Source organism: Pseudomonas nitroreducens NBRC 12694, assembly GCF_002091755.1.
In the GTDB taxonomy this organism is placed as follows: domain Bacteria; phylum Pseudomonadota; class Gammaproteobacteria; order Pseudomonadales; family Pseudomonadaceae; genus Pseudomonas; species Pseudomonas nitroreducens.
The window spans coordinates 279,238-392,974 of the sequence record NZ_BDAI01000004.1; the positions used below are offsets into that span (position 1 = coordinate 279,238).

106 protein-coding genes and 3 pseudogenes (2 of these 109 running past the window's edge) are annotated in these 113,737 nt (G+C 65.3%); 82 read left to right on the plus strand and 27 right to left on the minus strand.

Annotation, left to right across the window (positions count from 1 at the left end):
• From PNI01S_RS13595 to PNI01S_RS13605, 3 genes are all read left to right on the plus strand, one after another.
• Positions 1-298 carry the end of a DeoR/GlpR family DNA-binding transcription regulator gene (locus tag PNI01S_RS13595; RefSeq protein WP_024766810.1) on the plus strand. 473 nt of this gene lie to the left of the window's left edge, so 298 of the gene's 771 nt are visible here — the last part of the coding sequence; its start codon lies off the left edge, out of view; the stop codon is at positions 296-298.
• A gap of 12 nt (positions 299-310) precedes the next feature.
• The gene (gene glmS, locus PNI01S_RS13600) at positions 311-2,146 is read left to right on the plus strand and encodes a glutamine--fructose-6-phosphate transaminase (isomerizing) (RefSeq protein WP_084358422.1); all 1,836 of its coding nucleotides are present in this window, start codon (positions 311-313) and stop codon (positions 2,144-2,146) included.
• A 499-nt stretch (positions 2,147-2,645) separates the two neighbouring features.
• On the plus strand, positions 2,646-3,950 hold the full coding sequence (locus PNI01S_RS13605) for an MFS family transporter (RefSeq protein WP_084358423.1): 1,305 nt from the start codon (positions 2,646-2,648) through the stop codon (positions 3,948-3,950).
• Positions 3,951-3,964: 14 nt separating this feature from the next.
• Here the strand turns inward: PNI01S_RS13605 and PNI01S_RS13610 are convergent, their stop codons facing one another.
• Positions 3,965-5,437, minus strand: coding sequence for an MDR family MFS transporter (locus PNI01S_RS13610; protein WP_084358424.1), 1,473 nt, complete (start codon positions 5,435-5,437; stop codon positions 3,965-3,967).
• A 360-nt stretch (positions 5,438-5,797) separates the two neighbouring features.
• Here PNI01S_RS13610 and cfaB point away from each other — a divergent pair, with 360 nt between their 5' ends.
• Positions 5,798-6,985 (plus strand): C17 cyclopropane fatty acid synthase CfaB, encoded by a 1,188-nt coding sequence (cfaB, locus tag PNI01S_RS13615; protein ID WP_084358425.1) that lies wholly within the window; start codon positions 5,798-5,800, stop codon positions 6,983-6,985.
• 130 nt (positions 6,986-7,115) lie between these two features.
• The gene (locus PNI01S_RS13620) at positions 7,116-7,592 is read left to right on the plus strand and encodes a GNAT family N-acetyltransferase (protein WP_065086379.1); all 477 of its coding nucleotides are present in this window, start codon (positions 7,116-7,118) and stop codon (positions 7,590-7,592) included.
• Here the strand turns inward: PNI01S_RS13620 and folE2 are convergent.
• Together folE2 and PNI01S_RS13630 are read right to left on the minus strand one after the other, a co-directional pair.
• Positions 7,589-8,476, minus strand: a complete 888-nt coding sequence (folE2, locus tag PNI01S_RS13625) for a GTP cyclohydrolase FolE2 (RefSeq protein WP_084358426.1) — start codon at positions 8,474-8,476, stop codon at positions 7,589-7,591. The two genes, PNI01S_RS13620 and folE2, sit on opposite strands and share 4 nt — an antisense overlap.
• 69 nt (positions 8,477-8,545) lie before the next feature.
• The gene (locus PNI01S_RS13630) at positions 8,546-8,947 is read right to left on the minus strand and encodes a hypothetical protein (protein ID WP_065086381.1); all 402 of its coding nucleotides are present in this window, start codon (positions 8,945-8,947) and stop codon (positions 8,546-8,548) included.
• A gap of 128 nt (positions 8,948-9,075) precedes the next feature.
• Between PNI01S_RS13630 and dksA the strand changes: the two genes are divergently transcribed.
• Genes dksA through PNI01S_RS13645 form a run of 3 tightly spaced genes read left to right on the plus strand, consistent with a single transcriptional unit; the run spans position 9,076 to position 11,336 of the window.
• Complete coding sequence (gene dksA / locus PNI01S_RS13635) at positions 9,076-9,480, plus strand: RNA polymerase-binding protein DksA (RefSeq protein WP_024766818.1); 405 nt, start codon at positions 9,076-9,078, stop codon at positions 9,478-9,480.
• A 21-nt stretch (positions 9,481-9,501) separates the two neighbouring features.
• Complete coding sequence (gene zigA / locus PNI01S_RS13640; RefSeq protein ID WP_084358427.1) at positions 9,502-10,704, plus strand: zinc metallochaperone GTPase ZigA; 1,203 nt, start codon at positions 9,502-9,504, stop codon at positions 10,702-10,704.
• A complete protein-coding gene (locus PNI01S_RS13645) occupies positions 10,704-11,336 on the plus strand; it encodes a DUF1826 domain-containing protein (protein ID WP_065086383.1) in 633 nt (210 codons plus the stop codon). The genes zigA and PNI01S_RS13645 overlap by 1 nt, the downstream gene beginning before the upstream one ends.
• 137 nt (positions 11,337-11,473) lie before the next feature.
• Here PNI01S_RS13645 and PNI01S_RS13650 read toward each other — a convergent pair whose 3' ends face one another.
• A complete protein-coding gene (locus tag PNI01S_RS13650; RefSeq protein ID WP_024766821.1) occupies positions 11,474-11,830 on the minus strand; it encodes a hypothetical protein in 357 nt (118 codons plus the stop codon).
• Positions 11,831-11,906: 76 nt separating this feature from the next.
• Between PNI01S_RS13650 and PNI01S_RS13655 the strand changes: the two genes are divergently transcribed.
• Together PNI01S_RS13655 and PNI01S_RS13660 are read left to right on the plus strand one after the other, a co-directional pair.
• On the plus strand, positions 11,907-12,869 hold the full coding sequence (locus tag PNI01S_RS13655; RefSeq protein ID WP_084358428.1) for a CobW family GTP-binding protein: 963 nt from the start codon (positions 11,907-11,909) through the stop codon (positions 12,867-12,869).
• An 85-nt stretch (positions 12,870-12,954) separates the two neighbouring features.
• Positions 12,955-13,977, plus strand: coding sequence for an energy transducer TonB (locus PNI01S_RS13660; protein WP_084358429.1), 1,023 nt, complete (start codon positions 12,955-12,957; stop codon positions 13,975-13,977).
• A 145-nt stretch (positions 13,978-14,122) separates the two neighbouring features.
• On the opposite strand, the gene PNI01S_RS13665 is transcribed toward PNI01S_RS13660, so the two are convergent.
• The 4 genes and pseudogenes from PNI01S_RS13665 to PNI01S_RS13675 all read right to left on the minus strand — a co-directional run bounded on the left by PNI01S_RS13665 (position 14,123) and on the right by PNI01S_RS13675 (position 16,304).
• Positions 14,123-14,626, minus strand: a complete 504-nt coding sequence (locus PNI01S_RS13665; protein WP_084358430.1) for a nucleoside 2-deoxyribosyltransferase — start codon at positions 14,624-14,626, stop codon at positions 14,123-14,125.
• 2 nt (positions 14,627-14,628) lie between these two features.
• Positions 14,629-15,063: pseudogene (locus PNI01S_RS28900) on the minus strand (calcium:cation antiporter family protein); the annotation flags it as partial.
• A 60-nt stretch (positions 15,064-15,123) separates the two neighbouring features.
• Positions 15,124-15,711: pseudogene (locus tag PNI01S_RS28905) on the minus strand (calcium:cation antiporter family protein); the annotation flags it as partial.
• Between the two features lie 101 nt (positions 15,712-15,812).
• On the minus strand, positions 15,813-16,304 hold the full coding sequence (locus tag PNI01S_RS13675; protein ID WP_084358431.1) for a hypothetical protein: 492 nt from the start codon (positions 16,302-16,304) through the stop codon (positions 15,813-15,815).
• 196 nt (positions 16,305-16,500) lie between these two features.
• Between PNI01S_RS13675 and PNI01S_RS13680 the strand changes: the two genes are divergently transcribed.
• Together PNI01S_RS13680 and PNI01S_RS13685 are read left to right on the plus strand one after the other, a co-directional pair.
• On the plus strand, positions 16,501-17,451 hold the full coding sequence (locus PNI01S_RS13680) for an adenosine deaminase (RefSeq protein ID WP_038803473.1): 951 nt from the start codon (positions 16,501-16,503) through the stop codon (positions 17,449-17,451).
• 291 nt (positions 17,452-17,742) lie between these two features.
• Entirely contained in the window at positions 17,743-18,423 is a 681-nt protein-coding gene (locus tag PNI01S_RS13685) for an SDR family NAD(P)-dependent oxidoreductase (protein ID WP_024766985.1), read from the plus strand.
• A gap of 222 nt (positions 18,424-18,645) precedes the next feature.
• Here the strand turns inward: PNI01S_RS13685 and PNI01S_RS13690 are convergent, their stop codons facing one another.
• Positions 18,646-19,560, minus strand: a complete 915-nt coding sequence (locus tag PNI01S_RS13690; RefSeq protein ID WP_231387724.1) for a LysR substrate-binding domain-containing protein — start codon at positions 19,558-19,560, stop codon at positions 18,646-18,648.
• 64 nt (positions 19,561-19,624) lie between these two features.
• Here PNI01S_RS13690 and PNI01S_RS13695 point away from each other — a divergent pair, with 64 nt between their 5' ends.
• Positions 19,625-20,560 (plus strand): AEC family transporter, encoded by a 936-nt coding sequence (locus tag PNI01S_RS13695; protein ID WP_084358432.1) that lies wholly within the window; start codon positions 19,625-19,627, stop codon positions 20,558-20,560.
• A 128-nt stretch (positions 20,561-20,688) separates the two neighbouring features.
• On the opposite strand, the gene znuA is transcribed toward PNI01S_RS13695, so the two are convergent.
• Positions 20,689-21,630 carry a zinc ABC transporter substrate-binding protein ZnuA gene (gene znuA, locus PNI01S_RS13700; RefSeq protein WP_084358503.1) on the minus strand — a complete coding sequence of 314 codons (942 nt, stop codon included), beginning with the start codon at positions 21,628-21,630 and terminating at the stop codon, positions 20,689-20,691.
• Positions 21,631-21,700: 70 nt separating this feature from the next.
• Between znuA and zur the strand changes: the two genes are divergently transcribed.
• The 14 genes from zur (at position 21,701) to cls (ending at position 34,172) form a co-directional block, all read left to right on the plus strand.
• Positions 21,701-22,207 carry a zinc uptake transcriptional repressor Zur gene (zur, locus tag PNI01S_RS13705; RefSeq protein WP_084358433.1) on the plus strand — a complete coding sequence of 169 codons (507 nt, stop codon included), beginning with the start codon at positions 21,701-21,703 and terminating at the stop codon, positions 22,205-22,207.
• Positions 22,207-23,007 (plus strand): zinc ABC transporter ATP-binding protein ZnuC, encoded by an 801-nt coding sequence (gene znuC / locus PNI01S_RS13710; RefSeq protein WP_024766988.1) that lies wholly within the window; start codon positions 22,207-22,209, stop codon positions 23,005-23,007. Before zur ends, znuC begins: the two co-directional genes overlap by 1 nt.
• The gene (gene znuB, locus PNI01S_RS13715) at positions 23,000-23,788 is read left to right on the plus strand and encodes a zinc ABC transporter permease subunit ZnuB (RefSeq protein WP_017521234.1); all 789 of its coding nucleotides are present in this window, start codon (positions 23,000-23,002) and stop codon (positions 23,786-23,788) included. The genes znuC and znuB overlap by 8 nt, the downstream gene beginning before the upstream one ends.
• Before the next feature lie 37 nt (positions 23,789-23,825).
• Positions 23,826-24,203 (plus strand): hypothetical protein, encoded by a 378-nt coding sequence (locus tag PNI01S_RS13720; protein ID WP_065086392.1) that lies wholly within the window; start codon positions 23,826-23,828, stop codon positions 24,201-24,203.
• Positions 24,204-24,526: 323 nt separating this feature from the next.
• Positions 24,527-25,537, plus strand: a complete 1,011-nt coding sequence (locus PNI01S_RS13725; protein WP_024766990.1) for a methionine ABC transporter ATP-binding protein — start codon at positions 24,527-24,529, stop codon at positions 25,535-25,537.
• Positions 25,534-26,199 carry a methionine ABC transporter permease gene (locus tag PNI01S_RS13730; protein WP_024766991.1) on the plus strand — a complete coding sequence of 222 codons (666 nt, stop codon included), beginning with the start codon at positions 25,534-25,536 and terminating at the stop codon, positions 26,197-26,199. Before PNI01S_RS13725 ends, PNI01S_RS13730 begins: the two co-directional genes overlap by 4 nt.
• Positions 26,200-26,239: 40 nt before the next feature.
• Positions 26,240-27,022, plus strand: coding sequence for a MetQ/NlpA family ABC transporter substrate-binding protein (locus PNI01S_RS13735; protein ID WP_024766992.1), 783 nt, complete (start codon positions 26,240-26,242; stop codon positions 27,020-27,022).
• Between the two features lie 429 nt (positions 27,023-27,451).
• A complete protein-coding gene (locus PNI01S_RS13740; protein ID WP_037016173.1) occupies positions 27,452-28,261 on the plus strand; it encodes an energy transducer TonB in 810 nt (269 codons plus the stop codon).
• A 49-nt stretch (positions 28,262-28,310) separates the two neighbouring features.
• Positions 28,311-29,027 (plus strand): MotA/TolQ/ExbB proton channel family protein, encoded by a 717-nt coding sequence (locus tag PNI01S_RS13745; protein ID WP_024766993.1) that lies wholly within the window; start codon positions 28,311-28,313, stop codon positions 29,025-29,027.
• Position 29,028: 1 nt separating this feature from the next.
• Entirely contained in the window at positions 29,029-29,430 is a 402-nt protein-coding gene (locus tag PNI01S_RS13750; RefSeq protein ID WP_024766994.1) for an ExbD/TolR family protein, read from the plus strand.
• Positions 29,431-29,851: 421 nt separating this feature from the next.
• A complete protein-coding gene (locus PNI01S_RS13755) occupies positions 29,852-30,505 on the plus strand; it encodes a gamma-glutamylcyclotransferase (RefSeq protein ID WP_024766995.1) in 654 nt (217 codons plus the stop codon).
• A 118-nt stretch (positions 30,506-30,623) separates the two neighbouring features.
• On the plus strand, positions 30,624-31,205 hold the full coding sequence (locus tag PNI01S_RS13760; protein ID WP_065086393.1) for an alpha/beta hydrolase: 582 nt from the start codon (positions 30,624-30,626) through the stop codon (positions 31,203-31,205).
• Positions 31,206-31,298: 93 nt separating this feature from the next.
• The gene (locus tag PNI01S_RS13765) at positions 31,299-32,696 is read left to right on the plus strand and encodes an amidase (protein WP_084358434.1); all 1,398 of its coding nucleotides are present in this window, start codon (positions 31,299-31,301) and stop codon (positions 32,694-32,696) included.
• A 42-nt stretch (positions 32,697-32,738) separates the two neighbouring features.
• Positions 32,739-34,172: a cardiolipin synthase gene (cls, locus tag PNI01S_RS13770; protein ID WP_024766272.1), complete on the plus strand. Its 1,434-nt coding sequence runs from the start codon at positions 32,739-32,741 to the stop codon at positions 34,170-34,172.
• Positions 34,173-34,252: 80 nt separating this feature from the next.
• Here the strand turns inward: cls and ahpF are convergent, their stop codons facing one another.
• Both ahpF and ahpC read right to left on the minus strand, forming a co-directional pair.
• Entirely contained in the window at positions 34,253-35,818 is a 1,566-nt protein-coding gene (ahpF, locus tag PNI01S_RS13775; RefSeq protein WP_024766271.1) for an alkyl hydroperoxide reductase subunit F, read from the minus strand.
• Positions 35,819-36,015: 197 nt separating this feature from the next.
• Positions 36,016-36,579, minus strand: coding sequence for an alkyl hydroperoxide reductase subunit C (gene ahpC / locus PNI01S_RS13780; RefSeq protein WP_037016170.1), 564 nt, complete (start codon positions 36,577-36,579; stop codon positions 36,016-36,018).
• A 467-nt stretch (positions 36,580-37,046) separates the two neighbouring features.
• On the opposite strand from ahpC, the gene xdhA reads away from it, so the two are divergent.
• The 5 genes and pseudogenes from xdhA (at position 37,047) to PNI01S_RS28845 (ending at position 43,697) form a co-directional block, all read left to right on the plus strand.
• Entirely contained in the window at positions 37,047-38,471 is a 1,425-nt protein-coding gene (gene xdhA, locus PNI01S_RS13785; protein WP_084358435.1) for a xanthine dehydrogenase small subunit, read from the plus strand.
• Positions 38,464-40,803, plus strand: coding sequence for a xanthine dehydrogenase molybdopterin binding subunit (gene xdhB / locus PNI01S_RS13790; RefSeq protein ID WP_084358436.1), 2,340 nt, complete (start codon positions 38,464-38,466; stop codon positions 40,801-40,803). The genes xdhA and xdhB overlap by 8 nt, the downstream gene beginning before the upstream one ends.
• Positions 40,800-41,660: a xanthine dehydrogenase accessory protein XdhC gene (gene xdhC, locus PNI01S_RS13795; protein ID WP_084358437.1), complete on the plus strand. Its 861-nt coding sequence runs from the start codon at positions 40,800-40,802 to the stop codon at positions 41,658-41,660. Before xdhB ends, xdhC begins: the two co-directional genes overlap by 4 nt.
• A 147-nt stretch (positions 41,661-41,807) precedes the next feature.
• Positions 41,808-42,830 (plus strand): annotated as a pseudogene (locus PNI01S_RS28840) (HAMP domain-containing protein); the annotation flags it as partial.
• A 138-nt stretch (positions 42,831-42,968) separates the two neighbouring features.
• Positions 42,969-43,697 carry a methyl-accepting chemotaxis protein gene (locus PNI01S_RS28845; RefSeq protein ID WP_401036942.1) on the plus strand — a complete coding sequence of 243 codons (729 nt, stop codon included), beginning with the start codon at positions 42,969-42,971 and terminating at the stop codon, positions 43,695-43,697.
• 471 nt (positions 43,698-44,168) lie between these two features.
• On the opposite strand, the gene PNI01S_RS13805 is transcribed toward PNI01S_RS28845, so the two are convergent.
• From PNI01S_RS13805 to PNI01S_RS13820, 4 genes are all read right to left on the minus strand, one after another.
• Positions 44,169-44,759 carry an IMPACT family protein gene (locus tag PNI01S_RS13805; RefSeq protein ID WP_037009957.1) on the minus strand — a complete coding sequence of 197 codons (591 nt, stop codon included), beginning with the start codon at positions 44,757-44,759 and terminating at the stop codon, positions 44,169-44,171.
• Positions 44,756-45,424, minus strand: coding sequence for a TetR/AcrR family transcriptional regulator (locus tag PNI01S_RS13810; protein WP_024766265.1), 669 nt, complete (start codon positions 45,422-45,424; stop codon positions 44,756-44,758). The genes PNI01S_RS13805 and PNI01S_RS13810 overlap by 4 nt, the downstream gene beginning before the upstream one ends.
• A gap of 160 nt (positions 45,425-45,584) precedes the next feature.
• A complete protein-coding gene (locus tag PNI01S_RS28330; protein WP_143514254.1) occupies positions 45,585-46,067 on the minus strand; it encodes a hypothetical protein in 483 nt (160 codons plus the stop codon).
• Between the two features lie 184 nt (positions 46,068-46,251).
• Positions 46,252-47,088, minus strand: a complete 837-nt coding sequence (locus tag PNI01S_RS13820) for an outer membrane protein OmpK (protein ID WP_024766263.1) — start codon at positions 47,086-47,088, stop codon at positions 46,252-46,254.
• A 573-nt stretch (positions 47,089-47,661) separates the two neighbouring features.
• On the opposite strand from PNI01S_RS13820, the gene PNI01S_RS13825 reads away from it, so the two are divergent.
• The 21 genes from PNI01S_RS13825 to PNI01S_RS13925 all read left to right on the plus strand — a co-directional run bounded on the left by PNI01S_RS13825 (position 47,662) and on the right by PNI01S_RS13925 (position 69,353).
• The gene (locus PNI01S_RS13825; protein WP_084358440.1) at positions 47,662-48,453 is read left to right on the plus strand and encodes an AraC family transcriptional regulator; all 792 of its coding nucleotides are present in this window, start codon (positions 47,662-47,664) and stop codon (positions 48,451-48,453) included.
• Positions 48,454-48,802: 349 nt separating this feature from the next.
• Entirely contained in the window at positions 48,803-50,110 is a 1,308-nt protein-coding gene (locus PNI01S_RS13830; RefSeq protein ID WP_024766261.1) for an MFS transporter, read from the plus strand.
• Between the two features lie 143 nt (positions 50,111-50,253).
• Positions 50,254-50,877 carry an ABC transporter ATP-binding protein gene (locus PNI01S_RS13835; protein WP_084358441.1) on the plus strand — a complete coding sequence of 208 codons (624 nt, stop codon included), beginning with the start codon at positions 50,254-50,256 and terminating at the stop codon, positions 50,875-50,877.
• Positions 50,874-51,674 (plus strand): ABC transporter permease, encoded by an 801-nt coding sequence (locus PNI01S_RS13840; protein WP_084358442.1) that lies wholly within the window; start codon positions 50,874-50,876, stop codon positions 51,672-51,674. The genes PNI01S_RS13835 and PNI01S_RS13840 overlap by 4 nt, the downstream gene beginning before the upstream one ends.
• 49 nt (positions 51,675-51,723) lie before the next feature.
• Positions 51,724-52,407, plus strand: a complete 684-nt coding sequence (locus PNI01S_RS13845) for an SDR family oxidoreductase (RefSeq protein ID WP_084358443.1) — start codon at positions 51,724-51,726, stop codon at positions 52,405-52,407.
• Between the two features lie 278 nt (positions 52,408-52,685).
• Positions 52,686-54,044, plus strand: a complete 1,359-nt coding sequence (locus PNI01S_RS13850; protein ID WP_024766257.1) for an 8-oxoguanine deaminase — start codon at positions 52,686-52,688, stop codon at positions 54,042-54,044.
• A 955-nt stretch (positions 54,045-54,999) separates the two neighbouring features.
• Entirely contained in the window at positions 55,000-55,752 is a 753-nt protein-coding gene (locus tag PNI01S_RS28850) for a methyl-accepting chemotaxis protein (protein ID WP_240157987.1), read from the plus strand.
• 181 nt (positions 55,753-55,933) lie between these two features.
• Entirely contained in the window at positions 55,934-56,299 is a 366-nt protein-coding gene (locus PNI01S_RS13860) for a response regulator (RefSeq protein WP_024766255.1), read from the plus strand.
• Between the two features lie 11 nt (positions 56,300-56,310).
• Positions 56,311-58,212 carry a chemotaxis protein CheA gene (locus tag PNI01S_RS13865; RefSeq protein ID WP_084358444.1) on the plus strand — a complete coding sequence of 634 codons (1,902 nt, stop codon included), beginning with the start codon at positions 56,311-56,313 and terminating at the stop codon, positions 58,210-58,212.
• Positions 58,199-58,684 carry a chemotaxis protein CheW gene (locus PNI01S_RS13870; RefSeq protein WP_037012409.1) on the plus strand — a complete coding sequence of 162 codons (486 nt, stop codon included), beginning with the start codon at positions 58,199-58,201 and terminating at the stop codon, positions 58,682-58,684. Before PNI01S_RS13865 ends, PNI01S_RS13870 begins: the two co-directional genes overlap by 14 nt.
• A gap of 21 nt (positions 58,685-58,705) precedes the next feature.
• A complete protein-coding gene (locus PNI01S_RS13875; protein ID WP_038803469.1) occupies positions 58,706-60,730 on the plus strand; it encodes a methyl-accepting chemotaxis protein in 2,025 nt (674 codons plus the stop codon).
• Between the two features lie 358 nt (positions 60,731-61,088).
• Positions 61,089-61,931, plus strand: coding sequence for a CheR family methyltransferase (locus PNI01S_RS13880; protein WP_024766252.1), 843 nt, complete (start codon positions 61,089-61,091; stop codon positions 61,929-61,931).
• Complete coding sequence (gene cheD, locus PNI01S_RS13885) at positions 61,931-62,524, plus strand: chemoreceptor glutamine deamidase CheD (RefSeq protein WP_024766251.1); 594 nt, start codon at positions 61,931-61,933, stop codon at positions 62,522-62,524. Before PNI01S_RS13880 ends, cheD begins: the two co-directional genes overlap by 1 nt.
• A gap of 15 nt (positions 62,525-62,539) precedes the next feature.
• Positions 62,540-63,595, plus strand: a complete 1,056-nt coding sequence (locus PNI01S_RS13890; protein WP_084358445.1) for a protein-glutamate methylesterase/protein-glutamine glutaminase — start codon at positions 62,540-62,542, stop codon at positions 63,593-63,595.
• A 190-nt stretch (positions 63,596-63,785) separates the two neighbouring features.
• Positions 63,786-65,774, plus strand: a complete 1,989-nt coding sequence (gene siaA / locus PNI01S_RS13895) for a biofilm regulation protein phosphatase SiaA (protein WP_024766250.1) — start codon at positions 63,786-63,788, stop codon at positions 65,772-65,774.
• Between the two features lie 10 nt (positions 65,775-65,784).
• Positions 65,785-66,327, plus strand: coding sequence for a biofilm regulation protein kinase SiaB (siaB, locus tag PNI01S_RS13900; protein ID WP_024766249.1), 543 nt, complete (start codon positions 65,785-65,787; stop codon positions 66,325-66,327).
• Positions 66,328-66,352: 25 nt separating this feature from the next.
• Positions 66,353-66,733: a biofilm regulation phosphoprotein SiaC gene (gene siaC / locus PNI01S_RS13905; RefSeq protein ID WP_024766248.1), complete on the plus strand. Its 381-nt coding sequence runs from the start codon at positions 66,353-66,355 to the stop codon at positions 66,731-66,733.
• 5 nt (positions 66,734-66,738) lie between these two features.
• On the plus strand, positions 66,739-67,527 hold the full coding sequence (gene siaD / locus PNI01S_RS13910) for a biofilm regulation diguanylate cyclase SiaD (RefSeq protein WP_024766247.1): 789 nt from the start codon (positions 66,739-66,741) through the stop codon (positions 67,525-67,527).
• An 89-nt stretch (positions 67,528-67,616) separates the two neighbouring features.
• Entirely contained in the window at positions 67,617-68,420 is an 804-nt protein-coding gene (locus tag PNI01S_RS13915) for an NYN domain-containing protein (protein ID WP_024766246.1), read from the plus strand.
• 87 nt (positions 68,421-68,507) lie between these two features.
• The gene (locus PNI01S_RS13920) at positions 68,508-68,822 is read left to right on the plus strand and encodes a DUF2845 domain-containing protein (RefSeq protein ID WP_024766245.1); all 315 of its coding nucleotides are present in this window, start codon (positions 68,508-68,510) and stop codon (positions 68,820-68,822) included.
• A gap of 105 nt (positions 68,823-68,927) precedes the next feature.
• On the plus strand, positions 68,928-69,353 hold the full coding sequence (locus PNI01S_RS13925) for a GNAT family N-acetyltransferase (RefSeq protein WP_024766244.1): 426 nt from the start codon (positions 68,928-68,930) through the stop codon (positions 69,351-69,353).
• 105 nt (positions 69,354-69,458) lie between these two features.
• Here the strand turns inward: PNI01S_RS13925 and PNI01S_RS13930 are convergent, their stop codons facing one another.
• The 3 genes from PNI01S_RS13930 to aptA all read right to left on the minus strand — a co-directional run bounded on the left by PNI01S_RS13930 (position 69,459) and on the right by aptA (position 72,784).
• Entirely contained in the window at positions 69,459-70,955 is a 1,497-nt protein-coding gene (locus PNI01S_RS13930; RefSeq protein ID WP_024766243.1) for a CoA-acylating methylmalonate-semialdehyde dehydrogenase, read from the minus strand.
• A gap of 173 nt (positions 70,956-71,128) precedes the next feature.
• On the minus strand, positions 71,129-71,437 hold the full coding sequence (locus PNI01S_RS13935) for a cupin domain-containing protein (RefSeq protein WP_084358446.1): 309 nt from the start codon (positions 71,435-71,437) through the stop codon (positions 71,129-71,131).
• Entirely contained in the window at positions 71,438-72,784 is a 1,347-nt protein-coding gene (gene aptA, locus PNI01S_RS13940; protein WP_024763736.1) for an omega-aminotransferase AptA, read from the minus strand.
• Positions 72,785-72,921: 137 nt separating this feature from the next.
• Here aptA and PNI01S_RS13945 point away from each other — a divergent pair, with 137 nt between their 5' ends.
• From PNI01S_RS13945 to argE, 5 genes are all read left to right on the plus strand, one after another.
• Positions 72,922-73,842 (plus strand): LysR family transcriptional regulator, encoded by a 921-nt coding sequence (locus PNI01S_RS13945; RefSeq protein ID WP_024763735.1) that lies wholly within the window; start codon positions 72,922-72,924, stop codon positions 73,840-73,842.
• A 405-nt stretch (positions 73,843-74,247) separates the two neighbouring features.
• Complete coding sequence (locus PNI01S_RS13950) at positions 74,248-75,579, plus strand: flavin-containing monooxygenase (RefSeq protein ID WP_024763734.1); 1,332 nt, start codon at positions 74,248-74,250, stop codon at positions 75,577-75,579.
• 3 nt (positions 75,580-75,582) lie between these two features.
• On the plus strand, positions 75,583-75,993 hold the full coding sequence (locus PNI01S_RS13955; RefSeq protein WP_015474916.1) for a RidA family protein: 411 nt from the start codon (positions 75,583-75,585) through the stop codon (positions 75,991-75,993).
• A gap of 124 nt (positions 75,994-76,117) precedes the next feature.
• Positions 76,118-76,792 carry a DUF1028 domain-containing protein gene (locus PNI01S_RS13960; protein WP_024763732.1) on the plus strand — a complete coding sequence of 225 codons (675 nt, stop codon included), beginning with the start codon at positions 76,118-76,120 and terminating at the stop codon, positions 76,790-76,792.
• A gap of 106 nt (positions 76,793-76,898) precedes the next feature.
• Positions 76,899-78,050: an acetylornithine deacetylase gene (argE, locus tag PNI01S_RS13965; RefSeq protein ID WP_024763731.1), complete on the plus strand. Its 1,152-nt coding sequence runs from the start codon at positions 76,899-76,901 to the stop codon at positions 78,048-78,050.
• A 472-nt stretch (positions 78,051-78,522) separates the two neighbouring features.
• Here the strand turns inward: argE and PNI01S_RS13970 are convergent, their stop codons facing one another.
• The 3 genes from PNI01S_RS13970 to PNI01S_RS13980 form a co-directional block, all read right to left on the minus strand.
• The gene (locus tag PNI01S_RS13970) at positions 78,523-79,167 is read right to left on the minus strand and encodes an HAD family hydrolase (protein WP_024763730.1); all 645 of its coding nucleotides are present in this window, start codon (positions 79,165-79,167) and stop codon (positions 78,523-78,525) included.
• Between the two features lie 85 nt (positions 79,168-79,252).
• Positions 79,253-80,392, minus strand: a complete 1,140-nt coding sequence (locus PNI01S_RS13975; RefSeq protein WP_084358447.1) for a hypothetical protein — start codon at positions 80,390-80,392, stop codon at positions 79,253-79,255.
• Between the two features lie 195 nt (positions 80,393-80,587).
• Positions 80,588-81,130 (minus strand): gamma carbonic anhydrase family protein, encoded by a 543-nt coding sequence (locus PNI01S_RS13980; protein ID WP_037011704.1) that lies wholly within the window; start codon positions 81,128-81,130, stop codon positions 80,588-80,590.
• 76 nt (positions 81,131-81,206) lie between these two features.
• On the opposite strand from PNI01S_RS13980, the gene prlC reads away from it, so the two are divergent.
• The 6 genes from prlC (at position 81,207) to PNI01S_RS14010 (ending at position 89,248) form a co-directional block, all read left to right on the plus strand.
• On the plus strand, positions 81,207-83,252 hold the full coding sequence (gene prlC, locus PNI01S_RS13985) for an oligopeptidase A (RefSeq protein WP_089285800.1): 2,046 nt from the start codon (positions 81,207-81,209) through the stop codon (positions 83,250-83,252).
• Positions 83,252-83,521 (plus strand): YheV family putative zinc ribbon protein, encoded by a 270-nt coding sequence (locus tag PNI01S_RS13990; protein ID WP_024763727.1) that lies wholly within the window; start codon positions 83,252-83,254, stop codon positions 83,519-83,521. Before prlC ends, PNI01S_RS13990 begins: the two co-directional genes overlap by 1 nt.
• Positions 83,522-83,778: 257 nt before the next feature.
• On the plus strand, positions 83,779-85,383 hold the full coding sequence (locus PNI01S_RS13995) for an inorganic phosphate transporter (RefSeq protein ID WP_084358449.1): 1,605 nt from the start codon (positions 83,779-83,781) through the stop codon (positions 85,381-85,383).
• 84 nt (positions 85,384-85,467) lie between these two features.
• Positions 85,468-86,526, plus strand: a complete 1,059-nt coding sequence (locus PNI01S_RS14000; RefSeq protein ID WP_084358450.1) for a PA0069 family radical SAM protein — start codon at positions 85,468-85,470, stop codon at positions 86,524-86,526.
• A gap of 276 nt (positions 86,527-86,802) precedes the next feature.
• Positions 86,803-87,519 carry a carbonic anhydrase gene (locus tag PNI01S_RS14005; RefSeq protein WP_024763725.1) on the plus strand — a complete coding sequence of 239 codons (717 nt, stop codon included), beginning with the start codon at positions 86,803-86,805 and terminating at the stop codon, positions 87,517-87,519.
• A 193-nt stretch (positions 87,520-87,712) separates the two neighbouring features.
• Positions 87,713-89,248, plus strand: coding sequence for a SulP family inorganic anion transporter (locus PNI01S_RS14010; protein WP_024763724.1), 1,536 nt, complete (start codon positions 87,713-87,715; stop codon positions 89,246-89,248).
• A gap of 3 nt (positions 89,249-89,251) precedes the next feature.
• Here the strand turns inward: PNI01S_RS14010 and PNI01S_RS14015 are convergent, their stop codons facing one another.
• Positions 89,252-89,896 carry a hypothetical protein gene (locus tag PNI01S_RS14015; protein ID WP_024763723.1) on the minus strand — a complete coding sequence of 215 codons (645 nt, stop codon included), beginning with the start codon at positions 89,894-89,896 and terminating at the stop codon, positions 89,252-89,254.
• Between the two features lie 417 nt (positions 89,897-90,313).
• Here PNI01S_RS14015 and coxB point away from each other — a divergent pair, with 417 nt between their 5' ends.
• The 4 genes from coxB to PNI01S_RS14035 all read left to right on the plus strand — a co-directional run bounded on the left by coxB (position 90,314) and on the right by PNI01S_RS14035 (position 94,753).
• Positions 90,314-91,438 (plus strand): cytochrome c oxidase subunit II, encoded by a 1,125-nt coding sequence (coxB, locus tag PNI01S_RS14020; RefSeq protein ID WP_082032823.1) that lies wholly within the window; start codon positions 90,314-90,316, stop codon positions 91,436-91,438.
• 10 nt (positions 91,439-91,448) lie between these two features.
• On the plus strand, positions 91,449-93,044 hold the full coding sequence (gene ctaD / locus PNI01S_RS14025) for a cytochrome c oxidase subunit I (protein ID WP_024763722.1): 1,596 nt from the start codon (positions 91,449-91,451) through the stop codon (positions 93,042-93,044).
• A gap of 100 nt (positions 93,045-93,144) precedes the next feature.
• Positions 93,145-93,702 carry a cytochrome c oxidase assembly protein gene (locus PNI01S_RS14030; RefSeq protein ID WP_024763721.1) on the plus strand — a complete coding sequence of 186 codons (558 nt, stop codon included), beginning with the start codon at positions 93,145-93,147 and terminating at the stop codon, positions 93,700-93,702.
• Positions 93,703-93,865: 163 nt separating this feature from the next.
• Positions 93,866-94,753, plus strand: coding sequence for a cytochrome c oxidase subunit 3 (locus PNI01S_RS14035; protein ID WP_038803465.1), 888 nt, complete (start codon positions 93,866-93,868; stop codon positions 94,751-94,753).
• A 203-nt stretch (positions 94,754-94,956) separates the two neighbouring features.
• On the opposite strand, the gene PNI01S_RS14040 is transcribed toward PNI01S_RS14035, so the two are convergent.
• Entirely contained in the window at positions 94,957-95,166 is a 210-nt protein-coding gene (locus tag PNI01S_RS14040) for a twin transmembrane helix small protein (protein ID WP_038803464.1), read from the minus strand.
• A gap of 44 nt (positions 95,167-95,210) precedes the next feature.
• Here PNI01S_RS14040 and PNI01S_RS14045 point away from each other — a divergent pair, with 44 nt between their 5' ends.
• From PNI01S_RS14045 to PNI01S_RS14090, 10 genes are all read left to right on the plus strand, one after another.
• Entirely contained in the window at positions 95,211-95,975 is a 765-nt protein-coding gene (locus PNI01S_RS14045) for an SURF1 family protein (RefSeq protein ID WP_024763719.1), read from the plus strand.
• A complete protein-coding gene (locus PNI01S_RS14050; RefSeq protein WP_024763718.1) occupies positions 95,953-96,516 on the plus strand; it encodes a PA_0111/PP_0108 family redox-active disulfide protein in 564 nt (187 codons plus the stop codon). Before PNI01S_RS14045 ends, PNI01S_RS14050 begins: the two co-directional genes overlap by 23 nt.
• 43 nt (positions 96,517-96,559) lie before the next feature.
• Positions 96,560-97,633, plus strand: coding sequence for a COX15/CtaA family protein (locus PNI01S_RS14055; protein ID WP_024763717.1), 1,074 nt, complete (start codon positions 96,560-96,562; stop codon positions 97,631-97,633).
• Between the two features lie 79 nt (positions 97,634-97,712).
• Positions 97,713-98,615 (plus strand): heme o synthase, encoded by a 903-nt coding sequence (cyoE, locus tag PNI01S_RS14060; protein ID WP_024763716.1) that lies wholly within the window; start codon positions 97,713-97,715, stop codon positions 98,613-98,615.
• An 80-nt stretch (positions 98,616-98,695) separates the two neighbouring features.
• Positions 98,696-99,331: an SCO family protein gene (locus PNI01S_RS14065; RefSeq protein ID WP_037011712.1), complete on the plus strand. Its 636-nt coding sequence runs from the start codon at positions 98,696-98,698 to the stop codon at positions 99,329-99,331.
• Positions 99,332-99,947: 616 nt separating this feature from the next.
• The gene (locus tag PNI01S_RS14070; RefSeq protein ID WP_024763715.1) at positions 99,948-101,066 is read left to right on the plus strand and encodes a Re/Si-specific NAD(P)(+) transhydrogenase subunit alpha; all 1,119 of its coding nucleotides are present in this window, start codon (positions 99,948-99,950) and stop codon (positions 101,064-101,066) included.
• Between the two features lie 65 nt (positions 101,067-101,131).
• A complete protein-coding gene (locus PNI01S_RS14075; protein ID WP_015474896.1) occupies positions 101,132-101,446 on the plus strand; it encodes an NAD(P) transhydrogenase subunit alpha part 2 in 315 nt (104 codons plus the stop codon).
• Between the two features lies 1 nt (position 101,447).
• Positions 101,448-102,884 (plus strand): NAD(P)(+) transhydrogenase (Re/Si-specific) subunit beta, encoded by a 1,437-nt coding sequence (locus tag PNI01S_RS14080; RefSeq protein ID WP_024763714.1) that lies wholly within the window; start codon positions 101,448-101,450, stop codon positions 102,882-102,884.
• Between the two features lie 187 nt (positions 102,885-103,071).
• Entirely contained in the window at positions 103,072-104,568 is a 1,497-nt protein-coding gene (scpC, locus tag PNI01S_RS14085) for a succinyl-CoA:acetate CoA-transferase ScpC (protein WP_024763713.1), read from the plus strand.
• 357 nt (positions 104,569-104,925) lie between these two features.
• Entirely contained in the window at positions 104,926-105,132 is a 207-nt protein-coding gene (locus PNI01S_RS14090) for a DUF1127 domain-containing protein (RefSeq protein WP_024763712.1), read from the plus strand.
• A 110-nt stretch (positions 105,133-105,242) separates the two neighbouring features.
• On the opposite strand, the gene PNI01S_RS14095 is transcribed toward PNI01S_RS14090, so the two are convergent.
• The 3 genes from PNI01S_RS14095 to PNI01S_RS28340 form a co-directional block, all read right to left on the minus strand.
• The gene (locus PNI01S_RS14095; RefSeq protein WP_024763711.1) at positions 105,243-106,679 is read right to left on the minus strand and encodes a mannose-1-phosphate guanylyltransferase/mannose-6-phosphate isomerase; all 1,437 of its coding nucleotides are present in this window, start codon (positions 106,677-106,679) and stop codon (positions 105,243-105,245) included.
• Positions 106,680-106,854: 175 nt separating this feature from the next.
• Entirely contained in the window at positions 106,855-108,027 is a 1,173-nt protein-coding gene (locus PNI01S_RS14100; protein ID WP_024763710.1) for a glycosyltransferase family 4 protein, read from the minus strand.
• Positions 108,028-108,244: 217 nt separating this feature from the next.
• Complete coding sequence (locus PNI01S_RS28340; protein ID WP_141678451.1) at positions 108,245-108,574, minus strand: hypothetical protein; 330 nt, start codon at positions 108,572-108,574, stop codon at positions 108,245-108,247.
• A 239-nt stretch (positions 108,575-108,813) separates the two neighbouring features.
• On the opposite strand from PNI01S_RS28340, the gene PNI01S_RS28560 reads away from it, so the two are divergent.
• The 4 genes from PNI01S_RS28560 to PNI01S_RS14120 all read left to right on the plus strand — a co-directional run.
• Positions 108,814-111,072 carry a methyltransferase domain-containing protein gene (locus PNI01S_RS28560; RefSeq protein ID WP_052239098.1) on the plus strand — a complete coding sequence of 753 codons (2,259 nt, stop codon included), beginning with the start codon at positions 108,814-108,816 and terminating at the stop codon, positions 111,070-111,072.
• A 33-nt stretch (positions 111,073-111,105) separates the two neighbouring features.
• Positions 111,106-111,870 (plus strand): class I SAM-dependent methyltransferase, encoded by a 765-nt coding sequence (locus PNI01S_RS14110; protein ID WP_038803463.1) that lies wholly within the window; start codon positions 111,106-111,108, stop codon positions 111,868-111,870.
• 66 nt (positions 111,871-111,936) lie between these two features.
• Positions 111,937-112,722, plus strand: coding sequence for an ABC transporter permease (locus PNI01S_RS14115; protein WP_037006843.1), 786 nt, complete (start codon positions 111,937-111,939; stop codon positions 112,720-112,722).
• Positions 112,722-113,737: the 5' portion of an ABC transporter ATP-binding protein gene (locus tag PNI01S_RS14120; RefSeq protein WP_037006841.1), read on the plus strand. It continues 214 nt past the right edge of the window; only the first 1,016 of its 1,230 coding nucleotides appear in the window; the start codon lies at positions 112,722-112,724; the stop codon falls past the right edge of the window. Before PNI01S_RS14115 ends, PNI01S_RS14120 begins: the two co-directional genes overlap by 1 nt.

A 113,737-nucleotide genomic window follows, 5' to 3' on the forward strand; every position in this document is an offset into this window, starting at 1 on the left:
ACAGGTGTTGCGCTCCTACGATTTCGATCAGCTGTTCATCGGCGCCACCGGCCTGGACATCGAGCGCGGCACCACGACCTTCAACGAACTGCTGGGCCTGAGCCGGGTCATGGCCGAGGTCGCCCGCGAGGTGATCGTCATGGCCGAGGCCGACAAGCTGGGCCGGCGTATTCCCAACCTGGAGCTGCCCTGGAGCAGCGTCCAGACCCTGATTACCGACGAACGCCTGAGCGATGAAGCGTTCGAACTGATCCAGGCGCGCGGCGTGAAAGTGATCCGCGCGCGCTGCGAAGACTAAGGAGACCAAACCATGTGTGGAATCGTAGGCGCCATCGCCGAGCGCAATATCACCCCGATCCTCGTCGAAGGCCTCAAGCGCCTGGAATACCGTGGCTACGACAGCGCCGGTGTGGCGGTGATCCAGGCTGACGGTGCGCTGGACCGCCGCCGTCGCGCAGGCAAGGTTTCCAGCCTTGAGCAGGCCCTCGAAGAGCAGCCGCTGCTCGGTCGTTTGGGGATCGCCCACGTTCGCTGGGCCACCCACGGCGCGCCGACCGAGGCCAACGCCCACCCGCACTTCTCCCGTGGTGAAGTGGCCGTGGTGCACAACGGCATCATCGAGAACTTCGAGCCCCTGCGCGAAATGCTCAAGGCGCGTGGCTACGAGTTCACCTCGCAGACCGACACCGAGGTCATTGCCCACCTGCTGCATCTACGCCTGGGTGAGCTGGGCGACCTGACCGTCGCGCTCAAGGCCGTCGTCAAGGAATTGCACGGCGCCTACGGCCTGGCGGTGATCAGCAGCAAGCAGCCCGACCGTATCCTGGCCGCCCGCAGCGGCAGCCCGCTGGTGGTGGGCCTGGGCCATGGCGAGAATTTCCTCGCCTCCGACCAGCTGGCGCTGCGCCAGGTGACCGACCGCTTCATCTACCTGGAAGAGGGCGACATCGCCGAGATTCGTCGCGACGGCCTGCAGCTGTGGGACGTCAACGGCAACCCGGTGCAGCGCGAGGAAGTGCGCTACCACGAGGGCGCCGAGGCGGCCGACAAGGGCGGCTACCGCCACTTCATGCTCAAGGAAATCCACGAGCAGCCGGCCGTGGTGCAGCGCACCCTGGAAGGTCGCCTGGGCAGCGGGCAGGTGCTGGTGGACAACTTCGGCCCGCAGGCCCGCGAGCTGCTGGCCAAGGTGCGCACCGTGCAGATCGTCGCCTGCGGCACCAGCTACCACGCCGGTATGGTCGCCCGTTACTGGCTGGAAAGCCTGACCGGCATTCCCTGCCAGGTCGAAGTGGCCAGCGAGTTCCGCTACCGCAAGGTCGCGGTGCACCCGGATTCCCTGTTCGTCACCATCTCCCAGTCCGGCGAAACCGCCGACACCCTGGCCGCGCTGCGCTACGCCAAGGAGCTGGGCTTCCTGTCCAGCCTGGCGATCTGCAACGTCGCCACCAGCTCTCTGGTGCGCGAGTCGGACATGACCCTGCTGACCAACGCCGGGCCGGAAATCGGCGTGGCCTCCACCAAGGCCTTCACTACCCAACTGGTCGCCCTGTTGCTGCTGACCCTCGGTATCGGCCAGGTACAAAAGCGCCTGAACGACGGCGTCGAAGCCGAGCTGGTGAACGAGCTGCGCCGGCTGCCGACCCACCTGGAAGAAGCCCTGTCCATGGACAAGGTGGTGGAGAAGATCAGCGAGCTGTTCGCCGAGAAGCACCACACCCTGTTCCTCGGTCGTGGCGCCCAGTACCCGGTGGCGATGGAAGGCGCGCTGAAGCTCAAGGAGATCTCCTACATCCACGCAGAGGCCTACCCGGCCGGCGAGCTGAAGCACGGCCCCCTGGCCCTGGTGGACGCCGACATGCCGGTGGTGACCGTGGCGCCGAACAACGAGCTGCTGGAGAAGCTCAAATCCAACCTGCAGGAAGTGCGCGCCCGCGGCGGTGAGCTGGTGGTCTTTGCCGAAGGTGGCAGCGGCATCAGCGACGGCGAGGGTACCCACGTGGTGGGCATGCCGGCGATCCACGACTGCCTGGCGCCGATTCTCTACACCGTGCCGCTGCAGCTGCTGTCCTACTACGTCGCCGTGCTCAAGGGCACCGATGTCGACCAGCCGCGCAACCTGGCTAAATCCGTGACGGTGGAATAAGCGCGCAGGCGCCAGGAGAAAGGTCCCTTCGGGGGCCTTTTTTCGTTTCAGGGTGCTGGAATTCGAGAGGGAAGTGCGAGGGGACGATCAACATTCCCCCGGTGCCTGCACGTCCGGGGGTGTGGACGGGGCACCGAGGCCAGGCGGCTTGAGCCGCTACACGAGGGGAATGGAAATCGACCTTGTCTTGTGGACAAGGTCGGGCTCCGGCCCTGCGAGGGGTACCTGACAAGTCTCCCGCAGGGTGGGGAGCGGGCCAACGATAGAAGCTGGCTACTGGCCGGTCAATCGGAAACGACAAACGCGCGTTCGTGAGTGTCCGATATTCGAACCGAAAGGCCCGGTCCAGGCCGCGGATTTCGTTAGCCGGCTATCGGAAGCGTCTATACTGTTTCTGATTGTGTCAGTGAAAAATGCCTGGCGGCAATTCGCTGGCAAGGGCGGCGAGGGAGTTCCGTCCTCACGTCCGGGATGCAGTTAAACCGACAAGAGAATCCCCATGAACGCACCTGCCGCACCGCAGTATTCCGCCCATGAGCGCCGCTCGCGCATCCTCGCCATCGTCGGCGCCTCGTCGGGCAACCTGGTGGAGTGGTTCGACTTCTACGTCTACGCCTTCACCGCCCTGTACTTCGCCCACGCCTTCTTCCCCTCGGACGATCCGACGGTGCAGTTGCTCAACACCGCCGGGGTGTTCGCCGCGGGCTTCCTGATGCGCCCCATCGGCGGCTGGCTGTTCGGCCGCATCGCCGACAAGAAGGGCCGCAAGACCGCGATGATGATCTCGGTGCTGATGATGTGCGGCGGCTCGCTGGCCATCGCGGTCATGCCGACCTACGCCACCATTGGCGTCGCGGCGCCGGCGTTGCTGTTGCTCGCGCGACTGTTCCAGGGGCTGTCGGTGGGCGGCGAGTACGGCACCAGCGCGACCTACATGAGCGAAGTGGCGCTCAAGGGGCAGCGCGGCTTCTTCGCCTCCTTCCAGTACGTCACCCTGATCGGTGGCCAGTTGCTGGCCGTGCTGGTGGTGGTGATCCTGCAGCAACTGCTGACCACCGATGAGCTGAAGGAGTGGGGCTGGCGAATTCCCTTCGTGGTCGGCGCGATCACCGCGGTGATCGCCTTCTACCTGCGCCGCTCTCTGAGTGAAACGGCCAAGGAGTCCAACCTCAATCGCAAGGAGTCGGGCACGCTCACCGAGCTGTTCACTCACCACAAGCGCGCCTTCTTCACTGTGCTCGGCTTCACGGCCGGCGGCTCGCTGATCTTCTACACCTTCACCACCTACATGCAGAAATACCTGGTGAACACCGCCGGGATGGACGCCAAGGTGGCCAGCGGCGTGATGACCTTCGCGCTGTTCTGCTACATGTGCATGCAGCCGCTGTTCGGTGCGCTGTCCGACCGTATCGGCCGCAAGACCTCGATGCTCTGGTTCGGCGCCCTGGGCATGCTCTGCACCTGGCCGATCCTCGCCGCGCTGAAGACCGTCAGCAGTCCCTACGCGGCGTTCGGCCTGATCATCCTGGCGATGGCCATCGTCAGCCTGTACACCTCGATCAGCGGCCTGATCAAGGCGGAGATGTTCCCGCCGCAGATCCGCGCCCTGGGCGTGGGCCTGTCCTACGCGGTGGGCAACGCGATCTTCGGTGGCTCCGCCGAGTACGCTGCGCTGGGGCTGAAGAGCATCGGCATGGAGGAGGTGTTCTACATCTATGTCTCGGTCATGTGCGGCGTGGCGCTGCTGGTCTGCCTGCTGCTGCCGGACCTGCGCAAGGTCAGCTACCTCAACGACGAGGACTGACCCCGCGCCATTCGCTAATCGTTGCTCCGGCCGCGCAGTGCGTGGTCGGGCAGTGACAGGGCGATCAACAGGGCCAGGGCGCCGAACCCGGCGTTGATCAGGAACAGGTGCCCGAACACCCCATCCAGCGCCAGCCGCTGCGCTTCATGGCCTTCGCCGCTCAGGCTGGCCAGCAGGGCGCTGGCCGACAGGCCATGGCCGGCGTCGCCTGCCAGCGGTTGCAGCATCGCCAGCAGCAGGGCCGACATCAGTGCGATCCCCACCGCCCCGCCCAGCGAGCGGAACAGCGTGATGTTGCTGGTCGCCACACCTAGGTGCTTCATTTCCACTGCGCTCTGCGCCGCCACCAGGCTGGTGGGGAATTGCGTGCCGGCGGCAATGCCGGTGAGCAGCATGCAGACCCCTGAAAGGAAGTATGCGCTCGGCGGCGTCAGCGCCAGGCCGGCAATCGCCAGTGGCATCAGCAGCGCGCCGCCGACGATCTGCGGTTTGTAGCGGCCGATGATCGCCGTGAGACGGCCGCAGCAGTACGCGCCGACCGGTACGCCCATGGCCAGCGGCAGCAGGTGCAGCGCGGCGCTGTCGGCGCCCGCGCCGGTCACCGACTGAAAGCGCAGCGGCACCAGCACTGACAGCGAGATGACCTGGAAGCTGGCAAAGAAGCTGATCAGCCAGCTCAGCGTGGCGGCGCGAATACCGAACAGGTGCATCGGTACCAGTGGCTCCGGTGCGCGGCGTTCCTGCACGACGAACAGCGCGATCAGCACCACTGCGGCGGCGAACAGCGCGAGCATCTGCGGGTCGTTCCAGCGTGCGCCCTGGCCGACCTCGGTGATCGCCAGCAGCAGGCTGCCCAGACCGGCGATCATCAGCATCGTGCCGACGTAGTCGATGACCGGCTTGCGCCCCGGCACCGGCAGGCCGCGCAGGGTCTGGCGGGATACCGCGAGGGCGACCAGGCCCACCGGCAGGTTGATCAGGAACACCCAGCGCCACGACAGGTATTCGGTGAGCAGCCCACCCAGCACCGGGCCGGCGATGCTCGCCACCGCGTACATGCTGCTGAAGTAGCCCTGGTAGCGGCCGCGTTCGCGGGGCGGGACGATGTCGCCGATGATCGCCTGGCTCACCGACATCATGCCGCCGGCGCCGATGCCTTGCAGGACCCGGGCGATCACCAACTGCTCCATGCTCTGGGCGGCGCCGCAGAGCAGCGAGGCGAAGGTGAACAGGGCGATGGCGAAGAGCATCAGCACGCGGCGGCCGTATAGGTCGCCGAGCTTGCCGTAGATCGGCATGGAGATGGTCATCGCCACCATGTAGCCGGAGATGACCCAGGCCAGCAGGTCGAAGTCGCCGAAGCCGGCGGAGATCGCCGGCAGGGACACGGCGACGATGGTCTGGTCGAGCGCACCGAGGAAGATCGCCAGCATCAGCCCCACCAGCACGGTGCGGACTGCCGGTCGCGGCTCGGAAAAGGTAGTCAAGACAGCCCCCTTCACTTCAGAGGATCTCCGTCCGGGAGGCGGGCGGAGGGCCCCAGTGTAGTGCAATGCAACGGCCATCTGTCACAGCAGCGTCATCGTTGCGGGGCAGTAAAGGCTCTATCTCGGTGCTGGCAAGGATGCTTCCCGAATCCGCTGCTACGCTTGCGTAGCGAACTATTCTTCCATTGCAGCCTGCGGATTTTCCGGGAACGCACACCTTCGCAATGGGCTCCAATGCAAAGGAACCGGCACGTCCCGCGGTGGCCGGCGCCACGATAGTTTTTATGCGGGCCAGGCCATAGGGGAAGACTATGGGTACGCTGGTCTATAGTTTTTCAGCCCTGTGACCAGGAGGTATGCATGAACGCCAACCTGCCCTCTGAGTTGCTGTCCCTGCAGTTGCCGCTGCGTATCCGCATCGGCGAGGCCCAGGCTTTCGACCTTGGGCCTGATCCGCAGGTGACGCTCGTCGTTCGCGATCCGACCCTGCTGGCTGAGATCACCCATCCCAGTCTCGATATCCTCGGTCGCGCCTACGTCGAGAAGCGTATGGACATCGAGGGGCCGATCGGTGAAGTGATCGCCACTGCCGATGCCCTGAGCAGCGCGCTGGGCGACGACGACGACGGCGATGCCCACTACGTTCGCGAAAGCCACGACAAGGCCACCGACGCCGAGGCCATCCATTACCACTACGACCTGTCCAATGCGTTCTACCAGCTCTGGCTCGACCCGGAGATGGTGTACTCGTGCGCCTACTACGAGACCGGCACCGAGGACCTGGCCACGGCCCAGTTGGCCAAGCTGCGCCACCTGTGCCGCAAGCTGCGGCTGAAGCCGGGCGAGAAGTTGCTCGATGTCGGCTGCGGCTGGGGCGGGCTGGCGCGCCTGGCCGCGCGAGAATTTGGCGTGCAGGTGCACGGCATTACCCTCAGCGAGGAGCAGCTCAAGCTCGGTCGCGAGCGGGTCAAGGCCGAGGGCCTGGAACACCAGGTGACGCTGGAGCTGCTGGATTACCGCGACCTGCCGCGTGACGGCCGATACGACAAGGTGGTGAGCGTCGGCATGTTCGAGCACGTCGGCCACGCCAACCTCGGGCTCTACTTCCAGCAACTGTATGATGCGGTGCGCCCGGGTGGACTGGTGATGAACCACGGGATCACCTCCAGCCATACCGATGGCCGTCCGGTGGGGCGCGGCGCCGGGGATTTCATCGACCGCTACGTGTTCCCCCATGGCGAGCTGCCGCACCTGTCACTGGCCGTGGCGCGCATGAGCGAGGCGGGACTGGAAGTGGTCGACGTCGAAGGCCTGCGCCTGCACTACGCGCGCACCCTGGACTTCTGGAGCGCCAACCTCGAAGCGAAGCTGGCCGAGGCGGCGAAACTGGTGCCCGACCAGGCCCTGCGCATCTGGCGCCTGTACCTGGCCGGTTGCGCCTATGGCTTCAAGAAGGGCTGGATCAACCTGCACCAGATTCTCGCCAGCAAGCCGTACGCCGACGGCAGCCAGGAGGTGCCCTGGAGCCGGCGCGACATCTACTCCTGAGTCTTTTCTGCCCCTGCATCGGGCCCGCTTCGGCGGGCTCGATGCGTTTCTGGCGCGGGGCAAAATGCTTGCATCGAGGAGCACGGGGAGCTAAACCCCCTGTCCCCACTGGCTCTTTGGTAGATGAATCATGGTGAACTTCTTCCCGGACCTGTCCCTCGTCGAATTGTCGCCCGCACAGGCGCCCTGGTCCTTGCTGCTCAAGGCCGACCCCAGTCGCGATCAGATCGAGAGCTATCTGTACGACTCCCGCCTGCTGGCGCTGAACGAGGCGGACTCCGTGCGCGGCGTCCTCACGCTGACGCCGCGCGAACCCGGCGTCGCCGAGATCACCAGCCTCGCGGTGGAAGATGAATGGCAGGAGCGTGGCCTGGGCCGTCGCCTGCTGCTGGCCGCCATCGAGCAGGCGCGCGACGCCGGGCTGCAGCGCCTGACCATTGCCACCGGCAACTCCAGCCTGGCGCAGCTCGGCCTGTACCAGCGGGTCGGCTTCCGCATCGTCGGTATCGATCCGGATTACTTCGTGCGGCATTACCCCGAGCCGATCTTCGAAAGCGGCATCCAGTGCCGCGACCAGATCCGCCTGGCGCTGGACCTCGCCGCCTAGTCGCGTTCCCAGCGACTCACCGCCACCGCATCGTGGGCGTGCAAGCTTTCCGCATGCACCACACGCACCTCGAAGCCCGACACCTCTTCTCGCGGCACCAGCGCCCGGTGCAGCCGGCGTGCGGCGTCCTCGCAGAACATCAGGTTCTGCCCGTTGGCCAGGGCGAAGGCCTGCTCGTCGGCACGCTTCACCGCCGTCTGCACGGCGGTGCCAAGGGCGTCTTCGGCGTGATCGATCAGCTCGCTGAAAGCGAATGCCGTCGCGGCTGGGGCGAGTCGCAGGTGCAGCCGGGCCTCGCTGCGCTGGCTGTGCGGCGTGGCGACTATGCCCTGCGGGCTGCCGAGCCAGGCACGTACCTCGCTGGCTTTCAGCGGGCGGCCGGCGAAGTCGGCGTCGAAACGCTCCTGGATCAGTTGGCGCGCCAGCGCCGCCGAGCAGGGGCAGGTCGAGGAGTAAGGCAGGGTCAAGCGCAGCTCCAGTTGCATCGCGTCGTCTTCCAGTTGCGCGTGGATCTCGCAGGGGTAGCGCTTCCAACCGCTCAACGGGCTGACCAGCGCCGGGCGCCGCAGCATCAGGTCGAAACGCAGTGCCAGGCTGGAGCGTCGGGACAGCTGCGCGTGGCTGCGCAGGAACTGTCTGAGCAGGTCACTTAGCAGCATCGGCGAAAGCTCGGTTTCTGCCAGTGCTTCCAGCGCCAGGTACAGCCGCGACATGTGGATGCCGCGCGCATCGGCTTCGTCGAGGCTGACACCGGCGTCGGCGTATGCGGCGACTCGCTCGCCGGCGATACGCAGCGGCACGGCGATGCCCTGCATGCCGACCCAGTCGAGCGGGATGGGCAGGCGGGTGGATTGGCAGGCGATGTCGGGAAGCGGGGTGGTCATGGGCGGATCACGGCTGGCTATTGTTATAATATAACGTATTTGCTTCCCGGCGATCCCGCAATGGGTTCTTCAGCGCTCCTGCTGCTTGCAGCCGCTCACGCGCCCGCAGGTCAGCCGGGCGCTGTCGCCTGACGAGCTGCTGAAGCGGCTGACGTTGGTCCAGCCGATGCCGCGGCTGGTACCGACCCATACCTGGCCGTCGCTGGCCACTCCGCTGAAGAAGGTCAGGCTGCCGTAGCGCGTGCCGGTCTGCGCCCAGCGCCGGCCGCTGCTCGCCTCGAAGCCGCGCAGGTAGGTGTCGTGGCCCTGGGTGGCGACGCTGTAGAGATTCCCCGAACCGTCCATGCAGGCCAGCACCGAAGCCGACCAGGCGCAGCGCGCCGGTTCCTCGCCGGGAAAAGGCAGTGGCGCGGAACCGCTGGCGTGGGCGAAGGGAGCGAACAGGCAGAGCAGCAGGGCGCGGCGCAGCATCGAAGGTCTCGGCGGGCGGGTGGAGCGGAACATCGGTATCGCACGTCGTCGGGCGGCTGTCGATTCCCGATTGCGGGCAATGCATCGTTATAATATAACATAAAGATCACGCCCTTCCGGAGACGGTCATGACCGAACAGGAACTGCTTGCCCAGCCCGGCGAGGCCTACATGAGCGAGGCGCAACAGGGCTATTTCCGCGCGCTGCTGCTGGACCAGCGTGACGAGTTGCAGGGGCGCATCGACGAGGAATTCCAGGCGTTGCAGGACACCGAGCGGGCCAGCGATGAGGCCGATGTCGCCAGCCGCGAGGAGGCGCGCCAGTGGCAACTGCGCCTGCTGGAGCGCGAGAAGAAGCTGCTCGACAAGATCGACCAGGCGCTGGAGCGCCTGGCCCGGGGCGACTACGGCTGGTGCGAGGAAACCGGCGAACCGATCGGCCTGCGCCGCCTGCTGCTGCGCCCCACCGCCTCGTTGTGCATCGAGGCCAAGGAGCGCCAGGAACGGCGCGAACTGCACGTCCGCGAAGCCTGATTTCCCTGGAGTCCCACCGTGATGAATGCGCCACTTCCCGTAACTGTGCTGTCCGGCTTCCTTGGCGCCGGCAAGAGCACGCTGCTCAACCACGTCCTGAAGAACCGCGAGAATCTCAAGGTCGCGGTCATCGTCAACGACATGAGCGAAATCAACATCGACGGCCGCGAGGTGCAGCGCGACGTCAGCCTCAACCGCGGCCAGGAGCGCCTGGTGGAGATGAGCAACGGCTGCATCTGCTGCACCTTGCGCGAAGACCTGCTGGAAGAGGTCAGCCGCCTCGCCGGCGAAGGCCGCTTCGACTATCTGCTGATCGAGTCCACCGGCATCTCCGAGCCGCTGCCAGTGGCCGAGACCTTCACCTTCCGCGACGAGCAGGGCCGCAGCCTGTCGGACCTGGCTCGGCTGGACACGCTGGTCACGGTGGTCGACGGGCTGAACTTCCTCGCCGACTACCAGGGCGCCGACAGCCTCGCCGAACGGGGTGAAACCCTGGGCGAGGACGACGAGCGCTCGCTCAGCGACCTGCTGGTGGAGCAGGTGGAGTTCGCCGACGTGATCCTGGTGAGCAAGATCGACCTGATCGGCAGCGCCGAGCGCGACGAGCTGCTGGCGATCCTGCGCAGGCTCAATCCCGACGCCGATATCCAGCCCATGGTCATGGGCCAGGTGCCGCTGGCGCGTATCCTCGACACCGGCCGCTTCGACTTCCAGCGCGCCGAGCGAGCGCCGGGCTGGCTCAAGGAGCTGCGCGGCGAGCACCTGCCGGAGACGGAAGCCTACGGCATTTCCTCCAGCGTCTATCGGGCGCGCAGGCCCTTCCACCCGCAGCGCTTTCATGACTTTCTCGCCCGGCCCTGGAGCAACGGCCGGTTGTTGCGCTCCAAGGGCTTCTTCTGGCTCGCCAGCCGCTACCGCGAGGCGGGCAGTTGGTCCCAGGCCGGTGGCCTGATGCGCCACGGCCTGGCCGGACGCTGGTGGCGCTTTATCCCGCGCGAACACTGGCCACAGGACACCACCGAGCTGCAGAGCGTGCTGCGCCACTGGCGCGAGGACAGCGGCGATTGCCGCCAGGAGCTGGTATTCATCGGGCAGAACCTGGACTTCCAGCGGCTGTTCGGCGAACTGGACCATTGCCTGCTGGATGACGAGGAAATGGCCGCCGGCACCACCGCCTGGAAACGCCTGCCCGATCCCTTCGAACCCTGGGAGGCCGGCGCCTGATGCTCGCCCTCGAAACCCCGGCCTGGCCGCGGCAGGTGCTTGGCGGCGATCCGCAGGTGCTCGCCGAGGTGCTCAAGGAAGACGTCAATCTGGCCGTCTGGCAACGTACGCTGTACCCGGAGATCAGCACCTTTGCCGGTTGGTTGAGCGCCCAGCCGCTGGACCTGACGCAGAGCCTGGATGTGCTCGAGGAGCGCGTCGAACTGGGCGACCTGCTGCGCCAGTACGCCATGCTTGAGGGTTGCACGCTGTTTCGCAGCGACCTGCAATGGCTGGCCGAAGCCTTCGCCTGCCTGACCGGCGCGCAGCGTATCGGCCTGCGCCTGCGCAGCCTGGACAAGGCCATGTGTCCGCGCTTCCACGTCGATCACGTACCGCTGCGTCTGGTCACCACCTATGCGGGGCCCGCCAGCCAGTGGCTGGAGGAGTGGGCCATGGCCCGCGCGCGGCTGGGCGACGCGGCGGCCGAACCGGCCAGCCGGGCGGAGATCCGCCAGATGGCGGCGGGTGACGTAGGCCTGTTCAAGGGTGAGAAATGGGCCGGCAATCTTGGCTCCGGCATCATCCACCGCTCGCCGTTGCCGGCACCCGGCGAGCGCCGCCTGCTGCTCACGCTCGACTGGCTGGGTTGAGGTGTCGCCCGGGCAAAAAAATAGGCCGCCCGGGGAGAGCGGCCCAATTCACCAAGATCATGTCCGGCGTGGGGCGCCGGGAGGGTGTGAGGTACCCGGGGACAGTAGGCCCGAAGCGTGTGACAGGGCGATGACCGTTACTGGGGTTTGCGCCAGTGGCCGTTGCTCTGCTGCTCGCAGAACGGCTGGAGAATGCGCGCATCGCTGGCCACGCCGTAGTAGTGGATGTCCTGACGATAGGGCACGCCCTGGGTCTGGGCGTTCTCGCAGACGCCGAAGGCGCCGCTGGGGCAGTTTTCGGCGTAGGTCACCTCGACCTTCTGGTCCTTCAGCTGCGGTTGGCAGAAACCCTCGCGGAAGAGTTTTTCCGGGATGGTGCGGTTCTGCTGGCAGACCTTCACGTCGACCTGCTTGCCCTGGGTATGCACCACGCAGGCCTCGCCGTGGGCGAACAGGGGCAGGCAGGCGAGAGCAAAAGGCAGCAACAGGCGCATGATCGATCCGGGGTGGCGAGGGGAAGCCGCGACTCTAGCGCTTTTCCCGGCGAGCGTCAGGCGGCACCATGGGCGAATGTTGAAGCAGATCCCGACTCATCTCATCGCCGGCCCCCTCGGGGCCGGCAAGACCAGCCTGCTGCAGTCCTTGCTGGCGCAACGTCCCGCAGGCGAAAGCTGGGCGGTGCTGGTCAACGAATTCGGCCAGGTGGGGCTCGACGCCGCGCTGCTGTCCCGCGACGAGGACGGCATCGCCCTGGGCGAGGTCGCCGGTGGCTGCCTGTGCTGCGTGAATGGCGCGCCGTTTCAGGTCGGCCTCGGCCGGCTGCTGCGCAAGGCGCGGCCGCAGCGACTGTTCATCGAGCCGTCCGGCCTCGGCCATCCCGCGCAACTGCTGGCGCAACTGCGTGCGGCGCCCTGGCAGGGCGTGCTGGCGGTGCAACCGATGGTGATGGTGCTCGATGCTGCCGCACTGGCGGTCGGCCAGCCCCTGCCCGAAGCGCAGCAGCAGGCGCTGGGCGAGGCGGCGCTGCTGGTGATGAACAAGTCCGAAGCCTTGGATGGCGCGGCGCGTGCGGCTCTGGCCGCGCAGCTGCCGGACGTGCCGTTGTGCTGGACGATCCAGGGGCGTCTGTCGCTGGGCGAGCTGCCAATGACGCCAACTGAACCGGCGGGCGCTGATTTGCCGCAGGGTGCTCCGCCCGGCGAACCGGCGATGCTGTTACGCCGCGAGTTACCGCTGCGTCAGGTGCGCGTGGAGGACGGCCGACAGTCGGTCGGCTGGCGCTTCCACCGAGACTGGCGCTTCCGCACGGACGAACTGGATGCCTGGCTGGGCGGGATTCCCGGCCTGCTGCGGGCCAAGGCCGTGTTGCATGGCGAGGCCGCCTGGCTGGCCTGCAACCGCACCGTCGGTCCGGCGCCCTGGACACCCAGCGCGTGGCGCAAGGACAGTCGGATAGAGCTGATCCTGGCCGCCGAAGTCGATCCGCAGGCCCTGCAGGACGGCCTTTTACGCTGCGCCATCGCACCGATCTGACGGATAAGGTTGCCCTCGCGCAACTAGTGAATGATAATAATTATCAGCAGATACTGCTTCGTGAACTCTTCCCGCAGGCTTTCTCATGTCGTTACCCCAACCGCGCAAGGCGGCGGACGCCAGTCCAGCCGCAGACGCTGAGGAACAGCTGTTCACTTCCGCCACGGCGGATGACGGCGCCCATTTGCCCAGCGTGAATGCCCAGCGCGTCAATGAGGCCACCCTGCGACTCGTCAGTTGTGCCGGCCCCCGCCGCGACGAGGACGTGGTTACCGAAGAGGTCCTGATTCCCTACGCGGCGCCGGTCGAAGGCGTGGAAGACGGCGAGCAGCCCCCGCCCCCCGGCGGCTGGTGGAAGTCCTCGGGCCTGGCGATCGCCATGCACCTGGCCATCGTCGCCGCGCTGGTCTGGGTGATGCCGACTCCGGCGGAACTGAATCTGGGCGCCGGCGAGATGCCCAAGGCGATGCAGGTGAGTGTCGTCACCCTGCCGCCCAAGCCGGAAGTGCAGCAGCCGCCTGCTGCCGCGCCGACTCCGCCGCCGCCGGAACCCGAGCCGCCCAAGCCCATCGAGCCGCCCAAGCCGGTGGAAAAGCCCAAGCCCAAACCCAAGCCGGTCGAGAAGGCCGTGCCCAAGGTGTCGCCCAAGCCCAAGCCGAAACCCAAGCCCGAGCCTGACCCGGAACCGGCCGAGGAAACCGCCGCGCCGCCGACTCCGGCCGCCCCGCCGCCGCCCGCCGCGCCCACCGTTGGCCAGTTCACCCAGGGTGCCCAGGCCGCGCCGACCGGTTCGCAGGGCCCCGCCGGCCTGCCCACCGGCAGCCTGAACGACAGCGACATCAAGCCACTGCGCATGGACCCGCCGGTCTATCCGCGCATGGCGCTGAACCGTGGCATCGAAGGCCGGGTGAAGGTGCTGTTCACCATCACCAGCGATGGCCGCATCGCCGATATCCAGGTGCTGGAGTCCTCGCCGCCGCGCATGTTCGACAATGCCGTGCGCGACGCCATGGACAAGTGGCGCTTCGAGCCCCGCGTCAGTGGAGGCCGCATCGTCGCCCGCCAGGCGACCAAGGTGTTCTTCTTCAAGCTCGAAAAACGTCGCTGACTATCATTGCGAGCCCAACAAAAACGCGCCCCTGGGCGCGTTTTTTGTTGCCGGCAATTCGCTGTGCCATGACGAGGCACAAGAGCGGCCCCCGCCCGCAAGGGCATCCAACGCGATGCGGACCTATCGCAAACCGAGTCCACTGCTACGAAAGCAACTCTTCCCGCAGCAACTCCAACGCTTCCCGCGCCCCTCCCACGGCGATCTTCGCCGGCACGCCGAGCATCAGGTTCAGCGGCAGGCCGAACCCCTCGATCTGATTGCCGTCGCGATCGCGACCCGGCTGGTCACCCTTCCATTCGCAAGGCAGGCGCTCGGTGCAACTGCCGCCTTCATCGATGTAGCCGAACAACGGCTTGCCCAGCGCAGCGGCGTAGCCCAGTTCGAAGGCGGTGCCGCTGTCCGGTTCGGCGCCGCGGAATGGGTTGAGATTGGCCAGCACCGCGTCGGCCTGGTGGATCAGCTCGAGGTTGGCCTGGTAGATCCAGCGGGCCTGCTCAACCGGCTCGACGATGCCCTCGGGCACCGAATGATCCAGCGGATAGAGTCCCTGCACGCCGAACTCGGTGCACAGTGCCTTGAGCCGCTCGCCCTGCTCGACGGCGTCGGGGCGGAACACGTCGGGGCCGGCGAGGTACAGCTTGAGCATGCTCAGAGTCCCATGAACGACAGCATCAGGAAGGTGGCGAACAGCACGAAGTGGGTCATGCCCTCGATGGCGTTGGTCTTGCCGTCATGCAGGTTGTAGCCGGCAACCATCAGGGTGATGAACATCATGCCGGTCTGCAACGGGGTCATGGCCATCTGGATCGGCTGGCCCTTGAACAACGCCAGGGCCTCGATCACCGGCACGGTGAGGATCACGGTCGACAGCGACGCGCCCAGGGCGATATTGACCACCGGCTGCATGCGGTTGGCCATGGCGGCGCGCAGTGCGGTGAGAATTTCCGGGCTGGCGGAGATCGCCGCCACCAGCAGCGCCGGCACGATGGGCGGCACGCCGCTGCCTTCCAGGCCGACGTCCAGGGCCTTGGACATCACCTCCGCCAACGCGCCGATCAGTACTACACCGACCACCAGCAGCGCCATGGACTGCTTGCTGTTGCCGGCCGCCTCGTGGCCTTCGCCCTGCTCGCCATGGGTGGCGTAGTTGTAGCTGAAGAAGTAGCTGTGCTGGCCGGTCTGCATGCGCAGGAACAGCGCGTAGAGCATGACCATGCAGCCGATGGTGAAGAAGGAGTAGAGCTTCCACTGCTCGGCCGGTATCAGCTCCGGCACCACCATGGAGATGCCCACGGCGGTGAGGATCATGGTCACGTAGGTCTTGCCCGAGTCGTCGTTGTACGACTGCTCACCGTGCTTCAACCCGCCGAGCAGCGCGGCCAGGCCGAGGATGCCGTTCATGTCGAGCATCACTGCGGCGTAGATGGTGTCGCGAGCCAGGGTCGGGGAATGGTTGTGGCCCATCATGATCGCCAGGATCACCACCTCCACCAGCACCGCCGCCAGTGTCAGGATCATGGTGCCGTAGGGCTCGCCGACCTTTTCCGCGAGGATTTCGGCGTGGTGCGCCACGCGCAGCGAGACGCTGATGATTACCGCCAGCAGCGCGGCCGCGGTGAGCCCCGCGAGCATCTTGCCGCCACCCAGCAGGCTGTGCTCCAGCGGGTAGACCGCAATCGCCACCAGCAGGGCGAGGAGGAGGAATTTTTCTTCTTTGAGCGCGCGCAGCATCGAGGGGGATGTCCATTCCGTAAGAAAGCGAGAGCGCCATCTTAGGCAATGGACCGGAGGCGCACCAGCGACCTGCCGATCGCCGTCGCCGACTCGTTAGCTCAGTGGGGCAGGTCGGCGCGCTCGACGAATTGCTTCTGCGCCGCCAGGACCTGGTCGGGCAATACGCGCAACGCCTGGTACGCGTCGTCGAGTTCCTGCGCGAGCGCCTCTTTCCTTGCCTTGTCGCTGGATTCCGCATAGCGCCTGAGTTGCTGGTAGTAACCGATCTGCCGTTCGTAGTAGCGCGACAGGCTGCTGGCGTAGCGGCCGGCATCCTCACCGTGCGGCAGTTGCTGCACCTGGTTGAGATCATGTTCGAGTTCGACGATGTGGCCAGCCGGGCTTTCCACCGCTCGCGTCGCGGCGACGGCACCGCCGGAGTCGAAATCGCCTTTGCTCAGTCTTCTCATGTCCCGATCGATGCGCTGCACGTTATGCAGGAAAGCGGGGGTCACCACCTCGTTGTACCTAAAGTCGGAGGAAGACGAGGCGTCGCAGGCGGCCAGGGCTAAGGGCAGCAGAGCCAGTACGGCCAGCAGGGTCTTGTTCATGGAACGGGCTGCTGTGGGGGAGGTGCTGCGATTCTAGAAAGGGGACCGGTCGGAAGATTTCGCGGATATCTGTCTTTTGCGTCAGAATTATCTCTGTCCACGCATGCCGGGGCCTGTTGCCCCGCTGCCAATTGCTTGCCGGATCAGCCTGTGTGCCAATGTTGGCGCCTGATCCACCCATAACGAGACCTCCCCCATGTACGACTGGCTCAATGCCCTGCCCAAGGCCGAACTGCACCTGCACCTGGAGGGTTCGCTGGAGCCCGAGCTGCTGTTCGCCCTGGCCGAGCGCAACAAGGTCGCCCTGCCCTGGGGCGACGTCGAGAGCCTGCGCAAGGCCTATGCGTTCAACAACCTGCAGGAGTTCCTCGATCTCTACTACGCCGGCGCCGATGTGCTGCGCACCGAACAGGACTTCTACGACCTGACCTGGGCGTATCTGGAGAAGTGCAAGGCGCAGAACGTCATCCACGTCGAGCCGTTCTTCGACCCGCAGACCCATACCGACCGTGGCGTGCCCTTCGAGGTGGTGCTGCGCGGCATCCAGGGCGCGCTCAAGGAGGGTGAGAAAAAACTTGGCATCCGCCATGGCCTGATCCTCAGCTTCCTGCGTCACCTGTCCGAGGAAGAGGCGTTCAAGACCCTCGACCAGGCCATGCCGTTCCGCGACGCCTTTATCGCTGTCGGCCTGGACAGCTCCGAAGTCGGCCACCCACCGAGCAAGTTCCAGCGTGTGTTCGACCGCGCCCGCAGCGAAGGCTTCCTCACCGTTGCCCACGCCGGCGAAGAAGGGCCGCCGGAGTACATCTGGGAAGCCCTGGACCTGCTCAAGATCGAGCGCATCGACCACGGCGTGCGCGCCATCGAGGACGAACGGCTGATGCAGCGCATCATCGACGAACAGATCCCGCTGACCGTCTGCCCGCTGTCCAACACCAAGCTGTGCGTGTTCGACCACATGCGCGAGCACAACATCCTCGACATGCTCGAACGTGGCGTGAAGGTGACGGTGAACTCGGACGACCCGGCCTACTTCGGCGGCTACGTCACCGAGAACTTCCAGGCCCTGCATGAGCATCTGGGGATGACCCAGGAGCAGGCGCAGCGGTTGGCGCAGAACAGCCTGGATGCGCGGTTGGTGAAGTAGGCGTTTGAGGGTTGGCCCCGCTGCGGGGCCAACCCTCACCCCAGCCCTCTCCCGGAGGGAGAGGGCGTCGATTGTGCCGGCTGACACCGTGCTGCCACCTCGCTGCCGACAGTACCCTTTACCTCTGAGCGGGGCGCGCAGCCAGGGTCAGGGTGAGGGCTGTGCTTAGCACCGAACCTGCCCGGAAATTCCCCGTCCCGATCCGTCCCCTCATCTGGCGCCCGCGACCTTTCACGTCGCGCCTGCTAACCCTATAAGTGCGCCTCCCACTTCTTCGCGAGGAAGCACCACATGAACAGGATCGTCGCCATCACCGGCGGCTTCGGCCATCTGGGCAGCGTGGTCGGCCAGGCGTTTGCCGATGCCGGCTGGCAGGTCGCCCTGCTCGACCGTGCCGTCGGCCCGCGTTATCCACAGGCCGGGGCGCTGTCCATCGGCGGTATCGACCTCACCGGTCCTGCCGCCGCCCGCGCGGCGCTGGAGCAGGTCAACGAGCACTTCGGCGGCCTCGATGCGCTGATCAACGTGGCCGGCGGCTTCCACTGGGAAACCCTGGCCGACGGCGACGTCGACACCTGGGACCTGATGTACCGCATCAACCTGCGCACCGCAGTGGTCTCCAGCCAGGCCGCCCTGGGCCACCTGAAGACGCGCGGGCGCGGGCGCATCCTCAATATCGCCGCAGCAGCGGCCAACCGCGCGGCGTTGGGCATGGGCGCCTATGCGGCGTCCAAGGCCGGTGTCATGCGCCTGACCGAAGCGCTGGCGGAAGAGCTGAAGGACGCACGGATCACCGTCAACGCGCTGATGCCGAGCATCATCGACACCCCGCAGAACCGGGCCGACATGCCCGATGCCGAGTTCGACCGCTGGGTGCGGCCGGAGCAACTGGCGGCGACCCTGCTGTTCCTCGCCTCCGATGATGCGGCGGCGATCACCGGCGCATGCATTCCGGTGACCGGGCGGGTGTGAGCGGACACCCCTGTGTCATTTTCTGGAATATTTGTGCCTGCGTTTCCCCCTCACCCCAGCCCTCTCCCCAAGGAGAGGGTGCTGTCCGTGCCGGCTGACGCCAAGCTTTCGTCCTTCACCGAGTGGTCCCCTCTCCCTTTGGGAGAGGGTTAGGGTGAGGGATGGCCTGAGCGCAGGATCGCCATGCCTGCAATCGCGCGTGTGGCGCGCTCCTGAAGTTGTCTAGACCGCACCCGCGCTGCGCAGAAACGCCGCCAGGCACGGGTTGTCGTTGTGCGGGCTCCAGGCCGCGCCGTACTCCACCTGCGGCGAGTCCGCGATGGAACGGAAGGCCACGCCGGGCAGTTGCATGCGCCGCATCGAGTCGGGCACCAGCGAGACGCCCAGCCCCTCGGCGACGAGGTTGACGATGGTCTGCTGCAGGTGCGTTTCCATGCGTACGGACGGGGCGAACCCATGCTGGCGACAGCAATCCATCACCGACTCGTGCAGCGCCGGCGCCGTGGCGGGCGGGAAAGTGATGAAGGGCTCGCCGGCCAGCTTCGCCAGGTCCAGCTCGGCGGTCTGCGCCTGCGGATGAACCGTCGGTAGCACCGCGCACAGCGGCTCGCGTTGCAGGGTGCGGTAAAGGCGCTGGCCCGGCTCGCGCTCGGGGAAGGTCAGGGCGACGTCCACTTCGCCGTTGTCCAGCGCCGGGCCGAGGTCGCGGGGCAGAACCTCGTTGAGCACCAGTTTCACTTCCGGGTGGCCATCGGCGAAGGCCTTCAGCAGGCGCGGCAGCAGCGTCCAGGCGGCGAGCATGGTGAAGCCGATCCGCAATTCGCCACGTTCCCCGCGCGCGGTGGCACGGGCAGCGCGCACCGCGAGATCCAGGCCCGAGAGCAAGGCGCGGGCGTGCTGCTGGAAATCGCGGCCGGCGGCGGTCAGTTCCACCGAGCGGGAATGCCGGGCGAACAGCGGAGTGCCCAGCTCCTCCTCCAGCGCGGCAATCTGCCGGCTCAGCGGCGGCTGGGTGATGTGCAGCGCCTCGGCGGCACGGCCGAAGTGCAGGTGCTCGGCGAGGGCGAGGAAATAGCGCAGCTGGCGGAAGTCGATCATCGATACGGAAAGGGTATGGATGGGCGCCCTAGTAAGCATTGGACGGTATCGATTGGCAACCCTATGCTCGCCTGCCGCTCCCGCTTCTCCAGGTTTCCCTGCCATGCACACCGTCTTCGCCGTCGTCCTGCCGATCTTCGCGCTGATCCTGGTGGGCTGGCTGTGCCGACGCAGCAACCGCCTCGGCCCGCAGGCCGCGTCGGAGGTGAATAAGCTGGTGGTCTGGCTGTGCCTGCCGGCACTGCTGTTCAAGGTCACCGCCACCGCGACCTGGGCGGAAATCTGGCAACCGGGCTTCCTTGCCGCCTTTACCGGCGGCTGCCTGCTGGTTTTCTTCGCCACGCTGGCCTGGCGCCTGCTGCAGGGCCGGCCGTTGCCGGCGGCGAGCATCGACGGGCTCAGCGCGTCCTACGCCAACACCGGCTACATGGGCATCCCGTTGTGCCTGCTGGTGTTCGGCCAGGATGGCCTGGAGCCGGCGCTGATCGCCTCGTTGCTGGTCGTCTGCGTGCTGTTCGCCATCTCGGTGGTGTGCATCGAGGTCGGCCTGCAAGAGGAGAAACACATTGGCCGCGCCGTTTGGGTAGTGACCAAGGCGCTGGGCAAGAACCCGCTGGTGGTATCGCCGATCATCGGTGGGCTGTGGGCGCTGACCGACATCGGCCTACCGGCGCCGCTGCTGCATTTCCTCGACATGCTCGCCGCCGCGACGACGCCCTGTGCTCTGGTATCGCTCGGCTTGTTCCTGGCGCAGAAGCAGGAAGTGCGAGGCGAGCAGGTCGGCGCCTGGCCGCTGGTGGCGATCAAGCTGATCGGCCAGCCGCTGCTCACCGGCTTCCTTGCCCACAAGGTCTTCGACCTGCCGCCGCTGTGGGCCGATTCGGCGCTGCTGCTCAGCGCACTGCCCACTGGCACCGGGCCGTTCATGCTCGCCGAGTACTACCAGCGCGAAGCGGCGGTGGTGTCGCGGAGCATTCTGCTGTCCACCTTGGGTTCGCTGGTGACGCTCTCGCTATGTCTTCTCTGGATTGCCCGATAGCTGGCCCCGGCTAGCGGACGCGGCCACCATGCTGTCAGGCGCGAGGCGAACCTGTCGCGGACGGAGTCCGCTCCTGCGCTCGGGTCAGGCCTGGAGTAGCCCCGAGTAAGAGCCCCGGCAAGCCAGACTCAGAGCTTCTCCAGGCACCCCGCGAACTCATCCGCCAGATTGCCCAGCAGATGTTCGTAACCCTGCGCATCCACCTTCACCCCCATGCCCAGGTCATCCAGCTCGGCCAGCCGCACCGGCAGGCCCTGGCTCAGGGTGTCGGCCAGGCGCGGGCGGATCGGCGGTTCGCTGAAGATGCAGGCCGGGCCGGCCTTCTGCAGCTGCGCGCGCATGGCCGCGACATGGCGGGCGCCCGGTTGAACGTCGGCAGACACCGCAAAGACACCGGCGTGCCGCAGGCCGTAGGCCTCCTCGAAGTAATCGAAGGCCTCGTGGAAGACGAAGAACGGCTTGCCCTTGAGTGGATCCATGCGCTGCTTCAAGCGCGTATTCAGTGTCTCCATGCGTTCGTCGAAGGCTTTCAGGTTGGCCTGGTAGCGGCTGGCATTGGTCGGGTCGGCGATGGCCAGGTCTTCGGCCATGCGCGCGGCGATCACCTGGGCGTTGGCCGGCAGCAGCCAGAGGTGGGCGTCGATCATGCCGGGACGGTGGTCGTGATCATGGCCAAGGTCGTCATGATCGTGGTCGTCGTGGTCCGGGTGGTTCGACTCACTGAAATCGGCAAACTTGCGCAGATGCATGCCGGCCTGGTCCTGCACAGCCACGCTCGGGCCCTTGCGGCTGTCCAGCACCTTGGGCAGGAAGTTCTCCAGGTCCGGGCCGACCCAGTAGAACAGCTGCGCATCGCGCACGCGGCGGATGTCCGAGGGGCGCAACGAGTAGCTGTGCGGCGAGGCGCCCGGCGGCAGCAGCACGTCCGGCGTCCCTTCACCGTCCTGGATGGCAGCGGCGATCAGTTGCAGCGGCTTGATGCTGGTCAGCACGCTGACCTCGGCACGCACGGGGAGGCTGAGCAGCAGCGCGCAGCAGGCGGTCAGCAGGGCGACGGGACGGAAGGACACGGCGGCACTCACACAGGGGAGACATGAAAGAGTAATATAATAACGTCTCTGAACCCGAGCGTCGCCGCGCATGTACAAGATCGCCCCCAAGACTCCCCTCGCCTGCCGCCCGCACGACCACGCCAACTGCGTGGCCAGCGCCCTGGCCGACGCCGACGCGCTGTGCGCGCGCCATGGCGTGCGCCTGACCGAGCTGCGCCGGCGCGTGCTGGAGCTGGTCTGGGCCAGTCACAAGCCGCTGGGCGCCTACGACATCCTCGCCGTGCTGAGCGAGGAAGACGGCCGCAAGGCGGCGCCGCCGACGGTCTACCGCGCGCTGGACTTCCTCCTGGAAAACGGCCTGGTACACCGCATCGCCTCCCTCAACGCCTTCATCGGCTGCGCGCACCCGGAACACGCCCACGAAGGCCAGTTCCTGATCTGCCGCGCCTGCCACACCGCCATCGAGCTGGAACAACCGGCCATCAGCGAGGCCATCGTTGCCGGCGCCAAGGGTGTCGGCTTCGCCGTGGAAAGCCAGACCGTCGAGATCGTCGGCCTCTGCGGCGCCTGCGCGCCCGGCCAGCGGGAGGCGTGATGAGCGACGCCCTGATCCGCCTGCAAGGCGTCGGCGTCAGCTATGGCGGCCAGGCGGTGCTGCAGAACGTCGACCTGACCATCGCCCCCGGCGAGATCGTCACCCTGATCGGCCCCAACGGCGCCGGCAAGACGACCCTGGTGCGCAGCGTGCTCGGCCTGCTCAAGCCCGACAGCGGCAGCGTCTGGCGCGCGCCGAAGCTGTCCATCGGCTACATGCCGCAGAAACTCCACGTCGATCCGACCCTGCCGCTGACGGTCTTCCGCTTCCTCCGCCTGGTGCCGGGCGTACAGCGCCCCCAGGCGCTCGACGCGCTGAAGGAAGTCGGTGCCGCCCATGTGCTCGACAAGCCGCTGCAGAGTGTCTCCGGCGGCGAACTGCAGCGCGTGCTGCTGGCCCGCGCGCTGCTGCGCAAGCCGGAACTGCTGGTGCTCGACGAACCCGTGCAGGGCGTCGACGTCGCCGGCCAGGCCGAGCTGTACCGCCTGATCGGCCGCCTGCGCGACCGCCTCGGCTGCGGCGTGCTGATGGTTTCCCACGACCTGCACCTGGTGATGAGCGCCACCGACAAGGTGGTCTGCCTGAACCGCCACGTCTGCTGCTCCGGGCATCCGGAACAGGTCAGCGGCGACCCCGCCTTCGTCGAGCTGTTCGGCCAGGACGCCCGCAGCCTGGCGGTCTATCACCACCACCACGACCACTCCCACGACCTGCACGGCGAGGTGGTGAAACCCGCCTTCCCCGCCGGCACGCGCTTCACTCCGGTCCACCAGCACGGCCCCGACTGCAACCATGGCTGATTTCCTGCTCAACGCCCTCCTCGCCGGGCTGGCCCTGGCGGTGGTTGCCGGGCCCCTGGGTTCGTTCGTCGTCTGGCGACGCATGGCCTATTTCGGCGACACCCTGTCCCACGCCGCCCTGCTCGGCGTCGCCCTCGGCTTCCTGCTGGACGTCAGCCCGACCCTGGCGGTGACCGTCGGCTGCGTGCTGCTCGCCGTGCTGCTGGTCACCCTGCAGCAGCGCCAGCCGCTGGCCGCCGATACCCTGCTCGGCATCCTCGCCCACAGCACGCTGTCGCTGGGCCTGGTGACGCTGAGCTTCATGAAGGAAGTGCGCGTCGACCTGATGGCCTACCTGTTCGGCGACCTGCTCGCCGTCAGCCAGACCGACCTCTTGTGGATAGTCGCCGGTAGCGCCCTGGTGCTGGGGCTGATCTGCTGGCTGTGGCGGCCGCTGCTGGCGATCACCGTGCACGAGGAACTGGCGCGGGTCGAAGGCCTGCCGGTCACCGCCATCCGTCTGGCGCTGATGTTGCTGATCGCCATCGTCATCGCCGTGGCCATGAAGATTGTCGGCGTGCTGCTGATCACCTCGCTGCTGATCATCCCCGCCGCCGCTGCCCAACGGCACGCACGCAGCCCTGAGCAGATGGCCTTCGGCGCCAGCCTGATCGGCCTGGTGGCAGTGTGCGCCGGCCTCTCGCTGTCCTGGTTCAAGGACACTCCTGCCGGCCCCTCCATCGTGGTCAGCGCGGCAGCCCTGTTCCTGCTGAGCTTTGTCCTGCCGCGCCGGACGGTGTAGAATTTGGCGATTTTTTGATCAAAAGAGACCCTGACGCATGAAGTCGTTCGTCATCCGCCTGTTCGCGCTGATGGCCATGGCGCTTGCCCTGGCAGCCTGCCAGAGCACCGCGACCACCCCAACCAGCAGCAGCGCCTTCGAGACCGAACTGGCCGCCGGCCGTCTGGAATCCGCGCAGCTCGCGCTGGGTTCCGAGCAGGAAGACACCACCCAGCTCGCCGAGCGGCGCAAGCGCCTGGCCGACGCCTACCTGGAGCGCAGCCGCGAGGCCTTGGCCAAGGGCGACGTCAACGGCGCCACCACCGCCCTGACCCGCGCCCGCTCGCTGATGCCCCGCGCCCCCGGCGTCGCCGCCGATGTCAGCGGCCTGCAGAAGCCCGCCGCACCCGGCGCTCAGCCAACCTGCACGCCGTAAGCCCATGGGCACCCGTTCGCGGTGCCCGTTATGCCCTTTTGTTCCGCAGTTAGTTGAACAAAGATTAATCAGCCATAAAAAAGCAGGTTAAAATGCGCGGTTTTGGCTGACCGCCTACGTTTGTCGTTTATCCCTCGACAACTTAGTAGGTCCCGAATCTGTTTAGGGCTTGCGAGCTAGAGCAGTACAAGGCGAAAACAGGCGAGAAAGCGGAGTCTACTCACGCGTAAATGAGCATTTCTCGCCTGTTTTCAACGCAGTAATGCCGACGCGCAGCACGCCATGAACAGGTTCCCACACGCCGTACCCACAAGGTTTGCTACGTGATCGAATTCCACGACGTCCACAAGACCTATCGCGTCGCCGGACGCGATATCCCGGCCCTGCAGCCGACCCGCCTGTCCATCGAGGGCGGCCAGGTGTTCGGCCTGATCGGCCATTCCGGCGCCGGTAAAAGCACCCTGCTGCGCCTGATCAACCGCCTGGAAGAACCCAGCGGCGGGCGCATCGTCATCGACGGCGAAGACATCACCGCCCTGGACGCCGACGGCCTGCGCCGCTTCCGCCAGCGCGTCGGGATGATCTTCCAGCACTTCAACCTGCTGGCCTCCAAGACCGTCGCCGACAACATCGCCATGCCGATGAAGCTCGCCGGCACCTTCAGCGCCGCCGAGATCACCGCGCGGGTGGACGAACTGCTCGAGCGCGTCGGCCTCCAGGATCACGCCCGCAAGTACCCGGCACAGCTGTCCGGCGGCCAGAAGCAGCGCGTCGGCATCGCCCGCGCCCTGGCTTGCCGGCCCACCATCCTGCTCTGCGACGAAGCCACCAGCGCCCTCGACCCGCAGACCACCGGCCAGGTCCTGCAACTGCTGGCGGAGATCAACCGCGAGCTGAAGCTGACCATCGTCCTGATCACCCACGAGATGGACGTGATCCGCCGGGTCTGCGACCAGGTCGCCGTGATGGATGCCGGGCGCATCGTTGAACAGGGCGACGTCGCCGACGTGTTCCTCCACCCGCAGCACGAAACCACCCGCCGCTTCGTCTTCGAGGCCGAGCGTGTGGACGAGAACGAGCAGCACGATGACTTCGCCCACGTGCCGGGCCGCATCCTGCGCCTGACCTTCCGTGGCGAGGCGACCTACGCGCCGCTGCTGGGCACCGTCGCGCGCCAGACCGGCGTGGACTACAGCATCCTCGCCGGCCGCATCGACCGCATCAAGGACCAGCCCTACGGCCAGCTCACCCTGTCCCTGGTGGGCGGTGACATCGAGGCCGCCATGGCGCAGCTCAACGCCGCCGAAGTCCATGTGGAGGTGCTGCGCGCATGAGCGACTTTTTTGTAAACATCGATTGGTCCGAGATTCTCCAGGCCAGCCTCGACACCTTCTGGATGCTCGGCGGTTCGCTGCTGTTCACCGTCATCCTCGGCCTGCCGCTGGGCGTGCTGCTGTTCCTCACCGGGCCCAAACAGATGTTCGCCAACCGCGGCATCTACGGCGTGCTGGCGTTCATCGTCAACGTGCTGCGCTCGCTGCCGTTCATCATCCTGCTGATCGTACTGATCCCGCTCACGGTAATCCTGGTCGGCACCTCGCTGGGCGTCGCCGGGGCCATCCCGCCGCTGGTGGTGGGTGCCACGCCGTTCTTCGCGCGCCTGGTGGAAACCGCCCTGCGCGAGGTGGACAAAGGCATCATCGAAGCCACCCAGGCAATGGGCGCCAGCACCCGCCAGATCATCTGGAACGCCCTGCTGCCCGAAGCCCGCCCAGGCATCATCGCCGCCATCACGGTCACCGCCATCACCCTGGTGTCCTACACCGCGATGGCCGGCGTGGTCGGCGCCGGCGGCCTCGGCGACCTGGCGATCCGCTACGGCTACCAACGCTTCCAGGACGACGTGATGCTGCTCACCGTGGTGATGCTGGTGGTACTCGTCCAGATCCTGCAGACCGTCGGCGACAAGCTGGTGGTCCACTATTCCCGCAAATAACCACAAGGCCCGCCGGATGCGGGCCGCCAAGGAGCCAACCATGAAGAAACTGTTCGCCGCGTTCGCTGCCGCCGCCGTGATCGCCGCCCCGCTGGCCCAGGCTGCCGACAGCCTGACCGTCGCCGCCACTCCGGTGCCGCACGCCGAGATCCTCAATTTCGTCAAACCCATCCTGGCCAAGGAAGGGGTCGAACTGAAGGTGAAGGAGTTCACCGACTACGTGCAGCCCAACACCCAGGTCGCCGAGAAACGCCTGGACGCCAACTTCTTCCAGCACCAGCCGTACCTGGATGAGTTCAACAAGACCAAGGGCACCAGCCTGATCGCCGTCACCGGCGTGCACATCGAGCCGCTGGGCGCTTACTCCACCAAGTTCAAGAAGCTCGAAGAGCTGCCCTCGGGCGCCACCGTGGTGATCCCCAACGACGCTACCAACGGCGGCCGCGCCCTGCTGCTGCTGGACAAGGCCGGCGTGATCAAGCTCAAGGACAACAAGTCCATCACCGCGACCCCGAAAGACATCGTCGAGAACCCGAAGAACATCAAGGTGCGTGAGCTGGAAGCGGCCACCCTGCCGCGCGTGCTGACCCAGGTCGACCTCGCCCTGATCAACACCAACTACGCCCTGGAAGCCAAGCTGAACCCCACCAAGGACGCGCTCGCCATCGAAGGCGCCGACTCGCCCTATGTGAACATCCTGGTTGCCCGCCCGGACAACAAGGACAGCGCCGCCATGCAGAAGCTGGCCGCCGCCCTGCACAGCCCCGAGGTGAAGCAGTTCATCCTCGAGAAGTACAAGGGTGCCGTCGTTCCGGCGTTCTGATCGCCGACGCAGCTTCACCTTCTGAAAAGCCCGGTCGAATGACCGGGCTTTTTCGTTTCCGGCTTTTGGTTTTTTTGTAGGAGCGAAGGGATGCCTGGTTCTTGCTCGCGAACCTACCCAGCTCCGCTGCCATCGGCGAGCACCGTTCGCGAGCAAGCTCGCTCCTACAGGAAGGCTCTGCCGCAAGGGTTTGAGCATTTTTTCGCCAACCTTCCCTGCATATTTTCCATGCCGCAAAGGCATCGGTTTTTTACGATTTCGCTCAAAGGCACGAATGGCGCGGCCTGCAGCGACCCAGCAAAACCGTATAGTCCCGAAAGTTATTTCAATAACGAAAATAATCACTTCAAGAGCTAAGACGCTCCGCCAATCATGCAGGTCCGTTTCAAGCGCGTCGTAGAGCCGCGCAGACCTGCAAGGAGATCGTTCATGGCTCAACCCCAGCATGCCCTCGCGCCGGATGCTTTCCTGCGCCACGTGCCCGGCGGCGACCTGGTCGATCTCGGCCGCCCGCTGCGCCACGCGCTGGAGCTGGGCCGCCACGTGCCGGCGAAAGCCCGCGCGCTGAGCCGCCGCGAAGGCGTGCTGCTCGGCCTGTTCGCCCTGACATTGCACGGCGCGGTGATCTACTGGCTGAGCCAGCAGCCCACGCCCAAACTGCCGGAGGTACCGCCACAGGTGCCGCCGATGACCATCGAATTCACCGCGCCGACGCCGCCGGTGGTGGAACCGCCGCCGCCCGAGCCGATCCCCGAGCCAGTGGTGCAGGAGCCGCCACCTCCGGTGGTGGACGAAAACGCGGTGAAACCGCCGCCGCCCAAGCCGATCCCCAAACCCAAGCCGAAACCGGTTCCCAAGCCCGTGCCCAAGCCGGTCGAGCAACCAGCGCCGCCCAAGGCTGAAACTCCGCCGCCGCAACCGGCGCCACCTGCTCCGCCAGCGCCGGCTCCAGCCCCGCTGACGCCGCCCTCGGCCAGCGCCGGTTATCTGAAGAACCCGGCGCCGGAATACCCGCCACTGGCCCAGCGTCGCGGTTGGGAAGGCACCGTCCTGCTACGTGTGCACGTACTTGCCAGCGGTAGCCCGAGCGAGATCCAGGTGCAGAAGAGCAGCGGCCGCGACGCCCTGGACGACGCCGCGGTGCGCGCAGTGAAACGCTGGAGCTTCGTCCCCGCCAAGCGCGGTGATGTGGCCCAGGACGGCTGGGTCAGCGTACCCATCGACTTCAAATTGCATTGATTCAACTTGCCCAGATCAGCCGCACGAGAAACGCGGAAGGAGAACACCCATGAGTCTGCCCCTGAACCCCCTGGAATCCGTCGAAGGCGCAGTCATCTGGCTGCTGGTCGGCTTCTCCGTCGTCACCTGGGCGCTGGCCCTGGTGAAAGGCGTCCAGTTCACCCGCCAGAAGTCCCAGGACAAGCGCTTCCAGAAGCAGTTCTGGAGCGCCACCAGCCTCGAATCGGCCGGTGACCAGGCCGCCGGCAAGCCCGGCGCCGGCGCCCGCGTGGCCCAGGCCGGTTTCGCCGCCATCCAGGTGCAGGACAACGGCCAGCCGGACCTGGCCCAGTCGATCAACCACCAGGACCGCCTCGAGCGCGCCCTGCGTCAGCAGATCCAGCGTGAGCGCCGCTCCCTGGAGTCCGGCCTGGCGGTGCTCGCCTCGATCGGTTCCACCTCGCCCTTCATCGGTCTGTTCGGCACCGTGTGGGGCATCATGGAAGCGCTCAAGGGCATCAGCGCAGCCGGCTCCGCCAGCCTTGAAACCGTCGCTGGCCCCATCGGCAGCGCGCTGATCGCCACCGGCGTGGGTATCGCCGTCGCCGTGCCGGCGGTGCTGGTCTACAACTACTTCCTCCGTCGCCTGAAGCTCACTGCGGCCGACCTCGACGACTTCGCCCACGACTTCTACAGCCTCGCACAGAAGAGTGCCTTCCGCGTCGTCGCCCTGCCCACCGCCGCGCGCAAACCGGCTGCCGGCGCCAGCGTGAAGGAGGCGAGCTGACATGGCCTTCTCGACCCAGGACAGCGACGAGGTTCTCTCCGAGATCAACGTCACCCCGCTGGTGGACGTGATGCTGGTGTTGCTGGTGGTGTTCATCGTCACCGCGCCGCTGCTGACCAACGCCATCCCGATCAACCTGCCCAAGACCGAGGCGGTCGCCCCGCCGGAGCAGAAGGACCCGCTGGTGGTGAGCATCGACGGCGCCGGCAAGTGGTTCATCAACAAGGACGAGATCCAGCCGGACCTGCTGCAAAGCAATCTGGCGGCGGCCAAGGCCAAGGACGCCGAAGTCCGCGTGCAGCTGCAGGCCGATGAAACCGTGAACTATGGCCAGGTGGCCAAGGCCATGGCCTCCATCGAGAAGGCCGGCATCACCAAACTGGCGGTCATCACCGCGCGCTGAGGAACCTGTAAGACGCCTGAAACAGAGCGGGTGTAGAAAGGGACCTCCACAACGTACCGAGCTTCAAGGCCGCTCTCCCAATACTCAGGCAGGGGTGAGCGGCCTTTTTTTATTCGCGATTCCCAGGGACCGAGCAGCCGGTAGCACCCTCTCCCGAACCCTGGCTGCGCGCCCCGCTCCGAAGGGAGAGGGGACTGAATGGCATCAAGCGGAACCCCGTACCTCCCGGCAACGCCGATCGGCTCCCTCTCCCTTAAGGGAGAGGGCGGGGGAGCGGGGCTTTGGCGCTAACATCCACAACCTCGCCTCCGCCGTTCGTCGTCATCCCCGCCTCGGCAATAAACCTATGCCTTTCAGGCTCTTCCGTGGCCGCCGCTCTTCCACTAAGTTGATGACAGTTCGGAGACCTGAGGGGTACCGCATGACATCGTCTCCCGCTTCGGAAGGCCCGTTTTATCCGCCGACACTGGGGGTGCCGGAACGCTTCACACCACAACAGCTGCGCGCCTCGCTCGACATCACCATGAGCGAACATGGCGCCGGTCCGGTGTGGCTGTTCGCCTACGGCTCGCTGATCTGGCGCCCGGAGTTCCCGGTGGCCGAAGCGCGCCGCGCGCGGGTGCACGGCTACCATCGCGGGCTCTACCTGTGGTCCCTGACCCACCGCGGCACCCCGGAAGCACCCGGCCTGGTACTCGGCCTGGATCGCGGCGGCTCCTGCTCAGGCTTCGCCTTCCGCCTGCCGGAAGATCACCTCGACGCCAACCTCTACGCGCTTTGGGAAAGGGAGATGCCCTACGCCTCCTATCGCCCGGAATGGCTCAACTGCCGCCTCGACGACGGCACGCGCGTGCGCGCCCTGGGCTTCGTCCTCGAACGCCATCTGCCCAGCTACGCCGGCTCCCTGCCCGACAATATCGTCGAGCACGTGCTGGCCAGCGCCCAGGGCCACTTCGGTACCACCCGCGACTACGTCGAGCAGACCGCCCGCGCACTGCGAGAATACGCCATGCCCGACCTCAACCTGGAAGGCATCCTGGCGCGCTGCTGCCCGTTGCGCCGGGCGCAGGAATAACCGCTTATAGCCATTCGTTTAGCTTAAATACTGCATAAGCAAAGAATTTCTTATTCCTTAACGAATATTAAAACCCTCCCTAGAATGCCTTCTCATGACGATTCGAGAGGGCCGCCCCATGCGCAACGACCGCATCCGCTACCTGATCGTGCCGGGCTGGCACGGATCCGACGACGCCCATTGGCAGAGCCACTGGCAGCGCGCCCTGCCAAACGCCGCGCGGGTGCAGCAGCAGGACTGGATCACCCCGCAGCGTGCCGACTGGGTCGCCGAACTCGACCGCGAAATCCGCCGCGAGCCCGGCCGCGTGGTGCTGATCGCCCACAGCCTGGGCTGCGTCACCGTCGCCGCCTGGGCGGCCCGCGCCGATCGTCGTGCGCTGGCCCAGGTATCCGGCGCCCTGCTGGTTGCGCCAGCGGATGTGGAACGGGAAACCTGCCACGACGCGCTGCGCAACTTTGCCCCCATTGCCGCCCAGACGCTGCCGTTCCCGACGGTGCTGGTAGGTTCGGACAACGACGCCGCCTGCAGCCCGCAGCGCGCCATGGCGCTGGGTCGCATCTGGGGTGCCGAAACCGTGATCCTGCCCTCCGCCGGGCACATCAACGTGAAATCCGGCCACGGCGCCTGGGAAGCGGGCTACCGTCATCTGTATCGCCTGCAGTACCTGATCGACCAGCAGTCGCGTCAGCGCGCCTGAGCCACGCAAGCGGGTGCGGCATGAGTGCCGCACCCCATCCCCTCGGCGCGCGGATTCGGTTAGGGTGAGGCACAGCCCCCGCCGGAGACCGCCATGCCACCGTTGCACGATCTGTCCGCCGTCGAACTGCTCGCCCTCTACCGCTCGCACCAGCTTTCCCCGGTCGAGTACCTCGACCATCTGATCGCCCATATCGAACGCTGGGAACCGCAGCTCTGCGCCCTCTATGCCTTCGACCCGCAGCGCGCGATCGAGCAGGCGCGGCGCTCCGAGGCGCGCTGGATCCGCTGCGCTCCCTGCGGCGAGCTGGACGGCGTACCGGTGACCATCAAGGAACTGATCGCCACCACCGGCGACCCGATTCCGCAGGGCAGCGCCGCCACCCTCCTGCAACCGGCGACCGGCAACGCTCCGCCCGCCGCGCGGATGAACGAGGCCGGCGCCATCCTGCTGGGCAAGACCACGGTGCCGGACTTCGGCATGCTCTCCTCCGGGCTGTCCAGCTTCCACAAGCTGGCCCGCAACCCCTGGGACCTGCGCATGAACCCGGGCGGCTCCAGCGCCGGTGCAGCCTCGGCGGCAGCGGCCGGCTACGGGCCGCTGCACATCGGCACCGACATCGGCGGCTCGGTGCGCCTGCCGGCGGGCTGGTGCGGGCTGGTCGGCTTCAAGCCGAGCCTGGGGCGAATCCCCATCGATCCCTACTTCACAGGGCGCTGCGCCGGCCCCATGACCCGCACACTGGACGACGCGGCGCTGATGATGAGGCACCTGGCGCGCCCCGACTGGCGTGACGCTACGGCCCTGCCGCCGGCCGATCTCAACTGGCACATCGACTACGCCGAGGTGCGCGGCCTGCGCATCGGACTGCAGCTGGACCCCGGCTGCGGCCTGCGCCCCGAGCCCGAGGTGTGCGCTGCGGTGGAAGCCGCCGCAAGACAGTTCGCCGATGCCGGCGCGGAAATCATCGAGGTTCGGCCGATCCTCGACCGCGAGCTGCTCGAGGGCCTGGACAGGTTCTGGCGCGCGCGCCTGTGGGCCGAGCTGGAGAACCTGCCGGTGGAGCGCCAGGCCAAGGTACTGCCCTACATCTTCCAATGGGCCGAGGGCGGCGCGGCGGTGAGCGGTGCCGAAGCAGTGCGCGGCTTCAACCAGACGTTCGAGATGCGCCGCCGGGCCGCCGAGCAGTTCCAGGAGATCGACTTCCTGCTCTCGCCGACCAACCAGGTCGCCGCTTTCCCGGCCGAATGGGCATCACCGACCAACGACCCGGCGCAGCCCTTTGAGCACATCGGCTTCACCGTGCCGTGGAACATGTCCGAGCAACCGGCACTCTCAATCAACTGCGGCTTCACCGCCGACGGCATGCCCATCGGCCTGCAGATCGTCGGCCCGCGCTTCGCCGACGTCGAGGTGCTGCGCCTGGGCAAGGCCTACGAACACTGGCGCGGCCCCATCCACCGTTGGCCGCAGTATCCGGCAGCCAGCTAAGCTCAGCCCAATCGCCGACCACAAGGAACCGATCGCGCGCCCATGCATTACTCCGCCTACATCGCCCACTTCCTGGTGGTGGTCCAGTTGCTCGGGATCATCGCTGCGGTCCATGCCGTGCTCAGCGTGCGCACCGCGCAGGGTGCCATTGCCTGGGCGACCTCGCTGGTATTCATGCCGCTGCTGACCCTGGTGCCCTACCTGGTCTTCGGCCGTAGCCGCTTCGACGCCTACATCGGCGCGCGCCGGCAAGCCAACGAGGAGATGCACGTGGCCGCCGCCGAGCTGGACTGGCGCCCCTGGGTGGAAGAGGCGCTCGCCGCCCGCCAGTACGATGGCTACAAGGCGCTCAAGGCGATGGTCGGGCTGGCGCGCATGCCGACGCTGGCGAACAACGAGGTGCGCCTGCTGGCGAACGGCAAGGCGTCCTTCGATGCGATGTTCGAAGCCATCTCGGCGGCAAAGAAAGTCGTGCTGGTGCAGTTCTTCATCATCCGCGACGACGCCCTCGGCCAGCGCCTGGCGCAGCTGCTGCTGGAGCGCGCGGCGAATGGCGTCGACGTGTTCCTGCTGTACGACGGCATCGGTAGCCACGCGCTGCCGCGCCGCTATATCGACAAGCTGCGCCAGGGCGGCGTGCAGGTGCATGCGTTCAGCACCGGCAGCGGGATGATCAATCGCTTCCAGGTGAACTTCCGCAACCATCGCAAGATAGTGGTCGTCGATGGCCTGCGCGGCTTCGTCGGCGGGCACAACGTCGGCGTCGAATACCTGGGCGAGAAGCCGCCGCTGGCGCCCTGGCGCGATACTCACATCGAACTGCGCGGGCCGGCGGTGGCGTGCCTGCAGGAATGTTTCGCCGAGGACTGGTTCTGGGCCACCCATACCCTGCCGACGCTGATCCTGCCCGATGGCTACGACGATGCCGGGATGCTTTGCCAGGTCGTCCCCAGCGGCCCGGCGGACCCCCAGGAAACCTGCTCGCTGTTCTTCGTCGAATCGATCAACGCGGCGGTTGAGCGGGTGTGGATCACCACGCCCTACTTCGTCCCGGACGAAGCCGTCGCTGCTGCCTTGCGCCTGGCGGTGCTGCGCGGCGTGGATGTGCGCATCCTGTTGCCCTCGCGGCCGGACCACAAGACGGTCTACGCCGCCTCCAGCCTCTACGCCCTGGAGGCCGTGCGTGCTGGCGTGCGGGTGTTCCGCTACCAGCCGGGGTTCCTGCACCAGAAGGTGGTGCTGATCGACCACGACAGCGCCGCGGTGGGCAGCGCCAACCTGGACAACCGCTCCTTCCGCCTGAACTTCGAGATCATGGTGATCACCGTCGACGAAGGCTTCGCCCGCGACGTGGAAGCCATGCTGGAAGAGGACTTCGCCCAGTCGGTGGAGATGACCCTGGACGACCGCAGGCGCGTGCACCGGCTGCAGCAACTGGGGATGCGGGTGGCGCGGCTGGTGTCGCCGATTCTCTGAGAGTCCGGCAAATTCCGCACAAAAGAAAACGCCCGACTCACTCTCGTGAGCCGGGCGTTTCTTTCTCTAGCGCGAGGTCATCAGGCTGGCGCGGAGGAGCGGATCAGGTGATCGAAGGCGGAAAGCGACGCCTTGGCGCCTTCGCCGACCGCGATCACGATCTGCTTGTACGGTACGGTGGTCACGTCGCCGGCGGCGAAGATGCCGGGCAGCGAGGTTTCACCACGGGCGTCGACGATGATCTCGCCACGCGGGCTCAGCTCAATGGTGCCTTTGAGCCATTCGCTGTTGGGCAGCAGGCCGATCTGCACGAAAATGCCTTCCAGGTCGATGGACTTGAACTCTTCCGAGTTGCGGTCCTTGTAGACCAGGCCGGTGACCTTCTGGCCATCGCCTTTCACTTCGCTGGTCAGCGCGCTGGTGATCACGTCCACGTTCGGCAGGCTGAACAGCTTGCGCTGCAGCACGGCGTCGGCGCGCAGCTTGCTGTCGAACTCCAGCAGGGTCACGTGGGAGACGATACCGGCCAGGTCGATGGCCGCTTCGACGCCGGAGTTGCCGCCGCCGATCACCGCCACGCGCTTGCCCTTGAACAGCGGGCCATCGCAGTGCGGGCAGAAGCACACGCCCTTGGCCTTGTACTCCTTCTCGCCCGGCACGCCCATTTCGCGCCAGCGGGCGCCGGTGGCCAGGATCACGGACTTGGCCTTCAGGCTGCCGCCGCCCTCGAACTGCACTTCGTGCAGGCCGCCGACGCTCTTGGCCGGAATCAGCGCGCTGGCGCGCTGCAGGTTCATGATGTCGACGTCATAGTGCTTGACGTGCTCTTCGAGCTGGCGCGCCAGTTTCGGGCCTTCGGTCTCGGTCACCGAGATGAAGTTCTCGATGGCCATGGTGTCCAGCACCTGGCCGCCGAAACGCTCGGCGGCAACGCCGGTGCGGATGCCCTTGCGGGCGGCGTAGATCGCAGCCGCAGCGCCGGCCGGGCCACCGCCGACGACCAGGACGTCGAACTCTTCTTTGGCCGACAGCTTCTCGGCTTCGCGGGCAGCGGCGCCGGTGTCGATCTTGGCGAGGATTTCTTCCACGCCCATGCGGCCCTGGCTGAACACTTCGCCGTTCAGGTAGATGCTCGGCACCGACATGATCTGGCGCTGCTCGACTTCATCCTGGAACAGCGCGCCGTCGATGGCGACGTGGCGGATGTTCGGGTTGAGCACGGCCATCAGGTTCAGCGCCTGCACCACGTCCGGGCAGTTCTGGCAGGACAGCGAGAAGTAGGTTTCGAACTCGAACGTTCCCTGCACGCCCTTGACCTGCTCGATCACGTCGGCCTCGAGCTTGGACGGGTGGCCGCCGACCTGCAGCAGCGCCAGCACCAGGGAAGTGAATTCGTGGCCCATGGGGATACCGGCGAAAGTCAGGCCGATGTTCGCCCCCGGGCGGTTCAGCGAGAACGACGGCTTGCGGGCGTCGCTGCCATCTTCTCGCAGGGTGATCTTGTCGGTCAGGCCGACGATGTCGTGCAGCAGTTCGCTCAGTTCGCGGGATTTGTCGCTGTCATCGAGGGAAGCGACGATCTCGAACGGCTGCTGAACCTTTTCCAGGTAGGCCTTCAACTGGGTTTTAAGAGTGGCGTCCAACATGATCCAGATCCTCGGAATTTGAGCAAAGGGGTTCCCCGGCGAGCCTTCTGGCCCACCCTACGCACGCTTTTGGCTTTAGGCAGGGAGGATGCCGGTAGGCATCCTCGGGGTACTGCAAAACGGTGGGGGAAGCGCTGTGGGCGGGCGCCCGGTGGTTGCGCGGCAGGAGCTGCCGCGCAACCGCTTCCCGGCCGTTCTTAGATCTTGCCGACCAGGTCCAGGGACGGAGCCAGGGTCTTCTCGCCTTCTTTCCACTTGGCCGGGCAGACTTCGCCCGGGTGAGCGGCGGTGTACTGGGCAGCTTTCAGCTTGCGCAGGGTCTCGCCGACGTCACGAGCGATCTCGTTGGAGTGGATTTCGACGGTCTTGATCACGCCTTCCGGGTTGATCACGAAGGTGCCGCGCAGGGCCAGGCCTTCTTCCGGGATGTGCACGCCGAAAGCGTTGGTCAGCTGGTGAGTCGGGTCGCCGATCAGCGGGAACTGAGCCTTGCCAACAGCCGGGGAGGTTTCGTGCCACACCTTGTGGGAGAAGTGGGTGTCGGTGGTCACGATGTAAACCTCGGTACCAGCGTCACGGAACGCAGCGTAGTTATTGGCGGCGTCTTCGATCTCGGTCGGGCAGTTGAAGGTGAAGGCTGCCGGCATGAAGATCAGTACCGACCACTTGCCCTTCAGGGACTGCTCGGTGACTTCGATGAACTTGCCATTATGGAAAGCGTTGACCTTGAACGGTTGGACTTGGGTGTTGATCAGGTTCATTAGGCAATTCCTCGTAGAGAGTTGTCGTTTAATCGAGTGGGTCGATCGTTAGAAATTCGACAGGTAGAAGATTATCGTCTGATGACAAAAAAGGCCCATTGATTTAGGGCATTAGGAATATTGAGTATTTCTATGAGGGCAGCTATAAAAGGAAGAAGTTTCCTATCAAGCGAAACGCGGGATCCTACACCTGAATTCCCGCTTCAAGGGCTCTGCCTGGCGGCTTCAAGCCCTCCCCCCGAGTCCGGCGGCTTGCACCGGTCTTCACACCTTGGCGCGAAAGCCGCTCGAGGGCAACGGCAAACGCGACGTACGGTGCCTCGCCCTGCCTTGCCAGCCCCTGCTTTTTTGCCCTGCCCGCCCACGCGCCTATGCTTGTTTGCGTGGGCCGCTAACGCAGGGTTCTCGCCCGTTCCGGTCAGCCTTCGCGAAGCGGCACGCCGCACGCATGACGACGAGGACTCCCGATGATCCAGTTCCTGCTCGGCGAAGAAGCAGTCCAGGCCGACGGGTTCGCGCCCGAGACCAGCCTGCTCGACTACCTGCGCATCCACCGCGCCCGCACCGGCACCAAGGAGGGCTGCGCCTCGGGCGACTGCGGCGCCTGTACCGTGGTGCTCGCCGAGCCCGAGGGCGAAGCCTTGCGCTACCGTGCGGTGAACGCCTGCATCACGTTGCTGGGGGCGGTCCACGGACGCCAGGTGCTGACCGTTGAGCACCTGGGCGAACCCGGCGCGCTGCACCCGGTCCAGCAGGCCATGGTCGATTGCCACGGCTCGCAGTGCGGCTTCTGCACACCCGGCATCGTCATGTCGCTGTTCTCCTGGCACCATTCACCGCCGCCACATAGCCGCGAGACGGCGCTGACGGCACTTTCGGGCAACCTGTGCCGCTGCACCGGCTACCGGCCGATCCTCGATGCCGCCGCGCAGATCGCCGGACAGCCGTGCCTGGACAGCTTCGAGCAGAACAGTGCCCTGACGGTCGCCCGCCTGCGGGACATCTCCACAGCCGGCGCCCTTTGCGAAGGCATGGCGCAGGCCTGGTTGCCCGGTTCGCTTGACGAATTGGACGACTTGCTTCAGCGCCATCCGCAGGCGCGGCTGATCGCCGGCGGCACCGACCTGGCGCTTGAAGCGACGCAGAACCTCAAAGCGTTCACGGCGCTCATCCACCTCGACCGCGTCGACGAGCTGCAACGCCTGGAACGCCATGCCGACCACCTGCTGATCGGTGCCGCGCGCCCCTATGCCGACTGCCTCGCTGCACTGGACGAATTCCCCGGCGTGAGCGCCTTGCTGGAACGCCTCGGCTCCCTGCAGATCCGCCAGCGCGGCACCCTGGGCGGCAACATCGCCAACGCCTCGCCCATCGGCGACACGCCGCCGGTATTGCTGGCCCTGGATGCGACGTTGCGCCTGCGCCAGTCGGGAGCCGTGCGCGAGGTGCCTGTCGATGGATTCTTCACCGGCTATCGCAAGACCGTCCTGCAGCCCGGCGAGTACATCGAAGCGGTGTTGATCCCGCGCCTGGGCAGCCACCAGCGGTTCCGCGTCGACAAGGTGTCCAAACGCCGCGACGACGACATTTCCGCCGTGTGCATGGCGCTGCGACTGGACCTCGATGACAACGCCATCGTCACCGATGTGCGCCTTGCCTACGGCGGCATGGCGGCCACGCCCCTGCGCGGCCTGCGGACCGAAGCGGCGCTGCGCGGCAAGCCATTCGACACAGCGGCCGTCGTTGCGGCGCAGGCCGCGATCCCGGAGGATTTCCAGCCCATCGACGACCTGCGCGCCAGCGCCGCCTATCGCCTGAAGGTGGCGCAGAACCTGCTGCAGCGCGCACTACTGGAATGGTCCGACAATGCCGCGGAGGTGCGCCATGCGTAGCCTGCCACCGCTGGCCAGCAATGGCGTCGCGGTCGCCATCCACAGTGCGGGCCAGCCCCGCGAACACGACAGCGCAGCGCTGCACGTCAGCGGCGCCGCGCGCTACGTGGACGACCTGAAGGAGCCGCGCGACCTGCTGCACGCCGCCGTCGGCGTCACGGAAATTGCCTGCGGCGCCGTTCTTTCCCTCGACCTCGACGCGGTGCGAAGCGCCCCCGGCGTAGTGGCCGTGCTGACCCTGGACGACGTGCCCGGCCACACCGACATCGGCCCGGTGTTCCCCGGCGACCCGTTGCTGGCCGGCGAGCGGGTGAAGTACCACGGGCAAGCACTGTTCGCCGTCGCGGCGCACAGCCTGATCCAGGCACGCCGGGCGGTACGCCTGGCGAAGGTCGAATACGCGCAGGAAGATCCGCTGATCGATCCGCTCAAGGCAAAGGCCGAGGAACGCTTCGTACGCCCACCGCACCACATGCGCCGGGGCGATGCGCAAACGGCGCTGGAGAAAGCCCCGCACCTGCTGGAAGCCCGCCAGTTCATCGGCGGCCAGGAGCATTTCTACCTCGAAGGCCAGGCCTCGCTGGCGCTGCCCGGCGACGACGGCGGCATGCTGGTGCACACCTCCAGCCAGCACCCCAGCGAAGTGCAGAAACTGGTGGCCGAAGTGCTGGCGATCCCGTTGGCCAAGGTCACCGTGGAAGTGCGCCGCATGGGCGGCGGCTTCGGCGGCAAGGAAACCCAGGCCGCGCCCTTCGCCTGCCTCGCCGCGCTGCTCGCCCGCAAGACCGGGCAAGCCGTGAAGCTGCGCCTGCCACGCGCCGACGACATGCGCCTGACCGGCAAGCGCCACCCCTTTCACAACCGCTACCGCGTCGGCTTCGACGAAGAAGGCCGGTTGCTCGCCGCGCAGCTGGAAGTGGTGGGCGACTGCGGCCATTCGCCGGACCTCTCCGACGCCATCGTCGACCGCGCGATGTTCCACGCCGACAACGCCTACTTCATCCCCGACGTGGCCATCTCCGGCTACCGCAGCTTCACCAACATCGTCTCGCACACCGCCTTCCGCGGCTTCGGCGGGCCGCAGGGGATGATGGTCATCGAGCGCGCCATGGACGACATCGCCCGCGCGGTGGGCAAGGACCCGCTCGATGTGCGCAAGCTCAACCTCTACGGAGGAACGGGGCGCGAGCTGACGCCCTACCACCAGAAGGTCGAGCACAACCTGCTGGGCGAGCTGATCGCGCGCCTGGAAACGAGCAGCGACTACGCCGCGCGCCGCTCGGCGATCCATGACTTCAACACGCGGAGCCCAGTGCAGAAGAAAGGCCTCGCCCTGACACCGGTGAAATTCGGCATCTCCTTCACCGCGCAGCACCTGAACCAGGCCGGCGCGCTGATCCACCTCTACACCGACGGCAGCATCCAGCTGAACCACGGCGGCACCGAGATGGGCCAGGGCCTGAACACCAAGGTCGCGCAGATTGTCGCCGAGGAATTCCAGGTACCGCTGGAGCGCGTGGTGATCACCGCCACGCGCACCGACAAGGTGCCCAACACCTCGCCCACTGCCGCTTCCAGCGGCACCGATCTCAATGGCATGGCTGCCCGCGATGCGGCGCGGACGCTGAAGAAACGGCTGGTGGACTTCCTTGCCGAACGCGACGAGGTGAAGCCGCAGGAAGTACGTTTCGAACACGGCGGCATAACGGTGGGAACCCGGCACCTCGACTTCGTCGAGGCCATCCAGGCTGCCTACTTCGCGCGCATCCAGCTTTCCGCCACCGGTTTCTACCGCACGCCGAAAATCTTCTACGACCGCGAGAAGGGCCAGGGCCATCCGTTCTTCTACTTCGCCTACGGCGCGGCGGTGTCCGAGGTGGAAGTGGACACGCTGACCGGCGAGTACCGCGTACTGCGCGTGGACATCCTCCATGACGTCGGCCGCAGCGTTAACCCGGCCATCGACATCGGCCAGATCGAGGGTGGCTTCATCCAGGGCATGGGCTGGCTGACCACCGAGGAACTGCGCTGGGACGATGCGGGCAAGCTGCTCACGGTGGGGCCGGCGACCTACAAGATTCCGGCGGTGAGCGACACGCCGGAAGACTTCCGCGTGGCACTGTTCGAGCGCCCCAACGAGGAGGACAGCGTGTACTTGTCCAAGGCCGTGGGCGAGCCGCCGTTCATGCTGGCGATCTCGGTGTGGTCGGCACTGCGCGACGCCATCGCCAGCCTCGCGGATTACCGCCTGAGCGCCGACCTGGATACACCGGCGACACCAGAGCGGGTACTCTGGGCCTGCGAGGCGATGCGCCAGGAGAACCGAGCATGACCCGAACCTGGATGGACGCCGTCGCCGGCCTGCGCGACAGCGCCGAGGGCTACGTGCTGATCACGGTGATCGGCGTGCAGGGCTCCACGCCCCGCGAGTCCGGCAGCAAGATGCTGGTCACCGCCGGGGAAATCTTCGACACCATCGGCGGCGGTCACCTGGAGTTCGCTGCCATCGAGCACGCCCGCCAGTTGCTGCTGGCCGGCAAGGATCGCCAGGCGCTGGAACACTTCCCCCTCGGCGCGCGGCTGGGCCAGTGCTGCGGTGGGCGCGCCAGCCTGCTGTTCGAGTGTTTTGCCGCGCGTGGGCCCCAGGTCGTGCTGTTCGGCGCGGGGCACGTCGGCCGCGCCCTCGCGCCATTGCTGGCAGGTTTGCCGTTGCGCCTGGAATGGGTGGACAGCCGCGCGGCGGAACTTCCCAAGGCCGTCCCTGACGGCGTGCGCACGCGCCTGCTGGAGGAACCCGAGGACGCCGTGCACGAAGCGCCGCCGGGCAGCTACTTCCTGGTCATGACCCACAACCATCCACTGGATTACGCCATTGCCGAAGCCGTGCTCAAGCGCGGCGACGCCGGCTTTCTCGGCATGATCGGCTCGCGCACCAAGGCGCGGCGCTTCCAGATGAGGCTGGAGCAGCACGGTTATCCACCGCAGGTGATCGAGCAGATGCATTGCCCCATCGGTCTTGGCGAAGTGCCCGGCAAACGCCCGCTGGAAGTGGCCATCTCGGTCGCCGCCCAGGTCATCGCCCGTTATCACCAGGACGCCCCTGCCCGGCAGACGCGCGAAGGCGTGGAATGGGCCGCGCTATGTAGCGAAGGTGCGTGCGGCGACACGCCAGCGGACGCAAAAACCTGACCAGTGGGACAACAGTTTTTCCCGCTGCCGCCGATACACTCAACGACCCCGTCTCTTCGCCCGCCGCCCGGCGGGCGTTTCGTTGTGCGTCCGGAGGAAAACAAGAAAATGCGCCTGCGAAGTATCCAGACCCAGCTCATCCTCAGCATGGGCGCCGCCCTGCTCATCAGCCTGCTCATCGTCCTGGGCCTCTATGCCGTGCAGGTCAACCGCCTGAGCGAGCGCTACCTGCTCGAACAGGCGCTGCCCGCGAGCATCCAGGCGATTGCCAATGACTTCGAGAAGCGCCTCACCGGCCCCATCACCGCAGCGGCCGGCATCGCCGACAACACCCTGGTGCAGGACTGGCTGGCCGCCGGCGAAAGCCCCGCGCAACTGGCCGAGTTCACCCGCTATCTGGGCGGCATCCGCGCCTCGCAGAAGGCCTTCTCCGCGCTGATCACCTCCAACGCCAGCGGCGCCTACTACAGCGACAAGGGCAAGGAACGCACGCTGAGCCGCAGCGAGCCGAAGGACAGCTGGTACTTCCAGTTCATCGACAGCGGCAAGCCGCGCATGTGGAACATCGACACCGACGGCAGCACCGGCGAACTGGCGCTGTTCATCGACCAGCGTGTGGAGCGCGACGGCAAGCTGCTCGGCATCGCCGGCCTGGGCCTGGAGATGCGCGAACTGTCGACGCTGATCAGCGACTTCCGCTTCGGCCAGTCCGGGCGCGTGTATCTGGTGAAGAACGACGGCCAGGTGCAGATTCATCCCGATGCCACGCTGCCCAAAGGGCGCAGCCTGGGCGACCTGATCGGGCCCGGCGCGGCGGGCGCACTGCTCGGCCAGCAGGGTTTCCACAGCGCTCGCTTCGAACGCAACGGCGAGACCTACCTCGCCGCCAGCCTGCCGCTGCATGACCTGGGCTGGACCCTGGTGAGCGAAGTGCCGGAGGCGGAAATCTATGCCGACGCCCGCGAGGCGCTGGCCTTCTCCGGCCTCGCCGGAGCAGTGGTCGCCCTGCTCTGCCTGGCGCTGGTGGTACTCATGGCGCGCAGCCTCGCCAGGCCGATCCGCCAGGTGACCAGTGCGCTGCTGGAGATCGGCGGTGGCGGGGGTGACCTCACCCGCCGCCTGGACGACAGCCGCGCGGACGAACTGGGCGACCTGGCGCGCGGCTTCAACCGCTTCCTCGAAGGCCAGCGCGCGCTGATCAGTGCCGTGCTTGGCACCAGCCAGCAACTGCTGCGCACCGTCGGCGAAGTGGCGCAGGTGGTGGACAACACCGCCGACCGTGCCGGCCGCCAGCAGGAAATGACCGACATGGTCGCCACGGCAGTGAACGAGATGGGCAGCACGGTGCAGGAAATCGCCCGCAACGCCGAGCAGGCGGCCAGCGCATCGCAGCAGGCGCGCGACGAAGCCGGCGAAGCGCGGCGGGTGGTCGGCGGCTCGCTGCAGGTCGGCCAGCGCATGTCCGGGGAGATCGGCGAGGCGGCCGGCGCGGTCGGCGAACTGGCCGGGCAGGTGGCGAGCATCGACCAGGTGCTGGCAGTGATCCGCGGCGTCTCCGAGCAGACCAACCTGCTTGCCCTCAACGCCGCCATCGAGGCGGCGCGCGCCGGCGAACTGGGCCGTGGCTTCGCCGTGGTCGCCGATGAGGTACGCACGCTGGCCAGCCGCACCCAGGGCTCCACCGACGAAATCCTCACGATCATCCAGCGCCTGAAGGGCGGCGCGGAGGCCGCAGTGCGCTCGATGCAATCCAGCCAGCAGACCACCGGGCAGAGCCTGGCGGCCAGCGAACAGGCCGGCGCTTCCCTGGGCGCCATCGCCGACCAGGTGGAGCGCATCAGCGACATCAACCACCAGGTCGCCACGGCCACCGAGGAGCAGTCGGCGGTGACCGAGGAGATCAACCGCAACGTGCAGGGCATCGCCGATCTCGCCCACGCCACCACCCGCGAAGTGCAGCATGGCCGCGAGCAATGCCGCGAGCTGCGAACCCTGGCCGACGACCTGGCGCGGCAGATGGCGCAATTCCGTCTTTGAAGGCACTGGCGCCGGCCATGCGCCGGCGCCTTTTCCCCAGAGTTACCCACAGATTTTCAAAGCGAAGCGGCAGGCTTTTCGCCAAGGCTGGCGGTGGATGACGGCCGATAAACTCACGATGTGTCTCAACGACGAGACACCTTGCCCACACGTTGCCCACAGATTGTCCAGAGAGTTGCCCCCAACCTGTCGGGTGCCGTCCGCCCATCCAGCCAAAAGCCCGGACCCAGGCCCCGCAAGCCCTGCATCAATCCAGTGAATAATTTACCGAATGGTCAGGAGTGATCCCGAGCGGCGTTTCCGGCGCAATTCATCCACAACTTTTCCACAGCTTGTTCATATTTTGCTCAACAGGCCGGCGACGAATTGCTCAGAAAATGAGCGATGCCCTGCAGCCTCCGGACGGCGCAGGCAGGAGCCGACCTGCCACAGGTTATCCACAGGTGGTTCCACGGGATTTGGGGAGAAGAATCAGGCGTCCAGCAAGCGCGCCCGGATACGACCGCGGCTGAGGTCACCGAGCAGCTTCTGCAACGGCTCGATCCGGGTGGTCGGCAGGACCGCCGTCACCTGCACGCCCTCCCCACCGAAGGTTTCGTCCTCGATGCTGGCACCGAGCGCAAGGACTCGCGCCTTGAACAACGCATGCTCGGCGAAGGTGCAATCGAAGGCCAGCCGGCTGCTGGGCACCAGTTCGACCCGCTCGGCGTCCTGCAGGCATTTCGCCGCGCAACCCCCATAGGCGCGGGCCAGGCCGCCGGTACCGAGCTTGATACCGCCGAACCAGCGGCTGACCACGACGACCACGCGGTCCATGTCCTGCCCTTCGATGGCCACCAGCATGGGCCGGCCGGCGGTGCCGCCGGGCTCGCCGTCATCGCTGAAGCGGTACTGGTTGCCCAGCTTCCACGCCCAGCAGTTGTGCCCGGCACTGGCGTCCCGGTGCGCGGCGAGGAAGGCCTGGGCCTCGGCCTCGCTGGCAATAGGTGCGGCCACGCACTGGAAGCGGCTCTTGCGGATGTCTTCTTCGTAGCGGGCGAGGCCGGCCAGGGTGAAACTCATGCGGAGGTCGGCGGCGTCAGCCCGCAACCCTTGAGGATGATGCGGATGAGGTTGTCGCTGGCGTCGCTGAAGTCCTGCCTGGACATGCGCTTGCGACCGGTGACGAAACCGATCTGGGTAGCGAAGTCGGCGTAGTGCTGGGTGCTGCTCCAGATCAGGAAGATCAGGTGCACCGGGTCCACGGTGTCCATCTTGCCGGCCTCGATCCAGGCCTGGAACACGGCGGCGCGGCCGGCGAACCAGGTGCGGTAGTCCTGGCTGAAGTGTTCGGAGAGGCATTCGCCACCACTGATGATCTCCATGGCGAAGACCCGCGAGGCCTGCGGGTAGCGGCGGGAGAATTCCATCTTGGCGCGGATATAGGTGGCCAGGGCCACCGCGGGGTCATCATCCACGGTGAGGTGGTTGAAGGTGCTGTCCCACAGTTCGAGGATGTTGCTCAGCACCGCTACGTACAGCCCCAGCTTGTTGCTGAAGTAGTAGTGCAGGTTGGCCTTGGGCAGGCCGACGCGCTGGGCGATGGTGTTCATGCTGGTGCCCTTGAAGCCGTGGCGAGCGAACTCCTCCTCGGCGGCGGCGAGGATGGCTTCCTCGTTCTTCTGGCGAATGCGGCCGGCGGGCTTTTCGCCGTTGGGTGCGGTATGGGCGGGTACCTGGAGGGTCATGCGGGATATCCGTGCATTGAGCGGTGGCGCTGCATGGATAACCCAGGCGGGTAGCGGGATTCAAGCGCAACAAGGAAAAAGCTGGGAACCGGCCTGCGGGCAGCGGCCGGTTCCAGCCTTGAGACAGCAATGCCCCCGGCACAGACCGGAGGCACTGTGGTTAGCGGGTTGTGCCAGTGGTGCCGGAAGAGCTGTGGTGCCCGCCGCCACCATGGTTGCCGATGGCAGCACCGACGGCGACGATGGCGGCGCCGATACCGACGGCAGCACCTACCGACATATTGCCGTAGAGCGGACGAGCAAGACCCAGCCCCGCGCAACCGTCCGGAACCGGCACAACCGCGACACCGCGCTGCCTGGCATCCTGATCATCCTGGCGCGCCTGCTCAGCCGCCGCCTGGTCATCCTGCTTGCCGCCGCCCCACAACGGTTGGCATTCGGTCGTGGCGACCACAGCCTTTTCTTCCCGCGCTGGCTCCTCGGGAGCTGCTGGCTGCGTGTGCGTTACCACGTCCTGGTAGAAGCCGCCCGCGTGCGTCCTGTCGTGGAGCTCAGTGGGAGGAATGCTCGGATGCCCGAGTGGCGCTGCTAGCACGGGGGTGCATATGCTCGCGACGATGGTCGCGATCAACAGTTTCTTCATGGCTCACATCTCCTTGGTGAAGCTAAAGAGAGACAAAGCTAGAGCAGCGCAGCGCCTCGACCAATTGGGGCGCAGCTGTTCGGAATGTCGGCAATTTCCGAAGTTTTTGCGGGACAATCTACGAAAGGTGCAGCGGCGACATCAGAAAGAACCACCCCGCCAGGCGGCGGGGTGAGTCGTGACATCAGAAGTGGTACTTGACCAGTGCGCTGACGGTGTTCTGGTCGGTGGTGAAGAACTGCGAGTCCTTGATGCCGTACTTGTCGGACCAGTAGTCGTACTCGATACCGACGTACAGGTGCTTGGCCTCGTAACCCATGGCCTTGCCCAGGTCGTACTTCACCTGCGGGTTGAAGTGCAGGTTGGCGTGGTAATCCGACTGGTTGCGGCGGCTGGAGCTGGCGTCCTTGTTGTTCACGACCCAGTCCATGAAGCCGTCGAACAGGATGTCGGAGTTGCCCACCGGGAAGGTGATGGCCCAGGCCGGGGTGATCTGCCAGGCGCCGGACGGCACGCGGTTGCCGTCGGGCTTGCGGTAGTAGAAGTTCAGCTGGAAGTAATCGAAGCCCGGCAGCGCCAGGTCGAAGCCCGGGCCGAGCAGGTAGGACTCGACGTCGCCTTCGCCGAACTCGTAGGTGCTGGCCAGCAGCACGTCCTTGATCGGGCCGAAGGACAGGTCGGTGCCGGTGATCTTGCCGAACGACAGGCGCGGGCTGAACTCGCCGTAGTAGGTGTTCTTGCCGTTGGTGGCGCTTTCCTTGCCGTTGTAGTTGATCTGGTCGACGAAGAACCAGATGTCACCCCAGGTCCAGGCGCTCGCGCTCTCGAAGGTGAAGGTCTGCTGGATCGGCGGGTCTACCTTGAAGTTCTTGCCCCACAGGTAGGTCAGGCTTTCGTTGTGCCAGATCAGCGGGCCGTCATTGGATGCCGGAGCCGGGGTCAGGTCTTCACCGCCAGCCATGGCCTGCCCGGCCGCGAGCAGCCCGCCGGCGAGCAGCAGGGATGCGAGAGTGCGAGTCATGCGTTGCTCCTAATCAGTGCAGTCGTGTTGCGTTTTTTAATTGTCGGTGGAACCTGTCCGGTCGGTCAGGCCTGGCGAGGAAAAGCAAGATTGGAGCCAATCCTGACCAGATGTTCCATTTTTATGACGAACCCCTCGGGATCCGCTCCTTTGGCAGAGAAGACGCAGGTGCACGGGCCGGGCCATTTCTTGACCCACAGGACAACTTCGCCTGATTCAAGGGCATCGCGCCATCGGCAAGCACAGGAATGGCAACTACTAACCGGTAGATTGGATACATGGGAAACCTGTGTTGAAACGAATCAACACAAATTATGTATACAAGTCTCTTGTGGGAAATCTACCCAACAGCCCTCGGTGCACACCACGCGTTTTTCCGGGCGCGGATGATGCCAGACAAGAGCATCGACTACACCTGTCAGGTTGACTCGGGCCGCCGGGCGGTCTCGCTTTGCGCCGCCGCCGAGGGCACTGGACACTGCGGTTTCCCGGCACAGCCAGGCGCCGTGCTTGAGGCTCCAGGGCTGGCCTGCCAGACTTTGGCCATCAGCGACACTTTCCAAAGATGTACCGATGAAAGGACAACCCCCCGAGCTACAACGCCTGATTCCGGTGCTCGACCGCCTGCCGCGGCCAGTCTACGCGCGTGCCGAGCGGCTACGCGCGGGCTCCTGGACCAGCCGGCACCACCATGCGTGGGTGCAGCTGTCCTATGCCATCACCGGCGTACTGGGTGTACACACGGCCGAAGGCAGCTTCTTTGCCCCGCCGCAGCGGGCCATCTGGATTCCGGCCTTCCTTGACCATGAGGTGGTGACCTCGACCCAGGCGGAAATGCGCAGCCTGTACATCCGCGACGACGCCTGCCGTTGGGCGCCGGACCGCTGCCGGGTGCTGGAGGTGACGCCGCTGGCGCGCGAGCTGGTCAAGAGCTTCTGCGAGCTGCCGGTGGATTATCCACAGGGCGACAGTGCCGAATCGCGGCTGGTGGAAGTGCTCCTGGACCAGCTGCGCCACCTGCCGGAGGTCGCCTTCTCTCTGCCGATGCCACAGGAGGGACGGCTGCTGCAGTTGTGTCAGACGCTGATCGACCACCCCACCGACAGCCATACCCTGGGTGACTGGGCGCAGCGCATCGGTACGTCGGAGAAGACCTTGTCGCGGCTGTTCCAGCGCGAGACCGGCATGACCTTCCGCCTGTGGCGCCAGCGCCAGCGCCTGCTCGCCTCCCTCGGCTCGCTGGAGGCCGGCAACAGTGTCACGGCGGCGGCGCTGGACTGCGGGTACGACTCCACCTCGGCCTATATCGCGTCGTTCAAGGGACTGTTCGGGTTTACGCCGGGGGATTTGTTCCGCCAGCGGTAGGCCGTGCTGGCGGGTACCGATTACGGACGAAGTCCGCTCCCGCCCAAAGCCTGACCCCGCGTGGGAGCGGAGTCCGTCCGCGATTGGCTGAGCCCCCCAGACGAAGCTGAAGCGCCCTTCTACAGGCGCCCACCTATCGGCGGATTTCCGCTCAACATCCCCGCCAATCGGCGCCGCTTCGCCTGCCGTCGCCACCCCATAAATAGACAAGCCCCTAGTGCCACGCGGCTTTCTGGCCTTGGCACGGTGCCTGCTATCGCCCTCGGCACTGCGCCGCCCTCGCGGCGCGCCGGCGTGACGTAACCCGTAGTCCGCACGCCTGACGACAACAACGACAAGAGGAATACCCATGGATAGCGCAAGCGCCGTCTCCGCTTCTGCCGCACCCCGCACGACTTCCCAGCGCATCAAGTCGATCTTCAGTGGCTCGGTCGGCAATCTGGTCGAGTGGTACGACTGGTACGTCTACGCCGCCTTCTCGCTGTACTTCGCCAAGGCATTCTTCCCCCAGGGCGACATGACCGCCCAGCTGCTGAACACCGCCGCGATCTTCGCCGTGGGCTTCCTGATGCGCCCGATCGGCGGCTGGCTGATGGGTATCTATGCCGACCGCAAGGGCCGCAAGGCCGCCCTGCTGGCCTCGGTCCTGCTGATGTGCTTCGGCTCGCTGATCATCGCCCTGACCCCCAGCTATGAAACCATCGGCGTCGGCGCACCGATCCTGCTGGTGCTCGCGCGCCTGCTGCAGGGCCTGTCGGTCGGCGGCGAATACGGCACTTCCGCAACCTACCTGAGCGAGATGGCCAACAAGGAGCAGCGCGGCTTCTTCTCCAGCTTCCAGTACGTCACCCTGATCTCCGGCCAGCTCATCGCCCTGGCGGTACTGATCGTGCTGCAGCAGACCCTGACCGTCGAGCAGCTGGAAAGCTGGGGCTGGCGTATTCCGTTCTTCATCGGCGCGCTGTGCGCGGTCGTAGCCATGTTCCTGCGTCGCGGCATGGAAGAGACCGAATCCTTCAGCACCAAGAAGGACGAGCCCAAGGAAAGCCTGATCCGCACCCTGTTCCGCCATCCCAAGGAAGTCCTGACCGTGGTCGGCCTGACCATGGGCGGTACGCTGGCCTTCTACACCTACACCACGTACATGCAGAAGTACCTGGTGAACACCGTGGGCATGAGCAAGAACGACTCGACCATGATCTCGGCGGCCACGCTGTTCCTCTTCATGCTGCTGCAGCCCATCGTCGGCGCGCTGTCGGACAAGATCGGCCGTCGCCCGATCCTGATCGCCTTCGGCGTGCTGGGCACCGTGTTCACCTACCCGATCCTCAGCACCCTGCACACCATCGACACCTGGTGGGGCGCGTTCTTCCTGATCATGGCCGCGCTGGTCATCGTCAGCGGCTACACCTCGATCAACGCCGTGGTGAAGGCCGAGCTGTTCCCCACCGAGATCCGCGCCCTGGGCGTGGGCCTGCCGTACGCGCTGACCGTGTCCATCTTCGGCGGCACCGCCGAGTACGTGGCGCTGTGGTTCAAGAGCATCGGCATGGAGAGCGGCTTCTACTGGTACGTCACCGCGTGCATCGCCTGTTCGCTGCTGGTCTACGTGACCATGAAGGACACCCAGAAGCATTCGAAGATCACCACCGACTGATTGGGCTCCTTGCCCAGGCCCCGGCGCACACTCTCCGGGGCTTTTTATCCACAAGGCCCGGCATACGCCGGGCCTTTTCGTTTCTGCGGTGACCCGCGACGCTGCGCTATCCTCGCCAGCGTCACGATCGCGTAGGCATTTCCATGAACCTCTCTCCCTTTCCTGTCGGCACGTTGAGCGCCCGCGGCCTGCGCGGCGCGCTCAGCGGGCCCTTCGATCTCGACCTGGAACCCGGCCACTGCACGGTCCTCAGCGGCCCGTCGGGCATCGGCAAGAGCCTGCTGCTGCGCATGCTCGCCGATCTCGACCCGAACCAGGGCGCGATCAGCCTCGGCGGGGTGAACCGCGAGAGCCAGCCGGCCCATGTCTGGCGGCGGTGGGTGACCTACGTACCGGCCGAATCCGGCTGGTGGGAAGACGACGTCGCCGCGCACTTCACCGATCTCGACGGCGTAAGCCGGCTGCTCCCGCAGCTCAATCTCGATCCCGCGAGGCTGCAGGCCCAGGTGGCGCACCTGTCCACCGGCGAGCGACAGCGCCTGGCGCTATTGCGCGCACTGGTGCAACGCCCGCACTTCCTGCTGCTGGACGAACCCACCGCCGCCCTGGACCCGGACAATCGCGAACAGGTCGAACGCCTGTTGCTGGCGGTCAAGGCGCAAGGCATGGGCCTGCTGGTGGTGACCCACGATGCCGACCAGGCGCAACGTCTCGGCGAGCGGCAACTGCACCTGGACCACGACGGACTGACGGAGCGACACCCATGACACCGCTGCAATTGAGCGTGCCGGAACTGGCCCTGGCGGCGCTGCTGATCCTTGCGGCGGCGGCGCTGTCCTGGGCGCTGCGCCTGGGCCTGCAACGCACGCTGCTGGTTTCCGCTGCACGCCTGGTGGTGCAGTTGGTACTGGTCGGTCTGTTCCTGCGCCAGGTATTTGCGCTGTCTTCGCCCTGGCTGACGGCGCTGGTGGTCGCCGTCATGCTGGGCGCGGCGACCTTCGAGGTCGGCTCGCGGCAGCATCGGCGACTGACCGGCTTCTGGCACCTGGGCATCGGCGGCGGCGCGGTCGGTATCGCCACCCTGGGCATCGCCCTGTTCGCCCTCGCCGGCAGCCTGCGCCCGACGCCCTGGTACGACGCGCGCCACGCCATTCCGCTGGTGGGTATCATCCTCGGCACGGCGATGAACGCCGCCAGCCTGGCCCTGAACCAGGTGTTCGCCAGTGTCACCCGCGAGCGGGCGGCCATCGAAGCGCGCCTGGCCCTGGGCGCCGACCGCCATACCGCGCTCAGCGGACTGATTCGCCGCGCGCTCTACACCGGGCTGATTCCCACCCTGAACCAGATGGCTGCCGCCGGTATCATCACCCTTCCGGGAATCATGACCGGTCAGATACTCGCCGGCATGGACCCACTGGACGCCGCGCGCTACCAGATCCTGCTGATGTTCCTGCTCGCCGGCGCCGGATTCATCGCCGCGCTGGGCGCGGTGTACCTGTCGCTGTGGCGGCTCACCGACCCGCGCGAGCGCCTGCGCCTGGATCGCCTGCGTGCCGACGATTGAGCGGCGCCGGCGTATGCTGGGCAACCTTCCCCCGCCACAGGAGCCTGCCATGACCACCCCGAAATCCGCCTTGATCATCGGCGCCTCGCGCGGCCTGGGCCTGGGCCTGGTGCGCGAGCTGCTGGACCGCGGCTGGGACGTCACCGCCACCGTGCGCGACGCCGCCCATCCCGGCGAACTGGCCGCACTGCCGGTGCGCGTCGAGTCGCTGCTGCTGGACGACGTGCACTCCCAGGACCGCCTCGCCGAAGCCCTGGCCGGCACACGCTTCGATCTCATCTACATCAACGCCGGCATCTACGGCCCGCCGCACCAGTCGGCCATCGACGCCAATCTCGCCGATGTCGGCCAGCTGTTCATGGTCAACGCCATCGCCCCGCTGCGCCTGGCCGAACGCCTGCTGCCGCGCCTGGACGGCGACAACGGCGTGCTGGCCTTCATGACCTCCGAACTGGGCAGCGTCGCCGGCAATGAATCCGGCGGCATGGCGCTGTACCGCGCGAGCAAGGCGGCGCTCAATTCGCTGACCCGCAGCTTCGTCGCCGAACTGGGCGAAACCGGCATCACCGTGCTCAACCTGCATCCGGGCTGGGTGCGCACCGACATGGGCGGCGAGTCCGCGCCGCTGGACGTGCCGACCAGCGTGAAAGGCCTTGCCGACCAGGTCGAAAGCCACGCCGGCCGCGGCGGCCAGTTCTACCTGGACTACCAGGGAACGACGATCGACTGGTGACGACGGCATTCGAGCCCGTTACTATGAGCGTTCTCTTGACCCCCATGTCAGGTTCTGCGAGCTAGAACCAGGCAAGGCGGCGGTTGGCGAGAAAGCGCAGTTGACTCCAGTCAATGAGTATTTCTCGACAATCGCCAGCGCCGCATGGCCGACGCGCAGCGAACCGCTAGGGTGCGAGGGAACCTGGATCAGCAGACAGGGTGAACACTGAGCTGGCTTCCCATGAACCCATGGAGCCGGCTCGAACGAACGGCTCCGTCCGTTTGGAGAATTCATCCATGTCTTCCCCGCGTCTCTGGCTGCGCAACCCGCTGGCCATCTTCACCGCTAATGATCAGGACGCCCGTGGCGGCATCGTCGTCCAGGACGGCCGCATCGTCGAACTGGTCGCTGCCGGCCAGCAGCCTTCGGCCCCGATCCAGCAGACCTTCGACGCCAGCCAGCACGTGCTGACGCCCGGCCTGATCAACACCCACCACCACTTCTACCAGACCCTTACCCGCGCCTGGGCGCCGGTGGTGAACCAGCCGCTGTTCCCCTGGCTGAAGACGCTCTACCCGGTATGGGCGCGCCTGACCCCTGACCAGCTAGGCGTGGCCACCAAGGTTGCCCTGGCCGAACTGCTGCTCTCGGGCTGCACCACCGCCGCCGACCACCACTACCTGTTCCCCGACGGCCTCGAGCAGGCCATCGACGTGCAGGCCGGCGTGGTCCAGGAACTGGGCATGCGCGCCATGCTCACCCGCGGCTCCATGAGCCTGGGCGAAGCCGACGGCGGCCTGCCGCCGCAACAGACCGTGCAGAGCGCCGAGGCCATCCTCGACGACAGCCAGCGGCTGATCCGCGAGTACCACCAGCGCGGCGAAGGCGCCCAGGTGCAGATCGCCCTGGCACCCTGCTCGCCCTTCTCGGTCACCCCGGAAATCATGCGCGCCAGCGCCGAACTGGCCGAGCGCGAAGACGTGCGCCTGCACACCCACCTCGCCGAAACCCTGGACGAAGAGGACTTCTGCCTGCAGCGCTTCGGCCAGCGCACCGTGGATTACCTGGACAGCGTCGGCTGGCTCGGCCCGCGCACCTGGCTGGCCCACGGCATCCACTTCAACGATGAGGAAATCCAGCGCCTGGGCGCCGCCGGCACCGGCGTCTGCCACTGCCCCAGCTCGAACATGCGCCTGGCCTCGGGCATCTGCCCGACCGTGGCGCTGGAAGCCGCCGGCGCGCCGGTGGGCATCGGCGTGGACGGCTCGGCCTCCAACGACGCCTCCAACATGATCCTCGAAGCCCGCCAGGCCCTGTACATCCAGCGCCTGCGCTACGGCGCCGAGCAGATCACCCCGGAGCGCGCGCTGGGCTGGGCCACCCGCGGTTCGGCGAAACTCATCGGCCGCAGCGACATCGGCGAGCTGGCCGTGGGCAAGCAGGCGGACCTGGCGCTGTTCAAGCTCGACGAACTGCGCTTCTCCGGCAGCCACGACCCGCTCTCCGCGCTACTGCTGTGCGGCGCCGACAAGGCCGACCGGATCATGATCGGCGGCACCTGGCGCGTGGTCGACGGTGAGGTCGAAGGCCTCGACCTCAAGCGCCTGATCGCAGACCACACCCAGGCGGCGCGCAAGCTGCTCGGTACGCTGTAAATACCTTCCGCGCCCATACGAGCGGAGCCCCTCACCCTAACCCTCTCCCGCAAGCGGGAGAGGGGACCGTTCGGTGCAGGGAGAACCTCCAGCGTCAGCCGGCACAATCTGCCCCCTCTCCCTATGGGAGAGGGTTGGGGTGAGGGCAAGCCCAGAGCGAATATCGGCTCGCCTGTAATCCGCTCTACCCAGCCTGCCGACAAGCTTCCTGACCGAAGACCATCACGTGGCTCCGGATGCCATTCCAGCCGGCACGTTTTGTCATCGAAAAATCGCTACAACCCGCGCCACACAAGGGCTGCGTACTACCGCCCGTCGCCATCCAAACAGCCGCGATAAGCGGTCATTCAGTGAAAACCCCTCTAGATCAAGGGTCTATCCCTTGCGACGGGAATATGCCGTCAGTTTGACATCACCCATTGGCACTCTAGTTTTAAATCGCCGGGCCGAATTCCTGCTCAAGAGGTTGTCAGCAGCCGTTTGGCCCGGTCACCGGCGCCCGGCAATGGAGTGCACGTCAATGCGCGATTCACAGTTGGACCCTCTGGCGGTTCAAGGAGCCGGCCAGGATTGGCCGCGGCGCCTCATCATCCAGACCCTGCCCTGGGCGGTGGTCGCCGTGCTCTGCGCGGTCGGCGTGCCGTTCTGGTGGATGCTGCCGGTGGGCTGGATCTCCAGCCTGGTGCTGAGCAGCCTGCTGTGCGGCACCGGCAAGGCCGCCGCCGAGGCGCAGGCAGTCAAGCTGCACAGCGAGGAGCTGCCTCAGTGGCGCCCGCTGCAGGAAGCCGTGGAAGGCCACCTGGCCCAGCTCAACGGCCATACCCACCAGATCGACAGCCTCCTGCACCAGGCGATCCGGCAACTGACCGACAGCTTCCACGCCCTCGCCGATCGCATCGACACCCAGCGCGGCCTGTCCCACTCGCTGATCGAGCGCTACGACGGCCGCGGCCACATGGACGGCGACATCGATTTCCAGCGTTTCATCCACGCCACCCAGGAAACCCTCGGGCTGTTCGTCGAAGCCACCCTGGAGACCAGCCGCACCTCACAGCAACTGGTGGAGCGCATGGACCGCGTGACGCACAAGATCGCCGAGATCCTGCAATCCACCCAGGACATGGACGCCATCGCCAAGCAGACCAACCTGCTGGCCCTCAACGCCGCCATCGAAGCCGCCCGCGCCGGCGAAAGCGGCCGCGGTTTCGCCGTGGTAGCCGACGAGGTACGCGCGTTGTCCACCCGTTCCACGCACTTCTCCCAGGCCATCCGCGAGCACGTCGACGTGGTCTACCACGAGATCAAGGACGCCGAGGGCGCCATCAGCCAGTTGGCCGACAAGGACATGACCTTCGCCCTGGATTCACGCCAGAAGATCCAGCACATGCTCGACGATCTCGACGCCATGAATCAGCACACCGTGAAGGTAGTGCAGGAGCTGGACCGCATCTCCCTGGAAGTGGGCGACGGCGTCAACGCCGCGGTCACCGCCCTGCAGTTCCAGGACATGAGCAGCCAACTGCTCGGCCAGGTCGGCAAGCACAGCGCGCGCCTCGGCGCCCTCGCCGTCGGCCTCGGCGCGCTGGATGGTCGCGAACCCGGCGAGTGGGGCGAGCGCCTGCGTGGCGAAGTCGCCGAACTCGGTCGCCCCCTGAGCAACCCGGTCGCCCAGACCAGTCTCAGCGCTGGCGAAGTGGAACTGTTTTGACGTGATCCGAGCCCAGGAGGCATCGCCATGTTGCAGTCCGTCATTGCCCGCTTTAACGAACACTGGCTGGCCAACCTCGCCCTGATCGGCTGAGCCCCACACCCTTTCCGCGCGCCGGGATGGCGCGAGTTCCGCGCGCCTGGCGACAAGCAACGCATTGCACCCAAGGAGAATCAACGCAATGGGAAAACAGATTCTGATCGTCGATGACTCGGCCTCCATCCGGCAAATGCTGAGCTTCACGCTCAAGTCCGCCGGCTACGAGGTGGACGAGGCCGTGGACGGCAAGGACGGCCTGGGCAAAGCCCAGCGCAAGTCCTACCAACTGGTCTTCACCGACCAGAACATGCCGAACATGGACGGCCTGTCGCTGATCCGCAGCCTGCGCGACATGGCCGGCTACCGCAGCACGCCGATCCTGATGCTGACCACCGAGTCCAGCGACGCCATGAAACAGCAGGGCAAGAGCGCCGGCGCCACCGGCTGGCTGGTCAAGCCGTTCGACCCGCCGAAACTGCTGGAAGTGACCCGCAAGGTCCTGCCCTAGGGGAACCCTGAATGGCTACCGGTATGGAGCAATTCCTCCAGGTCTTCTTCGAGGAAACCGACGAACACCTGGCGACCCTCGAACTCCTGCTGATCGGGCTCGACCTCGATCAGCCGGACGCCGAGACGCTCAATGGCATCTTCCGTGCGGCGCATTCGATCAAGGGCTCCAGCGGCATGTTCGGCTTCGACGACCTGACCGCCGTGACCCACGAACTGGAGACGCTGCTCGACCGCATCCGTTGCGGGCAGACTGCCCTGCACGTGGACATGATCGGCGCCTTTCTCGAAGCCCGCGACGTATTGCAGCGCCTGCTCGACGCACACCGCAGCCAGGTACCCGATCCGGACGTGCCCGTCGCCGCCACCGTGGAGCGCCTGCGCGCCTGGCTGGCAGCACCGGCTGCAGCCACCGCCGATGACCACTCCGGCCTGTTCGAAGACACCCTAGTCGCGGCAGAAGCCGGCGCCAGCGACGAGGACTTCGGCTTCTTCGACGATGCGCCCGGCACGCCCGGCGCCAGCGCAGCGGTCGCCAGCAGCGACGACGATTTCGGTTTCTTCGACGACGCCCCCGGCGCGCCAGGCGCCAGCCCCGTCGAGCCCTACGGCATCTTCGACAAGGCACCGGGCGCCCCCGCCGCAGCTCCAGCCGCCGCCAGCGAAGCGCCGAAAGCCGCACCGACCGTGGCGAAAGCAGCCGCCGCGCCGCGCACCGACAGTGAATCCAGCTCCATCCGCGTCAGCGTCGAGAAGATCGACAGCCTGATCAACCTGGTGGGCGAGCTGGTGATCACCCAGGCCATGCTCAGCCAGCTCAGCGAAGACCTCGACCCGACGCACTTCGAGCGCCTGCAACAGGCCCTGGCGCAGCTGGAACACAACACCCGCGACCTGCAGGAATCGGTGATGTCGATCCGCATGCTGCCGATCAGCTTCATCTTCAGCCGCTTCCCGCGCTTGGTGCACGACACCTCCGCGCGCCTGGGCAAGCAGGTCGAACTGATCCTGCAGGGCGAGCACACCGAGCTGGACAAGAGCGTCATCGAAAAGCTCAGCGACCCGCTCACCCACATCGTGCGCAACAGCATCGACCACGGCATCGAAACGCCCGCCGAACGCCTGGCGGCCGGCAAGCCGGCGCAGGGCTCGGTGAAACTCGCCGCCAGCCACCAGGGCGGCAGCGTGGTGGTGGAAATCTCCGATGACGGCCGCGGTCTGTCCCGCGAACGCATCCTCGCCAAGGCCCGCGAGAAGGGCCTGCCGGTGCACGACGGGATGAGCGACGCGGACGTCTGGCAATTGATCTTCATGCCGGGGTTCTCCACCGCCGAAGCGGTCACCGAGCTATCCGGCAGGGGCGTGGGCATGGACGTGGTGCGGCGCAACATCCAGGCCATGGGCGGGCGGATCGACATCGACTCCGCGCCCGGCATGGGAACCCGCATGAGCATCCGTCTGCCGCTGACCCTGGCCATCCTCGATGGTCTGATCGTCGCGGTGGAGCAGGTCAACTACGTGGTACCGCTGACCTACATCGTCGAATCGCTGCAGGCCCGCGCCGACGATGTGCGCGGCCTCGCCGGCGAGGAGTCGACGGTGATCCGCGTGCGCGGCGAATACCTGCCGCTGTTCTCCCTCAACCAGTTGCTGCGCATCGGCGCCGAGCCCATGCCGGCGGAGCAGGGGATCGTGGTGATCCTCGAATCCGAGGGCAAGAGCTTTGCCCTGCAGGTGGACGAACTGGTCGGCCAGCAGCAGGTGGTGATCAAGAGCCTGGAACAGAACTTCCGACGGATCGACGGGATCGCCGGCGCCACCATCATGGGTGACGGCAGCGTCGCCCTGATCCTCGATGTCGATGCCCTGCCACGTCTGGCGGCACAAGGAGAGCCCACCCATGAGCGCAGCTGAAGCCAGCGCAGCAAGCAGCCCGGTGCAGGAGTACCTGACCTTCACCCTGGGCCGCGAGGAATACGCCATCGATATCCTGCGGGTGCAGGAGATCCGTGGCTACGACCAGGTCACGGCGATCGCCAACGCCCCCGCCTTCATCAAGGGCGTGATCAACCTGCGCGGCGCCATCGTTCCCATCGTCGACCTGCGCATCAAGTTCAACCTGGCCGACATCAGCTACGACCAGTTCACCGTGGTGATCATCCTCAACGTCGGCCGGCGCATCGTTGGCGCGGTGGTGGATTCGGTCTCCGACGTGATCGCCCTGGCCGGCGAGGAAATCAAGCCGCGCCCGGAATTCGCCGCCAGCTTCGACACCGAGTACCTGCTGGGCCTGGCCACCGCGGGTGAGCGGATGCTCATCCTGGTGGACATCGAAAAACTCATGACCAGCCGTGAGATGGCGCTGGTCGACGAAACCGCCGCCTGATCGCGACCGAGGACAAACAACATGGGTCTGTTCAACGCACACGCCGTGGCGCAGCAACGCGCCGACCGCATCACCGCCATCCTCCACAGCCTGGTCGACGGCAACCTCGACGTCGCCATCGGCGAAGCCCCGGCCGCCGGCTACGAGCGCCTGTACGACGGGCTGCGCAATGTCCAGCGCAGCCTGCGCGAGCAGCGCACTGAACTGGCCCAGGCCGAAGCCCTGGAGGCCGGGCTGGTGGAGATGACGCGCCAGCACGAGCTGGGCTGGATCGACGAGGTGATCCCGGTGGACAAGTTCGCCGGCCGCCCGGCGCGCATCGCCAAGGGCATCAACGACCTGGTCGCCGCGCACATCGCGGTGAAGATGAAGGTGGTTGCTACCGTGACCGCCTACGGCAAGGGTGACTACTCGGTGGAGATGGACCGCCTGCCGGGCAAGAAAGCCATCATCACCGAGGCCATTGACGGCGTGCGCGACAGCCTCAAGGCCAACGCCGATGCCGCCGAGTACAACGCGCGGATCAAGAGTGCGCTGGATAACGTCTCGGCCAACGTGATGATCGCCAACAACGATCTCGACATCATCTACATGAACCGCACCGTCACCGAGATGCTCGGCAATGCCGAGGCCGACATCCGCAAGCAACTGCCGAACTTCAACGCCAGCCGCCTGATGGGCGCGAACATCGACATGTTCCACAAGAACCCGGCGCACCAGCGCGGCATGCTCGCGCACCTCACCGCGCGGCATAAGGCCGAGCTGAGCCTGGGCGGCCGCCGCTTCGCCCTGGACGTGGTGCCGGTGTTCAACGATGCCGGCGAGCGCCTGGGTTCGGCCGTGCAGTGGACCGACCGCACCGAGGAGTTCCGCGCCGAGCAGGAAGTCTCGCAACTGGTGGATGCCGCCGTCGCTGGCGACTTCAGCAAGCGCATCGAGGCCTCCAACAAAGAGGGCTTCTTCCTGAAGATCGCCACCGGCCTGAACAGCCTGGTGGACACCGCCGACAAGGGCCTGCGCGATGTCACCCGGGTGCTCGGCGCCCTGGCCCAGGGCGACCTGACCCAGCGCATCGACGCCGACTACCAGGGCACCTTCGGCGAGCTGAAGGACTACGCCAACGAGACCGCGCAGAGCCTGTCGCGCATGCTCGGGCAGATTCGCGAAGCCGCCGACACCATCCACACCGCCGCCAGCGAGATCGCCAGCGGCAACGCCGAGCTGTCCACCCGCACCGAGCAGCAGGCTTCCAGCCTGGAAGAAACCGCCTCGAGCATGGAAGAACTGACCAGCACGGTGAAGCTCAACGCCGAGAACGCGCGCCAGGCCAATTCGCTGGCGGTGAACGCTTCCGAAGTCGCCACCGAGGGCGGCAGCGTGGTGCAGAAGGTGGTGGGCACCATGTCGGCCATCAACGACTCGGCGCGCAAGATCGCCGACATCATCGGGGTGATCGACGGCATCGCCTTCCAGACCAACATCCTCGCGCTCAACGCCGCGGTGGAAGCCGCCCGCGCCGGCGAGCAGGGCCGCGGCTTCGCCGTGGTGGCCGGTGAAGTGCGCACCCTGGCGCAGCGCTCCGCCGCCGCCGCCAAGGAGATCAAGACGCTGATCAACGACTCGGTGGACAAGGTCGAGAGCGGCAACACCCTGGTCGCCCAGGCCGGCCAGACCATGAGCGACATCGTGGTGGCGATCAAGCGCGTCACCGACATCATGGCCGAGATCGCCGCCGCCAGCGCTGAGCAGAGCAGCGGCATCGAGGAGGTGAACGGCGCCGTGTCGCAGATGGACGAAATGACCCAGCAGAACGCTGCGCTGGTGGAAGAAGCCGCCGCCTCGGCCGAGGCCCTGCAGGAGCAGGCCGGCATGCTCAACCAGCAGGTCGGGGTGTTCAAGCTCGAATCCATCGCGGCCACCGTGGTGCCGCTGGCCTCCGCCCGCCCGGCCCGCGCCGAGCCGGTGGCGCACGCCTCGCGCGCCGCTCGCGGCGTGGCCAAGGCGGTACGCGCCAAGGGCAAGGAAGACGACTGGGAAGAGTTCTGATCGGGCGGGGCTGAAGGATGGCGGCGGCCGGAGCAATGGGAGGGTCGGCTGCCGCGCGCGGGCCAGGGATGGTCAGGCGATGGTTGCTGGTGTGGGTGCCAAAAGCCCCTCACCCTAACCCTCTCCCAAAGGGAGAGGGGACTGATAGGCATGGCTGGAAGTACCGCGACACCCGGACACACCGAACGGCCCCCTCTCCCCCTGGGAGAGGGCTGGGGTGAGGGAAACGTCCAGCACAGAACCTTCCCGATCCAACGAAGTAGGGCGCATAACGCCAAAGGCGTTATCCGCCATCGCGGCCAATCACCCATTCCGGGTCATGCGCCTCGGCAATCCGTCCACGCAGTGAGACCCACCAATGCCCATCCACCTGCCCGCCCCCGAGCACGAATTCCACTACACCCGCCGGGACTTCCAACAGGTGCGTGAGCGCCTCTACCAGCACGCCGGCATCAGCCTCTCGGAGAACAAGCAGCAGCTGGTCTACAGCCGCCTCTCGCGGCGGCTGCGCAGCCTGCGCCTGGGCAGCTTCGCCGAGTACTTCGCCTACCTGGAAAGCCATGAGGAAGAGTGGCAGCAGTTCGTTAACGCACTGACCACCAACCTCACCGCCTTCTTCCGCGAGAAGCATCATTTCGACCACCTGGGGCGCTTCGCCGCCGAGCAGCTGGGCGACCACCAGCCGCTGCGCTTCTGGTCCACCGCCTCGAGCACCGGCGAGGAGCCCTACTCCATGGCCATGACCCTGGTGGACGCACTGGGCAGCTTCGCCCCGCCCATCGAGCTGATCGCCTCGGACATCGATACCGGCGTACTCGGCCAGGCGCGCCAGGGCATCTATCCGCTGGAGCGCATCGAGGCGCTGAGTCCCGCGCAGAAAAAGCGCTTCTTCCTCCGCGGCACAGGCGGCAACGCCGGCAAGGCGCGGGTGGTGCGCGAGCTGCGGCAGATGATCGATTACCGGCAGATCAATCTGCTGGACCGCGACTGGGGTATCCCCGGCAACCTGGACGCAATCTTCTGCCGCAACGTGATGATCTATTTCGACAAGCCGACCCAGACCCGCCTGCTCGAACGCATGGTGCGCCTGCTGCGGCCGGGCGGGCTGTTCTTCGCCGGGCACTCGGAAAACTTCGTCCACGCCAGCCACCTGGTCCGTTCGGTAGGGCGCACAACCTACCAGGCGGTGGGGAGCCATTGATGGGCGCCGCCCTCGACCAACCCAATCGCTACTACGACCCGCGCTTCGGCATGGAAGCGGTGAAGCTGCTGCCCGGCGAGTGCTACGTCACCGCCGAGCCGCTGATGCTGGTCACCGTGCTCGGCTCCTGTGTCTCGGTCTGCCTGCGCGACCGCAGCAGCGGGCTGGGCGGCATGAACCACTTCATGCTGCCCGGCGACACCGGCGTGCAGGGCCTGCTGTCCAACTCCGGGCGCTACGGCGTGCACGCCATGGACCTGCTGATCAACGGCCTGATGCGTCGCGGCGGCCAGCGCCGGCACTTCGAGGCCAAGGTGTTCGGCGGTGGCTCGGTGTTGAAGAATCTCAGTGCCGACGTCGGCCAGCGCAACGTCGAATTCGTCCTCGACTACCTGGACAACGAAGGCATCCCGCTGGCCGCCCAGGACTTGCTCGACGTGCACCCGCGCAAGGTCTACTTCTTTCCCGGCAGCGGCCGGGTGCTGGTGCGCAAGCTGCGCACCCTGGCCAACGATACGGTGCTGCAACGCGAGCGGCAGTACTGCCAGCAACTGTCCCGCCGGGAGCGCGGCGGGAGCATTGATCTGTTCTGAACGGAGGGACGCCCGATGACCGTCAAGGTGCTGATCGTCGACGACTCGGCGCTGATTCGCAGCCTGCTCAAGGACATCATCCAGAACGACCCGGAACTGCAGTTGGTGGGCGCCGCGCCCGACGCCTTCGTTGCCCGCGACCTGATCAAGCAGCACGCGCCGGACGTCATCACCCTCGACGTGGAAATGCCGCGCATGGACGGCCTGACTTTCCTCGACAAGCTGATGAAAGGCCGACCGACGCCGGTGCTGATGATCTCCTCGCTGACCGAGAAGGGTTCCGAAGCCACCCTGCGCGCCCTGGAGTTGGGCGCCATCGACTTCATCGCCAAGCCGCGCCTGGGCATCGCCGAAGGCATGCAGGCCTATGCCGAGGAAATCTGCGCCAAGCTCAAGGCCGCCGCCCGCGCCCGGCTGCCCCGCGCCCGCCCCGCCACCGTCGCGGGTGCACCGGCAACGAGCAGCGCGCCGCTGCTGAGCACCGAGAAGATTTTTGCCATCGGCGCCTCCACCGGCGGTACCGAGGCCATCAAGGAAGTCCTGCTCGGCTTGCCGCCGGACTGCCCCGGCACCGTCGTGACCCTGCACATGCCACCAGGCTTCACCAAGTCCTACGCCGAGCGACTGGACCGTCAGACGCGCTTGTCCGTGCGCGAGGCCCGCGATGGCGACCGCATCCTCCCCGGCCACGTGCTGCTCGCCCCTGGCGATTACCACATGGAAGTGCAGCGCAGCGGTGCCAACTACGTGGTGCGCCTGCACCGCGAGGCGGCGGTGAACGGCCACCGGCCGGCGGTGGATGTAATGTTCAATTCCCTCGCCCGCTGTGCCGGGCGCAACCTCATCGCTGCCCTGCTCACCGGCATGGGCAAGGATGGGGCCCGCGGCTTGCAGGCGATCCGCCAAGCCGGCGGCCACACCGTCGCCCAGGACGAGGCCACCTGCGTGGTCTACGGCATGCCCCGCGAGGCAGTGGAGCTGGGCGCCGCCAAGGAAGTCCTGCCGCTGGAGCGCATCGCCGGGTCTCTCCTACAACAGACGCGACAGAGCGGAAGTGGGAACCGCGTCTAGTTATGAGGGAATCATCCGGTACAGCTGCGCGACTTTTCACACAGGGTCTAGACTCGGGCCAATTGACCGGCGCCAATTATATGGCGATCCGATATCAATTTGGTTTGATTGTGCCCGTATACAAAATGCACAATTGAGCTTTCGCCAAAAGACCGGCACACGGCGGGCGACACGGGGATATGAGATAGCCATGGCGGCAAGATGGGGGTTGCGCGGCAAATCGGTGGTGGCATTGCTCATCGCCTGTCTCCTGGCGCTGGTACCGGCGGTGATGCTGGGCTGGAAGGCCATGGAAGACATCCGCACGCATTTCGGCCTCGCCTTCGCGAGAAACTTCACGCTGCTCAACCAGCAGAAGATCATCGCACCGGTAATCCGCGAACTGGCGCTGTCGCGGCGCCTGGCCGAATCGGTGGTGACCCAGGACTGGCTGCTGGCCGAAAACGACCCGGCGCGCCGCTCGCTGTTCTTCCGCGAGGCCGAAGGCTTCCGCGCCGACCAGCACAACTATTCCTATTTCGTCGTGGTGGACTCCTCGCGCCACTACTACTTCAACGACTCCAGCTCGCCGCTCTCCAACTCCCCGCGCTACACCCTGAGCGACACCGACCCGCAGGACCGCTGGTACTTCGATACCCTCGCCCGCGACGAGACCTACAACATCAACGTCAACTACGACGCCAAGCTGAAGGTCACCAAGGTCTGGTTCAACATGGTCGTACGCGCCGGCAACGAGAAGGTCGGCCTGGCCGGTGGCGGCCTGGACCTTACCGAATTCCTCGACCAGTTCATCTCCCGCCGCGAGGCCGGGGTAACACCCATGATCGTCGACCCGGACGGCGCCATCCAGGCGCACCCGGACACCAGGCTGATCGCCTATTCCTCCGGCTCCAGTGGCCAGGCCAAGCACCACGTGTTCGACCTGCTGGGCAATGACCAGGAGCGCACCGCCCTGCGCCAGACCCTGCGCCAGGCCGAGGCCAACCCCGGCGAAGTGGAAACCATGTGGGGCACCATCGACGGCAAGGAACAGCTGATCGCCACCGCCTACATCCCGCAGCTGCGCTGGCACGTGCTCAGCGCCATCGACCTGCACGCCGCCCAGGTGCTCGACAGCCGCTGGATCTGGCCGCTGGTGGGCACCCTCGCCGGGTTGCTGGCGATCCTGCTGATCGGCTTCGCCTACACCGTCGACCTGCTGGTGCTGCGCCCGCTGCGCGGCCTCAAGCAGTCGGCCAAGGCGATTGCCGCCGGGCAGTACGACAGCCCGCTGCCGCGCACCCGCCCGGACGAGATCGGCGAGCTTTCCAGCGCCTTCGCCAGCATGGCCGACCAGGTCCGCCGGCACACCGAGGAGCTGGAAGACAAGGTCCAGCAGCGCACCCAGGCGCTGGAAAAGGCTAACCGCGAGATGGCCGCCGCACAGAAGAAGATCGGCGACTCCATCGACTACGCCAGCCTGATCCAGCGCGCCATCCTCCCCGATCGCCAGCTGAAGGCGTCCCTGGGCGAGCACCACTTCGTCCTGTGGAAGCCGCGCGACGTGGTCGGTGGCGACTTCTACATCTATCGCGAAGGCCCAGTGGACAGCCTGATCGGCGTGGTGGACTGCGCTGGCCACGGCGTGCCCGGCGCGCTGATGACCATGCTCGCCCTGGCCGCCATCGACCACGCCATCGACAGCGTAAAGAGCCACGACCCGGCCGCCATCCTGCATGAAACCGACCACGTGATGCGCGGCATGCTCGGGCAGGAGGAGTTCACTCACTCGCTGGCCACCAACATGGACGCAGGCCTGGTGCGTGTCGACCACCAGAGCAAACTGCTGCATTTCTCCGGGGCGAAGATTTCCCTGTTCGCCAGCGACGGCAACGACGTGCGCGAATACAAGGGCGCGCGCCGAGCCATCGGCGACAAGCGCCAGGGCGACTATCAGGACGTGGAAATCCCGATGGAAGCCGGCTGGACCTATTACCTGTGCACCGACGGCTTCCTCGACCAGGCCGGCGGCGAGCACGGCTTCGGCTTCGGCAACAGCCGCTTCGCCGCCCTGCTGCGCAACCACGCCCGCCGACCATTGGCAGAGCAGGCCGACGTATTCGCCGCTACCCTCGCCCAGTATCAAGGCGAGCAGCCGCAGCGCGACGACATCACCATTCTCTCTTTCCGCTTCGACTAGGGGTTAATCCATGGAATCGCTAGATCTGTTGGCCATGCGCGAGAGCTACACCCGGCAACGCATATTGCTCTGCTTCAACGGGCCCATCTCGCGCAGCCTGATCGAGGAGATCGGCCACGCGCTGCGCAACTACATGCAGGCCGAGCAGGCCCACCCCAGCGAAGCGATGGATGTGTTCGCCGTCTACATCGAGATGACCCAGAACATCCGCCACTACGCCTCCCTGCGCGGCTACAACGATCAGGAAGCCTCGGCCACCGTGGCCATTGCCCGCGACGACGAAGGCCACTACGTGGTCTCCGCCGGCAACCTGGTGGAGCTGGCCGACGGCCAGGGCCTGGTACGCAGCATCGAGGCCATCGCCGGGCTGGACAAGGCCCAGCTCAAGGCCGCCTACAAGGAACAGCTGCGCCGCCCGCGCGACGCCGAAGCCTCCACCGGCGCCGGCCTGGGCCTGCTGGACATTGCCCGCAAGTCCAGCGCGCCACTGAAGACCTCACTCACCGAACAACCCGACGGCCGCGCCTTCTTCAGCCTGCGCGCCGTGATCTGATCTGCGAAATTCAGGAAGACCCGATATGAGCGATCTCCACGTCAACGGCACCCAATCCACCCCACAGATCCACGGCGACTGGCAGGCCGGCATCCTCGCGATGCAGGGCGACTCCTACCCGGAGAACTCCTATGAGCTGTTCGGCCAGGTCATCGAATGGGTCGAGCGCTTCCTCACCCAGGAACAGCGCCCGCTGGAACTCGACCTGCGCCTGCTGTACCTCAACACCAGCTCGATCAAGGCCATGATGGACATCTTCGACCTGCTCGAAGAAGCCCACGGCCAGGGCCGCACCACCCGCGTGGCATGGCACTATGACCGACGCAACGAACGCGTCGCCGAACTGGCCGAGGAATTCCGCGAGGACTGTACCTTCCCGTTCGTCATCCAAGCCTACGACGAGTAAGTGCCATGACTAGCGAGCGCGAGCTGGACCTGCTGATCGAAGACCTGCTGGCCGACCCACAGTACGAAGGGCACCCCCTACGCGAGGCCCTGTACCAGAAGCACCAGCAGTCCCTCGACCAGCTCGCGCGCCTGGAGCGCATCGCGCGGATTTCCGACGGCTTCCAGTCCATGGCCCGGCAGCAGAACAGCACACTGTCCGAGCGCTACCACAAGCAACTGCGCCAGCTGGAAAAGGTCGCGCGCATCTCCGACCGCTACCAGGACATGATGCGCGACCTCAACGTCGCGCTGAAGGAAGCCTCGACCCACGACACCCTCACCGGCATCGCCAACCGCCGACTGCTGATGGAGCGCCTGCGCGAGGAAAGCGAGCGCGCCCAGCGCCACGGCGAGTCCTACGTGCTGGCCATGCTCGACGTCGATCGCTTCAAGCAGGTCAACGATACCTGGGGCCACGAAGTCGGCGACCGCGTGCTGGTGGAAATCGGCCGCGCCATGGAGTCCGCCCTGCGCCAGTACGACCTCTGCGGCCGCTGGGGCGGCGAGGAGTTCCTGCTGATCCTGCCGGATACTCGCCTCACCGACGCCGCCGCGATCATCGAGCGCGTGCGCAACGACATCCGCTGCCTCGCCGTGCGCGTGGGCACCAATGCCCTGTCCGTGACCGCCAGCTTCGGCGTCGCCGAGCATCATCCGGGCGAAAGCTATTCCCAGACCCTGAGCCGGGCCGACGCCGCCCTGCTGGACGCCAAGCGCAGCGGGCGGGACAAATGCGAGTTCGCCACCGATTGAACGAACGCCGACGCGAGCACGCGTTCACGCAGGTGGTATCCGCAGCCCAATCCGATTAAGGTCCAAGGACCGCAAGGAAAGGATGCAACATGGCCACCAGATCCCCCACCCCGCGCCAGCAGACGCACCTCGCCGTCCTGATCGACGCCGACAACGCCCCCGCCGCCATTGTCGAGGGCCTGTTCGAGGAAATCGCCAAGTACGGCGTCGCCAGCGTCAAGCGCATCTACGGCGACTGGACCAAGCCCAACCTGGGCAAGTGGAAGCAGGTGCTGCTGGACCACTCCATCCAGCCCATGCAACAGTTCGCCTACACCAGCGGCAAGAACGCCACCGACAGCGCGCTGATCATCGACGCCATGGACCTGCTCTACACCCGCCGCTTCGACGGCTTCTGCCTGGTCTCCAGCGACAGCGACTTCACCCGCCTGGCTGCACGCCTGCGCGAGGAAGGGCTGACGGTCTACGGCTTCGGCGAGGAGAAGACGCCCAAGCCGTTCGTCTCCGCCTGCGACAAGTTCATCTACACCGAAATCCTCCGCGCCACGCCCGAAGCCCCCGTCGAGCCGGTACCCGTCACCGACAAGACGGCCGCCCCGAGCGCCAACGACACGCCCAAACCCGCGGCCAAGCGCAAATCGCAAAAGGTCCCGCTGGACTTCATCGCCAAGGTGCTCGACGACATCGACGGCGACGATGACGACTGGGTCCAGCTGGGCGCTCTGGGGCAGAACATCGGCAAGCTGCAACCCGCGTTCGACCCGCGCCTGTATGGCTTCAAGAAGCTCAGCGACCTGATCAAGGGCCACCCCAAGCGCTTCGAGCTGCAGGCACGCGGCGGCGGTAGCGGCGGCAAGGACCTGTATGTGCGCAACGTGGGCACCGCGCGCTGAGAACATCGCCCTGCACTGCCCCCGCTCAACGAACACGCCACGCCTGACGGTTAAAGTCGGGCGTGAGCACCTCTGCGGAGCAATCCCATGCGCTTCCTGCTGATCCCCCTGCTGGCCCTGCTCGCTGCGAGCGGCGCCCATGCCGGCACATTGCGCTGCGGCACCAGCCTGATCAACGAAGGCGATCCGATGGACGAAGTCCTCGCCAAGTGCGGCGAGCCTGCCAAACGCGTGATCGTCCCTCCCAGGCCTCCTCGGCGCGACTCGACCGGTAAGCTCATTCCTGGCGAAGCCCAGCTGGAAACCTGGATGTACGGCCCCAGCGGCGGGGCCTACCGTTACCTGTTCTTCCGCGATACCAAGCTGCTGTCGATCAACATGTCGCGCAAGGAGCTACTCTGAGCTTCCCGCGCCACCCGTCCCAGCACGCCCGCCGCTACCAAAGACGCCTACCCATGGCGGCGGCATCTCCCTAGACTGGTCGCCTTCGCCAATCCGGAGGGCACCATGCAAACCACCTTCAACTTCACCCTCGGCATCGACCCGCAGGCGCGCGACGTCGTGGTCAAGGGCCTGCTCGCCTACAACCTCGGGCAGATGGGCCGCAGCAACACCTACGACGACTTCGAACTCTACGCCCGCGACCCGGATGGCGAAGTGGTCGGCGGCATGTTCGGCCAATCCGGCATGGGCTGGCTCTACATCGACTACCTCTGGCTGCAGGACGACCAGCGCGGCAGCGGCCTGGGCAGCCAGCTCATCGCCCTGGCCGAAGACGAAGCCCGCCGCCGCGGCTGCGTCGGCCTGTTCCTCTACACCTACAGCTTCCAGGCCCCCGGCTTCTACGAGAAACAGGGCTTCGAGCGCATGGGCGTGCTCGAGGATTGCCCGCCGGGGCATCAGCGTATCTACCTGAAGAAGCATTTGGGCTGATTGCCGGGCTCAAAGCAGGCGAGACCATTCTCACGCCGCGCCTGCGCCCCCTGAAAACGAAAAAGGCCGGTCAACTGACCGGCCTTTTTCTTCACCTATTCACCATCAGCCATTGCTGGGGAAGGCGAACTGCGCCGCTTCGTGCGACTTGCGCTGCGGCCAGCGCTGGGTGATGGCCTTGCGCTTGGTATAGAAGCGCACGCCATCCGGGCCGTAGGCGTGCAGGTCGCCGAACAGCGAACGCTTCCAGCCGCCGAAGCTGTGGTAGGCCACCGGTACCGGCAGCGGTACGTTGACGCCGACCATGCCGACTTCGATCTCGTCGCAGAACAGGCGCGCCGCTTCACCGTCGCGGGTGAAGATGCAGGTGCCGTTGCCGTATTCGTGGTCGTTGATCAGTTGCATGGCTTCTTCCAGGCTGTTCACGCGCACGATGCACAGCACTGGGCCGAAGATTTCTTCCTGGTAGATGGTCATGTCCGGGGTCACCTTGTCGAACAGGGTGCCGCCGACGAAGAAGCCGTTCTCATGACCGGCGACCTTGTAGTTGCGGCCGTCGACCAGCAGCTGGGCGCCCTGCTCGACACCGGCGTCGATGTAGCCGGTGACTTTCTGCTGGGCAGCGCCGGTAACCAGCGGGCCCATGTCCAGGCCGCAGGAGGTGCCGGCGCCGATTTTCAGGGCCTTGATCTGCGGAACGATCTTCTCGACCAGCGCGTCGCCGATCTGGTCGCCCACGCACACGGCCACGGAGATGGCCATGCAGCGCTCGCCGCAGGAGCCGTAGGCCGCCCCCATTAGGGCGCTGACGGCGTTGTCCAGGTCGCAGTCGGGCATCAGCACGGCGTGGTTCTTGGCGCCGCCCAGGGCCTGTACGCGCTTGCCGCGCTTGGTGCCTTCGGAATAGATGTACTCGGCGATCGGGGTCGAACCGACGAAGCTCAGGGCTTTGACTTCCGGGGCCTCGATCAGCGCGTCGACGGCGGTCTTGTCGCCGTGCACCACGTTCAGCACGCCCTTGGGCAGGCCGGCTTCTTCGAACAGTTCGGCGATCAGCAGGGTGGAGCTCGGGTCACGCTCGGACGGCTTGAGGATGAAGGTGTTGCCGCAGGCGATGGCCAGCGGGTACATCCACAGCGGCACCATGGCCGGGAAGTTGAACGGGGTGATGCCGGCGACCACGCCGATCGGCTGGAAGTCACTCCAGGCGTCGATGTTCGGGCCGACGTTGCGGCTGTATTCGCCCTTGAGGATTTCCGGGGCAGCGCTGGCGTACTCGACGTTCTCGATGCCGCGCTTGAGTTCACCGGCGGCGTCTTCCAGGGTCTTGCCGTGTTCTTCGCTGATCAGCTGGCTGATGCGCGCTTCGTTGGCTTCGAGCAGTTGCTTGAAGCGGAACAGCACCTGGGCGCGCTTGGCCGGCGGGGTGTTGCGCCAGGCCGGAAAGGCGGCCTTGGCGGCGTCGATGGCCTGCTGCACGGTTTCGCGGCTGGCCAGCGGAACCTTGCGGATGGCTTCGCCGGTGGACGGGTTGAAGACGTCGGCGGTGCGGCCGGTGTCGGCGATCATTTCGCCGCCGATCAGGTGCTTGACGGTGGTCATGGGAAGTCTCTTCTCGCTGAAAGTATTGGGGCGGGGCTCGCAAGGAGCCCCTCTCCCTAGCCCTCTCCCTGAAGGGAGAGGGGATTGTTCGGTATGAAGCGTGGGCTGCAAGGCACGCCGGCAGTCACTCTAAGGTGACTCGTCGCGGCATGCCTTCTCGCGTGCCCGCGCGCTCAGTGGGCGTGCGGCTGACCGTCCTTGAGCTCGATCTCGATGAAGGCCACTTCGTGATCGCACGGGTTGATCACGTTGTGCTCGGTACCGATCTGGCGGGTGTAGCTCGCCCCCAGGACCAGCGGCGCACGGCGCTCGCCCTCGGGGGTTTCCAGCAGCAGCTCGCCGTTGGTCACCGGGACCACGACGTATTCCATGCCGTGGCGGTGCCAGCCGGTCTCGGCACCGGGGGCGAAGCGCCACTCGGTGACCAGGACCTTGTCGTTGTCGATCTGTACCGTCGGGACGGCCTTCGGACGTTCGCTCACTTACGCCACCCCGTTGAGGGCGTCACCGACGGCGCTGAACAGGCGGTCCAGGTCTTCGGGCTTGGCGTTGAAGGTCGGGCCGAACTGCAGGGTGTCGCCGCCGAAGCGCACGTAGAAGCCTTCTTTCCACAGCTTCATGCTGGCTTCGAACGGGCGCACGATGGCATCGCCGTCACGGGCGCCGATCTGGATGGCGCCGGCCAGGCCGCAGTTGCGGATGTCGACGACGTTCTTCGCGCCTTTCAGGCCGTGCAGGGCCTTCTCGAAGTGCGGAGCCAGTTCCAGGGACTGCTGGATCAGGTTTTCCTTCTCCAGCAGGTCCAGCGCGGCAAGACCGGCGGCGCAGGCGACCGGGTGCGCGGAGTAGGTGTAGCCATGGCCGAACTCGACGGCGTATTCCGGCAGGTTCTGGCCCATGAAGGTGTCGTAGATTTCGCTGCTGGCGATCACCGCGCCCATGGGGATAGCGCCGTTGGTGACCTGCTTGGCGACGTTCATGATGTCCGGCTTCACGCCGAAGAACTCGGCGCCGGTGGCCTTGCCCATGCGGCCGAAGGCGGTGATCACTTCGTCGAAGATCAGCAGGATGTTGTGCTGGTCGCAGATTTCGCGCAGGCGTTGCAGGTAGCCCTTCGGCGGCACCAGCACGCCAGCGGAACCGGACATCGGCTCGACGATGACGGCGGCGATGTTGGAGGCGTCATGCAGCTCGATCAGCTTGAGCAATTCGTTGGCCAGCTCGACGCCGCCCGTCTCGGCCATGCCCTTGGTGAAGGCCAGGCCCGGCTGCAGGGTGTGCGGCAGGTGGTCGACGTCCATCAGCTGGCCGAACATCTTGCGGTTGCCGCCGATGCCGCCCAGGGCGGTGCCGGCGACGTTCACACCGTGGTAGCCACGGGCGCGGCCGATCAGCTTGGTCTTCTGCGCCTGGCCTTTCAGGCGCCAGTAGGCGCGGGCCATCTTGATCGAGGTGTCGGCGCACTCGGAGCCCGAGCCGGTGAAGAACACGTGGTCGAGGCCGGCCGGGGTCAGCTGGGTGATCTTCTCGGCCAGCTTGAAGGACAGCGGGTGGCCGTACTGGAAGGCCGGGGAGTAGTCGAGGGTGGTCAGCTGCTTGGCCACCGCGTCGGCGATTTCCTTGCGCGAGTGACCGGCGCCGCAGGTCCACAGGCCCGACAGGCTGTCGTAGATCTTGCGGCCCTTGTCGTCCACCAGCCAGCTGCCTTCCGCGGCGACGATGATGCGCGGGTCTTTGTGGAAGTTGCGGTTGGCGCTGAAGGGCATCCAGTGGGCCTTCAGGTTCAGTTCGCTGGCCACCGACGGGGTGACGTTCACTTGCTGGTTCATGCAGCTTGTCCTCGAAGACAGTCTTGTTGGGCGCGCAGGCCGCGGCGGGCCTGGCGCGATGACAGTAGATTGGGCCTGACTTAACGTGAGTTAAAGCTTATTCTTCTTACGTTCAGTTTCGGATTGGTAAAACTAAAATGGCGAAACAACGGGCGCCTTCCCTGGGCCAGGTCAGCGATTTCGAGATCCGCCTGCTGCGCATCTTCAAAACCATAGTCGAGTGCGGCAGCTTCTCGGCCGCCGAGAGCACGCTGGGCATCAGCCGCTCGGCGATCAGCCTGCACATGGGCGACCTGGAAAAGCGCCTGGGCATGCGCCTGTGCCAGCGCGGCCGGGCAGGTTTCGCACTGACCGACGAGGGCCGCGAGGTCTACCGCGCCACGCAATCGCTGTTGGCGGCGCTGGAGGGCTTCCGCGCCGAGGTCAACGAGCTGCACCAGCACCTGCGCGGCGAGCTGAACATCGGCATCATCAACAACCTGGTGACCCTGCCGCAGATGCGCATCACCCATGCCCTGCGCGCGCTGAAGGCCAGCGGGCCGGGCGTGCGGATCAATATCGGCATGACCACGCCCAACGAGATCGAGCTGGGAGTTCTCGACGGGCGGTTGCATGTCGGCGTGGTGCCGCTCATCAGCCCGCTGTCGGGGCTGGAATACTCCTCTTTATACGAGGAGCGTTCGCTGCTGTTCTGCAGCCAGGAGCACCCGCTGTTCGAGCGCGACGATGCGGGCATCACCGTGCAGGAAATCCACGCCTGCGACGCGGTGGCGCCAAGTTACCGCATTCCGGCCGAGGCGCAGGAGCGCCACCAGGAACTCTCCGGCAGCGCCACGGCCTCGGACCGCGAGGGCATGGCCTTCCTGATCCTCACCGGCAGCTACATCGGCTACCTGCCCGACCACTACGCCGCCGACTGGGTCGCCCAGGGCCGCCTGCGCGCGCTGCGGCCGGAGCGCTTCCACTACGACATCCCGCTGACCGTGGTGACCCGCAAGGGCCGCCGGCCGAACCTGGTGCTGGAGCGGTTTCTCGAGGCGGTGGCGCAGAGTCGCTGAGCCTGACACTTTCAGGGGCACGGCAGGCCTGCGGCCCCTCACCCTAACCCTCTCCCGGAGGGAGAGGGGACTGATCGGCGCAGGATGAATCCACGGTGTCCGCCGGCACGATCGGCTCCCTCTGGGAGAGGGCTGGGGTGAGGGTGTTTTTGACTTGATCGGAACAGGCAGGGCACGCACAAGGCACCTCCTGCCTATCCAATTTGTCGCCCCAGCCACCAAAAATCCTATACCCCCTCCCCTGCAGCCCGCGGGCCGCGGGGTTTGCGTGGGTGCAGCTTTTCCCTAGCCTGCGACTACAAAAAACATAATTTCGCTATTCCCAGCCTCTGAACAGAATGCGGCCAACACCTCCTCCCTAGCCGCAACAAGAACAAACGTGATCAGAGTCTGAGGAAGCAAGCCATGACCGACCTGAATCCAGGCGCCTTCGGCAAGAAGTCGCTTGATAACCTGGAAATCGACACGCTGGTCGTTGGCGCCGGACAAGCCGGCGTGGCCATGAGCGAGCACCTGACCCAACAGGGCGTGCCGCACATCGTGCTGGAAAAGAGCCGCATCGCCGAAGCCTGGCGCACCGGACGCTGGGACTCGCTGGTCGCCAACGGCCCGGCCTGGCACGACCGCTTCCCGAACATGGAATTCCCGGTCGGCCCGGACGACTTCCCGCACAAGGAGCAGGTGGCGGATTACTTCGTCGCTTACGCCAAGCAGTTCAACGCGCCGATCCGCACCGGCGTGGAAGTGAAGAAGGTCACCCGCAACGAAGGCCGCCCCGGCTTCACCGTGGAAACCTCCGAAGGCACGATCCAGGCCCTGCGCGTCGTCTCCGCCACCGGCCCGTTCCAGCGCCCGGTGATACCGGCCATCGCGCCGAAGGACGAAGGCCTGTACCAGATCCACTCGGCCAAGTACTACAACCCGCAGCAGCTGCCCGAAGGCGCCGTGCTGGTGATCGGCGCCGGCTCTTCCGGCGTGCAGATCGCCGACGAGCTGAACCGCGCCGGCAAGAAGGTCTTCCTGTCGGTGGGCGCCCATGACCGCCCGCCGCGCTCCTACCGCAACCGCGACTTCGTCTGGTGGCTGGGCGTGCTCGGCCTGTGGGACGCCGAGGAAGTGCAGCCGGGCCGCGAGCACGTGACCATCGCCGTGAGCGGTGCCCGTGGTGGCGAGACCATCGACTTCCGTCGCCTGGCCAACGAGGGCATCACCCTGACCGGCCTGACCAAGGCCTTCGCCGACGGCAAGGTGAGCTTCCAGGACGACCTGGTGGCCAACCTGAAGGCCGGCGATGACAACTACCTCGGCCTGCTCGACGCCGCCGACGCCTACATCGAGCGCAACGGCCTCGACCTGCCGCTGGAGCCGGAGGCCCGCAAGGTCTACGCGGACGCCGAGTGCATTCGCCATCCGATCCAGGAGCTGAACCTCGCCGACGCCGGCATCACCGCGATCATCTGGGCCACCGGCTACGCCGTGGACTTCAACTGGCTGCAGGTGAATGCCTTCGACGACAAGGGCAAGCCCAAGCACCAGCGCGGCGTCTCCCGCGAGCCGGGCGTGTACTTCGTCGGCCTGCCGTGGCTGTCCCGTCGCGGTTCCACCTTCATCTGGGGCGTGTGGCACGACGCCAAGCATGTGGCCGGCCACATCGCCACCCAGCGCCGTTACGTCGAATATCAGGACGCCTCGCAGCGCGAAGGCTCCTCCGTTCAGAAAGCCGCATCCTGGGAGTAAGAGATGCCTACCCATACTCGCATCCGCATGTTCAACACCAAGGACACCTACCCGAACCAGACCCTGGACAACGACCTCTGCCAGGCCGTGCGTGCCGGCAACACCGTGTACGTGCGCGGCCAGGTCGGTACCGACTTCGAGGGCAACCTGGTAGGGCTGGGCGATCCGCGTGCCCAGGCCGAACAGGCGATGAAGAACGTCAAGCAACTGCTGGAAGAAGCCGGCAGCGACCTGTCGCACATCGTCAAGACCACCACCTACCTGATCGACCCGCGCTACCGCGAGCCGGTGTACCAGGAAGTCGGCAAGTGGCTGAAGGGCGTGTTCCCGATCTCCACCGGCCTGGTGGTCTCGGCCCTCGGTCAGCCGCAGTGGCTGATGGAAATCGACGTCATCGCGGTCATTCCGGACTGAAAGCGACTGCGCTAGGCCAGTCAAGGCGGGGCCGTCGCTCGTAACGCTTTCAAGCGTGCAGGCGATGCGGATTTTCCGCATCGCCCTTTGTCGTTTTAGCTAGTAGAACAAGCAAGGAGCCACCATGACCTTCTCCATCGTCGGCCGCTGCGCCGAAACCGGACAATTGGGTATCGCCATCAGCTCCTCGAGCATTGCCGTGGGCGCCCGCTGCCCCTGGGTACGCGCCGGCGTCGGCGCGGTGGCCACGCAGAACATCACCCTGCCGGCCCTCGGCCCGCAGATCCTCGACCAGCTCGAAGCCGGCCTCGAACCCGGCGCGGCGCTGGACAAGGCGCTCTCCAGCAACGGCTATAGCCAGTACCGCCAGGTGACGGTGATCGACCAGCACGGCAAGGTCGCGCTGTTCACCGGTAGCGAAGCGCTGGGCGTGTACAACGCCGTGGCCGGGGAAAACTGCGTGGCGGCGGGCAACCTGCTGTCCTCCCCCGCAGTGATCGAAGCCATGACCCAGGCCTTCGAAGGCGCCAACGGCTGCCTGGCCGAGCGCCTGCTCGCCGCGATGCAGGCCGCGATGGCCGCCGGTGGCGAAGCCGGTCCGGTGCACTCGGCCGCGCTCAAAGTCGTCGGCGACCTGGTCTGGCCGATCGTCGACCTGCGTGTGGACTGGGCGGATGAAGCGCCCATCGATGAGCTGGAAAAACTCTGGGTGGCCTACAAGCCGCAGCTGGAGGACTACCTTGTGCGCGCCCTCGACCCGACCAAGGCACCGAGCTACGGTGTGCCGGGCGACGAGTAACGCCATGCCCCCTGTAGGAGCGAGCTTGCTCGCGAACAGCCTCCGCAGCGGGGCGGGTTCGCGAGCAAGCTCGCTCCTACGAAGAGCCAAAAAGCAGGACCCGACCATGCCTTCCAGCCGTGAAATCCTCGCCGACCTGATCGCCTTCGACACCGTCAGCCGCAACTCCAACCTGGCGCTGATCCACTACATCCGCGACTACCTCGCAGGCCACGGCATCGCCTGCGAGCTGTTTCACGATGCCGAAGGTGGCAAGGCCAACCTCTACGCCACGCTGGGACCGCAGGATCGCGGCGGCGTGTGCCTGTCAGGCCACACCGACGTAGTGCCCACCGACGGCCAGCCGTGGACGGTCCCGCCGTTCGAGCTGACCGAGCGCGATGGCCGTCTTTACGGACGCGGCACGGCGGACATGAAGGGCTACATCGCCTGCGTGCTGGCGGCAGTGCCGGCGTTCCTCGCCCAACCGCTGCGCCTGCCGGTGCACCTGGCGTTCTCCTACGACGAGGAAGTCGGCTGCCTGGGCGTGCGCTCGCTGCTCGCCGCGCTGGAACACCGCGAGCACAAGCCGATGCTGTGCATCATCGGCGAGCCCACCGAACTCAAGCCGGTGCTCGGCCACAAGGGCAAGCTCGCCATGCGCTGCCAGGTACACGGCGCGCCCTGCCACTCGGCCTATGCGCCGCAGGGCGTGAATGCCATCGAATACGCGGCGAAGCTGATCGGCCGCCTCGGCGAGATCGGCACCCGCCTGGCGGAGCCTGCGCGCCACGACCCGCGCTTCGATCCGCCCTATTCCACCGTGCAGACCGGCGTGATCAGCGGCGGCCGCGCGCTGAACATCGTGCCCGCCGAGTGCCAGTTCGATTTCGAAGTGCGCGCGCTGCCCAGCGATGATCCGCAACAGGTCGCCGATGACCTGCGCGCCTTCGCCGAGGCCGAGCTGCTGCCGAAGATGCGCGCGGTGAAGGCCGAGACGGATATCCGCTTCAGCGAACTCTCGGCCTATCCCGCCCTGGTCACCGACCAGCAGGCCCAGGCCGCCGAGCTGATCGCGCTGCTGAGCGGTTCGCGCGACTTCACCACCGTCGCCTACGGCACCGAGGGTGGGCTGTTCGACCAGGCCGGCATTCCCACCGTGGTCTGCGGTCCGGGCAGCATGGACCAGGGCCACAAGCCGGACGAATTCGTCAGCCTGGAGCAGTTGGCCAGGTGCGACGAGATGATGGGGCGGCTGGCGGAGTGGTTGCGCGCCTGAAGCACCGCGCGGTCTAACCGTTTTCGTAGGAGCGGACTGCGTCCGCGATGTGCAACCGGCTTGCTTGGAGCGGCCGGGAATCGATCGCGGATGAATCCGCTCCTACGAGATACCTCCGCACTTGGGCCATCCCTCACCCTAGCCCTCTCCCAAGGGGAGAGGGGACCGTTCGGTGCAGGATGAAACCTTTGCGTCAGTCGGCTCGGACTGCCCCCTCTCCCTGAGGAGCGGGGCGCGCAGCCAGGGTTGGGGTGAGGGGGGAAGATGCAGCGACGGACTATCCAGAGAAGACGGTTGCTCCTACAACAGCCAAACCCCTCACGCTGAGCCGGCCGCACATCTGGTTGGGAACGCACGGGGGCATACCACGGTACGGGCTGTCACGTCGGTTCGCGAGCAAGCTCGCTCCTACAGGGAGCAATTGCTCTTCGTGGGAGCGAGCTTGCTCGCGAACAGTCCCGGCACAGGAATATCAGGCAAACGCCGCGCGCAGCTCGTCCATGCTCGCGAAGTAGTGCGCCGGGCTTTCCGCCATCAGTTCCTCGCGGCTGCCAAAGCCATAGCCGACACCGGCAGCGGACAGGCCATTACGATGGGCGCCGATCAGGTCGTGCTTGCGGTCGCCGATCATCAGCGTCTGCGCCAGGTTCAGCTTCTCGATAGCCAGCAGATGCTCGATCAGCTCCACCTTGTTGGTCCGTGTGCCGTCCAGCTCGCTGCCGTAGATCACTTTGAAGTGTTTGGCGAAGTCGAAGTGGCGGGCGATTTCCGCCGCGAACACGGTCGGCTTGCTGGTGCAGATGTATAGCGCACGGCCCTGGCCAGCGAGCAGTTGCAGGAGCTCGCCGACGCCGTCGAACACCTTGTTCTCGTACAGCCCGGTGTCCTTGAAGCGCACGCGGTAGTGGTTCACCGCCTCCCAGGCACGCGCCTCGTCGAAGTCGTAGGTGCTCATGAAGCACTGCAGCAGCGGCGGGCCGATGAAATGTTCGAGCTGGCGCAGGTCCGGCTCATCGATGCCCAGTTGGGCGAGCGCGTACTGGATCGAGCGGGTGATGCCCTCGCGCGGGTCGGTGAGGGTGCCGTCGAGGTCGAAGAGGATGTTCTGGTAATGCATGGGATCAGCGTCCGGCCGCGAAAGTCGGGCGGGAAGGATACTGTGCATGGCCGCCTGCGCGAAGCGCGGAGCGCCGAACGACACCTCAGGGCGCCGCGCCCTGGCCCTGCCTGAGCACCCGGAAGCCACCGCTGACGCTCACCGGCTCGGCCTCCCCGGCACCATAGGTCTGCACGCTTGAGTCATCGTCTGGCTCGTCCTCGGGTTGTGCCAGGCGGCCGGTCAGGCTGGCCTGGACGCGGGCGCCCAGGTGATCGACGCCGGACATCACCCCGCCCTCCGGATCACGCATCAGCGCCAGCCACTGTTCGTCGAAGGCAGCGTTGATCTCCTTGCGCAGCTGGGTCTCCACCTCGGGCCGTTCCTTGTCGTTGCCGGCCATGCTGAACAGGGTGAAGGCCACCGAGATGACCGACCCGGCGACCTTGCCCGCTGCGCCAGCCACCACGCCGGCGATGCTGCGGTTCTTCAGTTCATTGACCAGCTTGGCGCTGGTGCGCTGCGCCACCGGCGAGACGCCGCTGACCTTGGTGCCGGCGCCGGCCTTGCCGGAGGCGCTGCGAATCTCCTGCATCAGTGCGGCGAAGGCGGGCAGCTTGCCGATGTCCTTGGCGTTCACCACGTCATACAGCGAGGCATCGCGACTGGAGGGCGGGCCGAGGCTGATGGCCGGAACGCCCATCAGGTGTTCATCGAAGGCCTTCTGCGGGATGCCGCGGCGCTGGGGAATTTCCTTCACCGCCACACTGAGCAGTTCGATGTAATGCCGCGTGGCCTTCTCCATTACCGAGTCGGGATCGACCTGTTTCGCCACTGGGACGAGCACCTGCTTGCGGTACTGCTCCTGCAGGTAGGCGGCGAGTTTGTCGACGGTGGGGTCGAGGTCGCCGTGGGAGCCCATCTTGTACCAGGCGACCTTCATGCCCAGCCATTGCTGGGTCCAGTAGCTGGAGAACCAGGGGATGAATTTCTCGTCGGTGCGCTGGTAAACCAGGTCCATCCATTGCTGCATCGCTTCTTCGGCGTAGGCACGGGCCTGGGAAGTGGCGGCCAGGGAGGCGGCACCGATGTCGGCATCGACCTGGCGCCAGGTGGCTTCGGTGAGCGGAGCGGTGGGTGTGGCGGGGTGATGGGCACAGCCGCCCAGCGCCAGCAGAAGCAGCGCAACGACACCGCCACGCCGCCAGGGCGAAACGGTGGAGCAGAAGGAGCACAGACTGTTCATGACCGCCCGCCGGCTCGGCGGCATCCCCGGCGCCGCCCGCTACTGACTTCGGCCGGGCACGCCCTGGCGTCCGGTCACCTTGGCTCAGTATAGGGCGCGAGGTCTGGCGCGGCGGGCCGTCTGGCGGTTTGGCCGGGGCTTGCTCGCGAACCGCCCAACCGAATGAGGACGATCAGAACATGGGCGCAGGTGCGATCATCCGGCAAACCCCTCGGCAATATGCTGATCCTTCAGCTTCACGTAGTTGCCGGCGGTATAGCTGAAGAACGCGCGCTCCTTGTCCGTCAGCGGACGGGCCTTCTTCACCGGGCTGCCGACATAGAGGAAGCCGCTCTCCAGCACCTTGCCCGGCGGCACCAGGCTGCCGGCGCCGAGGATCACCTCGTCCTCGATCACCGCCCCGTCCATCACGATGGACCCCATGCCCACCAGGATGCGGCTGCCGATGGTGCAGCCATGCAGCAGCACCTTGTGCCCGATGGTCACTTCGTCGCCGATGGTCAGCGGGAAGCCGTCCGGGTTGAACGGGCCGGCGTGGGTGATGTGCAGCACGCTGCCATCCTGCACGCTGGTGCGCGCGCCGATGCGGATGCGGTGCATGTCGCCGCGGATCACCACCAGCGGCCAGACCGAGCTGTCGGCGCCGATCTCCACGTCACCGATGACCACGGCGCTGGCGTCGACGAAGACGCGCTCGCCGAGAGATGGCGTTTTGCCCTGATACGAACGAATAGTCACGATAGAGTCTCTCTGGCTGCGAATAGGCCCGATTGTATTTAAGATGGCCGAGTGTTTCTTCAGCCAAGGTGCCACCGTGAGCGCGAATCCTCTTCTGCAGAGCTACGACCTGCCGCCCTTCTCGTCCATTCGCCCCGAACACGTGAAGCCGGCCATCGAGCAGATCCTCGCCGACAACCGCGCGGCCATCGCGCGCATCCTCGCCCAGCAGAACGGCACCCCGACCTGGGCCGGCCTGGTGCTGGCCATGGACGAACTGCATGACCGCCTGGGCAAGGCCTGGAGCCCGGTCAGCCACCTCAACGCGGTGTGCAACAGCGCCGAGTTGCGCGACGCCTATGAAGGCTGCCTGCCGCTGTTGTCCGCCTACTGGACCGAACTGGGCCAGAACTCCGAGCTGTTCAAGGCCTACGAGGCTCTCGCCAGCAGCCCCGAGTCGAAGGGTTACGACGTCGCCCAGAAGACCATCCTCGAACACGCCCTGCGCGACTTCCGTCTGTCGGGTATCGACCTGCCGGCCGACCAGCAGCAGCGCTACGCCGAGATCCAGACGCGCCTGTCCGAGCTGGGCAGCCGCTTCTCCAACCAGCTGCTGGACGCCACCCAGGCCTGGACCAAGCACGTCACCGACGAAGCCGCCCTCGCCGGCCTGACCGACTCGGCCAAGGCGCAGATGCAGGCCGCCGCGCAGGCCAAGGAACTCGACGGCTGGCTGATCAGCCTGGAATTCCCCAGCTACTACGCCGTCATGACCTACGCCGAAGACCGCGCCCTGCGCGAAGAGGTCTACGCCGCGTACTGCACCCGCGCCTCCGATCAGGGCCCTAATGCCGGGCAGAACGACAACGGCCCGGTGATGGAGGAAATCCTCGACCTGCGCCAGGAGCTGTCGCACCTGCTGGGCTTCAAGAACTTCGCCGAGCTGTCGCTGGCCACCAAGATGGCCGAGACGCCCGAGCAGGTGCTGAACTTCCTCCGCGACCTGGCCGTGCGCAGCAAGCCCTTCGCCGCCCAGGACCTCGAGCAGCTCAAGGCCTACGCCGCCGAGCAGGGTTGCGCGAACCTGTCGAGCTGGGACGCCAGCTACTTCGGCGAGAAGCTGCGCGAGGCGCGCTACAGCGTGTCCCAGGAAGCCCTGCGCGAATACTTCCCGATCGACAAGGTGCTTGGCGGCCTGTTCGCCATCGTGCAGAAGCTCTACGGCATCCAGATTCGCGAACTGAACGACTTCGAGCGCTGGCACCCGGACGTGCGCCTGTTCGAGATCGAGGAAAACGGCCAGCACGTCGGCCGCTTCTACTTCGACCTCTACGCCCGCGCCAACAAGCGTGGCGGCGCCTGGATGGACGGCGCCCGCGACCGTCGCCGCACCGCCGGTGGCGACCTGCAGGCGCCGGTGGCCTACCTGGTGTGCAACTTCACCCCCGCGGTCGGCGGCAAGCCGGCGCTGCTGACCCACGATGAAGTCACCACCCTGTTCCACGAGTTCGGCCATGGCCTGCACCACCTGCTGACCCGCGTCGAGCATGCCGGTGCTTCCGGCATCAACGGCGTGGCCTGGGACGCAGTGGAGCTGCCCAGCCAGTTCATGGAGAACTGGTGCTGGGAGCCCGAAGGCCTGGCGCTGATCTCCGGCCACTACGAGACCGGAGCGCCGCTGCCGCAGGACCTGCTGGAGAAGATGCTCGCCGCGAAGAACTTCCAGTCCGGCCTGATGATGGTCCGCCAGCTGGAGTTCTCCCTGTTCGACTTCGAGCTGCACGCCACCCATGGCGACGGCCGCAGCGTGCTCGACGTGATCGAGGCGATCCGCGCTGAAGTCGCGGTGATGCGCCCGCCGGCGTACAACCGTTTCGCCAACAGCTTCGCGCACATCTTCGCTGGCGGTTACGCGGCCGGTTACTACAGCTACAAGTGGGCCGAAGTGCTGTCCGCCGACGCCTTCTCGCGCTTCGAGGAAGAAGGCGTGCTCAACCCGGCGACCGGCGCGGCCTTCCGCGACGCGATCCTGGCCAAGGGCGGCTCCCAGGAGCCGATGGCGCTGTTCGTCGCTTTCCGCGGCCGCGAACCGTCCATCGACGCCCTGCTGCGCCACTCGGGCCTCTCCGAGGAGGCGGCGTGATGAGCGAGGTGAAGAAACGCTTCATCGCCGGGGCCGTCTGCCCGGCGTGCAGCGAGCAGGACAAGATCGTCATGTGGGATGTCGACGGGGTGCCGCACCGCGAATGCGTGGCCTGTGGCTACGCCGATACCCTCAACGCCCAGGGCCAGTCGGTGCCGAAAGAGCTGTCCACCCGCGTCAACACCAGCGCGCTGGAAAAGCCCAAGGACCCGAAGGTGCAGGGGGTTCAGTTCTTCCCTAATCCGAAGCTGAAGAAACCGCAGGAATAAGGCTCGACTGAGTCATGGAAAATGCCCCGGCTTGCCGGGGCATTTCTTTTCATAGCACCCAAAGCGCAGCGCGCCAGCACCGGCATCAAGGAACATGGCTGCTGCCCCGTCATAGCATGAGCGCCGATCCCGCTTTACCGGCCAGCCCATGATCGCCATGTCCGGCTAGTCTGTAGGGCATCGCCGCAAGGAGTCCGCCGTGACCCAGACGTCCCCACTGACCCGAAGGAAGCCCTCACGTGCTTGACCGCTTTGGCATGCTGGAGGTGATGCGCGCCTCGCGCCTGACGCAGTTCCCGATCAGCCCCGTGCTGCGCGAAACCCATGGCTTCAAGGGGCGCCTGACCTTCTTCCTGCTGCTGGCTGGCGCGCTGGTCTTCACCTTCGCCGCGCTCGGCCATGACATCCGCGCCAGCGGCACCCACCTGGAGCCTGGATGGTCAGTGCTGGTACTGGTGGTCGCGTTGCTGATCGCCCTGGGCTTCGAGTTCATCAACGGCTTCCACGACACCGCCAACGCGGTGGCCACGGTCATCTATACCAATGCACTGCCACCCCGATTCGCGGTGGCCTGGTCGGGATTGTGGAATTTTCTCGGGGTGCTCTTTTCCAGCGGTGCGGTGGCCTTCGCCATCGTCTCGCTGCTGCCGCTGGACCTGCTGCTGAAGGTCGATAGCAGCGCCGGGTTGGCGATGATCTTCGCCCTGCTGATCGCCTCGATCCTGTGGAACCTCGGCACCTGGTGGCTGGGGTTGCCGGTGTCCTCGTCGCACACGCTGATCGGTTCCATCGTCGGCATCGGCCTGGCCCACGGCGCCATGGCCGGGCACATCGGCATATCGGGCAACGCCTGGTCGCAGCTGACGACAGTGGGCTACGCACTCTTTCTGTCGCCGGTGGTGGGCTTCTTCGCCGCGTTCGTGCTGCTGCGCGTGATGAGTTCCACCATCCGCAACCGCGCGCTGTTCCATGCACCGGAAGGCCGCACGCCGCCACCCCGATGGATTCGCGCGATCCTCATCCTCACCTGTACCGGTGTGTCTTTCGCCCACGGCTCCAACGACGGGCAGAAGGGCATCGGCCTGATCATGCTGATCCTGATTGCCACCGTTCCCCTGGCATTCGCGGTGGATCGCGCCCATTCCCCGGAGCAATCCCGCCAGTTGCTCGTCCTCATCCAGACCAGCCAGGAGCAATTGCACCGCAGCGGCGGCACGCCTGCGGCGGACCCGCGCCAGGCCCTCTTGAGCTATCAGGAAGACGAAGTGGTGCGTCCCGAACTGCTGCCATCGCTGGGCAGCGTGATCGGTGACATCGGTACACGGCTGCAGCGCCACGGACAGTTGGACGAGGTGCCCGCCGAAGCGGTGCAGGACCTGCGCAACGACCTCTACCTGAGCCTGGAAACCATCCGCCTGCTGGACCGCAGCGGCCAGCGCTTCGATCTGGAAACCTGGAGCAGCCTGCAGGCGCTGCGCCATGAGGCCGACCGCACCATCCGCTTCATTCCCGTGTGGGTGAAGGTCGCGGTCGCCCTGGCGCTGGGGCTGGGTACGCTGGTTGGCTGGAGGCGCATCGTCACCACGGTGGGCGAAGGCATCGGCAAGACCCCGCTGACTTATGCACAGGGCGCCTCGGCACAACTGGTGGCCATGCTCACCATCGGCGCGGCGGATGGCTTCGGCCTGCCGGTGTCAACCACGCAAGTGCTCTCCTCGGGAGTGGCGGGGACCATGGCGGCCAACGGCAGCGGCCTGCAATGGCCGACCATCCGCAACATGCTGCTGGCCTGGGTGCTGACGCTGCCCGCCGCCATCGGCCTGGCGGCGGGGTTGTACTGGTTATTCACCCAGGTGCTTTAGCCACCGCCCGGCAGTTATCACTGGCTGTGGAAAACTCCGTGGATTACTGTATTCATATACAGTAATTCTTCAGAGTTTTCCCACATGTCCACTTCCCTCCCACCCCGCGGCCGGGGCACCGCCAGCAATCCGCACAACCGCTTCGCGCCGACCACCTCAGTGCCTGTGGATAACGATTGGTATGACGAAGTGCCCAAGCCCCAGGTGACCGAAATCCGCACCGAGCGGGCGAAGACGGTGATCTCGCGCAACCAGTCGCCGGACTTGCCCTTCGACCGTTCGATCAATCCCTATCGCGGCTGCGAGCATGGCTGCATCTACTGCTACGCGCGGCCCAGCCATGCGTACTGGGACCTGTCGCCAGGGCTGGATTTCGAGACGAAGCTGATCGCCAAGACCAACGCCGCCGAGGTGCTGGAAGAAGAACTGAGCCGCAAGGGCTATGTCTGCGCGCCGATCAACCTGGGCGCCAACACCGACCCCTACCAGCCCATCGAGCGCCAGCAGCGCCTGACCCGGCAAATCCTTGAAGTGTTGCTGCGCTTCCGCCACCCGGTGACCATCGTCACCAAGGGCTCGCTGATCCTGCGCGACCTCGACCTGCTGGCGGAGCTGGCGAGACAGAATCTGGTCGCCGTGATGATCAGCCTCACCACGCTGGACGATGAGCTCAAGCGCATCCTCGAGCCCCGCGCCGCTGCACCCTCCGCCCGCCTGCGGGCGATCCGCGTGCTGCGCGAGCAAGGCATTCCGGTGGGCGTACTGTGTTCGCCGATGATCCCGATGATCAACGACCGCGAGCTGGAAGCCTTGCTCGAAGCGGCCCACGAGGCCGGCGCCCAGAGCGCCAGCTACATGATGCTGCGCCTACCGCGCGAGGTCGGCCCGTTGTTCGAGGAATGGCTGGCGGCGCACTACCCGCAGCGCGCCAACCACGTGATGAGCCTGATCCGCCAACTGCGCGGCGGGGAAATCTATGACAGCCGCTTCGGCCACCGTTTTCGCGGCGAAGGCCCGTTCGCCGACCTGTTGGCCAAGCGCTTCGAGGTTGCCATGCGCCGCCTGGGATTGGGCCGGCGCGGCAGCTTCAACCTGGACTGCACGGCGTTCGCCCCACCGCGCAGCCAGATGAGCTTGTTCTGACGCTCTAGCGGAAAATTCGACAAGCGCAACGACATCACGGCAACATCGCAATGCCATGATAGCTTGCCGATATCATCTTTAAATTTCGTCGAAACATCATGAAAAAGCTCATTCCAGAGCGTTTTTTTAATTTTGGTTTAATCTTCGTTGTCTAGGGTTTGAGCACAAAGTGACTAACCGGTCACGCCAGTTTTTTTCCCACGCCTGTGTCTTTTCTCCCTGGGGAGAGCGTCGGCTGACGTGGGAAAATTCTTCGTCATTCTTCGAGGCTGATACATGAACGACAAAACGCACGGTGAGGATCACGCCCACGAATCTGCTGACGAGGCGCTGCGCCATATCGTCGAAGGATTCCGCCAGTTCCGCCATGATGTCTTCCCGCAACAGGAAGAGCTGTTCAAGAAGCTGGCCCATGCGCAGAACCCGCGCGCCATGTTCATCACCTGCGCCGATTCGCGCATCGTTCCGGAGCTGATCACCCAGAGCTCGCCGGGTGACCTGTTCGTTACCCGCAACGTCGGCAACGTGGTGCCGCCCTACGGCCAGATGAACGGTGGCGTGTCCACCGCCATCGAGTTCGCGGTCATGGCCCTCGGCGTGCAGCACATCATCGTTTGCGGCCACTCCGACTGCGGCGCGATGAAAGCAGTGCTGGCGCCGCAGACGCTGGAAGGCATGCCGACGGTAAAAGCCTGGCTGCGCCACGCCGAAGTAGCCCGCACCGTGGTCGCGCAGACCTGCGGTTGCGCGACCCAGGAGCATCTGGGTGTGCTGACCGAAGAGAACGTGGTCGCCCAGCTGGATCACCTGAAGACGCACCCGTCCGTGGCCGCGCGCCTGGCGTCCGGCCAACTGTTCATCCATGGCTGGGTGTACGACATCGAAACCAGCGCCATCAAGGCCTACGACGCCCAGGAAGGCCGCTTCCGTGCGCTCGACGGTGAGGGCCCGACCCCGAGCGCGACGCCGCGCCCGCGTTACTCGCCCCAATAAGCGTTCAGCTTCCGTAATGCCCGGGCGCGGCGGCCCAGCAGAACAAACGCCGCGCCCCTTCTCTGATTTGCTCCCTGCCTGAGGCGCACGCTTCCACCGCGTACGCCGTCCCTTTGAATTGCGCGTGTCGATGCGGTCGAGACCGGTGTCGTGGGCTTTCGCGCGCCCGAAAAATGCTCAGGAGAACAGCGCCATGTCGGTTCCCCACTCTGTTCCAAGCGGATTTTCCCAGCTGCGCCAAGTGCTGCCACGCGATCTGCTCGCCTCGGTGGTGGTTTTCCTCGTCGCCCTGCCGTTGTGCATGGGCATCGCCATCGCCTCGGGCATGCCGCCGGCCAAGGGGCTGGTAACCGGCATCATCGGCGGCCTGGTCGTCGGCTTTCTGGCCGGCTCGCCGCTGCAGGTCAGCGGACCGGCGGCGGGGCTCGCCGTGCTGGTCTTCGAACTGGTGCGCGCTCATGGCATGGCCATGCTCGGGCCCATCCTGCTGCTGGCCGGCGCGTTGCAGCTACTGGCGGGAAGGCTGCGCCTGGGCTGCTGGTTCCGCGTGACCTCGCCGGCGGTGGTCTATGGAATGCTCGCCGGCATCGGCATCCTCATCGTGCTGTCGCAGGTCCACGTGATGCTCGACCTCAAGCCCCAGGCATCCGGGCTGGATAACCTACTGGCCTTCCCCTCCGCGCTTTTGTCCGAGGCCAGCGGTTTCGATGCTGCGCTGCTCGGGCTGGGTACCATGATGTGCATGGCGTTGTGGGATCGCTTCAAACCGGGCCGGCTGCGTATGCTGCCCGGAGCCCTGATCGGCGTGAGCCTGGCGACGTTGGCAAGCATCGTCCTGGAACTCAACGTGCTGCGCGTGAGCGTTCCGCAGAACCTTGGCGATGCCATCGACTGGCTGCGCCCCGACGATCTCGGCGCCCTGCTCGACCCGACTATTCTATTGGCCGCCGTGGTGGTCGCCTTCATTGCCAGCGCCGAGACGCTGCTCTCTGCCGCTGCCGTGGACCGCATGCACAGCGGCCCTCGCTCGGACATGGACCGCGAGCTGAGCGCCCAGGGCGTGGGCAACATGCTCTGCGGGCTGGTTGGCGCATTACCGATGACCGGTGTGATCGTGCGCAGCTCGGCCAACGTGCAGGCGGGCGCGCGCAGCCGCGCCTCGGCGATCTTCCACGGGCTTTGGCTGCTGGGTTTCGTCGTGCTGCTGGGCGGGCTACTGCGACAGATACCCATTGCCAGCCTGGCGGGTGTGCTGGTCTACACCGGCATCAAGCTGGTGGACCTCAAGGCGCTGCGCTCCCTGGGGCGCTATGGGCGCATGCCGGTGCTGGTGCATGCGGTGACCGCGCTGGCAATTGTCGCCACCGACCTGCTGACCGGCGTGCTGCTGGGCTTCGCGCTGACGGTACTGAAGCTGGTGTTCAAGGCCGCGCGGCTGAAGATCAACCTGCGCTACGACGATGAAGGTAATGGCGCCGAACTGCGGCTGGTGGGCGCAGCGACCTTCCTCAAGGTGCCGGCACTGTCCCAGGCGCTGCAGTCGGTGAAGCCGGGAACGCACCTGCGCGTACCGTTGCAGCACCTGAGCTACATCGACCACGCGTGCATGGAGTTGCTCGAAGACTGGGGCCGCAGCGCCGCGGCCAGCGACTGCCGACTGTCCCTAGAAGGCAACGGCCTGCGTCGCCGCGTGGAGGGCCGGGTGCGCGCGCTGCAGAGCGCAGGCTGAGCCTCAGTCGCGGCCCAGCTCGAGCTCGACGCCGAACTGCCGCGACAGGCACGGCCACTGCTGCCAGGCCATCACGACCTGCGGGTCGTTGAGGCGGGCGCGGTAGCTGATGGCGGATTCGGCGCTGAAGGTGCTGTCGTCGAGCATGCCGTTGACCGCATGGTGCACCGCTTCATCCAGCTGGTTGGCGAAAGGCTCGCCGATCAGCTGGTGCGCCACCAGGTTGGCCACGGTGGTATCCAGCGGGATCAGCGGCTGGTTGAAGTGGGCGATGTAGCGGTCGTTCACTTCCTCCACCAGGCGGTGGGCAAGGTAGGACTCGTCCAGCAGCGCGTCCAGGCCGTCGTGGCCGTCGAGCAGCGCTGGCGGGGTGAGGAAGAACTGTTCGGCGAGCTTGAGCACCGGCTTGATGCGGTCCTCGATGCCGGCCGCTCGCGCCACGGCGTTGGCGGCATCGAGGAAATCCGGCACCTGCTCGATATAGGCATGCACGAAGCGCGTCAGCGTACCGCTGGGGTCCTCGCCGGCCAGGGCGATGCTCGGGTGCAGGCTTTGCAGTTGGCTCTGGATCAGGCGGGCGAGATGCCCATGGCGGGATTCGAGCAGATGGGCATTCCGGATCAGCTCACGCAGTGCAGCGGTGTTCATGACAACTCCAAGACAACGGGTTTGGAAAGTGAAGAAAGACCTTAGCCGCACCCCGGGCGTAGCTAAGACGCGATTGTCATATTCATGAACTGGTTATGCCGACGCGGCATATCAGACGGCCAGCATGGTACTCCAAAGCCGCGCCGTCCGTGGCTTTGAGATCGCACTTCGGTCTTTCAAACACAGTTTTTACTCTGCGTTGTTATGTCGCAACCCGTGGCTATACTCCGCTTCGACACACCGAAAACCTGATGGACCCGGCCTGCCCTGCGTGCTGCCGAGGTAAGACGTCAAAGTAAGTTGTCTTGGCGGTCACTCCCTTGGCCGTTGGCTTGTTCAGGCTCGACCCCTCTGCAATGGGGATCGCAGCCAGGGCGCTTTGCCGGCGGGATAAAAACAACGATAAGGGGAACCCGAATGCTGCGACATCCACGAGTCTGGATGGGCTTCCTTTTGCTCTTGGCTTTCAGTCAGGCAAACGCCGCCTGGACGGTCAACATGGCCCCCGGTGCGACGGAAGTCAGTCGTAACGTCTTCGATCTGCACATGACGATCTTCTGGATCTGCGTCGTCATCGGCATCGTCGTCTTTGGCGCGATGTTCTGGTCGATGATCGTCCACCGCCGATCCACCGGGCAGCAGCCCGCGCATTTCCACGAGAGCACCACGGTGGAAATCCTCTGGACCGTCATTCCCTTCCTGATCCTGGTGGTGATGGCCGTCCCGGCTACCAAGACGCTGATCCACATGTACGACACCTCGGAGCCCGAGCTGGACGTGCAGGTCACCGGCTACCAGTGGAAGTGGCAGTACAAGTACCTGGGCCAGGATGTGGAGTTCTTCTCCAACCTCGCCACGCCCCAGGACCAGATCCACAACAAGGCCGACAAGGACGAGCACTACCTGCTCGAAGTGGACAACCCGCTGGTGCTGCCGGCCGGGGTCAAGGTGCGCTTCCTGGTCACCTCCAGCGATGTGATCCACTCCTGGTGGGTGCCGGCCTTCGCGGTCAAGCGCGATGCCATTCCCGGCTTCGTCAACGAGGCCTGGACCAAGGTCGACCAGCCCGGCATCTACCGCGGCCAGTGCGCCGAGCTGTGCGGCAAGGACCACGGCTTCATGCCCATCGTCGTCGACGTGAAGTCCAAGCCCGACTTCGACAAGTGGCTGGCCGAGCGCAAGGAAGAGGCGGTCAAGCTCAAGGAGCTGACCAGCAAGGAATGGACGAAGGAAGAACTGGTCGCCCGTGGCGACAAGGTCTACCACACCATCTGCGCCGCCTGTCACCAGCCTGAAGGCCAGGGCATGCCGCCGATGTTCCCGGCGCTCAAGGGCTCGAAGATCGTCACCGGACCCAAGGAGCACCACCTGGAGACCGTGTTCAACGGCGTCCAGGGCACGGCCATGGCGGCCTTCGGCAAACAGCTCTCGGAAGTCGACATCGCCGCGGTGATCACTTACGAGCGCAACGCCTGGGGCAATAACGACGGCGACATGGTGACCCCGCAGGACGTGGTCGCCTACAAGCAGAAACAACAATAAGGAGGCCGCGATGAGTACAGTGATCGATCACCCCGACCATTCTCACGCCGGCGACCACCACCACGGCCCCGCCAAGGGCCTGATGCGCTGGGTTCTGACCACCAACCACAAGGACATCGGCACGCTGTACCTGTGGTTCAGCTTCTGCGCCTTCCTGCTCGGCGGCTCCTTCGCCATGGTGATCCGTGCCGAGCTGTTCCAGCCGGGCCTGCAGATCGTCGAGCCGGCGTTCTTCAACCAGATGACCACCATGCACGGCCTGGTGATGGTCTTCGGCGCGGTGATGCCGGCCTTCGTCGGCCTGGCCAACTGGATGGTGCCGCTGATGATCGGCGCGCCGGACATGGCGCTGCCACGGATGAACAACTTCAGCTTCTGGCTGCTGCCGGCGGCCTTCGGCCTGCTGGTGAGCACCCTGTTCATGCCCGGCGGCGGCCCGAACTTCGGCTGGACCTTCTACGCGCCGCTGTCGACGACCTTCGCGCCGCACAGCGTGACCTTCTTCATCTTCGCCATCCACCTGATGGGCATGAGTTCGATCATGGGCGCGATCAACGTGATCGCCACCATCCTCAACCTGCGCGCACCGGGCATGACGCTGATGAAGATGCCGCTGTTCGTCTGGACCTGGCTGATCACCGCCTTCCTGCTGATCGCGGTGATGCCGGTGCTGGCGGGTTGCGTGACGATGATGCTGATGGACATCCACTTCGGCACCAGCTTCTTCAGCGCGGCCGGCGGCGGCGACCCGGTGCTGTTCCAGCACGTGTTCTGGTTCTTCGGCCATCCCGAGGTGTACATCATGATCCTGCCGGCGTTCGGCGCCGTCAGCTCGATCATCCCGGCCTTCAGCCGCAAGCCGCTGTTCGGCTACACCTCGATGGTCTACGCCACCGCCTCGATCGCCTTCCTGTCCTTCGTCGTCTGGGCGCACCACATGTTCGTGGTCGGCATTCCGCTGGTGGGCGAGCTGTTCTTCATGTACGCGACCATGCTGATCGCCGTGCCCACCGGGGTGAAGGTGTTCAACTGGGCGTCGACCATGTGGCAGGGCTCGCTGACCTTCGAGACGCCGATGCTGTTCGCCGTGGCCTTCGTCATCCTGTTCACCATCGGCGGCTTCTCCGGGCTGATGCTGGCCATCGCCCCGGCGGACTTCCAGTACCAGGACACCTACTTCGTGGTGGCGCACTTCCACTACGTGCTGGTGCCCGGCGCGATCTTCGGCATCTTCGCCTCGGCCTACTACTGGCTGCCGAAATGGACCGGCCACATGTACGACGAAACCCTGGGCAAGCTGCACTTCTGGATGAGCTTCATCGGCATGAACCTGGCGTTCTTCCCGATGCACTTCGTCGGCCTGGCCGGCATGCCGCGGCGGATTCCGGACTACAACCTGCAGTTCGCCGATTTCAACATGGTCTCGTCCATCGGCGCCTTCATGTTCGGTACCACGCAGTTGCTGTTCCTGTTCATCGTCATCAAGTGCATTCGTGGCGGCCCGGCAGCGCCGGCCAAACCCTGGGATGGCGCGGAAGGCCTGGAGTGGACGATTCCGTCGCCCGCGCCGTACCACACCTTCACCACGCCTCCGGAAGTGAAATAACGATGTTCCTGTAGGAGCGAGCTTGCTCGCGAACGCTTTCTCCCGGTTCGCGAGCAAGGGCTAGGCGCCCCCCACGCTCCTACAAGAGAGGAATCGACTCATGAGCGACGGCAACATCGAAACGCGCAAGCTGGTGACCCGGCTGGTCATTGCCGTGGTCGCCATGTTCGCCTTCGGCTTTGCCCTGGTGCCGCTGTACGACGTGATGTGCAAGGCGCTGGGCATCAACGGCAAGACCTCCGGCAGCGCCTACCAGGGCGATGGCCAGGTGGTCGATCAGTCGCGCGAGGTGAAGATCCAGTTCGTCGCCAACAACAACATCGACATGGTCTGGGAATTCCACCCCGAGTCGGAGCAACTGGTGGTGCACCCGGGTGCGGTGAACCAGATGCTGTTCGTGGCGCGCAACCCCACCGACAAGCCGATGACCGCCCAGGCGATCCCGAGCATCGCGCCATCGGTGGCGGCCACCTACTTCCACAAGACCGAATGCTTCTGCTTCACCCAGCAGGTCCTGCAGCCGGGCGAGCGCATCGAAATGCCGGTGCGTTTCATCGTCGACCGCGACCTGCCCAAGGATGTGCGTCACCTGACGCTTGCTTACACGCTGTTCGACATCACTGCCCGCAAGCCACCCGTGGCCAGTAACGAGCGCTGAGAAGTCGGTGGATGATCGTGCGAGCTAGAGTGAGGCAAGGCGGGACCGGCCGAGGAGCCGGAGTTTACGAGTTGTAAATGAGGACTCCGAGGCCGGCTCCAACGCAGCCTCACCGACGCGCAGTAGATCAGCAACCGACTTCTGGGCAAGGAGAACAAGAACAATGGCAACCCACGATCCCTATTACGTCCCCGCGCAGAGCAAGTGGCCGATCATCGCCACCATCGGCATGCTGGTGACGATGTTCGGCGTCGGCACCTGGATGAACGACATGAGCGCCGGCAAGGAGCACTCCCACGGCCCGTGGATCTTCTTCGCCGGCGGGCTGATCCTGGCGTACATGCTGTTCGGCTGGTTCGGCAACGTCATCAAGGAAAGCCGCGGCGGGCTCTACAGCCCGCAGATGGACCGCTCGTTCCGCTGGGGCATGAGCTGGTTCATCTTCTCGGAGGTGATGTTCTTCGCCGCCTTCTTCGGCGCACTGTTCTACGTGCGCCACTTCGTCAACCCGTGGCTGGGCGGCGAAGGTCACCACGGTATCTCGCACATGCTCTGGCCGCAGTTCGAAACCGGCTGGCCGCAGCTGAGCAACCCAGACAACAAGCTCTTCCCGCCGCCCAAGGAAGTGATCGATCCGTGGAAGCTGCCGCTGATCAACACCCTGCTGCTGGTCACTTCCAGCTTCACCGTGACCTTCGCCCACCACGCGCTGAAGAAGAACCATCGCGGCCCGCTGAAGATGTGGCTGGCGGCGACCGTGGCGCTGGGTGCGTGCTTCCTGGTACTGCAGGCTTACGAGTACCACGAGGCTTACAGCGAGCTGGGCCTGACCCTGGGTTCGGGCATCTACGGCGCGACCTTCTTCATGCTTACCGGCTTCCACGGCGCCCACGTGACCATCGGCGCGATCATGCTGAGCATCATGCTGATCCGCATCATCCGCGGGCACTTCGATGCCGACAAACACTTCGGCTTCGAGGCGGCCAGCTGGTACTGGCACTTCGTCGACGTGGTGTGGATCGGGCTGTTCATCTTCGTTTACGTGCTGTGAGGACGCTCCGCCCGCGACAAGCTCAAAAGCCCCTCACCCTAACCCTCTCCCTCAGGGAGAGGGGACCGTTCGGCGCAGGATGAAACCGTGGCGTCAGCCGGCACGGACAGCCCCCTCTCCCTGAGGGAGAGGGCTGGGGTGAGGGGAACGCAGGCACAAGGCTTCAGAGGAAGACAATTGCTCCAACCCAGAGCAAGACGGAACTAGAAATGCCAGGGCGCAGAGCTGCCGAGTTGGCCGCTGAAGAAGCCCCAGGCGATCAGAGCGAGAGTCAGGGCGGTGAGGGTGACACGCACAGTCAGCGCATTGACCACCCGCGAACCGCGGCCCTCGTCCTTGACCAGGAAGAACAGGCCACTGAACAGGCTGACGACGGTCGCCAGCAACAACAGAACGATCGCAGCTTTGAGCACTACCGGCCTCCTGTCCGCAGGGGACTGGGGTTGAGGGGGATGTCTTGCAGTATAGCCAGCACGCTACCGAGCACCGTCAGGGCCGTACCACGCGCGCCTTCCGGCCCGGCATCGCGCCGACCCTGGTGGTCCTCGCGCTGTTGCCGGTGCTGATCGGCCTGGGTTTCTGGCAACTCTCCCGCGCCGCCGAAAAACGCACCCTTCTCGCCGCTGCCGAGCTGCAACGCCAGCAGGACCCGATCAGCATCGCCGAGCTCGAACGCCAACCGCCGCGCAGCTATGTTCGCGTGCGCCTGCAGGGCCAGCTCGACGCCGAGCACACCGCCCTGCTCGACAACCGCACCCGCAACGGCCAGGCCGGCGTCGAGGTGCTGCAACCCTTCTTCGACCGTGTTGGCCACCAGTGGCTGCTGGTCAACCGCGGCTGGGTGCCGTGGCCCGATCGCCGCGTACCACCGAAGGTCGACACGCCCAATCATGAGCTGCTGCTGGATGCCTGGACCTACGTCCCGCCGCCCGCCGCGCCAACCGCTCCGGTCGCCGGTTGGCCGCGCCTGATCACCCAGGTCGACGCGCCCTTCCTCTGGGACCAGCTTGGCCGCGAGGGCCAAGCCATGGAAATTCGCCTGGAGCCGGGCGACGCCGCCTTCGACACCGACTGGCCGATCGTCGCCATGCCCCCGGAGCGCCACGTCGGCTACGCCGTGCAGTGGTTCGCCCTGGCCATCGCACTCTCCGCCCTTTACCTCTACCTCGGCATCCGTCGCGCACGGGAGACCTTCGACCATGACCGCCATGACTCTGCCTGACTCCTCCGCCCGCCGCCGCGGGCGCGTGCAACTGCTGCTGATCCTCGGCATGGTGCTGGGGCCGATGTTGCTCGCCACCGCCATGTACAAGCTGCAGTTCTGGGTGCCGGAAGGCCGCAGCTACCACGGCGACCTGATCGCCACCGGGCAGACTCCGGCCGATCTCGGCGTGCAGGACGACAAGGCCAGCGACCAGTGGCAACTGTTGGTCACCGCACCGGAAACCTGCGCCAGCGACTGCCAGCAACTGGTCTACCTGGCGCGCCAGATCAATATCGGCCTGGGCCGCGAAGCCAGCCGCGCCGAACACGCCCTGGCCTTCGCCAAACCGCTGCCGGCCGAGTTCATCGGCCTGCTCGACAAGGACTACCCGCGCCTGCAACGCCTGGGCCTGACGCCCAACCAGCACACCGGCACCCAGCCGCAGCTGTGGATCGTCGACCCCCACGGCAACCTGGTACTGCGCTACGACGCCAAGGCCAACGGCAAGTCGATCCTCAAGGACCTGCAGTTGCTGCTGAAGCTGTCCAACATCGGTTAAGAGCTCGCCAGCCCTACGACAACAACAAGATCGGGAGCGACGCATGATCCAGGCAAGACGCAAACCCGCCTTCTACCTCGCCGTGCTGGCCACCGCGCTGGCCTTCGTGGTCATCCTGCTGGGTGCCTATACGCGCCTGACCCACGCTGGTCTCGGCTGCCCGGACTGGCCCGGCTGCTACGGCTTCGTCCACGTGCCGCTGAACGATGCGCAATTGGCCCACGCCGAAATGCACTTCCCCGACTCACCGGTGGAGGCGCAGAAGGGCTGGAACGAGATGATCCACCGCTACTTCGCCGGTAGCCTTGGCCTACTGATCCTAGGGCTGGCGGTCCACGCACTGGTGCGTCGCGGCCGTGACGGCCAACCGATGCGCCTGCCGCTGATACTGCTCGCCGTGGTGATCGCCCAGGCCGCATTCGGCATGTGGACGGTCACCCTCAAACTCTGGCCGCAGGTGGTCACCGCGCATCTGCTCGGCGGCTTCACCACGCTGTCGCTGCTGTTCCTGCTCAGCCTCCGCCTGTCCGGCGCCTTCGCCCCGCTGCAACTGCCGTCGAAGTTGCGTGCACTGGCAGCCCTCGCCCTGCTGATGGTGATCGGGCAGATCGCCCTCGGTGGCTGGGTCAGCAGCAACTACGCCGCGGTGGCCTGCATCGACCTGCCGATGTGCCACGGCGAGTGGTGGCCGAACATGGACTTCGCCAACGGCTTCCACCTCACCCAGCACATCGGCCCGAACTACCTCGGCGGCCAGCTCGACAGCGATGCCCGCACGGCCATCCACATGACCCACCGCATGGGCGCGCTGGGCGTGACGGCGGTGATCCTGCTGCTGGCCTGGAATCTCCAGCGCCACGGCCTGATCGGCATTACCGCACTCATGCTGCTGGGGCTGTCGTTCCAGATCGGCCTGGGCATCAGCAACGTCCTGCTGCACCTGCCGCTGCCCGTCGCAGTGGCGCACAACGGCGGCGGCGCCTTCCTGCTACTGATGCTGGTGCTGGTGAACTACCGGGTGCGCGCGCCCGCAACGAAACGCGTCGAGCTGCCCGCCGGCGGCCCGATCGCCCTGGACGCCCTGGAGCGCCCGGTGGCCTATCCCTCGCAAGGATGAAACAAGCTTGAGCACGACGGCCGGCCGGCGCCGAGGCGCGTCAGCCCCATTCCAGAAGTCAGAAGACGGAGAAATGCCCATGGCCAGCGTCATCAGCACTTCCAGCCAAGCCAGCTGGCGCGACCTGCTCGAACTGACCAAACCCAAGGTGGTCCTGCTCATGCTGATCACCTCGCTGATCGGCATGCTGCTCGCCACCAAGGCCGGCGTGCCCTGGCAGGTACTGCTATTCGGCAACCTCGGCATCGGCCTCTGCGCCGGCGGCGCGGCGGCGGTGAACCACGTGGTGGACAGGCGCATCGACTCGATCATGGCGCGTACCCACAAGCGCCCGCTGGCCGAAGGACGCGTCTCGCCACCCATCGCGCTGGGCTTCGCCATGCTGCTGTCGATCGCCGGGATGGCAGTCCTGCTGGTGTTCACCAACCAGCTGACGGCCTGGCTGACGCTGGCTTCGCTGCTGGGCTACGCGGCGCTTTACACCGGCTTCCTCAAGCGCGCCACGCCGCAGAACATCGTCATCGGCGGCCTCGCCGGCGCCGCCCCGCCGCTGCTGGGCTGGGTCGCGGTGACCGGGCAGGTCTCCGCCGAACCGCTGCTGCTGGTGCTGATCATCTTCGCCTGGACACCGCCGCACTTCTGGGCCCTGTGCCTGCACCGCAAGGACGAATACGCCAAGGCCGACATTCCGATGCTGCCGGTGACCCACGGCGAGCACTACACCAAACTGCACATCCTGCTCTACACCCTGGTGCTGTTCGCCGTGACACTGATGCCCTTCGCTATCCACATGGCCGGCCTGGTCTACCTGCTCGCCGCGCTGGCCCTGGGCGCACGCTTCCTCGACTGGGCCTGGGCGCTCTACTGCGGCAGCCGACCCCATGCGGCGATCAAGACCTTCAAGTACTCTATCGCCTACCTGTTCCTGCTGTTCATCGCGCTGCTGGTGGACCACTACCTGCCGCTGCACCTGAACTACTGAGGCCGGTTCGCGGGTTCGCTCCGAAGGGGCGGGCCCGCAAGTCCAGCGCTCGCCCAGACGTCCCGACCCACGAGTACCCCATGACCCGAGTCAACAAGACCGTCTTCATCCTCGTCGCCATCGTCGCCGTAATCCTCGGCCTCACTGTCCAGAAGGTGCTCAACCAGCGCCACCAGCTCGACCCGACCGTGCTGCTCGACGCCGGCATCGTGATCCTGCCGCAGACCCGCAGCGTCCCCGACCTGACCTTCACCGACCAGGACAGCCAGCCGTTCCAGACCGCCAGCCTGAAGGACAAGTGGTCCCTGCTGTTCTTCGGCTACACCTTCTGCCCGGACGTCTGCCCGACTACCCTGGCGCAACTGCGCGAGCTGCAGACCAAGCTGCCGCCGGAAGTGGCGAAGAACCTGCAGGTGGTGTTCGTCAGCGTAGACCCGCACCGCGATACCGCGCCGCGCATCAAGGAATACCTCGGCTTCTTCAATGCCGGCTTCAAGGGCATCACCGGCTCGGAAGAGAATGTGCAGAAACTGGCGAATGCCATGAGCATTCCCTACATCCCGGCCGACACCAGCAAGCCCAACTACACCGTCGACCACAGCGGCAACCTGGTGCTGATCGGCCCGGACGGCACTCAACACGGCTTCATCCGCGCCCCGCTGCACAACGACAAGCTGGTCGCCCAGCTCCCCAGCGTGATCAGCCCCGCCAACTGAGTCCCGCGACACCGTGTCTCACCCCCAACGGCCACCCGATACAGGTGGCCGTTGTTTTTTCTGCGTCATTCGTCTCGATACCAGGCAAACGCGAACTTTCTGCTAAACCTCATCTCATGGCTCTGGCGCGGTGTAATACGCGGTCTTGATGCTTTCGGGTGATTTTCCTGACCTCGTAGTCAATGTAAAAAATCTGCTACACAAAGTCAGGCATCAGGAATGACTCATACTCCATATTAGAAACATTAATTAACACCTATGCCTGAGCCTGTTGCAGGATTACCGGGCCTTTCGGTGGGCATGGGGAGTCTCTGATGGGTGGTCATTCACGGCGAGGATGACATTTCCGTCCGGTCACAATAGGCAATTAGGCTAAACACCAGGGTCCACGCGGCCTCGGTGGCGACCGGAAAACCACGGGTCCAAACGTGACTTGTAGTTATCGCTTCGTACCGCTCCAGAACTTATTGATGCCCTCCAGGTTAGATTGCACAATGCCGCGGCCACCGGGTCACAGCCCGGTCCCACAATAAGAACTAGACCGTTGCCAGTTCGATAACCCGGGTCGCCAACGTAGTAGCCCGGACAATCCCAGGATCACGCAGGAGATTTGCGAGTGCAGATCGGTGTACCCCTCGAGACCCAAGCCGGTGAGACGCGGGTCGCAGCAACGCCGGAGACGGTCAAGAAACTGATCGGGCAAGGCCATCAGGTGGTCATCCAGAGCGGTGCGGGCGTCAGCGCCAGCCAGCCGGATGCCGCCTACGAAGCTGTCGGCGCGAAGATCGGCACTGCCGCCGATGCGCTCGGCGCGGAACTGGTGCTGAAGGTTGTCGCGCCCAGCGAAAGCGAGCTGGCGCAGATGAAATCCGGCGCCGTGCTGCTCGGCATGCTCAATCCGTTCAACAACGAGAACATCGCCCGCATGGCCGAGCGCGGTATCACCGCCTTCGCCCTGGAAGCCGCGCCGCGTACTTCCCGCGCGCAGAGCCTGGACGTGCTCTCCTCCCAGGCCAACATCGCCGGCTACAAGGCCGTGTTGCTCGCCGCCCACCACTATCCGCGCTTCATGCCCATGCTGATGACCGCCGCCGGCACCGTTAAGGCTGCCCGCGTGCTGATCCTCGGCGCCGGTGTCGCCGGCCTGCAGGCCATCGCCACGGCCAAGCGCCTGGGCGCGGTGATCGAGGCGTCGGACGTTCGTCCGGCGGTGAAGGAGCAGATCGAGTCCCTGGGTGCCAAGTTCGTCGACGTCCCCTACGAGACCGATGAAGAGCGCGAGTGCGCCGAAGGCGTCGGCGGTTACGCCCGCCCGATGCCCGCCTCGTGGATGGAACGCCAGGCCAAGGCCGTGCACGAACGCGCCAAGCAGTCGGACATCGTCATCACCACCGCACTGATTCCGGGCCGCAAGGCACCGACCCTGCTGCACGAAGCGACCGTCGCGGAAATGAAGCCAGGCTCGGTAGTCATCGACCTCGCGGCCTCGCAAGGCGGCAACTGCCCGCTGACCGAAGCCGACCAGGTGGTGGTCAAGAACGGCGTGACCATCGTTGGCCTGAGCAACCTGGCCGCGCTGGTACCGGCGGATGCCTCCGCACTCTACGCACGCAACCTGCTCGACTTCCTCAAGCTCACCCTGACCGCCGAAGGCTTCACGGTGAACCTGGAAGACGACATCGTCGCCGCCTGCCTGATGTGCCGCGACGGCCAGATCGTGCGCAAGAACGGCTGACGCACAACGCCCTTCTTATATATGAACGCCGGGCGCGAGCCCGGCCTCAAGACCGGTGAGAAACTATGGAAGACATGCTGATCTCCCACGGCATCTACAACCTGATCATCTTCGTGCTGGCGATCTACGTCGGCTACCACGTGGTCTGGAACGTCACCCCCGCGCTGCACACCCCGCTGATGGCAGTGACCAACGCCATTTCCGCAATCGTGATCGTCGGCGCCATGCTGGCCGCCGCCCTGACCGTCACCCCGCTGGGCAAGGCCATGGGCACCCTGGCCGTGGCCCTGGCTGCCGTGAATGTGTTCGGTGGCTTCCTGGTCACCCGCCGCATGCTGGAAATGTTCAAGAAGAAAGCGCCGAAGGCGGAGAAGCACTGACATGAGCATGAACCTCGTCACCCTCCTCTACCTCATCGCCTCGGTCTGCTTCATCCAGGCCCTCAAAGGCCTGTCGCACCCGACCACCTCGCGCCGCGGCAACCTGTTCGGCATGATCGGCATGGCCATCGCCGCGCTGACCACCGTCGCCCTGGTGTTCAAGATCAGCAGCGAAATCGCCACCACCGGCATCGTCTACGTGATCGTCGGCCTGCTGGTCGGCGGCACCGCCGGTTCGATCATGGCCAAGCGCGTTGAAATGACCAAGATGCCGGAACTGGTCGCCTTCATGCACAGCATGATCGGCCTGGCCGCCGTGTTCATCGCCATCGCCGCCGTGGTTGAGCCGCAGTCGCTGGGCATCGTGCAGAACCTGGGCGATACCATCCCCACCGGTAACCGCCTGGAGCTGTTCCTTGGCGCGGCCATCGGCGCCATCACTTTTTCCGGATCGGTGATCGCCTTCGGCAAGCTGTCGGGCAAGTACAAGTTCCGCCTGTTCCAGGGCGCCCCGGTACAGTTCAGCGGCCAACACCTACTCAACCTGGTGCTGGGCCTGACCACTCTGGGCCTGGGCCTGCTGTTCATGTTCACCGGTAACCTGACCGCCTTCGTGGTGATGCTGGCCCTGGCCTTCGTCCTCGGCGTGCTGATCATCATCCCGATCGGCGGCGCGGACATGCCGGTCGTGGTGTCGATGCTGAACTCCTACTCCGGCTGGGCCGCGGCAGGTATCGGCTTCTCGCTGAACAACTCGATGCTGATCATCGCCGGCTCCCTGGTGGGCTCCTCGGGCGCGATCCTCTCCTACATCATGTGCAAGGCGATGAACCGCTCGTTCTTCAACGTCATCCTCGGCGGCTTTGGCGCCGAAGCGGACGCTGGCGGCCCGGCCGGTGCGAAAGAAGCCCGCCCGGTGAAGTCCGGTTCGGCCGACGACGCCTCGTTCCTGCTGACCAACGCCGACAGCGTGATCATCGTTCCCGGCTACGGCCTGGCAGTGGCCCGCGCCCAGCATGCACTGATGGAACTGGCCGAGAAGCTGACCCACCGCGGCGTCAACGTGAAGTTCGCCATCCACCCGGTTGCTGGCCGTATGCCGGGGCACATGAACGTCCTGCTGGCCGAGGCCGAAGTGCCTTACGAGCAAGTGTTCGAGATGGAAGACATCAACTCCGAGTTCGGCCAGACCGACGTGGTGCTGGTCCTGGGCGCCAACGACGTGGTGAACCCGGCGGCGAAGAACGATCCGAAGTCGCCGATCGCCGGCATGCCGATCCTCGAGGCCTACAAAGCCAAGACCGTGATCGTCAACAAGCGCTCGATGGCCAGCGGCTACGCCGGCCTGGACAACGAACTGTTCTACCTGGACAAGACCATGATGGTCTTCGGCGACGCCAAGAAAGTCATCGAAGACATGGTCAAGGCCGTCGAATAAGACGACCGCTGATCCACAAGACACCGGCCTCGCGCCGGTGTCTTGCTTTCCGGCAAAGGGAAAACTCCTGAACTTTGGTAGTAAGAAGGCAACCGGCCGGGCGATTTTTCGACCTTGGTATAAGAGCCAAAAATCGCCGAGTCCCTAGACTGGCGGCCTCGCACTTCCTACTGCCCGAGGTTTTCCCATGTTCCGTGATCGCGTGCGTATGTCCTCCCTGTTGGACAAGGTGATGACTGCCGACCAGGCCGCGGCCCTTATCAAGGACGGCATGACCGTCGGCATGAGCGGTTTCACCCGCGCCGGCGAAGCCAAAGCCGTACCCAAGGCCCTCGCCGAGCGCGCCAAGCAGGAGCCGCTGCGCATCAGCCTGATGACCGGCGCCAGCCTGGGCAACGACCTCGACAAGCAGCTCACCGAGGCCGGTGTACTGGCCCGCCGCATGCCCTTCCAGGTCGACAGCACCCTGCGCAAGGCAATCAACGCCGGCGAGGTGATGTTCATCGACCAGCACCTGTCGGAAACTGTCGAGCAACTGCGCAATCACCAGCTCAAGCTGCCGGACATCGCCGTCATCGAAGCCGTCGCCATCACCGAGGAAGGCCACATCGTGCCGACCACCTCGGTGGGCAACTCGGCCAGCTTCGCGATCTTCGCCAAGCAGGTGATCGTCGAGATCAACGTCGCGCACAACACCAACCTGGAAGGCCTGCATGACATCTACATTCCAACCTACCGCCCAACCCGTACGCCGATCCCACTGACCAAGGTCGACGACCGCATTGGCAGCACCGCCATCCCGATCCCGGCGGAGAAGATCGTCGCCATCGTCGTCAACGACCAGCCGGACTCGCCGTCCACCGTGCTGCCGCCGGACGACGAGACCCAGGGCATCGCCAACCACCTGATCGACTTCTTCAAGCGTGAAGTGGACGCCGGACGCATGAGCAACAGCCTCGGCCCGCTGCAGGCCGGCATCGGCAGTATCGCCAACGCGGTGATGTGCGGGCTGATCGAGTCGCCCTTCGAGAACCTGACCATGTACTCCGAAGTGCTGCAGGACTCGACCTTCGACCTGATCGACGCTGGCAAGCTGCGCTTCGCCTCGGGCAGCTCCATCACCCTGTCGAGCCGCCGCAACGCCGACGTGTTCGGCAACCTGGAGCGCTACAAGGACAAGCTGGTGCTGCGCCCGCAGGAAATCTCCAACCACCCCGAAGTGGTGCGTCGCCTCGGCATCATCGGCATCAACACCGCGCTGGAGTTCGACATCTACGGCAACGTCAACTCCACCCACGTGGGCGGCACCAAAATGATGAACGGCATCGGCGGCTCGGGCGACTTCGCCCGCAACGCGCACCTGGCCATCTTCGTCACCAAGTCCATCGCCAAGGGCGGCAACATCTCCAGCGTGGTGCCGATGGTCAGCCACGTCGACCACACCGAGCACGATGTGGACATCCTGGTCACCGAAGTGGGTCTCGCCGACCTGCGCGGCCTGGCGCCGCGCGAGCGCGCCCGGGTGATCATCGACAACTGCGTGCACCCGTCCTACCGCGACGCCCTCAACAGTTACTTCGATGCCGCCTGCGAGCGCGGCGGGCATACCCCGCACATCCTGCGCGAGGCCCTGGAGTGGCATATCAATCTGGAAGAACGCGGTCACATGCTGGCGGCGAGCTGATCCGGAGCCTTCCGCGGGTCATTCAGCAATGAATGGCCCGCCAGGGTTTACAGCCGGAAAAAAACCACGTAAAAACACTACTGAACAGATTTTTATCCCGCTCCAACTGTTCAGTTTCCCCCGCCGCCAACCTGGCCGGCATACGCAAAAAGCCACAGACGCCCACCGATTGCGCACCAGAATGGAGCGCAACGGTACAGTTCGCCCCGAAAAAGACCATTACAGTTCAAAATTACAATCGGCTGACCAACCGCAATACAGCACAACTGTACCTGTCATCTCTGACTGAAAAGTCAGATCATATGCTCAATCCATTCAGCAACTGACTACTCGCCACAAGCGAGAAGGATGACCACCATGGAACGTACCCTCGGTTCCGCAGCTCTGAGCACCCCCCGTAGCACCTCCAGCGCCCACCGTGGCCTCGTCGGCACTGTTCGCCTGTGGCAACGCCGCATGGAAAGCCGCCGTCAGCTGGCCCGCCTGGACTCCCGCCTGCTGGCCGACGCCGGCATCAGCGAAGCCCAGCGTTACGCCGAACTGAACAAGCCGTTCTGGCGCTAAGCAGTCCTCTCGACATAACAGTCGAAGGCAGTTTCCAGCACAGAAAAACTGTACCGGAAAGAAAGCAAAAAGGCCGCTCTTAGCGGCCTTTTGCTTTTGTGGGAGAAAACTTACTGGGTACGCCCGTAGATATCCTCGAAACGCACGATATCGTCCTCCCCCAGGTACTCGCCGCTTTGTACCTCGATCATCACCAGATCGATCACCCCCGGATTCTCCAGACGGTGCCGATGGCCAGCGGGGATGTAGGTCGACTCGTTACTGTTCACCAGACGCACTGACTCGCCATTGGTGACCTTGGCCATCCCGCATACCACTACCCAGTGTTCACTGCGATGGTGGTGCATCTGCAGTGACAGCGACGCTCCCGGCTTGACCACGATCCGCTTGATTTTGAAGCGTGCACCTTCTTCCAGGACCGTATAGGTACCCCATGGCCGGGCGACGGTGCGGTGCAATCTGTACGCCTCGTGCTCGCTGTCCTTCAATTGCTTCACCACTTTGCGCACGTCCTGCGCGCGGTCGGCGTGAGCAACCAGGATGGCATCGGCGGTATCGATGACTATCAGGTCGGAGACACCGACAGTCGCTACCAGGCGCCCCTCGCTCTGTACGTAGGTCCCCTGGGTGTCGACGAAAATGGCGTGGCCCGCTGCCCGGTTATTCTGACTGTCCGGCGCAACCAGTGAACTCAGCGCGCTCCAGGAGCCTATATCGCTCCAGTCGAAGTGTGCCGGGATGACAGCAACCCGCTTGGAGTGCTCCATCAGGGCATAGTCGAGGGAAATGTCAGGCAACCCACCGAAGTACTCGCCGTTCAGTTCCTGCTGGAGCATGGCACCAGCTTCGCTGACCGGACTCGCCTCGAAACAGGCAATCGCCCCCGCCAGAAGCTCCGGAGCGTGCTGCTCCAGTTCGCCGAGCAGCGTTCCCACCGAGAAACAGAACATGCCGGAATTCCACAGGAAGTTCCCGCTCTGCAGGAAGTGCGTAGCGGTATCCAGGTCGGGTTTCTCCACGAACCGCCGGACCAGCGCGCCACCACGGTCATCCAGTTCGTCGCCGACCTCGATGTAGCCAAACCCGGTTTCGGGCGTCGTGGGGACTACACCGAAAGTCACCAGGTGACCCGTTTCCGCCAGGGATGCCGCGTGCCCGACTGCTCGTTCGAAAGCTTCCAGGTCACGGATCAGATGGTCTGCCGGCATCACCACCATCACCGCCTCATCGCCGTGGCGGGCACGCAGGGCAAGTGCCGCCAGGGCGATTGCCGGCGCCGTATTGCGACCGGAAGGTTCCAGGATGAAATGCCCGCGCTGCACCAATCGCGCGGCCTGGTAATGGTCCTTGCTCTGGAAGTAGTAGTCGCGGTTGGTGACCGTGACAATCTCTCCACCATTGCCCAGCAGGCTGGCCGCCCGGCTGTAGGTCTTGTGCAGCAGAGACTGTCCATCGGGAAGGGTCATGAAGGGCTTGGGTTGCCCTTCACGGGAGACCGGCCAGAGACGGGTTCCGGCTCCGCCCGAAAGAATGACGGGAATCAGCATGTTCAACTCCTTGCCGGCCCCTGGGGCCGTCATTTCTGCACCCCTGTGGGGCACGGGGCACGACGCCCGCCCGGATCAGGATGCGCTACTGAACGATGTTCTTGGATGGACCACTACTGAAGATCGGGGATCAGGCCCCTCGAATGGGAGGAGAATGGCAGCTCCGGCCGCCGCCCTAGATGAGGCGCTCCGCATTCTCGACGGCAAGTTGGCTGTTCTCCCCCCACAGGTGCTCCGCCAGGACTTCCCGGTACAGTTCGGAATGGCGGCGGGCCATGCTTTCGGCGGTGAACAGTTGCTGGAAACGCTCGACAGCCATCGAGCCCATTTGCGCTGCGAGCGCCGGATCATCCCAGAGTCGCTGCATAGCGGAACGAAAGGCCTCGGGATCGTTGGGGGGAACGACCAGACCGGTTTCGCCATGGATATTGATGTAGCTGGTGCCGGTGCCAATTTCGCTAGAGATCAGCGGCTTGCCGAACATGGCGCCCTCGAGCAGGGAAATGCCGAAGGCTTCGGAGCGAAGATGGGAGGGAAAAACGACGCCGTAGCAGAGTTCGAGCAGCGCGATCTTGTCGTCTTCTTCCACGCGGCCGAGGAACACAAGGTTCTGATCGACACACAAGGCTTCCGCCTGTCGGCGCAACTCCCGCTCCAACGGTCCGGCACCAACGATCACGACTTTCAGCGATGTCCCCTGCAATGCTTTCAGAAGAATATGCAGACCTTTGTAATACCGCATAACCCCTATGAAGAGGAAGAAGCGTTCGTCGCCCAGTCGTTCGGTCCAGCGGCTCAACGTTTCCTTGTTTGCACCCGGATACGAAGCCCGGTCCAGCCCGATCGGGATCACCGAAACCTTATCCTTGAAATCGCCAAGTATCGAGCTTGTAGCGAAGTAATTCGGCGAGGTGACAATTATCCGATTCGTCTGCCCCAGGAATCGGCGCATGAGCGGACGATATACGCGCAACAGGTGCTTTTGCCGAATGATATCCGAATGGTAGGTAACGACATTCGGCTTGCGAATACCTGCCAGATAATGCGCCACATCCATGAACGGCCAAGGAAAGTGATAGTGGATCACATCGGCCTGCTCAGCGAGCTCGCGCAGCTTGCCGATGGCCTGCCAGGACACTCCCGTGGAGGCGAGACTGAAATTGCGACGCACCTGGTGTACAAGGTGCCCACCCACGCGCTGCGGCTGCTCGACGGTACTTGAGGACAAGGCCAGCACCTCGCCCTCGACACCAAACCGCCCGCTACTTTCGCACAGCTGATAGATGACCTGCTCCACACCGCCGACCGACTCAGGCAGATATACCTTGAAGAAGTGCAGAACCTTCAGTCTGGCAGGCATGATTTCCATGGCAGTGATAGTTTCAGAAGTTGGCCTTTTCCCTGGAGCCGGCAACTTCCTTACAGCAATTTCATCCGCATCCTGAGCACTCATATTATTATAAGCCCTACATGCTGCTTGGCCGTCGCCCCTATATTACGAGACGCACCGGAATATATACGACAAGGACAACATCCATTTTCAACAGCGTAATCCCCGACCTATCCTATTCCAGATACCCAGGCAAACTTCCTGACAATAAAACTTGCACCGCGAAGCGAACTCCAGCGGGACGCTCCAGCGCCACCGAGGCAACTGTCGACTGGAACGACATCGCGGCATGTTCATCGGAGGCAGGCCACAGCAACGCCACCACTTCGCCACCACCCACCGTCAAATCGGGTTTCTCAGACGCCTGGCGCGACCAGGCCACCACAGGCGGATTGCGAAGATGGGCAGCGTGAGCAGCGGTAACCTCAAGGCGACGACTGTTCCCCGAAACACGAAAGGAACAAGGTGATTGGCATGCACAAGGCATGGCGGCATGCGCCGTCATGACTACCTCCTGAGCTCGCAGATCCGTGTCCACGAATATTGTTATGTGCCGTCCTCTGCAAATTTTCTTTGCGGCGGTGCGTTTGGATCAGGTAAAAACTATCTCAGAAAAAAGCTATTTTCTAGCGGAAGATGGAGAAATAGCTCGGGCCGGCACAGTGACCGACCAGTCATTCAGATGGAATACCGAATACCCTTCGGTAAGTGCCTAATAACAAATAATAAGCAGGACCGTCTTAGATGCTTTTCCTGATCTACTCTGCGACCGACTCCAGCAGTATCGAGAGCAGCCTTGGCCTTCCCGAATACAGCTACTATTTCGTCCTGAAGGAATTCCGCCCGATGCTCGAGAAGCTCGGCCGGGTGCAGGTCGTCAAATCGCCGGAGACAGAGGTCGACGCGATCTACGACAGCTGCCTCGCCAGCGGCGAGGATTGCGTCTTTCTCTCCTTCTCTCCCCCCAACAAGACTCTGACCACCCTGCGCTGCCCCACCATTCCGGTGTTCGCCTGGGAGTTCGACACGCTGCCGGACGAGGCTTGGGATAACGATCCCAACAACGATTGGACCCATGTACTAGCTCGCTTGGGTAAGGCGATCACCCACTCGGAGCACACCGTCGCGACCATTCGCAAGGCAATGGGTGACGACTTCCCGGTCATTTCGCTTCCATCCCCACTCTGGGATCGCTTTGAAAAGCTGCGAGTAAAGTACCCACCGACCGCCATCCGCAATCCGGTGACCCTGAGCGTGCGGGGGAGCATTCTCGATAGCGCCCAACTGTCCCTGGCTGCGCCAGCCAGCCCGGATACAGAGCTACCAGTTTTTCGAAAGTCCATGCGCTATCGCCTCGGGGCAACCAAGCGCCATGCCATCGAATGGTATCGCGATGCTGTTCGCGATCTGCTTCCTGGGCGCGTGGCCAATCTGCTCTCGCAGTTTCTGCGTCAGGCCAACTGGCGCCGCCAGCAACGGGCCCAGGCCCGTTTAGACGCCCAGGCGCCGCAAGTGCAATCGATCACACTGGATGGCGTCATTTACACCACAGTGCTGAACCCCTGCGATGGCCGCAAGAACTGGGGTGACATGGTGACAGCCTTCTGTGAGGCATTTGCCGAGGTGCCCGAGGCAACCCTGGTTTTCAAATTCACCTACCTGAACAGCGATTGGGCCTTCTCGATGCTCAGCGATGCCTTGCGTCGCGTCCCTTCGTTCAAATGTCGAGTCGTAGGCATCCATGGCTACCTCGAGGACGACTCCTACGAGCAGTTGATCGCCACTTCGACCTACACCGTAAACAGCTCGGTAGGCGAAGGGCAATGCCTGCCTCTGATGGAATTCATGTCCTGCGGAAAACCCGCTATTGCTCCGCGGCACACTGCGATGATTGATTACATCGACGAACAGGTTGCCTTCCTGGTCAACTCCAGCGAAGAGCCGTCCTGTTGGCCACATGACCCGCGCATCATCTTCCGCGCCCATAAGCATCGAGTCGACTGGGCCTCGCTGCGCGATGCATTCCTGTCCAGCTACAAGGTCGCGACGGAGCAACCGCAGCGCTATATAGAAATGGCGAACAATTCGATCGCCCGCCTGTTCCTGCATGCATCCCATGCCAGCGCAACGCAGAACCTCGGTGAGTTCCTCGGACTCCGCCAAAGCATGGTCCCCGCCGCTCCCCGCCAGGAAATGGTCGAGCTTCCTGACCTTTCTCGCCTGACCGGCCTCCACGATGCAAACCTAAGCGGCTGGTTCAATTCGGAGACGGGGGAACTGGTCCCCGGATTCGCCATCGCCCCTGATGATGTAGTGATTGATGTCGGTTGCGGGACGGGCGGTGCCAGCCTGTTCTGCGCACGGCAGGGCGCAACCGTGCACTTCCTAGATCTCGATGCGGAAAAGGTCGCTGAAGCCGAGGAGCGGCTATCGCAGGTCGGCAGCGGCAGTTGCATCGGCATAGTCAGCGACTGCGCACCGCTGCCGCTCGAGGATGGCTTGGCCAGCAAGGTTATCGCCATGGAGATGCTCGAACACGTACAAGATCCCGCTGGCGTGATGAAAGAACTAGTTCGGGTGGGGCGACCAGGCGCCCTCTACCTCATCAGTGTGCCGGATGCGAAAGGAGAACTGCTGCAGAAGAAATTCGCCGATCCTGCGCACTTCGAAGAGCCGAACCATGTCCGAATCTTCACCAGTTCCGAATTGGAACAATTAGTTGTGGAGGCAGGCCTGGTCGTCGAGGGCCGGCAGACGACTGGCTTCTACTGGGTCATCTGGATGTGCTTCTTCTGGGTTTGCCAAAAGGCAAGCGGGGAACCTTACGACGGTGCAACGCTCGACAAGATCACGCCGCCCTATCCGCCGGTATTGAATAGTTGGGCCGATACCTGGCTGAAGTTCCTGCAGCTGCCGGATGCAGTCCCCATCAAGCAAGAGCTTGATAGCTTCCTACCGAAATCCCGCATCATCGTGGCGCGCAAACCGACAGAGCAGGCGTAGCCCCTTCTTTCTATGTGAACAAGCGATCGGACAATGACGACACAGAATAATTACAAGTACAACGCCAACGATGACGCCATCAGCTTGTGGCAGAAGAACTTCACAAGTCGAATCGGTGATGGCTCGGGCGACCCAGAGGAAGAGTTTCTGACGCACGTCAAGCTGGTCGCTCAGTTGAAGCCGACAACCCCATGGTTGGAAATCGGCTGTGGCCTGGGACGGATGATCGAACTGCTGGACACCGAGCGCAACGCGATAATCGGACTAGAGCCGGACCAGGATCGTTTTTCTGACTGCAAGAAGCGATATCGGGGCAAGGGCAACATCGAGATCTTCAACATCACCAGCAGAGAGTTGCGGAAAACTCAACCTGCTGCTCGATTCGACCTGATTCTGAACTCCATGGTGCTACAGCACGTCTCTACCGGCATTTGCGATGAAATTCTCCAGGACATTCGCGAACTGCTATCTCCTGACGGCGTCGCTCTCGTCTCAACGACTCAGAATTGCAAGGAGCTGTTCACCTTCCAGAGCAGCCCCAAACACCAGACACGCCAGGAGTTCGACGACTATGCCGCCAACCCAGGCCAACAGTCCTTCGGTATTCCCGTGCGCAAATTCAGCAAGGATTCTTTCCTCTCCGCCCTCGACTCCAATGGACTGGCCGTACTCCACTGGGGACAGTTCAGCTACATCCGCCCAGAGAAAGTCGATTGGTTTGCCAATCAGTATCAGGTGAGCAGCAGCGACATCAGGGACGTTGGCGACAGCCAGTACGCCCTGCTCAGGCGAAAGTGAGTACGCGAGATCAGCTCGCCTCGATCCAATCCGCACACCCGCTATTTCCACACTTCGGGGATTCAGATGCTAGGCAGTCTCTGGGCCTTTCGAGGCTTCGTCATCAGCAGCATCCGCCGCGAGTTCCAGGCGCGCTACCGCAACTCCCTGCTGGGGGCGCTGTGGACCGTGCTCAACCCGCTGGCGATGATCCTGGTCTACACGCTGGTGTTCTCGCAGCTGATGCGCTCGCGCCTGCCAGGCGTGGACAATCACCTGGCCTACGGCTTCTACCTGTGCGCCGGTTTCCTGGTATGGGGCCTGTTCACCGAGATCACCGGGCGCAGCCAGTCGATGTTTCTCGACAACGCCAATCTGATCAAGAAGCTGAGCTTCCCGCGGATCTGCCTGCCAACCGTGGTCATCGGTACCGCGCTGGTCAACTTCGCCATCACCTTCGTCCTGTTCCTGCTGATCATCAGCGCAGCCGGGGCTTTCCCCGGACCCGCGCTGCTCGCTCTGCTACCCCTGCTGGCGATCATGCTCGCCTTCGCGGCAGGCCTGGGCATGCTGCTGGGGGTGCTGAACGTGTTCTTCCGCGATGTCGGCCAGCTGTTTGGCATCGTGGTGCAGTTCTGGTTCTGGCTGACCCCTATCGTCTACCCGATCGCGATCCTGCCCTCCTACATCCGGCCGCTGGTGGAAATCAACCCGATGACACCGCTGGTGGGGGCGTTCCAGACGGTGCTGGTGTACCAGCGCTGGCCGGACTGGGCCTCCCTGTGGTCACCGCTGCTGATTTCGATCCTGCTCTGCGGGGTGGGCCTGCTGCTGTTCCGCGCTCGCTCGGGTGAAATGGTGGACGAACTCTGATGGGCACGATCGTCGTAGAGAAACTGGGCAAGGCCTACCGCCAGTATCCCAGCAAGTGGGCACGACTGGCCGAGTGGATCACTCCCGGCCGGCAGCTCCGCCATCAGTTGCACTGGGTCCTTCGAGACGTGAGTTTCCGCATCGAACCCGGCGAAGCGGTGGGCATAATCGGCGTCAATGGCGCCGGCAAGAGCACCCTGCTGAAGATGATCACCGGCACTAGCCAGCCCAGCGAAGGGAACATCCACATGCAGGGCCGGGTCGCCGCCCTGCTGGAACTGGGCATGGGCTTCCACCCGGATTTCAGTGGCCGGCAGAACGTCTACATGGCCGGTCAGCTACTGGGCATGAGCATCGGCGAGATAGACCGGCTCATGCCCGAGATCGAAGCCTTCGCCGAAATCGGCGAGGCCATCGAACAACCGGTGCGCACTTACTCCAGCGGCATGCAGATGCGCCTGGCGTTCAGCGTCGCCACGGCCCAGCGCCCTGACATCCTGATCGTCGACGAAGCCCTGTCGGTCGGCGACGCCTACTTCCAGCACAAGAGCTTCGAGCGCATACGCCAGTTCCGCAAAGCGGGCACCACGCTGCTGCTGGTCTCCCACGACCGCCATGCCATTCAGTCGATCTGCGACCGCGCGCTGTTGCTGGAGGCCGGGCGGCTTGCGCTGGAAGGAAAGCCCGAAACGGTATTCGACTACTACAACGCGGCACTGGCGAACCGCGAGGAAGCCCTGATCCGGCAGGAGACACTGGCCGACGGCCGCGTACAGACCTCATCGGGCACGGGCGAGGCTCGAATTGTCTCGGTGATGTTGCGCGACACCAAAGGCAGCGCCGTGGAAGCAATCGCCATTGGCCAGGCCGTGACCCTTGAAGTGGAAGTCTCGGTGGAGAAGGCAATTCCTCGGCTGATCCTCGGCTTCATGATCAAGGACCAGCATGGCCAGCCCATCTACGGCATCAACACGCACCGCCTCGACATGGCGCTGGAGGACCTCCAGGCCGGTGA

Coding starts and splice junctions, on each gene's coding strand:
- glmS (WP_084358422.1), top strand. CDS start 311: ATGTGTGGAATCGTAGGCGCCATCGCCGAGCGCAATATCACCCCGATC.
- PNI01S_RS13605 (WP_084358423.1), top strand. CDS start 2,646: ATGAACGCACCTGCCGCACCGCAGTATTCCGCCCATGAGCGCCGCTCG.
- cfaB (WP_084358425.1), top strand. CDS start 5,798: ATGAACGCCAACCTGCCCTCTGAGTTGCTGTCCCTGCAGTTGCCGCTG.
- PNI01S_RS13620 (WP_065086379.1), top strand. CDS start 7,116: ATGGTGAACTTCTTCCCGGACCTGTCCCTCGTCGAATTGTCGCCCGCA.
- folE2 (WP_084358426.1), bottom strand. CDS start 8,476: ATGACCACCCCGCTTCCCGACATCGCCTGCCAATCCACCCGCCTGCCC.
- PNI01S_RS13630 (WP_065086381.1), bottom strand. CDS start 8,947: ATGCTGCGCCGCGCCCTGCTGCTCTGCCTGTTCGCTCCCTTCGCCCAC.
- dksA (WP_024766818.1), top strand. CDS start 9,076: ATGACCGAACAGGAACTGCTTGCCCAGCCCGGCGAGGCCTACATGAGC.
- zigA (WP_084358427.1), top strand. CDS start 9,502: ATGAATGCGCCACTTCCCGTAACTGTGCTGTCCGGCTTCCTTGGCGCC.
- PNI01S_RS13645 (WP_065086383.1), top strand. CDS start 10,704: ATGCTCGCCCTCGAAACCCCGGCCTGGCCGCGGCAGGTGCTTGGCGGC.
- PNI01S_RS13650 (WP_024766821.1), bottom strand. CDS start 11,830: ATGCGCCTGTTGCTGCCTTTTGCTCTCGCCTGCCTGCCCCTGTTCGCC.
- PNI01S_RS13655 (WP_084358428.1), top strand. CDS start 11,907: ATGTTGAAGCAGATCCCGACTCATCTCATCGCCGGCCCCCTCGGGGCC.
- PNI01S_RS13660 (WP_084358429.1), top strand. CDS start 12,955: ATGTCGTTACCCCAACCGCGCAAGGCGGCGGACGCCAGTCCAGCCGCA.
- PNI01S_RS13665 (WP_084358430.1), bottom strand. CDS start 14,626: ATGCTCAAGCTGTACCTCGCCGGCCCCGACGTGTTCCGCCCCGACGCC.
- PNI01S_RS13675 (WP_084358431.1), bottom strand. CDS start 16,304: ATGAACAAGACCCTGCTGGCCGTACTGGCTCTGCTGCCCTTAGCCCTG.
- PNI01S_RS13680 (WP_038803473.1), top strand. CDS start 16,501: ATGTACGACTGGCTCAATGCCCTGCCCAAGGCCGAACTGCACCTGCAC.
- PNI01S_RS13685 (WP_024766985.1), top strand. CDS start 17,743: ATGAACAGGATCGTCGCCATCACCGGCGGCTTCGGCCATCTGGGCAGC.
- PNI01S_RS13690 (WP_231387724.1), bottom strand. CDS start 19,560: ATGCTTACTAGGGCGCCCATCCATACCCTTTCCGTATCGATGATCGAC.
- PNI01S_RS13695 (WP_084358432.1), top strand. CDS start 19,625: ATGCACACCGTCTTCGCCGTCGTCCTGCCGATCTTCGCGCTGATCCTG.
- zur (WP_084358433.1), top strand. CDS start 21,701: ATGTACAAGATCGCCCCCAAGACTCCCCTCGCCTGCCGCCCGCACGAC.
- znuC (WP_024766988.1), top strand. CDS start 22,207: ATGAGCGACGCCCTGATCCGCCTGCAAGGCGTCGGCGTCAGCTATGGC.
- znuB (WP_017521234.1), top strand. CDS start 23,000: ATGGCTGATTTCCTGCTCAACGCCCTCCTCGCCGGGCTGGCCCTGGCG.
- PNI01S_RS13720 (WP_065086392.1), top strand. CDS start 23,826: ATGAAGTCGTTCGTCATCCGCCTGTTCGCGCTGATGGCCATGGCGCTT.
- PNI01S_RS13730 (WP_024766991.1), top strand. CDS start 25,534: ATGAGCGACTTTTTTGTAAACATCGATTGGTCCGAGATTCTCCAGGCC.
- PNI01S_RS13735 (WP_024766992.1), top strand. CDS start 26,240: ATGAAGAAACTGTTCGCCGCGTTCGCTGCCGCCGCCGTGATCGCCGCC.
- PNI01S_RS13740 (WP_037016173.1), top strand. CDS start 27,452: ATGGCTCAACCCCAGCATGCCCTCGCGCCGGATGCTTTCCTGCGCCAC.
- PNI01S_RS13745 (WP_024766993.1), top strand. CDS start 28,311: ATGAGTCTGCCCCTGAACCCCCTGGAATCCGTCGAAGGCGCAGTCATC.
- PNI01S_RS13750 (WP_024766994.1), top strand. CDS start 29,029: ATGGCCTTCTCGACCCAGGACAGCGACGAGGTTCTCTCCGAGATCAAC.
- PNI01S_RS13755 (WP_024766995.1), top strand. CDS start 29,852: ATGACATCGTCTCCCGCTTCGGAAGGCCCGTTTTATCCGCCGACACTG.
- PNI01S_RS13760 (WP_065086393.1), top strand. CDS start 30,624: ATGCGCAACGACCGCATCCGCTACCTGATCGTGCCGGGCTGGCACGGA.
- PNI01S_RS13765 (WP_084358434.1), top strand. CDS start 31,299: ATGCCACCGTTGCACGATCTGTCCGCCGTCGAACTGCTCGCCCTCTAC.
- cls (WP_024766272.1), top strand. CDS start 32,739: ATGCATTACTCCGCCTACATCGCCCACTTCCTGGTGGTGGTCCAGTTG.
- ahpF (WP_024766271.1), bottom strand. CDS start 35,818: ATGTTGGACGCCACTCTTAAAACCCAGTTGAAGGCCTACCTGGAAAAG.
- ahpC (WP_037016170.1), bottom strand. CDS start 36,579: ATGAACCTGATCAACACCCAAGTCCAACCGTTCAAGGTCAACGCTTTC.
- xdhA (WP_084358435.1), top strand. CDS start 37,047: ATGATCCAGTTCCTGCTCGGCGAAGAAGCAGTCCAGGCCGACGGGTTC.
- xdhB (WP_084358436.1), top strand. CDS start 38,464: ATGCGTAGCCTGCCACCGCTGGCCAGCAATGGCGTCGCGGTCGCCATC.
- xdhC (WP_084358437.1), top strand. CDS start 40,800: ATGACCCGAACCTGGATGGACGCCGTCGCCGGCCTGCGCGACAGCGCC.
- PNI01S_RS28845 (WP_401036942.1), top strand. CDS start 42,969: ATGGTCGCCACGGCAGTGAACGAGATGGGCAGCACGGTGCAGGAAATC.
- PNI01S_RS13805 (WP_037009957.1), bottom strand. CDS start 44,759: ATGAGTTTCACCCTGGCCGGCCTCGCCCGCTACGAAGAAGACATCCGC.
- PNI01S_RS13810 (WP_024766265.1), bottom strand. CDS start 45,424: ATGACCCTCCAGGTACCCGCCCATACCGCACCCAACGGCGAAAAGCCC.
- PNI01S_RS28330 (WP_143514254.1), bottom strand. CDS start 46,067: ATGAAGAAACTGTTGATCGCGACCATCGTCGCGAGCATATGCACCCCC.
- PNI01S_RS13820 (WP_024766263.1), bottom strand. CDS start 47,088: ATGACTCGCACTCTCGCATCCCTGCTGCTCGCCGGCGGGCTGCTCGCG.
- PNI01S_RS13825 (WP_084358440.1), top strand. CDS start 47,662: ATGAAAGGACAACCCCCCGAGCTACAACGCCTGATTCCGGTGCTCGAC.
- PNI01S_RS13830 (WP_024766261.1), top strand. CDS start 48,803: ATGGATAGCGCAAGCGCCGTCTCCGCTTCTGCCGCACCCCGCACGACT.
- PNI01S_RS13835 (WP_084358441.1), top strand. CDS start 50,254: ATGAACCTCTCTCCCTTTCCTGTCGGCACGTTGAGCGCCCGCGGCCTG.
- PNI01S_RS13840 (WP_084358442.1), top strand. CDS start 50,874: ATGACACCGCTGCAATTGAGCGTGCCGGAACTGGCCCTGGCGGCGCTG.
- PNI01S_RS13845 (WP_084358443.1), top strand. CDS start 51,724: ATGACCACCCCGAAATCCGCCTTGATCATCGGCGCCTCGCGCGGCCTG.
- PNI01S_RS13850 (WP_024766257.1), top strand. CDS start 52,686: ATGTCTTCCCCGCGTCTCTGGCTGCGCAACCCGCTGGCCATCTTCACC.
- PNI01S_RS28850 (WP_240157987.1), top strand. CDS start 55,000: ATGGACGGCGACATCGATTTCCAGCGTTTCATCCACGCCACCCAGGAA.
- PNI01S_RS13860 (WP_024766255.1), top strand. CDS start 55,934: ATGGGAAAACAGATTCTGATCGTCGATGACTCGGCCTCCATCCGGCAA.
- PNI01S_RS13865 (WP_084358444.1), top strand. CDS start 56,311: ATGGCTACCGGTATGGAGCAATTCCTCCAGGTCTTCTTCGAGGAAACC.
- PNI01S_RS13870 (WP_037012409.1), top strand. CDS start 58,199: ATGAGCGCAGCTGAAGCCAGCGCAGCAAGCAGCCCGGTGCAGGAGTAC.
- PNI01S_RS13875 (WP_038803469.1), top strand. CDS start 58,706: ATGGGTCTGTTCAACGCACACGCCGTGGCGCAGCAACGCGCCGACCGC.
- PNI01S_RS13880 (WP_024766252.1), top strand. CDS start 61,089: ATGCCCATCCACCTGCCCGCCCCCGAGCACGAATTCCACTACACCCGC.
- cheD (WP_024766251.1), top strand. CDS start 61,931: ATGGGCGCCGCCCTCGACCAACCCAATCGCTACTACGACCCGCGCTTC.
- PNI01S_RS13890 (WP_084358445.1), top strand. CDS start 62,540: ATGACCGTCAAGGTGCTGATCGTCGACGACTCGGCGCTGATTCGCAGC.
- siaA (WP_024766250.1), top strand. CDS start 63,786: ATGGCGGCAAGATGGGGGTTGCGCGGCAAATCGGTGGTGGCATTGCTC.
- siaB (WP_024766249.1), top strand. CDS start 65,785: ATGGAATCGCTAGATCTGTTGGCCATGCGCGAGAGCTACACCCGGCAA.
- siaC (WP_024766248.1), top strand. CDS start 66,353: ATGAGCGATCTCCACGTCAACGGCACCCAATCCACCCCACAGATCCAC.
- siaD (WP_024766247.1), top strand. CDS start 66,739: ATGACTAGCGAGCGCGAGCTGGACCTGCTGATCGAAGACCTGCTGGCC.
- PNI01S_RS13915 (WP_024766246.1), top strand. CDS start 67,617: ATGGCCACCAGATCCCCCACCCCGCGCCAGCAGACGCACCTCGCCGTC.
- PNI01S_RS13920 (WP_024766245.1), top strand. CDS start 68,508: ATGCGCTTCCTGCTGATCCCCCTGCTGGCCCTGCTCGCTGCGAGCGGC.
- PNI01S_RS13925 (WP_024766244.1), top strand. CDS start 68,928: ATGCAAACCACCTTCAACTTCACCCTCGGCATCGACCCGCAGGCGCGC.
- PNI01S_RS13930 (WP_024766243.1), bottom strand. CDS start 70,955: ATGACCACCGTCAAGCACCTGATCGGCGGCGAAATGATCGCCGACACC.
- aptA (WP_024763736.1), bottom strand. CDS start 72,784: ATGAACCAGCAAGTGAACGTCACCCCGTCGGTGGCCAGCGAACTGAAC.
- PNI01S_RS13945 (WP_024763735.1), top strand. CDS start 72,922: ATGGCGAAACAACGGGCGCCTTCCCTGGGCCAGGTCAGCGATTTCGAG.
- PNI01S_RS13950 (WP_024763734.1), top strand. CDS start 74,248: ATGACCGACCTGAATCCAGGCGCCTTCGGCAAGAAGTCGCTTGATAAC.
- PNI01S_RS13955 (WP_015474916.1), top strand. CDS start 75,583: ATGCCTACCCATACTCGCATCCGCATGTTCAACACCAAGGACACCTAC.
- PNI01S_RS13960 (WP_024763732.1), top strand. CDS start 76,118: ATGACCTTCTCCATCGTCGGCCGCTGCGCCGAAACCGGACAATTGGGT.
- argE (WP_024763731.1), top strand. CDS start 76,899: ATGCCTTCCAGCCGTGAAATCCTCGCCGACCTGATCGCCTTCGACACC.
- PNI01S_RS13970 (WP_024763730.1), bottom strand. CDS start 79,167: ATGCATTACCAGAACATCCTCTTCGACCTCGACGGCACCCTCACCGAC.
- PNI01S_RS13975 (WP_084358447.1), bottom strand. CDS start 80,392: ATGAACAGTCTGTGCTCCTTCTGCTCCACCGTTTCGCCCTGGCGGCGT.
- PNI01S_RS13990 (WP_024763727.1), top strand. CDS start 83,252: ATGAGCGAGGTGAAGAAACGCTTCATCGCCGGGGCCGTCTGCCCGGCG.
- PNI01S_RS13995 (WP_084358449.1), top strand. CDS start 83,779: ATGCTGGAGGTGATGCGCGCCTCGCGCCTGACGCAGTTCCCGATCAGC.
- PNI01S_RS14000 (WP_084358450.1), top strand. CDS start 85,468: ATGTCCACTTCCCTCCCACCCCGCGGCCGGGGCACCGCCAGCAATCCG.
- PNI01S_RS14005 (WP_024763725.1), top strand. CDS start 86,803: ATGAACGACAAAACGCACGGTGAGGATCACGCCCACGAATCTGCTGAC.
- PNI01S_RS14010 (WP_024763724.1), top strand. CDS start 87,713: ATGTCGGTTCCCCACTCTGTTCCAAGCGGATTTTCCCAGCTGCGCCAA.
- PNI01S_RS14015 (WP_024763723.1), bottom strand. CDS start 89,896: ATGAACACCGCTGCACTGCGTGAGCTGATCCGGAATGCCCATCTGCTC.
- coxB (WP_082032823.1), top strand. CDS start 90,314: ATGCTGCGACATCCACGAGTCTGGATGGGCTTCCTTTTGCTCTTGGCT.
- ctaD (WP_024763722.1), top strand. CDS start 91,449: ATGAGTACAGTGATCGATCACCCCGACCATTCTCACGCCGGCGACCAC.
- PNI01S_RS14030 (WP_024763721.1), top strand. CDS start 93,145: ATGAGCGACGGCAACATCGAAACGCGCAAGCTGGTGACCCGGCTGGTC.
- PNI01S_RS14035 (WP_038803465.1), top strand. CDS start 93,866: ATGGCAACCCACGATCCCTATTACGTCCCCGCGCAGAGCAAGTGGCCG.
- PNI01S_RS14050 (WP_024763718.1), top strand. CDS start 95,953: ATGACCGCCATGACTCTGCCTGACTCCTCCGCCCGCCGCCGCGGGCGC.
- PNI01S_RS14055 (WP_024763717.1), top strand. CDS start 96,560: ATGATCCAGGCAAGACGCAAACCCGCCTTCTACCTCGCCGTGCTGGCC.
- cyoE (WP_024763716.1), top strand. CDS start 97,713: ATGGCCAGCGTCATCAGCACTTCCAGCCAAGCCAGCTGGCGCGACCTG.
- PNI01S_RS14065 (WP_037011712.1), top strand. CDS start 98,696: ATGACCCGAGTCAACAAGACCGTCTTCATCCTCGTCGCCATCGTCGCC.
- PNI01S_RS14075 (WP_015474896.1), top strand. CDS start 101,132: ATGGAAGACATGCTGATCTCCCACGGCATCTACAACCTGATCATCTTC.
- PNI01S_RS14080 (WP_024763714.1), top strand. CDS start 101,448: ATGAGCATGAACCTCGTCACCCTCCTCTACCTCATCGCCTCGGTCTGC.
- scpC (WP_024763713.1), top strand. CDS start 103,072: ATGTTCCGTGATCGCGTGCGTATGTCCTCCCTGTTGGACAAGGTGATG.
- PNI01S_RS14090 (WP_024763712.1), top strand. CDS start 104,926: ATGGAACGTACCCTCGGTTCCGCAGCTCTGAGCACCCCCCGTAGCACC.
- PNI01S_RS14095 (WP_024763711.1), bottom strand. CDS start 106,679: ATGCTGATTCCCGTCATTCTTTCGGGCGGAGCCGGAACCCGTCTCTGG.
- PNI01S_RS28340 (WP_141678451.1), bottom strand. CDS start 108,574: ATGACGGCGCATGCCGCCATGCCTTGTGCATGCCAATCACCTTGTTCC.
- PNI01S_RS28560 (WP_052239098.1), top strand. CDS start 108,814: ATGCTTTTCCTGATCTACTCTGCGACCGACTCCAGCAGTATCGAGAGC.
- PNI01S_RS14110 (WP_038803463.1), top strand. CDS start 111,106: ATGACGACACAGAATAATTACAAGTACAACGCCAACGATGACGCCATC.
- PNI01S_RS14115 (WP_037006843.1), top strand. CDS start 111,937: ATGCTAGGCAGTCTCTGGGCCTTTCGAGGCTTCGTCATCAGCAGCATC.